The organism is Runella sp. R0.1_18 (assembly GCF_057652155.1).
On sequence record NZ_JBYFCK010000003.1, the window covers coordinates 1 to 115,343 of the forward strand.

At 42.8% G+C, this 115,343-nt stretch carries 98 protein-coding genes and 2 tRNA genes; 45 read left to right on the forward strand and 55 right to left on the reverse strand.

Translation table 11 applies throughout. The features are described from left to right. The 3 genes from AC23P2_RS05470 to AC23P2_RS05480 all read left to right on the forward strand — a co-directional run. Positions 1-1,928: Ig-like domain-containing protein (locus AC23P2_RS05470; protein WP_487772257.1), on the forward strand; the 1,928-nt coding region annotated here is incomplete at its 5' end. An 89-nt stretch (positions 1,929-2,017) separates the two neighbouring features. Next, complete coding sequence (locus tag AC23P2_RS05475) at positions 2,018-4,156, forward strand: Ig-like domain-containing protein (RefSeq protein WP_487772258.1); 2,139 nt, start codon at positions 2,018-2,020, stop codon at positions 4,154-4,156. Positions 4,157-4,212: 56 nt separating this feature from the next. Continuing rightward, a complete protein-coding gene (locus tag AC23P2_RS05480) occupies positions 4,213-5,145 on the forward strand; it encodes a T9SS type A sorting domain-containing protein (RefSeq protein ID WP_487772259.1) in 933 nt (310 codons plus the stop codon). An 84-nt stretch (positions 5,146-5,229) separates the two neighbouring features. Here AC23P2_RS05480 and AC23P2_RS05485 read toward each other — a convergent pair whose 3' ends face one another. Beyond that, positions 5,230-5,964, reverse strand: a complete 735-nt coding sequence (locus AC23P2_RS05485) for a T9SS type B sorting domain-containing protein (RefSeq protein ID WP_487772260.1) — start codon at positions 5,962-5,964, stop codon at positions 5,230-5,232. 197 nt (positions 5,965-6,161) lie between these two features. Between AC23P2_RS05485 and AC23P2_RS05490 the strand changes: the two genes are divergently transcribed. The 5 genes from AC23P2_RS05490 to AC23P2_RS05510 all read left to right on the forward strand — a co-directional run bounded on the left by AC23P2_RS05490 (position 6,162) and on the right by AC23P2_RS05510 (position 15,084). Next, a complete protein-coding gene (locus tag AC23P2_RS05490; protein ID WP_487772261.1) occupies positions 6,162-7,826 on the forward strand; it encodes a T9SS type A sorting domain-containing protein in 1,665 nt (554 codons plus the stop codon). 333 nt (positions 7,827-8,159) lie between these two features. Further along, positions 8,160-10,553, forward strand: a complete 2,394-nt coding sequence (hsdR, locus tag AC23P2_RS05495) for an EcoAI/FtnUII family type I restriction enzme subunit R (protein ID WP_487772262.1) — start codon at positions 8,160-8,162, stop codon at positions 10,551-10,553. Between the two features lie 6 nt (positions 10,554-10,559). Beyond that, a complete protein-coding gene (locus tag AC23P2_RS05500; protein ID WP_487772263.1) occupies positions 10,560-12,053 on the forward strand; it encodes a class I SAM-dependent DNA methyltransferase in 1,494 nt (497 codons plus the stop codon). A gap of 380 nt (positions 12,054-12,433) precedes the next feature. Next, the gene (locus tag AC23P2_RS05505; protein ID WP_487772264.1) at positions 12,434-13,927 is read left to right on the forward strand and encodes a restriction endonuclease subunit S; all 1,494 of its coding nucleotides are present in this window, start codon (positions 12,434-12,436) and stop codon (positions 13,925-13,927) included. 377 nt (positions 13,928-14,304) lie between these two features. Next, a complete protein-coding gene (locus AC23P2_RS05510; protein WP_487772265.1) occupies positions 14,305-15,084 on the forward strand; it encodes a hypothetical protein in 780 nt (259 codons plus the stop codon). 78 nt (positions 15,085-15,162) lie between these two features. Here the strand turns inward: AC23P2_RS05510 and AC23P2_RS05515 are convergent. The 4 genes from AC23P2_RS05515 to AC23P2_RS05530 all read right to left on the reverse strand — a co-directional run bounded on the left by AC23P2_RS05515 (position 15,163) and on the right by AC23P2_RS05530 (position 18,661). After that, positions 15,163-15,236 (reverse strand) — tRNA-Ala (locus AC23P2_RS05515). A gap of 138 nt (positions 15,237-15,374) precedes the next feature. Continuing rightward, the gene (locus AC23P2_RS05520) at positions 15,375-16,757 is read right to left on the reverse strand and encodes a leucine-rich repeat domain-containing protein (protein ID WP_487772266.1); all 1,383 of its coding nucleotides are present in this window, start codon (positions 16,755-16,757) and stop codon (positions 15,375-15,377) included. 90 nt (positions 16,758-16,847) lie between these two features. Next, complete coding sequence (locus AC23P2_RS05525) at positions 16,848-17,861, reverse strand: PfkB family carbohydrate kinase (RefSeq protein WP_487772267.1); 1,014 nt, start codon at positions 17,859-17,861, stop codon at positions 16,848-16,850. A gap of 23 nt (positions 17,862-17,884) precedes the next feature. After that, positions 17,885-18,661, reverse strand: a complete 777-nt coding sequence (locus AC23P2_RS05530; protein WP_487772268.1) for a hypothetical protein — start codon at positions 18,659-18,661, stop codon at positions 17,885-17,887. 210 nt (positions 18,662-18,871) lie between these two features. On the opposite strand from AC23P2_RS05530, the gene AC23P2_RS05535 reads away from it, so the two are divergent. Beyond that, the gene (locus tag AC23P2_RS05535; protein ID WP_487772269.1) at positions 18,872-19,504 is read left to right on the forward strand and encodes a peroxiredoxin; all 633 of its coding nucleotides are present in this window, start codon (positions 18,872-18,874) and stop codon (positions 19,502-19,504) included. A gap of 182 nt (positions 19,505-19,686) precedes the next feature. Here AC23P2_RS05535 and ahcY read toward each other — a convergent pair whose 3' ends face one another. The 9 genes from ahcY to AC23P2_RS05580 form a co-directional block, all read right to left on the reverse strand. Continuing rightward, positions 19,687-21,003 (reverse strand): adenosylhomocysteinase, encoded by a 1,317-nt coding sequence (gene ahcY / locus AC23P2_RS05540; RefSeq protein ID WP_487772270.1) that lies wholly within the window; start codon positions 21,001-21,003, stop codon positions 19,687-19,689. A 211-nt stretch (positions 21,004-21,214) separates the two neighbouring features. Next, on the reverse strand, positions 21,215-21,658 hold the full coding sequence (gene aac(6'), locus AC23P2_RS05545) for an aminoglycoside 6'-N-acetyltransferase (protein WP_487772271.1): 444 nt from the start codon (positions 21,656-21,658) through the stop codon (positions 21,215-21,217). A gap of 51 nt (positions 21,659-21,709) precedes the next feature. Continuing rightward, positions 21,710-22,486, reverse strand: coding sequence for a nucleotidyltransferase domain-containing protein (locus tag AC23P2_RS05550; protein ID WP_487772272.1), 777 nt, complete (start codon positions 22,484-22,486; stop codon positions 21,710-21,712). A 34-nt stretch (positions 22,487-22,520) separates the two neighbouring features. Beyond that, positions 22,521-23,870: a magnesium transporter gene (mgtE, locus tag AC23P2_RS05555; RefSeq protein ID WP_487772273.1), complete on the reverse strand. Its 1,350-nt coding sequence runs from the start codon at positions 23,868-23,870 to the stop codon at positions 22,521-22,523. Between the two features lie 22 nt (positions 23,871-23,892). Further along, positions 23,893-24,702 (reverse strand): 16S rRNA (adenine(1518)-N(6)/adenine(1519)-N(6))-dimethyltransferase RsmA, encoded by an 810-nt coding sequence (gene rsmA, locus AC23P2_RS05560; protein WP_472490202.1) that lies wholly within the window; start codon positions 24,700-24,702, stop codon positions 23,893-23,895. Positions 24,703-24,847: 145 nt separating this feature from the next. Then, positions 24,848-26,512 carry a glucoamylase family protein gene (locus tag AC23P2_RS05565; protein WP_487772274.1) on the reverse strand — a complete coding sequence of 555 codons (1,665 nt, stop codon included), beginning with the start codon at positions 26,510-26,512 and terminating at the stop codon, positions 24,848-24,850. A gap of 117 nt (positions 26,513-26,629) precedes the next feature. Continuing rightward, positions 26,630-27,481 (reverse strand): LamG domain-containing protein, encoded by an 852-nt coding sequence (locus tag AC23P2_RS05570; RefSeq protein WP_472490204.1) that lies wholly within the window; start codon positions 27,479-27,481, stop codon positions 26,630-26,632. A gap of 83 nt (positions 27,482-27,564) precedes the next feature. Then, entirely contained in the window at positions 27,565-29,094 is a 1,530-nt protein-coding gene (locus AC23P2_RS05575) for a RagB/SusD family nutrient uptake outer membrane protein (RefSeq protein WP_487772275.1), read from the reverse strand. Between the two features lie 28 nt (positions 29,095-29,122). Then, the gene (locus AC23P2_RS05580; protein ID WP_487772276.1) at positions 29,123-32,107 is read right to left on the reverse strand and encodes a SusC/RagA family TonB-linked outer membrane protein; all 2,985 of its coding nucleotides are present in this window, start codon (positions 32,105-32,107) and stop codon (positions 29,123-29,125) included. Between the two features lie 230 nt (positions 32,108-32,337). On the opposite strand from AC23P2_RS05580, the gene AC23P2_RS05585 reads away from it, so the two are divergent. From AC23P2_RS05585 to AC23P2_RS05595, 3 genes are read left to right on the forward strand one after another with little or no spacing between them, the layout of a single operon-like run. Then, positions 32,338-35,130, forward strand: a complete 2,793-nt coding sequence (locus AC23P2_RS05585) for a triple tyrosine motif-containing protein (RefSeq protein WP_487772277.1) — start codon at positions 32,338-32,340, stop codon at positions 35,128-35,130. 20 nt (positions 35,131-35,150) lie between these two features. Then, positions 35,151-38,771 (forward strand): PAS domain S-box protein, encoded by a 3,621-nt coding sequence (locus tag AC23P2_RS05590; RefSeq protein ID WP_487772278.1) that lies wholly within the window; start codon positions 35,151-35,153, stop codon positions 38,769-38,771. 12 nt (positions 38,772-38,783) lie between these two features. Beyond that, a complete protein-coding gene (locus tag AC23P2_RS05595; RefSeq protein WP_487772279.1) occupies positions 38,784-40,007 on the forward strand; it encodes a 1-acyl-sn-glycerol-3-phosphate acyltransferase in 1,224 nt (407 codons plus the stop codon). On the opposite strand, the gene AC23P2_RS05600 is transcribed toward AC23P2_RS05595, so the two are convergent. Beyond that, a complete protein-coding gene (locus AC23P2_RS05600; RefSeq protein WP_487772280.1) occupies positions 40,004-40,777 on the reverse strand; it encodes a 3-keto-disaccharide hydrolase in 774 nt (257 codons plus the stop codon). The genes AC23P2_RS05595 and AC23P2_RS05600 overlap by 4 nt on opposite strands. 46 nt (positions 40,778-40,823) lie before the next feature. After that, complete coding sequence (locus AC23P2_RS05605; protein ID WP_487772281.1) at positions 40,824-41,720, reverse strand: DUF6454 family protein; 897 nt, start codon at positions 41,718-41,720, stop codon at positions 40,824-40,826. Positions 41,721-41,841: 121 nt separating this feature from the next. Here AC23P2_RS05605 and AC23P2_RS05610 point away from each other — a divergent pair, with 121 nt between their 5' ends. Beyond that, entirely contained in the window at positions 41,842-42,492 is a 651-nt protein-coding gene (locus AC23P2_RS05610; protein ID WP_487772282.1) for a YdcF family protein, read from the forward strand. On the opposite strand, the gene AC23P2_RS05615 is transcribed toward AC23P2_RS05610, so the two are convergent. After that, positions 42,460-43,959 carry an LptF/LptG family permease gene (locus AC23P2_RS05615; protein WP_487772283.1) on the reverse strand — a complete coding sequence of 500 codons (1,500 nt, stop codon included), beginning with the start codon at positions 43,957-43,959 and terminating at the stop codon, positions 42,460-42,462. The genes AC23P2_RS05610 and AC23P2_RS05615 overlap by 33 nt on opposite strands. A 31-nt stretch (positions 43,960-43,990) precedes the next feature. Further along, entirely contained in the window at positions 43,991-44,383 is a 393-nt protein-coding gene (locus AC23P2_RS05620; RefSeq protein ID WP_028524527.1) for an START-like domain-containing protein, read from the reverse strand. A gap of 156 nt (positions 44,384-44,539) precedes the next feature. Here AC23P2_RS05620 and AC23P2_RS05625 point away from each other — a divergent pair. Next, a tRNA-Met gene (locus tag AC23P2_RS05625) sits at positions 44,540-44,613 on the forward strand. Positions 44,614-44,770: 157 nt separating this feature from the next. On the opposite strand, the gene AC23P2_RS05630 is transcribed toward AC23P2_RS05625, so the two are convergent. Further along, positions 44,771-47,578 (reverse strand): 3-coathanger stack domain-containing protein, encoded by a 2,808-nt coding sequence (locus AC23P2_RS05630; RefSeq protein ID WP_487772284.1) that lies wholly within the window; start codon positions 47,576-47,578, stop codon positions 44,771-44,773. Between the two features lie 183 nt (positions 47,579-47,761). Here AC23P2_RS05630 and AC23P2_RS05635 point away from each other — a divergent pair, with 183 nt between their 5' ends. The 3 genes from AC23P2_RS05635 to AC23P2_RS05645 all read left to right on the forward strand — a co-directional run bounded on the left by AC23P2_RS05635 (position 47,762) and on the right by AC23P2_RS05645 (position 49,069). Beyond that, complete coding sequence (locus AC23P2_RS05635) at positions 47,762-48,424, forward strand: phosphoribosylanthranilate isomerase (RefSeq protein ID WP_487772285.1); 663 nt, start codon at positions 47,762-47,764, stop codon at positions 48,422-48,424. Positions 48,425-48,577: 153 nt separating this feature from the next. After that, positions 48,578-48,832 (forward strand): hypothetical protein, encoded by a 255-nt coding sequence (locus AC23P2_RS05640; protein ID WP_472490215.1) that lies wholly within the window; start codon positions 48,578-48,580, stop codon positions 48,830-48,832. A gap of 27 nt (positions 48,833-48,859) precedes the next feature. Then, positions 48,860-49,069, forward strand: a complete 210-nt coding sequence (locus tag AC23P2_RS05645; protein WP_487772286.1) for a hypothetical protein — start codon at positions 48,860-48,862, stop codon at positions 49,067-49,069. Here the strand turns inward: AC23P2_RS05645 and AC23P2_RS05650 are convergent. Next, positions 49,059-49,856, reverse strand: coding sequence for a DUF3050 domain-containing protein (locus AC23P2_RS05650; protein ID WP_487772287.1), 798 nt, complete (start codon positions 49,854-49,856; stop codon positions 49,059-49,061). The two genes, AC23P2_RS05645 and AC23P2_RS05650, sit on opposite strands and share 11 nt — an antisense overlap. 215 nt (positions 49,857-50,071) lie before the next feature. Here AC23P2_RS05650 and AC23P2_RS05655 point away from each other — a divergent pair, with 215 nt between their 5' ends. Continuing rightward, entirely contained in the window at positions 50,072-50,536 is a 465-nt protein-coding gene (locus AC23P2_RS05655) for an Mpo1 family 2-hydroxy fatty acid dioxygenase (protein ID WP_472490218.1), read from the forward strand. A 4-nt stretch (positions 50,537-50,540) separates the two neighbouring features. After that, entirely contained in the window at positions 50,541-51,797 is a 1,257-nt protein-coding gene (locus AC23P2_RS05660) for a lactate 2-monooxygenase (RefSeq protein ID WP_487772288.1), read from the forward strand. 72 nt (positions 51,798-51,869) lie between these two features. Here AC23P2_RS05660 and AC23P2_RS05665 read toward each other — a convergent pair whose 3' ends face one another. Beyond that, positions 51,870-52,919 (reverse strand): oxidoreductase, encoded by a 1,050-nt coding sequence (locus AC23P2_RS05665; protein ID WP_487772289.1) that lies wholly within the window; start codon positions 52,917-52,919, stop codon positions 51,870-51,872. A gap of 146 nt (positions 52,920-53,065) precedes the next feature. On the opposite strand from AC23P2_RS05665, the gene AC23P2_RS05670 reads away from it, so the two are divergent. The 8 genes from AC23P2_RS05670 to rplI all read left to right on the forward strand — a co-directional run bounded on the left by AC23P2_RS05670 (position 53,066) and on the right by rplI (position 58,529). Next, complete coding sequence (locus tag AC23P2_RS05670) at positions 53,066-54,310, forward strand: hypothetical protein (RefSeq protein ID WP_487772290.1); 1,245 nt, start codon at positions 53,066-53,068, stop codon at positions 54,308-54,310. Position 54,311: 1 nt separating this feature from the next. After that, entirely contained in the window at positions 54,312-54,743 is a 432-nt protein-coding gene (gene tsaE, locus AC23P2_RS05675; protein ID WP_487772291.1) for a tRNA (adenosine(37)-N6)-threonylcarbamoyltransferase complex ATPase subunit type 1 TsaE, read from the forward strand. Positions 54,744-54,773: 30 nt separating this feature from the next. Continuing rightward, a complete protein-coding gene (locus AC23P2_RS05680) occupies positions 54,774-55,985 on the forward strand; it encodes an alanine dehydrogenase (RefSeq protein WP_028524482.1) in 1,212 nt (403 codons plus the stop codon). Positions 55,986-56,034: 49 nt separating this feature from the next. Beyond that, on the forward strand, positions 56,035-56,439 hold the full coding sequence (locus AC23P2_RS05685) for a hypothetical protein (protein WP_028524481.1): 405 nt from the start codon (positions 56,035-56,037) through the stop codon (positions 56,437-56,439). A 3-nt stretch (positions 56,440-56,442) separates the two neighbouring features. After that, positions 56,443-57,336: a DUF1684 domain-containing protein gene (locus AC23P2_RS05690; protein ID WP_487772292.1), complete on the forward strand. Its 894-nt coding sequence runs from the start codon at positions 56,443-56,445 to the stop codon at positions 57,334-57,336. A 102-nt stretch (positions 57,337-57,438) separates the two neighbouring features. Beyond that, positions 57,439-57,798, forward strand: coding sequence for a 30S ribosomal protein S6 (rpsF, locus tag AC23P2_RS05695; RefSeq protein ID WP_487772293.1), 360 nt, complete (start codon positions 57,439-57,441; stop codon positions 57,796-57,798). Positions 57,799-57,811: 13 nt separating this feature from the next. After that, positions 57,812-58,063 (forward strand): 30S ribosomal protein S18, encoded by a 252-nt coding sequence (rpsR, locus tag AC23P2_RS05700; RefSeq protein ID WP_487772294.1) that lies wholly within the window; start codon positions 57,812-57,814, stop codon positions 58,061-58,063. Between the two features lie 22 nt (positions 58,064-58,085). Beyond that, positions 58,086-58,529: a 50S ribosomal protein L9 gene (gene rplI, locus AC23P2_RS05705; protein WP_183976820.1), complete on the forward strand. Its 444-nt coding sequence runs from the start codon at positions 58,086-58,088 to the stop codon at positions 58,527-58,529. Between the two features lie 62 nt (positions 58,530-58,591). Here the strand turns inward: rplI and AC23P2_RS05710 are convergent, their stop codons facing one another. Then, complete coding sequence (locus AC23P2_RS05710; protein WP_028524475.1) at positions 58,592-58,909, reverse strand: YtxH domain-containing protein; 318 nt, start codon at positions 58,907-58,909, stop codon at positions 58,592-58,594. Positions 58,910-59,155: 246 nt separating this feature from the next. Between AC23P2_RS05710 and AC23P2_RS05715 the strand changes: the two genes are divergently transcribed. From AC23P2_RS05715 to AC23P2_RS05750, 8 genes are all read left to right on the forward strand, one after another. Then, positions 59,156-60,373: a SufS family cysteine desulfurase gene (locus tag AC23P2_RS05715; protein ID WP_487772295.1), complete on the forward strand. Its 1,218-nt coding sequence runs from the start codon at positions 59,156-59,158 to the stop codon at positions 60,371-60,373. Positions 60,374-60,401: 28 nt separating this feature from the next. Then, positions 60,402-60,569: a hypothetical protein gene (locus AC23P2_RS05720; RefSeq protein WP_487772296.1), complete on the forward strand. Its 168-nt coding sequence runs from the start codon at positions 60,402-60,404 to the stop codon at positions 60,567-60,569. Further along, positions 60,551-60,826, forward strand: coding sequence for a type II toxin-antitoxin system RelE/ParE family toxin (locus AC23P2_RS05725; RefSeq protein WP_487772297.1), 276 nt, complete (start codon positions 60,551-60,553; stop codon positions 60,824-60,826). The genes AC23P2_RS05720 and AC23P2_RS05725 overlap by 19 nt, the downstream gene beginning before the upstream one ends. Positions 60,827-60,876: 50 nt before the next feature. Next, positions 60,877-61,299: a SufE family protein gene (locus AC23P2_RS05730; protein WP_028524472.1), complete on the forward strand. Its 423-nt coding sequence runs from the start codon at positions 60,877-60,879 to the stop codon at positions 61,297-61,299. Positions 61,300-61,311: 12 nt separating this feature from the next. After that, complete coding sequence (locus tag AC23P2_RS05735) at positions 61,312-61,623, forward strand: SUF system Fe-S cluster assembly protein (RefSeq protein ID WP_183976814.1); 312 nt, start codon at positions 61,312-61,314, stop codon at positions 61,621-61,623. Between the two features lie 63 nt (positions 61,624-61,686). After that, a complete protein-coding gene (locus AC23P2_RS05740; protein ID WP_472490225.1) occupies positions 61,687-62,115 on the forward strand; it encodes a BrxA/BrxB family bacilliredoxin in 429 nt (142 codons plus the stop codon). Between the two features lie 126 nt (positions 62,116-62,241). After that, entirely contained in the window at positions 62,242-63,345 is a 1,104-nt protein-coding gene (locus AC23P2_RS05745) for a vWA domain-containing protein (RefSeq protein WP_487772298.1), read from the forward strand. Next, positions 63,345-64,541 (forward strand): multiheme c-type cytochrome, encoded by a 1,197-nt coding sequence (locus AC23P2_RS05750; RefSeq protein WP_487772299.1) that lies wholly within the window; start codon positions 63,345-63,347, stop codon positions 64,539-64,541. Before AC23P2_RS05745 ends, AC23P2_RS05750 begins: the two co-directional genes overlap by 1 nt. A gap of 6 nt (positions 64,542-64,547) precedes the next feature. On the opposite strand, the gene AC23P2_RS05755 is transcribed toward AC23P2_RS05750, so the two are convergent. The 3 genes from AC23P2_RS05755 to AC23P2_RS05765 form a co-directional block, all read right to left on the reverse strand. Continuing rightward, positions 64,548-64,748 carry a cold-shock protein gene (locus tag AC23P2_RS05755; RefSeq protein ID WP_487772300.1) on the reverse strand — a complete coding sequence of 67 codons (201 nt, stop codon included), beginning with the start codon at positions 64,746-64,748 and terminating at the stop codon, positions 64,548-64,550. A gap of 86 nt (positions 64,749-64,834) precedes the next feature. After that, the gene (locus AC23P2_RS05760) at positions 64,835-65,371 is read right to left on the reverse strand and encodes an N-acetyltransferase family protein (RefSeq protein WP_487772301.1); all 537 of its coding nucleotides are present in this window, start codon (positions 65,369-65,371) and stop codon (positions 64,835-64,837) included. After that, entirely contained in the window at positions 65,371-65,859 is a 489-nt protein-coding gene (locus AC23P2_RS05765; protein ID WP_487772302.1) for a GNAT family N-acetyltransferase, read from the reverse strand. Before AC23P2_RS05765 ends, AC23P2_RS05760 begins: the two co-directional genes overlap by 1 nt. A gap of 124 nt (positions 65,860-65,983) precedes the next feature. On the opposite strand from AC23P2_RS05765, the gene AC23P2_RS05770 reads away from it, so the two are divergent. Both AC23P2_RS05770 and AC23P2_RS05775 read left to right on the forward strand, forming a co-directional pair. Next, on the forward strand, positions 65,984-66,880 hold the full coding sequence (locus tag AC23P2_RS05770) for a LysR family transcriptional regulator (RefSeq protein ID WP_487772303.1): 897 nt from the start codon (positions 65,984-65,986) through the stop codon (positions 66,878-66,880). 17 nt (positions 66,881-66,897) lie between these two features. After that, entirely contained in the window at positions 66,898-67,413 is a 516-nt protein-coding gene (locus AC23P2_RS05775; protein ID WP_487772304.1) for an N-acetyltransferase family protein, read from the forward strand. Between the two features lie 126 nt (positions 67,414-67,539). Here AC23P2_RS05775 and AC23P2_RS05780 read toward each other — a convergent pair whose 3' ends face one another. Both AC23P2_RS05780 and AC23P2_RS05785 read right to left on the reverse strand, forming a co-directional pair. Beyond that, a complete protein-coding gene (locus AC23P2_RS05780; protein WP_487772305.1) occupies positions 67,540-68,865 on the reverse strand; it encodes a dihydrolipoamide acetyltransferase family protein in 1,326 nt (441 codons plus the stop codon). 12 nt (positions 68,866-68,877) lie between these two features. Next, entirely contained in the window at positions 68,878-70,125 is a 1,248-nt protein-coding gene (locus AC23P2_RS05785; RefSeq protein WP_487772306.1) for a competence/damage-inducible protein A, read from the reverse strand. 157 nt (positions 70,126-70,282) lie between these two features. Between AC23P2_RS05785 and AC23P2_RS05790 the strand changes: the two genes are divergently transcribed. Then, the gene (locus AC23P2_RS05790) at positions 70,283-71,035 is read left to right on the forward strand and encodes a DUF4197 domain-containing protein (RefSeq protein ID WP_487772307.1); all 753 of its coding nucleotides are present in this window, start codon (positions 70,283-70,285) and stop codon (positions 71,033-71,035) included. Between the two features lie 63 nt (positions 71,036-71,098). Here AC23P2_RS05790 and AC23P2_RS05795 read toward each other — a convergent pair whose 3' ends face one another. From AC23P2_RS05795 to AC23P2_RS05870, 16 genes are all read right to left on the reverse strand, one after another. Further along, the gene (locus tag AC23P2_RS05795) at positions 71,099-72,121 is read right to left on the reverse strand and encodes a hypothetical protein (RefSeq protein WP_487772308.1); all 1,023 of its coding nucleotides are present in this window, start codon (positions 72,119-72,121) and stop codon (positions 71,099-71,101) included. A gap of 14 nt (positions 72,122-72,135) precedes the next feature. Continuing rightward, a complete protein-coding gene (gene rodA, locus AC23P2_RS05800; RefSeq protein WP_487772309.1) occupies positions 72,136-73,422 on the reverse strand; it encodes a rod shape-determining protein RodA in 1,287 nt (428 codons plus the stop codon). Between the two features lie 54 nt (positions 73,423-73,476). Then, entirely contained in the window at positions 73,477-75,396 is a 1,920-nt protein-coding gene (locus tag AC23P2_RS05805; RefSeq protein ID WP_487772310.1) for a penicillin-binding transpeptidase domain-containing protein, read from the reverse strand. 176 nt (positions 75,397-75,572) lie between these two features. Next, complete coding sequence (locus AC23P2_RS05810; protein ID WP_487772311.1) at positions 75,573-76,586, reverse strand: SMP-30/gluconolactonase/LRE family protein; 1,014 nt, start codon at positions 76,584-76,586, stop codon at positions 75,573-75,575. A 93-nt stretch (positions 76,587-76,679) separates the two neighbouring features. Next, entirely contained in the window at positions 76,680-77,123 is a 444-nt protein-coding gene (locus AC23P2_RS05815; RefSeq protein WP_487772312.1) for an acyltransferase, read from the reverse strand. 350 nt (positions 77,124-77,473) lie between these two features. Further along, a complete protein-coding gene (locus AC23P2_RS05820) occupies positions 77,474-78,304 on the reverse strand; it encodes an RpnC/YadD family protein (RefSeq protein ID WP_487772313.1) in 831 nt (276 codons plus the stop codon). A gap of 292 nt (positions 78,305-78,596) precedes the next feature. Beyond that, complete coding sequence (locus AC23P2_RS05825; protein ID WP_487772314.1) at positions 78,597-79,244, reverse strand: suppressor of fused domain protein; 648 nt, start codon at positions 79,242-79,244, stop codon at positions 78,597-78,599. A 413-nt stretch (positions 79,245-79,657) separates the two neighbouring features. Further along, entirely contained in the window at positions 79,658-82,750 is a 3,093-nt protein-coding gene (locus tag AC23P2_RS05830; RefSeq protein WP_487772315.1) for an efflux RND transporter permease subunit, read from the reverse strand. A gap of 12 nt (positions 82,751-82,762) precedes the next feature. Further along, positions 82,763-83,833: an efflux RND transporter periplasmic adaptor subunit gene (locus AC23P2_RS05835; RefSeq protein WP_487772316.1), complete on the reverse strand. Its 1,071-nt coding sequence runs from the start codon at positions 83,831-83,833 to the stop codon at positions 82,763-82,765. Positions 83,834-83,841: 8 nt separating this feature from the next. Continuing rightward, positions 83,842-85,176, reverse strand: coding sequence for a TolC family protein (locus tag AC23P2_RS05840; RefSeq protein ID WP_487772317.1), 1,335 nt, complete (start codon positions 85,174-85,176; stop codon positions 83,842-83,844). Between the two features lie 13 nt (positions 85,177-85,189). Beyond that, positions 85,190-85,477 (reverse strand): cupin domain-containing protein, encoded by a 288-nt coding sequence (locus AC23P2_RS05845; RefSeq protein ID WP_487772318.1) that lies wholly within the window; start codon positions 85,475-85,477, stop codon positions 85,190-85,192. After that, complete coding sequence (locus AC23P2_RS05850) at positions 85,474-85,935, reverse strand: hypothetical protein (RefSeq protein ID WP_487772319.1); 462 nt, start codon at positions 85,933-85,935, stop codon at positions 85,474-85,476. Before AC23P2_RS05850 ends, AC23P2_RS05845 begins: the two co-directional genes overlap by 4 nt. A 1-nt stretch (position 85,936) precedes the next feature. After that, positions 85,937-86,530, reverse strand: a complete 594-nt coding sequence (locus AC23P2_RS05855; protein ID WP_487772320.1) for a TetR/AcrR family transcriptional regulator — start codon at positions 86,528-86,530, stop codon at positions 85,937-85,939. 10 nt (positions 86,531-86,540) lie between these two features. Beyond that, positions 86,541-86,951 carry a hypothetical protein gene (locus tag AC23P2_RS05860; RefSeq protein WP_487772321.1) on the reverse strand — a complete coding sequence of 137 codons (411 nt, stop codon included), beginning with the start codon at positions 86,949-86,951 and terminating at the stop codon, positions 86,541-86,543. Positions 86,952-87,800: 849 nt separating this feature from the next. After that, entirely contained in the window at positions 87,801-88,646 is an 846-nt protein-coding gene (locus AC23P2_RS05865) for an RpnC/YadD family protein (RefSeq protein ID WP_487772322.1), read from the reverse strand. A gap of 146 nt (positions 88,647-88,792) precedes the next feature. Further along, positions 88,793-89,518: a hypothetical protein gene (locus tag AC23P2_RS05870; RefSeq protein ID WP_487772323.1), complete on the reverse strand. Its 726-nt coding sequence runs from the start codon at positions 89,516-89,518 to the stop codon at positions 88,793-88,795. A gap of 274 nt (positions 89,519-89,792) precedes the next feature. Here AC23P2_RS05870 and sufB point away from each other — a divergent pair, with 274 nt between their 5' ends. The 3 genes from sufB to AC23P2_RS05885 all read left to right on the forward strand — a co-directional run bounded on the left by sufB (position 89,793) and on the right by AC23P2_RS05885 (position 97,608). After that, the gene (sufB, locus tag AC23P2_RS05875) at positions 89,793-91,238 is read left to right on the forward strand and encodes a Fe-S cluster assembly protein SufB (RefSeq protein ID WP_487772324.1); all 1,446 of its coding nucleotides are present in this window, start codon (positions 89,793-89,795) and stop codon (positions 91,236-91,238) included. A gap of 92 nt (positions 91,239-91,330) precedes the next feature. Further along, positions 91,331-93,637, forward strand: coding sequence for an FdhF/YdeP family oxidoreductase (locus AC23P2_RS05880; protein ID WP_487772325.1), 2,307 nt, complete (start codon positions 91,331-91,333; stop codon positions 93,635-93,637). A gap of 200 nt (positions 93,638-93,837) precedes the next feature. Then, complete coding sequence (locus tag AC23P2_RS05885; RefSeq protein WP_487772326.1) at positions 93,838-97,608, forward strand: putative Ig domain-containing protein; 3,771 nt, start codon at positions 93,838-93,840, stop codon at positions 97,606-97,608. Positions 97,609-97,701: 93 nt separating this feature from the next. Here AC23P2_RS05885 and AC23P2_RS05890 read toward each other — a convergent pair whose 3' ends face one another. From AC23P2_RS05890 to AC23P2_RS05905, 4 genes are all read right to left on the reverse strand, one after another. Further along, on the reverse strand, positions 97,702-99,048 hold the full coding sequence (locus AC23P2_RS05890) for a Gfo/Idh/MocA family protein (protein WP_122930261.1): 1,347 nt from the start codon (positions 99,046-99,048) through the stop codon (positions 97,702-97,704). 155 nt (positions 99,049-99,203) lie between these two features. Further along, positions 99,204-100,196: a formylglycine-generating enzyme family protein gene (locus AC23P2_RS05895; RefSeq protein WP_487772327.1), complete on the reverse strand. Its 993-nt coding sequence runs from the start codon at positions 100,194-100,196 to the stop codon at positions 99,204-99,206. Positions 100,197-100,288: 92 nt separating this feature from the next. Further along, positions 100,289-101,956, reverse strand: coding sequence for a hypothetical protein (locus AC23P2_RS05900; RefSeq protein ID WP_487772328.1), 1,668 nt, complete (start codon positions 101,954-101,956; stop codon positions 100,289-100,291). A gap of 22 nt (positions 101,957-101,978) precedes the next feature. Further along, positions 101,979-102,755, reverse strand: coding sequence for an ABC transporter ATP-binding protein (locus AC23P2_RS05905; RefSeq protein ID WP_487772329.1), 777 nt, complete (start codon positions 102,753-102,755; stop codon positions 101,979-101,981). A 247-nt stretch (positions 102,756-103,002) separates the two neighbouring features. On the opposite strand from AC23P2_RS05905, the gene AC23P2_RS05910 reads away from it, so the two are divergent. Then, a complete protein-coding gene (locus tag AC23P2_RS05910) occupies positions 103,003-103,500 on the forward strand; it encodes an N-acetyltransferase family protein (RefSeq protein ID WP_487772330.1) in 498 nt (165 codons plus the stop codon). A gap of 30 nt (positions 103,501-103,530) precedes the next feature. Here AC23P2_RS05910 and AC23P2_RS05915 read toward each other — a convergent pair whose 3' ends face one another. The 3 genes from AC23P2_RS05915 to AC23P2_RS05925 all read right to left on the reverse strand — a co-directional run bounded on the left by AC23P2_RS05915 (position 103,531) and on the right by AC23P2_RS05925 (position 106,912). Beyond that, the gene (locus AC23P2_RS05915) at positions 103,531-104,397 is read right to left on the reverse strand and encodes an Rpn family recombination-promoting nuclease/putative transposase (protein WP_487772331.1); all 867 of its coding nucleotides are present in this window, start codon (positions 104,395-104,397) and stop codon (positions 103,531-103,533) included. Between the two features lie 76 nt (positions 104,398-104,473). Further along, the gene (locus AC23P2_RS05920) at positions 104,474-104,683 is read right to left on the reverse strand and encodes a heavy-metal-associated domain-containing protein (RefSeq protein WP_472486432.1); all 210 of its coding nucleotides are present in this window, start codon (positions 104,681-104,683) and stop codon (positions 104,474-104,476) included. Between the two features lie 15 nt (positions 104,684-104,698). Continuing rightward, entirely contained in the window at positions 104,699-106,912 is a 2,214-nt protein-coding gene (locus tag AC23P2_RS05925) for a heavy metal translocating P-type ATPase (RefSeq protein ID WP_487772332.1), read from the reverse strand. A 141-nt stretch (positions 106,913-107,053) separates the two neighbouring features. On the opposite strand from AC23P2_RS05925, the gene AC23P2_RS05930 reads away from it, so the two are divergent. From AC23P2_RS05930 to AC23P2_RS05940, 3 genes are all read left to right on the forward strand, one after another. Continuing rightward, positions 107,054-109,054: a thioredoxin domain-containing protein gene (locus tag AC23P2_RS05930; RefSeq protein WP_487772333.1), complete on the forward strand. Its 2,001-nt coding sequence runs from the start codon at positions 107,054-107,056 to the stop codon at positions 109,052-109,054. Between the two features lie 86 nt (positions 109,055-109,140). Further along, complete coding sequence (locus AC23P2_RS05935; RefSeq protein ID WP_487772334.1) at positions 109,141-109,938, forward strand: queuosine precursor transporter; 798 nt, start codon at positions 109,141-109,143, stop codon at positions 109,936-109,938. 143 nt (positions 109,939-110,081) lie between these two features. Beyond that, on the forward strand, positions 110,082-111,506 hold the full coding sequence (locus AC23P2_RS05940) for an alanine/glycine:cation symporter family protein (protein ID WP_487772335.1): 1,425 nt from the start codon (positions 110,082-110,084) through the stop codon (positions 111,504-111,506). Positions 111,507-111,564: 58 nt separating this feature from the next. Here the strand turns inward: AC23P2_RS05940 and AC23P2_RS05945 are convergent, their stop codons facing one another. Genes AC23P2_RS05945 through AC23P2_RS05965 form a run of 5 tightly spaced genes read right to left on the reverse strand, consistent with a single transcriptional unit; the run spans position 111,565 to position 115,195 of the window. Beyond that, positions 111,565-112,494 (reverse strand): bifunctional riboflavin kinase/FAD synthetase, encoded by a 930-nt coding sequence (locus tag AC23P2_RS05945; protein WP_487772336.1) that lies wholly within the window; start codon positions 112,492-112,494, stop codon positions 111,565-111,567. 23 nt (positions 112,495-112,517) lie between these two features. Further along, positions 112,518-113,216 (reverse strand): tRNA pseudouridine(55) synthase TruB, encoded by a 699-nt coding sequence (gene truB, locus AC23P2_RS05950; protein ID WP_487772337.1) that lies wholly within the window; start codon positions 113,214-113,216, stop codon positions 112,518-112,520. Positions 113,217-113,250: 34 nt separating this feature from the next. Next, positions 113,251-114,045 carry an undecaprenyl-diphosphate phosphatase gene (locus AC23P2_RS05955; RefSeq protein WP_487772338.1) on the reverse strand — a complete coding sequence of 265 codons (795 nt, stop codon included), beginning with the start codon at positions 114,043-114,045 and terminating at the stop codon, positions 113,251-113,253. A 36-nt stretch (positions 114,046-114,081) separates the two neighbouring features. Continuing rightward, positions 114,082-114,282, reverse strand: coding sequence for a DUF3098 domain-containing protein (locus tag AC23P2_RS05960; protein WP_487772339.1), 201 nt, complete (start codon positions 114,280-114,282; stop codon positions 114,082-114,084). Between the two features lie 31 nt (positions 114,283-114,313). Continuing rightward, positions 114,314-115,195, reverse strand: coding sequence for a cell division protein FtsX (locus AC23P2_RS05965; protein ID WP_487772340.1), 882 nt, complete (start codon positions 115,193-115,195; stop codon positions 114,314-114,316). Positions 115,196-115,343: the final 148 nt, after the last annotated feature.

Consider the following 115,343-nt stretch of genomic DNA (forward strand, 5'->3'; position numbering starts at 1 on the left):
GCGACGTGGACAACACGGCGGCAGAGTTGACGTACACGAAAGTGACGAATCCGACAAACGGGACGGTGGTACAGAATGCAAACGGCACCTACACTTACACGCCAACGACAGGTTTTGTAGGCAGCGACCGCTACACCTACAAAGTATGTGACCCAAGCGGCGCGTGCGATACGGCGACGGTAGTGATTGCGATATTGCCACCAGCAAATAATCCGCCAATTGCCACCAACGACATTGCTGAAACGCCGCAAGACAAGCCATTTGTGGGTAACGTGTTGACGAACGACGATGATCCTGAAGGTGGACCGTTGACAGTAACGACGACGCCAGTGACGCCACCGACGAAAGGAACGGTGAGTTTGAATCCAGACGGTACGTTCACTTACACGCCAAACCCAGGAGTGACGGGTCAAGACGGTTTCTGCTACGAAGTGAAGGACAATGTAGGATTGAAAGATACGGCTTGTGTGGTGATTAACATCGTACCGAATCCAAAACCTGCGAATGACAAACCTGTTGCGAACGACGATAATACACAGACGTATCAGAATACTGCAGTAGTAATTGCTGTTAAACCTAACGATACAGACCCTGATTTAATAAATACGCCAAATGGTACGTTAGGAACGCCAACTAAGTTGACTAATCCGACAAATGGTACGGTTATTGCCAACAGTGATGGTACGTTCACATATACACCAACTACAGGGTTTGTTGGTACCGATAGTTTTACGTATCAGATTTGTGACAATGGTACACCAAGTTTGTGCGATACGGCAACCGTTACTATCAATGTACTTGCCATTCCACCTGCGGGCAACAAGCCGCCAGTGGTTATTGACGATGCAATTATCACAGCGCTCAATACGCCGAAGAGTGGTGACGTGTCTAGAAACGATTATGATCCAGATGCAGGTCAAACGTTGACGTTCAGCAAACAAACAGATCCTATGCACGGAACGGTGGTGTTTAATTCGGATGGTACATATACTTACACACCAACGACGGGGTACATTGGTTCAGATATCTTCACTTACAAAGTGTGCGATAGCGGTAACCCACAACTATGTACCCTCGGAACGGTAATAATTGCTGTGTTGCCACCAGAGACGAAGGTATGTTTACAGGCAAAAGTGTACTTACAAGGAGCTTTGTTTGGGGTGTTGTTGCCAGATACCTTGATGCGAGATGACTTACGAGTGAAAGGTTATTTGCCAACTACAAGTCCATACCCAGCTATGGGAATGACTGGCTTAACTACGGCCAATACCAGTTCTTTGGCGGTACTTGGCGCAAGTAGCCCATCTGGTAAAGATGCTATTGTTGACTGGGTATTCGTAGAACTACGTAGTAAGACAAGCCCAACGACTGTTGTTGATAGCCGTTCGGCGCTCTTACAACGTGATGGTGATATTGTAGATGTAGATGGAGTTAGCGCAGTAACCTTTAACTCTGCATCACCAGATAGTTATTATGTGGTAGTAAAACACCGTAATCACTTGGGTGTGATGAGTAAGACTCCAGTGAATATGAGTAGTACATGTGGGGTAATTGATTTCCGTAAAACGACTACTCCGACTTATAACTTGGACGAAACGAACGTCATCAATAAGGCGCAAGTGGATGTTGTACAAGGGGTTGCGCTGTGGGCTGGTAATTCACTCTTCGACAATCAAGTGATTTACCAAGGAACGGATAATGACGTGAACGTTATCTACCAGCAAGTAATCAACTACGTAGGCAATGTCTTTGTAAGTAAGTTTTACACGCTTAAAGGCTACTATTCTGGAGATATTAATCTCAACGGAGATGCTATCTTCCAAGGTACAGGCAATGATGTGGAATACATTTATCAAAACATCATTAAGAACCATCCTGGCAATACCTTAGGACAGAAGTTCTTCATCATTAAAGAGCAAATTCCCTAACCAACAATAGAGTGGAAGCCCACCAAGGCTTCCACTTCAAACTCGATACGAAAGAAGAAGCAAAAACCAATTTTAAACCTTAAAAATTTATGAAGAAAGCTCTCTGCCTCGTTTTTGGGCTTGTAATGGGAATGATGAACACGCTCTGGGCCCAGCAATCCTCAAACACCGTTAATTACAAAGTAACTTTTGACGCAACCAGTCAAACTTACACTGCGTGGGTAATTCCTAATTACAATGTTCCCAACACCAACAATGCTGGAACCAGTGAAATAGGAGCCACCGCCCAGTTCACCCTTGTTGTTCCCAAAAACTTTGTGATTCAAAATATTACAGATGTAAGGGGTACATGGGAAAAATCGCCCGACAAACTTGGGCAGGGCCAAATTATCAATGGGCTTACTCAAACGTACCCTTCAACTGTCCCGAATAATATTGCATTTTATGTAATCGGTAAAACAACGGATGAAACAAATTATGGTTCATTTGCCAATGGTACGCCAGTTGCTTTATTTACATTCAAAAGTTCAACTTGTTTTGGGCCAGTGCGTGTACTTCCTCCAGGAGACCCGTTCATTACGGCGGCTAATTCCACGTATAGTTTAAATGTAGCCAATAGTTTCTATTCACGTTCAGGACAGCCTGCGGGTGGAAATGTTGATCCAAGAGAACAATTCTCAAATGTAACGGGCGGGCCAGCTTTGTGTAGTAGTCCTTATATCTTTGCGTATGATGATGATAATATCACAAATCAAAATACGGCTGTTTCAGGAAATGTGCTTACCAATGATGACTTATCTACAGGTACAGGACCGCTTGTGGTTACGACCACTCCAGTTCAAGCACCTGCACACGGTACAGTTGTATTAAATGCAAACGGAACTTATACATACACTCCCGCAAATGGGTTTACTGGAAACGATAGCTTTGTGTATCGCGTTTGTGATAGCGGAAGCCCCGCTAATTGTGATGAAGCAACCGTATCTATCTCAGTTAGACCCACAAATCCTTCGGGTAATAATCCCCCTGTGGCCATTGGTGACAAATTCGCAACTACCCAAGAACAACCTATTTCGGGAAATGTCATTTTAAACGATAAAGATCCTGATGCAGGCCAAACCCTCACAGCATCGGTGATTCAGCAACCAACACATGGTACATTAACTTTTAACCCGAACGGGACATTTACCTATACACCTGCTACAGGTTTTACGGGAGATGACTTTTTCTTGTATCGTGTGTGTGACAATGGAACGCCTGTTTTGTGTGATACGGCTAGGGTTGATTTGAATGTTTATCCTGCCAACTCAGGAGCAATTCCACCGACGGCTAACGATGATTTGTTCTTTAGAAGCCCAACGGGTACAGCAACTGGAAATATCATTGCCAATGACAAAGACAACTCAAATACTGGCCTTGATATTACAACAACGCCAGTGTCAGGGCCAAGCAACGGAACAGTGGTTATCAATTCAGATGGAACATTTACCTACACGCCAAACGCAGGATATACAGGTGGTGATAAATTTGTGTATCAGGTGTGTGACCGACAAAATCCAAAGCAATGTGCGACGGCAACTGTGTTTATTTTGGCAAGAACTGTTTCTACTGGAAGTGCGGATTTAAAAGTGACCAAAGTAGCCGATAAAAAAACAGCAGTAATTGGGGATGAAATTACCTATACTGTAGTTGTTAAAAACCTTGGTACTGATGCCGCAACCAATGTTGTTCTGAAAGATAGCTTGATGACAGGGATGCAATTTGTCAGTGCAACCGCTAGCAAGGGAACGTATTCTAATCCGCTTTGGACAATTCCAAATTTGGCAGCTGGTGATAGCGCAGTGTTAACATTGAAAGCAAAATTGTTAGGAGAAGGTGTTTGGTTCAATACAGCCAAAATAATCTCATCTGACCAAACAGATCCTGTTTCGGATAACAACGAAGCAAGTGCATGTACGACTGTACCAGTAAAATTGTGTACAGGAGAAAAAGTGGAAGTAACTGTACCAGCTACTTATACAAATGTACAATGGTTTAAAAATGGAGGAACAACTGCCGTAGCAACGGGTAATGTTGTGCTATTAACGGAGATTGGTACTTATACCTACACTGCTACCAACGGCGCTTGTCCAGCAGGAGGGTGTTGTCCAGTGATTATCGAAGCGGGTGTAAATTGTTGTCCTGTACAATTATGTGTACCTGTAGCGGTTAAAAAACGTAAGAAATAAAATAGTAACAAGGGGCTTTTTAAAGCCCCTTGCTATCCTAACCAAGTTGAAATGCAATGGAAATCAGAAGTATAAAAAAAATCGCAGTTGTCTGCTCGCTCTTGTTGGTAGGAATAAAAGGGCATAGTCAGAGTGCATCTCCTTTTGGGGTTCATTATATGGTCGATTATGATGCGGCGCAACAAGCCTTTACTGCCTGGGTAGTGCCACAGTATAATACCCCCAATCGTTATAATTCAGATTCAGAAGAAAAAGGAGCGACTGCACAGGTAACAATCAAGGTGCCTAAAGGATTTAAGCTAACGAGTTTAGAGGATATTCGTGGGAATTGGGACAAAGTTCCTAGCCGAATTGGAAGCGAAGCTCAGTTGCTGAAAGCGGGAGCTAATCAACAGTTTGAATACTATGTAGTAGGAAAACAGGCTGCAGAAACGAATTATGGCTCTTTTAAAGAAGGTGAGCCTGTTGCACTTTTCCGCTTTAAGGGAACAGGGGCAAAACCAGAAGAGGTAACGGTGTTGGATAGCAATGATCCTTTTGTGGGCATCGCCTTTCAATCAATGTCTTTGAATGTGAAAAACAGTTTCTATTCGCGTTCAGGACAACAACCAAGTGTCTCTGCTCGACCTTTAGAGCAGTTCTCACAGCCAATTACATTGAGTAACGTGTTGACTCAATTGGCAAAAAAACTACAGGCATCAGTTGGATCAGCTATGGTAAATGAGTTGGATGATGCTAACGGTATTATTGCTTACCCAAATCCAGCCGTCAATGACGTGAATGTAAAATATTTCTCAAAAAGTGACGGTGGTAAAGTTCATCTTGAAATAATCGACCCGTCGGGGGTCGTCAGATACGATGCGTACGAAACTGCAAAGCAGGGTATAAATACAATGAAGATTAATGTAGAAAAACTTTCTTCGGGTTCTTATTTAATCCGAACTGATAAAGACAATAAAATAATCACCAAGAAATTCACAAAAGGGTAAGGGTATAAAAGAAGAAGACGAATGGTTTTCGTCTTCTTCTTAATCAGTGGATAGGGCTGCCTGATTAGGTAGTCCTATTTTTCGTTATTTTAAAAGTAATACTTTACCAGTTTGTTGCCACTGTTCATTAAAAAAATCAGTAGCGTTAATAACATAAGAATAGACTTGACTAGGAGCTTGACTACCATCTGGAAGTTGCCCATTCCATGAGTTTGATAGTGAGTCTGATACAAAGATTTCAACACCGCTGCGGTCAAATAATTTCAACTGAAATGTTTGGATTAAATAAGATGAGATAACCCAAGTGTCGTTGATGTTGTCATTATTGGGCGTAAAAACATCGGGTGGATAAATCCCAGGGAGGTCAATTAGCTCATACAACGAAGAATATAACTCGGTTGAAACAATATGCCCATTGACCTCGATGGTTATAGATGCCGTAACACGGTAAGTATCATTGGGTTTGGATTGACTTGATAAGGTGAATCGCTCCGCATATTGCCAATCTGACACGTCTGTGGGAGGCGAGTCAATCTTGCTAACTTTATACTGGATTACGTTGGAATGGCTTGGAAAAGGAGAGTTCCATTGAAGTGTTCGCCCCCTTCCTTTCAAATAAATGGTGCAAACGCTGTTGGAAGGTTCCGAAATTTGACCACAATTATTCTCAGTTTTCACGTAATAACAGTAGCTTCCTGCCGAAGGATCGACCTCTGTATCACTAAATTGAGAAGAGGTAATCGTGGCTATTTTTTCAAATGAATTTGACGAAAAAGAAGTACGGTAAAGGTGATACCTTTCGTCGGGTTGTGCGTCCAATATTTTTACAGTTGCTAATGAGCCCTCGACAGTCGCTAATACTGATTTTTTTACTTGAGGGGGGTTACACTGAGCGTAAATTTGAATTGGAAATAAAATTATGGTATAATAGCCAAGTAAACGCATTTTCGGTTTGATTTATCATGAAATAAAAATACGGTTTTTTGACGTAAATAAATACTAAAAGCAACATTGAAATGAAACAAAGAATTTTGATTTTTTGGTTTTTATTGTTTACGCTGGTTGGTCAATTAAAAGGCCAATCTTCAACAAATACCATTCGTTATCAAATTACATACGAAACCGTTAAGCAATTATATACCGTTTGGATAATTCCAGGGTATAATACGCCAAATACCTTCAATGCAGACACCGCCGAACGGGGGCCAACTGCCCAAGTGACTTTGCGCGTACCAAAATCATTTTTAATAAGTGAGGTCATTGGGGTGAAGGGCGAATGGGACAAAACGCCGTTGCGTTTGGGACCCAATGAACCCAACCAATCTTTCTTTAATTCACTAAGCGACGCCTATCGCTACTACGTTATTGGGAAAGCTGCGACCGAAACCATCTACGGTCGGTTTACGAAAGACAAGGCTGTAGCTCTTTTTCAGTTCAAAGGGAATGGGTGCTTTGGAGCCATATCGGTTTTGGATGAGTCGGACGAATTTGTGAAGTTGGCAGAAAAATACGCCTTAAATGTGAGGCCAAGTTTTTACTCTCGTTCGGGGCAGCGAAATTTTGTGAATGCGGTGCCATTGGAACAATTTGCGGATCCGCTCGATCCGCCAGCTTATTGCTGTGGTTCAGGGATTACGATGGCTACCCCAATTACCATCAACTCAAACGAAACCTCTTTTTGTCCAGGTGCTACCGCAACCGTTTCGCTGAAAGGCATCAATGGGATTACTAATCAAAGCGTACGGTTTCGGCTGACGACTACCGAGCCTTTGTCTGAGGATGAGGCGTACGCTACGAGTGGTACGCTGTTGGGAGTAGTGGCAAACAGTGCCTTGACTGCCAACAAAACTGAGGCTACCTTGGCGAATATTTCCCTCCCCAAAACGGCGGGTAAGTATTTTATTGTGGCCTCGTTAGACGGTGTGAGCGGTTCTTGCCGCCCCTATACCTCTAGCCGTTTTACCATCATTACGGTGGCAGCGGCTAGTATTGCTTCAGATAAAACAGGGGCGGTTTGTTTGGGGGAAAGTGTGACGTTAACCGCGCAACCCGCAGGACAACCCAAATATGAGTGGTTTAAAGATGGACAACTCGCCAACACAACCACGACGAATACGGTGAAAGTGACGTCGGCGGGGGAGTACAAAGTTAACGTAACCAATGAGCTTGGGTGCGGCCTAGGAACTTCAAACACCGTGAGTTTTACGACCATTGTTGTAAATAAACCAACCGTTCGGCAAGTAGGGGAGCGGTTGGTATCGAGCTCGAAAACTGGAAACCAGTGGTTCTTTAACAATGTACCCATTCAGAATGCCACCGATACGGTATATGTGGTAACCAAACAAGGCGTTTATAATGTACAAGTAACGTTGGGGAACTGCAAAAGCGAACTGTCAGAGCCTGTACTTTTTGCAATTACCTCGGTGCAAGAACCGCTAAACGCCAACGAATACCGCCTGTATCCCAACCCCACCGCTGGATTTTTTACAATTGAAAGCAATTTAGCTGAGCATGACGAGCTAGCTTGTTACGATTTCACAGGTAAAAAAATAGAAATCAATGTAGAAAAAGACGCCGAAAAACTCCGAGGCGACATCCGCCACCTCCCCAAAGGGCACTATATTCTCAAGCTCACAAACGTATCGAAAAATGCTAAAAGTTGGGTGGTGAGGAAGGAGTAAGGGGCGTTATTTGTAAATAATTACTCAACTATTGGTATAACTTTAATGTGGTCATTTGCTCATTTTTCAATTTTCCATGGCTCGGTTCGTGTATCGCAGTAATGGTAATGGGTTTAGTTAAGGGTTTAGAAACCAAACTTACTAAATGTTAGTATCGTTAACGCTAAAAAGTCATCAAATGGCCAATAAAATTGGAAACAAAAAAAGAGAATAAGGTCATTTGGTAAATAAATTTAAAATTTCAGTTATAACTATAAGTAAAACCCTTCTAAAATGTATTTCTTTGTACAGCCTCATCTTCAACATTAGGTTAGTTATAGTAATTGTGTACCAATGGATAAGAAAAAACTCTCCGAAAGGGATATTTGTACGAAATACATCACTCCTGCCATTGAAAAAGCTGGTTGGGACAAAATGACCCAATTTTTAGAAGAAGTGTTTTTTACCGACGGAAAGATTTATGTCCGTGGAACACTTACGGCACGTGGCGAAAGAAAACGAGCTGACTACATTTTCTACTATAAGTCCAATATCCCGATTGCGGTTATTGAAGCCAAAGATAACAAACACTCCGTAAGAGCTGGGATGCAACAAGCGTTGAATTATGCACAAATCCTGGACATTCCTTGCGTTTTTAGCAGCAATGGAGACGGCTTCTTATTTCATGACCGTACCGCAACGAATGAACAAATCGAAACGGAACTGGATATGGATAGTTTTCCAACTCCTCAACAACTTTGGGAGAAATACAAAAAATACAAAGGCATCGACACCATAGATACCGAAAAAATTGCCTCACAAGACTATTATTTCGACGGTAGCGGGCGCAAACCAAGGTACTATCAACAAATAGCCATCAATCGAACGGTGGAAGCTATCGCGTTGGGGCAGAAACGTATTTTGCTCGTGATGGCTACTGGTACGGGAAAAACGTACACGGCTTTTCAGATTATTTATAGGCTTTGGAAAAGTGGTGCAAAAAAACGTATTCTTTTTCTCGCCGACCGAAACGCCTTGATTGACCAAACGCGTCGGGGCGACTTTAAACATTTTAAAGATAAAATGACCGTTGTGAAACACCGTCAGATTGATAAAAGTTACGAAATCTACCTTGCACTGTACCAGGGGCTTTCGGGGGCTGATGAGGCTGCCAATGTCTATAAACAGTTTTCGCCTGATTTTTTTGATTTGATTGTTATTGATGAGTGCCACCGTGGAAGTGCCAAAGAGGAAAGTGCGTGGCGCGAAATCCTGACGTATTTTAAAAACGCTACGCATATCGGTCTTACGGCTACCCCCAAGGAAAGTAAAGAAACTAGTAATATCGAATACTTCGGTGAACCAGTCTATACTTATTCGCTCAAACAAGGCATTGACGACGGTTTTTTGGCTCCTTATCGGGTCATACGTGTAACGCTCAATGTAGATGCCGAAGGGTGGCGACCCGAGCAGGGCAAAACCGATAAGGCAGGAAACTTGGTGGAAGACCGCATGTATAACCGAACTGATTATGACCGAAACTTGGCCATTGATGAGCGTACGGATACCGTGGCTCGAAAATTAACTGAGTTTTTGAAAGGCTATGACCGCTTTGCCCAAACCATCATTTTTTGTGAAGATATTGATCATGCCGAACGAATGCGGTCGGCTGTTGCCCGTCACAATGCCGACTTGATGACCCAAAACTATAAGTACGTGATGCAAATCACGGGTGATAATGATGAAGGTAAGCGTGAGTTGGATAATTTTATTGACCCCGAACAACGGTACCCCGTCATTGCAACTACGTCAGAGCTCATGACCACGGGTGTAGATGCTCAGACCTGCAAGGTGATTGTGCTGGATGCCAATATCGGCTCCATGACTAAATTTAAGCAAATTATCGGCCGAGGAACGCGCATCAACGAAGCATTCAATAAGCTCTATTTTACCATACTTGACTTTCGGAATGCCACTGATTTGTTTGCCGATAAAGAGTTTGACGGAGAACCCATCCGAATCAAGCCCATCAGTGAAGAGGGAGATTTGAGCGGGATTATCAAGGAAGAAGAAACCAATGAGGCACCGCTCTTGGATGAAAGTTCAGGAGAGGAGATAATCATTCAAAAGCCTGTCATAAGATACCCCACAGCTTCGGGGGCTGGAGGCGAAGTACGGGAGCCTCGCCAAAAAATCTACGTCAACGGTGTAGATGTATCTATCTTGGTCAGTCGTGAATTGTACTTTGACCGCGACGGCAAACCCATCACCACTAGCCTCAAAGACCATACACGTACGATTATTCAAGGAAAATTTGCTTCATTGGATGATTTCCTTCACCGTTGGAACAGTGCTGAACGTAAGGAAGCTATCATCAACGAACTGCTCGAACAAGGTGTCATGGTAGAGGCATTGTACGAGGCAGTAGACCAAGAAGTGGATTTATTTGATTTAATTTGCCATGTGGCTTATGACCAGCCGCCCCTTAGTCGGAAAGAACGGGCCAACAACGTCAAGAAGCGTAATTATTTTACCAAGTATGGGCCACAGGCCAAAAAAGTACTGGAAACCCTGCTGGACAAATACGCCGATGAAGGCATTCAAAACATCGAAAGCATGGATATTTTGAAGGTAAAACCCCTGACCGATTTTGGTTCTCCCGTAGAAATCATTCGGGAGTTTGGCACTAAGGCCGAATACCTCAAAGCAATAAAAGAATTGGAAAACGAACTCTACAAATTAGCGTAACCTTTTATGAGTAATATTTCTGGGACGATTAAGAGCATCCGCGACATAATGTGGCAGGATACGGGTCTCAACGGCGATGCCCAACGGATTGAGCAACTGGGCTGGATGCTTTTTCTCAAAATTTTTTCTGACAAAGATTTAGAACTAGAGCTGTTGGATGACTCCTACACGTCGCCGATTCCGAAGGAGTATCATTGGGTAAGAGAAAAAGGCAATTGGGCGGGCGACGACGAGGGAATCACGGGCGATGAGCTACTGGAGTTTGTGGATCGTAAACTCTTCCCTGCCCTGCGCAACATCAATATCAGTACAGGAAACCGCCGCGCGTTGATTGTGCGTGAGGTGTTTGAAGGCAACAACAACTACATGAAGAGCGGTATCAATATCCGAAAAGTGTTGAACAAGCTCAACGAAATTGATTTTAACGTCGCCAAAGACCGACACGCCTTTGGTGAGCTGTACGAGGGGATTCTCAAAGAACTCCAAAGCGCGGGCAAAAGCGGTGAGTTTTATACGCCCCGCGCCATTACGCAATTCATTACGGATATCCTTGACCCCAAAATTGGCGAGAAGATACTCGACCCCGCCTGCGGAACGGGAGGCTACCTGACTTGTGCCATTGAGCACCTCAAAGCGCAGGCCAACAGCGTAGAAGAGCGCCAAAGCATTGCCGAAAATGTGCGCGGTTGGGAATACAAACCCCTGCCGTTTTTGTTGGCCACGACCAACCTGATTTTGCACGACATTGAAGTGCCCAACATCCGTTTTGGCGATGCACTCGACCAGCCTTTGAGCAATTTTACCGAAAAAGACCGCGTTCACGTGATTTTGGCCAACCCGCCTTTTGGAGGTATTGTGGCCAACGGCAACGAAAGTAATTTTCCCCAAAACTACCGTACCAAAGAAAGTGCCGATTTGTTTCTGATTTTGATGATTCATTTGCTCAAAACAAACGGACGCGCGGGCATTGTCTTGCCCGACGGCAGCCTCACGGGCGAGGGCGTAAAACAGCGCGTACGCGAACGCCTCCTGCGCGAGTGCAACCTCCATACCATCATTCGCTTGCCCAACAGTGTGTTTCAGCCGTATGCTACCGTGGCGACCAACTTGTTGTTTTTTGAGAAAAAAGATATTCATTCTCTGCCCTTTAGTGGCTCGGCAGAGCAGGCGGGTGCTGAGGGATTTGCTACGCAGGAAATCTGGTACTACGAACACCGCCTGCCCGAAGGTCAAAAATCGTATTCTAAAACCAAGACCATTCAAGCCAAAGAGTTTGACCCCATCAAAGCATGGTGGAACAACCGCACCGAAAGCGAGCTATGTTGGAAAGTAAACATCCAGACCATCATTGATCGTAACTTTGACTTAGACATCAAAAACCCCGTAAAACAGGAAGAAACCCACGAGTACAGCAGTGCCGAATTGATGCAGCTATTGCAAGCCTCGTTTGCGAAAAGTCAGGATTTGTTGGGACAGTTGAAAGGAACTCTAAATGGATAGGGCTCCCAAAAGTGCAGGGTAATGACATAAAAAAAAGCAATCTTTTGTAGCTCGTGCCAGTACTGGCAACCCCGGCAGGTGCAGGTTATAGTGTACAAAAATTGCTTTTAAAACTACCCTTACGATTTATTCAAATTTTCAGTGGTTAGTTACAAAAGTAGTTTATTCCAAATCACAAACAAAAGTCTTTACGTGTGAGGAATCTTTTGCAGGCGTGGTGTACATAAGAATTGCGTGGGGAAGCTTTGGCAAAAGTGGGTTTCTTTTGGGTTCGTTTTTCTTGGGCAATAGAACTGCTGAAGCCGAAAGAAAACTAAAGGAGACAAACGAAAGAAACCAATAAACCAAACAGAAGCGGTAAACCAAAAGAGTATTTTCAAATGAAAATTAGTTACGCAGACTATATAAAAAAAACAAATGTCTCTGTTTTAGTAGCAGAAGCCATCTTTAGTGAATTAGAACACAAATATCCATTGAAAAAAATTGGTGAAATTGCCGAAACTACGAGCGGAGGGACACCCTCAAGAAGTAATGCTGATTATTACAATGGTGATATACCTTGGCTAAAATCTGGAGAGTTAAATGATAGCGAAATAACAGAAGCTGAGGAATTTATTACAGAAAAAGGATTAGCCAATTCATCCGCCAAATTACACCCGGAAGAGACTTTGTTATTGGCAATGTACGGTGCAACGGCTGGCAAAACGGGTATTACGAAATTTAAAGCGGCTACTAATCAGGCTGTTTGTGCTATTTTTCCAAGTATAAATGTTAAAAGGGACTATCTTTTCTGGTTTTTTAGGCAACACCGTCATAAGTTCATAGAGATGAGCAAGGGAGGGGCGCAACCCAATATTAGTCAATCGCTTATCAAAGAAACCTTATTGCCTCTGCCCGATGAGGAAACCCAAGACTCAATCATTTCAATTCTTAATCAAATTCAACAAAGCAATAACCTTGAACTTTCGATAATTCCCGAGGAATTTAAAGAGAAAGTTGTAAAGGTTTTCTTTGTAAAAAACTCAGTATCACAACTCTCCGCCGAACTCACCCACCAGCTTGATTTGGTCAAACAACTCCGCCAAGCCTTTCTGCGCGAAGCCATGCAGGGCAAACTCACTCCCTCTCTCTCACAGGAGAGTGGGCAGGTTGAAACGGGTCAGCAGCTTTTAGCCAAAATCAAAGCTGAAAAAGCCCAACTCATCGCCGCCAAAAAACTCAAAAAAGAAAAAGACCTACCACCCATCAAACCCGAAGAAATCCCATTTGAGATTCCTAAACATTGGACTTGGTGTCGGTTGGGGGAGATTGCAGAAGAAATTGTTTATGGAACATCTGAAAAGGCATTTGAGGAAGGCGAAATTCCTGTGCTAAGAATGGGTAATATTACTACAGAAGGGAAAATTCTCTATTCAAATCTAAAATATGTGTCATCAGAAATCAATGACTTACCGAAACTATATCTTAAAAATGGGGATATGGTTTTTAACAGAACAAATAGTTTTGAATTAGTAGGTAAAACTGGGATTTTTGAAAAAAACGAACCATTTACTCTAGCCTCCTATTTGATTAGGGTTAGGTTTTTAATGGCAATCAGCTCGAAATTTATATCCAATTACATTAATAGTTCACTTTGCAGAGCTACTCAGCTTGAACCTCAAATAATACAACAAAACGGTCAAGCAAATTTTAACGGGACAAAGTTGGGAAACATTATAATCCCACTTCCCGCTTTCTCCGAGCAGCAGCGCATTGTAGAAAAGCTAGAATCACTGATGCAAACCTGCGATGCGTTGGAGGCAAGCATCAAAGACGGGCAACGCCAAAATGAGCAGCTTTTGCAGCAAGTGCTGCGGGAGGCGCTGAGAAAGTAAAGCCCGCAGTTTCGTAAACCTTAAAAGTAACCGAGATTCATTTGCAAAATTTTGATACAGAAACTGTCGAAGCCCTCCAAAAAGAATTGCCTAGTTTGAAGGGATTTTCTTACAGAAATTTGATAAAAATGAAGCAATTTTCTGAGGAATATTTTATATTTTGAATTTGATGGACTTACGCCTGAGCTATTTTTTGGTATTGGTTTTACACAACACATTATGCTGCTCAATAAATGTAAGGTTGTTGATGAAGACGAATTTTTCATAGACTTGCTTTTTTATAAACGTATCTTGAAATATTTTATGATTCTGGACTGGAGAGCATTTAGAAAATTGCGACGAAGATTACATTCTTAAAAACCTAAACAACGACGAAGATGTATCAATTACACCATGACATTTTTGAGAAAATCGGTATTTATGTGTCAGTTATCCGTCAATTCAAAGAGAGTGTTGACCATGTTCGGGTATTTAACGAAATCAAAGATCATTTTGGCAAGCGTTATAGCCGTGTACACATAGAGATCAAATTGAAAGAAGGGGAAAATAAAGACTATGAATTTGATTTAGCTCTTCAAGAGGCATTTTGGAAACGTTTTATTGAAACCCACTATTTTTCCTTTCATATTCGCAGTAATGCTGCGTATGCCGAAGATGATTCAATTTTTAACAAAGAAGAAGAAATCCATTACGATTATATTTGGAATTTTTTGGAATGGCTTTTGAAAAGAGACGATATTAAAGTAATTGCTGACCGCTTTTTGAGTGAGTATGATATCAGACAGGAAGCAAAAAAGCGGTGGAAAGAGATTGAAACACAAACTGTAAAAGAAGATGTTGCTGTTTCCAGTGTAACGATAGCGGAAGGGCAGCTTATTGCGGTGAAAAATTACGGGAATTTAAGAATCGGGTTTGTAGAAAAGGTGGTCATGCCGACGAAAAAGCAATCATTTTCCATAAAACTCATAGAAGTTTTAAAGAATCTGATACCGGGCCAAAGAGAAATATATTTTTGGTCTAAAAGGGAGCTATACGCTGTGATTCAGCCCGACCAGTTGCCAAAAGGATTAACAAAACCTAAATTGATAGAAATATTAGAAAAAAATGAAGCGGTTGAAGGTATTGTGTGGCGTAGACCACAAGAGCTATGGAAATAAAAGTGATTTTCCTAGTTCAATTCTAAATATGTCGCAAAAAGCAAAAACCCGCTAAAAAGCGGGTTTAAGGGGTTTTCGTGGAGAAGATGGGATTCGAACCCACGACCTCTTGCATGCCATGCAAGCGCTCTAGCCAGCTGAGCTACATCCCCGAAAAAAAGAACTAGTTGCGTGACGTTTAGCTAAGTGCTCTAACCAGCTGGTACGCCAGTCCGATGAGCTACATCCCCAAACGGAGTGCAAAGATGTAGTTTCGATTCGATTTTTGCAACTACTTCCCCAAAAATACTTTAGTAAGAAATGTCGGTTTTGTTTTGGGTTAAGGTTTCCATCACTGGTTTTGAGCGACTCAACAACATAGGGTCTTCAGTAACAGGGTTTTCGCGAAGGTATAGTTTTTTGAGACGTTTCAATTTGGGCATTTGTAGCGGTAGCTCACTTAAATTATTGTAGCTGACGTCGATTTCTTCCACCCCGCGTAATGTACCAATAAAGTTGGGCAAGGTACTAAACTGATTATGATTAATGTCAAGGATGGTCAACCGCCGCAATCTTTTGAGATTAGGAAGGCTCGACAATTTATTGTGATGCGCATAGATGGCTTGTAGGCGTCTCAGTTTCCGAAGGTTTGCGGGGAGTTGATTCAGTTGGTTATTTGAAAGTGCCAATTGCTGTAATCGACGCATGTGCCCAATTGACGAAGGTAGTTCGGAAAGATTGTTATGATAGAGGTCAATCACTTCTAATTTTCTTAATTTTCTGACTCCTTGGGGTAAGGTGCTGAGATCACACGAATATAAATTGATGTCGCGTAGTCGTCTCAAGCCTTGAAAACTATCATCGTTTAGCTGGGTAAGTTTGTTGTAACCGAGCCATAAGCTGGAGAGACGTTTGCAGGTTTGAACCGCGGCTGGTACGTCTGTAAAACGATTGTTTTGGATATTTAAAATTCGGAGGGTTTTGTTCTCCGTAAACGTTAAGCTGTTGTTAGTAAGTTGGTTGTTGTTGAGCCACACATGTTTAAGTTTAGGCAAACGGGCTAAATCTATGCTGACGTTTTTGAGTTCGTTTCCGCCTAGATTCAGCTCTTTCATCTCCGTAAATTTATAAATAACGTCAGGTACTTCCTTCAGTTCCAGTTGATTGAGGGCCAGAACCTTGACTGTATCGGGGCGAGTGGTGGCAATAGCCTCTTCGAGGGTGGTAATGACGTGGCGTCCTTTGGGAAGCTGACGTGTCACCCCAATGTTGATAAATTGGTGAAAGGAGTGAGCGGCTGTAATCTTAACGGGAAAACGATAGTTGTCTAAGTAAGTACGGAGAGAATCCAAGATTCTTGTTTTTGATTCTTCCGAAACTTTGCCCTCAAAGCTGTAAAGGAAATAGTCAAACCGCCCTTCTTTACTTACATAAAAACGACTCCACAGCGTACCATTGTCTTTTTTGTTGCTGTTTTTCCTTGCTTGACTGTTCACATTGAGCAAAAAGGCTTGCTCAGATTTAAAATAGGTGTTAGCTGTACCTTCAAAAAACTTTTTAGAACCAGGATAGAGGCTGTCCAATTGCTTTATACTCAGTCGCTTACTTTCGGCTTCTGAGAATGTCATTATTTTTACTTGCGAATACGCAAATGAGCTAACGAAGAAGATAGACGATAAAAAAAATAGTTTCATAGTTGTAGGAGGTTTACTCTTCTAACTACGAAACTAAAGATAATATCGTTCAAAACAATATATAAAGAAAAATTTTATATAAAAATCTTTCTAACGAGAAAGTTTCCCTGAGCTATCACCCGAAGATAGCCGCTCAACTTCATCTACAGACACCAAGTTAAAATCGCCTTCTACGGTATGTTTGAGGGCAGCAGCCGAGGTCGCAAATTCAAGGGCGTGCTGCACACTTTGGTCAAAATAGTCATAGCCATACAAGAAGCCAGCGATAAAAGCATCGCCGCTCCCGATGCGATCTACAATGTGGTGAATGTCGTAGGTGGTGGTTTTGTAAAACTTCTCGCCGTTCCAAGCTTTACCCTTTAATTGATTATGCGATGCACTGATGGAATCACGTTTGGTGTCAAGGACTAGCTTTATATTAGGGTACCGTTCCATGATTTGTTTTGAGGTAGATACCCACTTATTTTTATCCTCGGGTAGTGGTTTAATCCCAAATAAATCATCGGCATTACTATTGCCGCATACGATGAGGTCACAGTAAGATACCAATTCTGGCATAATTTCCTGTGGTGTTTTTCCCCAATTCCATAGACCTTTACGGTAGTTTACGTCTGCCGAGATTTTAACGCCTAACTTTCGGGCGGTTTGTACAGCTTCTAAGCAGGCCTGTGCGGCACTTTCAGACAGGGCAGGGGTGATGCCCGTGAAGTGAAACCAATCGGCTCCCGTCAGAATCCGTTCCCAATCAAAACTATCAGCCTCAAGGGTACAAAAGGAGTCATTGAGGCGGTCATAAATCACTTGGCTTGCTCGGGCGTTGGCGCCATTTTCTACGAAATAAATTCCCATACGGTCGCCACCTAACTGGATTTCAGAGGTGTCGAGGCCGTATTTACGCAAATACATAATGGCAGCTTTCCCAATGTCATTGTTGGGAAAACGGGTCACGTGGACGGCTTGAACGTCCCATTGGGCAGTCGCAATCGCAACGTTGGCTTCTCCACCAGCGTAGGTAATGTCAAAACGATGAGCTTGGCTAAAACGAGCAAAAGCAGGTGGTGATAACCGCATCATGATTTGACCGAAAGTAACAATTTTTTTCATACCTTGTAAAGCTAAGTTTTGGGCTATTTACTCCGTTTTTCTTGGCGTTTTTTGATGGTTTTTTTAGCCCATTGATACGAATCCGTAAAAACTTCACTTTCAATCGTAAAGCCTAAACTATAATACGGGCCGTTGTAATTGGAGGGTACATTTTTTTGGTACAACGCGTAGCGATAGCCACCCTGCGCACTGAAACCCACCCACCGTGTTGCTTTCCATTTAAGAAAGAGCCCAACTTGGGCAGGCATAAAAATATCGTTTCGCCGCCAAATCATCAAGTCATTAAGAAGTTTGTTTCTTGAACTTTGGGTTGCTCCCACACCTACTTCAACAGGTATGCTAAAACGCCAACGCTTGTTCTCAATGATATTTGGGAAATACATTAAGCTGAAAAAATACAAATCTGTTTTGGTGTAATAACCCAAATTGATGCGCTGCGAAGCATTTTTACGTAAGTCAATGAGCCTTAGAAATGAGTTAAAAGTAAGCCAATAGTACCCAAAGGTAAGTTCATGGCGCTTCCGTCCAAATTTTATTCCTGTATTTACGCCCCAAATATTGACAAACTTTTTGTCAATAAACGAACTTCTAGCGTCCCAGTTGAGGGTGTACATTAGGTTGGGGCCGCGCCTCGTGCTGTCTTGGCTACTGGAAAATATTTCTTTGAGGAATTTGAGCGATTTAGGGGTATGGGTAGAGTCACTGGTTTTGACAGAGGTGGAGTCAACGTGAGCTGCCCACATTCGAGCAGGAATGGTAAAGGTGGTTAAAAATAGATAGAAGAGGTGTTTACGAAACATGCTGTACTTGACGCTAAAACAATTATTTTCAATAACGTTTTTCTCAGAAGGTTTAGTTTTATTTTTTGTTAATTGGAACAATTTTTAACGTACGTTTGTACTACATTTATCAAGCCTCCCAGAAAAGAGGCTTTCAATTATCGGATTAACCATATAAAGCCGATAGTCTATAAGTAAAAAATATTCGTTCCACAAAAACTCTTATTTATCATGTCACTTAGATTAGGCGATATTGCTCCAGATTTTCAAGCAGATACTACGCAAGGCCCTATCAGTTTCCACGAATGGTTAGGTGATTCTTGGGGATTGTTATTTTCTCACCCTGCCGATTTTACACCAGTTTGTACTACTGAATTGGGCAAAACGGCGTTATTGAAGGGCGAATTTGCAAAAAGAAACGTAAAAGTAATAGCGGTGAGCGTGGATGATTTGGAGTCGCACGCGCGTTGGGTACCAGATATAAACGAAGTAAATGGCACGGAAGTAAATTTCCCAATCATTGCGGATGAAAACCGTAACGTGGCAACGTTGTACGACATGATTCATCCGAATGCCAGCGAAAAAGCAACGGTTCGTTCGGTGTTTGTGATTGGCCCTGACAAGAAAATTAAACTTACGTTGACTTACCCTGCTTCAACAGGTCGTAACTTCAACGAATTGATTCGCGTTATTGATTCGCTTCAACTGACAGCTTATAACCAAGTTGCTACGCCAGCAGACTGGAAACCAGGCGAAGATGTGATTGTGGTACCTGCTGTTTCGACGGAAGACGCTCAGAAAAAATACAGCGATTTGCGCATCGTAAAACCTTACTTGCGTTATACTGCGCAACCAAATAAGTAAAAAGGAAGACTTGGTCTGACTATCGTCTGACCAAGTCTTCCTTTTTTTGACTTTGTTTGGGTCTGACTATCGTCTGACCCTCTCTCTGACCCTTTTGCTCGGTCTGACTATCGTCTGACCCTCTCTGGCCTTTTTGCTCGGTCAGACGATAGTCAGACCGAGCAAAAAGGCCAAATTGTAATCTAGTAACGGTACAATTCTGATTTGAATGGTCCTTCTACCGTAACGCCAATGTAAGCAGCTTGCTCTTCATCAAGAGTTTCAAGCTTCACCCCAATGTGTGACAAGTGCAATTTCGCTACTTTTTCGTCGAGGTGCTTAGGCAAGATATAAACTTGTTTTTCGTATTTGCCTGGGTTAGTATATAACTCAATTTGTGCCAATGTTTGGTTACAGAATGAGTTTGACATCACAAAAGATGGGTGACCCATCGCGCAACCCAAGTTCACCAAACGACCTTCTGCCAAGACGATGATTTCTTTGCCATCTACTGTATAAAGATCAACTTGTGGTTTGATTTGCTCTTTCGTTGCACCGTAGTTTTCGTTCAACCAAGCCATGTCGATTTCGTTATCGAAGTGACCAATGTTACAAACTACTGCTTTGTCTTTCATTGATTTGAAATGGCGGCCTTTGATGATGTTGATGTTACCTGTCGCCGTTACAAAGATATTGGCGCGCGTCGCAGCTTCATCCATCGTAACTACTTCAAAGCCATCCATCGCTGCTTGCAATGCGCAGATTGGGTCGATTTCGGTAACCAAAACGCGGCAACCAGCACCACGAAGTGATTCAGCCGAACCTTTACCTACGTCACCATAACCTGCTACAACGGCTACTTTACCAGCCAACATCAAGTCAGTAGCACGACGGATAGCGTCCACCAATGACTCTTTGCAACCGTATTTGTTATCAAATTTTGATTTAGTAACCGAATCGTTTACGTTGATAGCTGGAAGGTGCAAAGTGCCGTTTTTCATACGCTCGTACAAACGGTGTACCCCTGTTGTAGTTTCTTCCGACAAACCACCGATGCCAGAAATCAACTCAGGATAGTTGTCAAACACCATGTTTGTCAAATCACCACCGTCGTCAAGAATCATATTCAATGGCTGACGCTCTTCTCCGAAGAAAAGTGTTTGCTCGATACACCAATCAAATTCTTCAGCTGTCATACCTTTCCAAGCATAAACCGAGATACCTGCGGCAGCAATAGCAGCAGCAGCGTGATCTTGCGTTGAGAAGATGTTACATGAAGACCAAGTTACTTCAGCGCCCAATTCAACCAACGTTTCAATCAAAACGGCAGTTTGGATAGTCATGTGCAAGCATCCTGCGATACGAGAGCCTTTCAATGGCTTCGTAGCGCCATATTCAGCACGAAGTGCCATCAAACCAGGCATTTCGGCTTCAGCCAAACGAATTTCTTTGCGGCCCCAATCGGCCAATGTGATGTCTTTAACTTTGTACGGTACGTACGTTCCTGTTGCTACTGACATTTTATTATTAAAATTAAATATGATTGCTTATTTGCTAAGTGTTTATCAAAACAAATGCAAAATTAGTAGGTATTAGCTGGAGAATGATTGTTTAAACAATTGAAAATATGCCTCTATCCAAAAAAAAGATATTTTATAAGGTAAGAATAGGAAGAAACGTTACATTGTTAGATATAAACAGTGTTATAAAATATTTTGGCAGATAAAATGTCTAGTCAAGGTTTTTGATAAAACACACGATTCTCGCTGCTTCGGTAAAACCTGCTTTTTCATGGAAGCGAATACTAAGTTGATTTTCAATTTCAACATCGGAGCAAAGTTGCTTAAAGCCGTGTTGGATAGCCCATTGTTCGGCGCGTGTGACAAGCATTTGTCCCAGACCTTTCTGTCGGTAATCGCTATCAATGTATAGCCCTTCAATGTAGGCAACAGGTAGTTTTTCGGCACCTTCTACGTAATCATTACGAATGCTAAGTTCAATAAAACCAATGGGTTGACTAGAGGTTCGTAACACAAAACAAGCCCCTTGATTCTGTTTCAAAAGGTCTGAGTAGTGGGTTTGCATTTCTACCAACTCAGTATCAGGCCACAGTTGAGTAGCCAACTGTGCGACAGCAGCGACGGTGGAGGGTTGTAGTGCTTCGATGAATGGCATTTTTGCTACTAAGATGTAGCTCCTCTGGAGCAGCTTTTTGTTTTAATACGTTCAACTTGAAACCCAAGCTTCATTCAATGAATTGCGAAATATGCTATTGAGTAATTGGCTGGAAGGAGGGTCAATTTTTTCTATACTTTTGACTAAATTGGTATAAAACGTTATTTTGTCTTCTAAAAAAAGGTTGAGAGCTGGGATAGGGTCTGCTTCATTTAACTCTTCACCCGCTTTTTTTCGTATCAATAATTCTTGAATAATGGCTTTTATACTTGGGTCATCAACCTGACTTTCAAGGAGTACATCAAATTCTACAGGAGCCATACTGTTAGTTTTTAGTATCCAGTCGCAGGCAAGTAGCGGGCGTAAAACGTAAAAGTATTTCTTTAAGCGGACTTGTTCTTTTAACAAATAATCTCGGTAATTGCCTTCTGCCATGTGTAAGTAGTGGTGAAGGCAGGCTCTTGGACTAAAAACCTCCTGTGTTAGTGTTTGAAGTTGTTGGGCTGTAGAAGTTTGCTCTAAGTAAACAATAGGACTTTGCAACCACTCTAGCAAGGGAGGATTTGATTTTCTAAAAAGTTTCAAGGCTTTTTTAAGTTCCCATCCTGATAAATCAAGCTCATTGGGCAACATTTCCTCGATAGTGTCTCGTTTCTCGTCGATTGTTAAATACCAATCTATCGTATGAATATATACAAATCGGACATCCCAATCACTGTTGGTAGAAGCGAATCCCCAAGCACGACTGCCACTCTCAACTGCAAACAAAATTTTGATATTGTGTTGTTTTTCTAAGCGTAGAAGCTCTTTTTGAATTTCCTTTTTCATCGCATTTTAAGGTTTTTGACAGAAAAATATCCTTCTACATTTTCAACAAAAAATGCGCAATCAAAAAATAGGTGCCGATACCCACCAAATCGTTGGCCGTGGTGATGAAAGGTCCCGAAGCAACGGCAGGGTTAATGCCAAAGCGGTCGAGGATGAGAGGGGTAATGGTGCCCATAAAAGACGCCAATAATACCACTGCCATTAGGGAAAGACTTACCACCCACACCAATTGGGTTTCACTAAAAACAAGTACGTATAGCCCTGCTAAAAGCCCAATAATGAGGCCGTTGAGAGAGGCAATAACAATGATTTTGAGTAAACGTTCTTTCCAACTTATTTCTAACCCCGACTTGTCGGCCAAGGCTTGTACAATCAACGACGCCGTTTGAATGCCTACATTTCCCCCCGTCGAACCCATGATGGGAATAAACATAGCAAGTGCAGCAATTTTACTCAGTTCGCCCTCAAAAACCCGAATTACAGTAGCCGCCATCAAGCTACCAATCACGCCCACAATTAGCCAAGGCAGACGCCCCTTCACTTGTTGCCAAAGGTTATCGTCTTCTTCTACTTCACCCGTAATACCCGAAATCGCTTGAATATCTTCTTCGGCTTTTTCGATAATAACGTCCAAAACGTCGTCAATGGTGATGCGGCCAAGTAAGCGTTTTTGCACGTTTACGACTGGAATGGCCTCCAAATCGTACCGTTGCATGATTTCGGATACTTCCTCTACGGGGCGGTACGTTTCGACGTAGTGAATGTCTTCGTCGTATATGTTGCCGATTTTGGTGTTTTTTCGGGCTAACACCAAGTTTTTGAGCGAAATAAGCCCTAGCAGAGTCTGATTGTCGTCAACTACATAAACGGCATAGACTTTTTCAACGTCTTCGGCCTGTTTACGAATCTCTTCAATGCACTCATTTACCGTCCAATTGACGTTGGCTTTTACCAATTCTTTTTGCATCAAGCCACCCGCCACATCTTCGTCGTAGGGGAGGAGGTCGATGATAAAGCGGGCTTGCTCACGGTCTTCGAGCAATCCGATGACCTCTTCCCGTACCTGAATGGGCTGCTCTTGGAGCAAATCCACGGCATCGTCCGAATCAAAAATTTCGATATAACGAGCAATTTCGGCGGACGAAAAATTCTCCAAAAATCGTTTGCGGTCCTCGGGTTCTATTTCTGCCAAAATTTCGGCACCTATCTCCGTATTGAGCAAACTGAAAAGATAATGGGCGGGTTCGGTTTCCAGCTCATACAGCAACATGGTGATGTCGGCAGGGTACAATTCATCCATTTCTGCCCGAAGCAACTTATCGTTACGCCCCGAGATGGCCGTTTCAATTTTTTCGAGAAACTCTTTGGTTAATTCAAACGTCATGCCTTCAATGCGTCTTATTCGGCTATTCGCCGTTGGCAGGTTGATTTTCTACAAGCTGGGTTAACAATACAAAATCAGCTACGCTAAGTTGCTCAGCCCGCTTGTCCAGCATGGGGTGATTAAAAGTGATTCCGAGCGGTTTGAGCGCATTTCGAAGCGTTTTACGTCGTTGATTAAAACCTGCTTTTACTACTTGCGTAAACCGTTTTTCATCACAATCTAGTTTGTCAACCTGGTTGCGCTTGAGCCGAACAACGCCTGACTGGACTTTTGGAGGCGGATCAAACGCTTCAGGCGGAACAGTAAAGGAATATTCGATGTCATAAAAGGCTTGAAGCAAAACGCTCAAGATACCGTAATCTTTTTTTCCTGGAGGCGCGGCAATTCGGAGCGCTACTTCTTTTTGAAACATTCCAATGATTTCGGGAATGAGGTCGCGGTAATCGAGGGCTTTAAAAAGAATTTGGGACGAAATATTATAAGGATAATTGCCAATCAGGGCAAATCGTCCCGTCCCCGTTGAAGTACCATTTTGAATAGACTGGTACCATTCGTTGAGGTTCATTCGGAGAAAGTCGCCACCGATAATTTTACCTTCGAGTTTGGGGAAATTTACTTTTAGATAGGCGACTGATTCACGGTCTATTTCAACCACATAGGTGTTGTACTGTTCCTTGGGTAAAATAAACTGCGTCAATACCCCCATTCCTGGGCCAATTTCGAGCACAGTGTCGTATCCTCCGTGTCCAGAGAGAAGGTCAGCGATGCGGTTGGATGCGTCCAAATCGCGTAAAAAGTGCTGTCCTAAGTGTTTTTTTGCTTTAACTTTCATGCCTTGGAGGCTTTTGTGGGGCTATGTTTGGGCAATTGCGGCACGAAAGTACAAAATAACCCTTTGGGGAGGGCTATCGAGGAGTAGGAAATGTTAGAGGAGTGGTCGGGCTGAAAGTAGCCCGACACACGTTCTGAAGCAATGTTTATTCAAAACCCAACTTGGTTTTGGAAGTTTGTACTTCGGGGCACGACATAAAAAGTTTCCACAGTAATCCTGTACGGTGGTTTTCAATCATGCAAATAATCGGGCCTTGGTCGATGGCCAAAAAAGAATTTGCCCACCAAAGATTGGTCAGGTTAAAAGCGTCCACAAAACCGTAGTCTTTCCAAATCTTATCGCCCAATTTGTAATAGAAAAACCGTAATGCCCGCATCGACTCTTGTGGTGTGTAAGGCATGGCCGAAATCGCTGCGGTGGGGCTGATGACCCCCAAATCTTCGGTGGGGGAGTGGGCTGCATAGCCAGTGTTTGTATCGCTGGCGGTAAGTCCCCAACAATCAGCACTGTAGCCCGAATAATTTTTAGGATTAGCCAAGCAGTATTTATAGTTGATTTGGGTATGTGCCAAATTTTGTTGCCAATAATCAGCGTATTGGTCTTTTAATCCTTTGGGATTAAGCCCCAAAAATGAATAATGAGAAAAGAACAATGGCCCGCCCAAATCAAATCCAAGCGGCAAGGTTACGCCATAAAACTGCTTGCCATTTTTCATTTTACCATTTTCTGCCCAGCCATTGGTATAAACATCTTTGTTGATGCTATGGGTAGGAGAGCCAGCGGCTAAGAAGTACGTAATCAAGCACTCGTTCCAGCCATGAATTTGGTGATTCATGCGCCATTCATAGTTGGGAGACCAATGCCAGTACAAGACTTTTTCGCCGTTTTTGGTGTGCCAATCCCATTCTACGGCATTACAAATGTCGTTGATGATTTGACGAAGCGCTGTTTCCTCGGTTGTTTTTTTGTCAAAATACTGCCGAGCGGTCATTAATCCTTGAATCAAATAGGCAGTTTCTACCAAATCGCCGCCGTTATCGTAGGTACTGAAAGGAACGGTCGCGCCCGTGGTGCCATTCAACCAGTGAGGAAAAACGCCGTGGTGGGTTTTGGTTTTGTTTTTTAAAAAATCGGTCATTTTGGCCAAACGCTCAACCGCTTGTTGACGGGTGATGAAACCGCGTTCGACAGCCACTACCATGGCCATGATGCCAAAGCCTGTTCCGCCCGAAGTACAGACATCGCCCGAGGTATTTCGCTCGCGAGCAAGCCCCGATACAGGGTGACCAAACTCCCAGAAATAACGAAATGTCTGCTTTTGTACCAAGGTCAGCAATTCGTCGTCGCTAATGCGCGGAAATTTGTCTGTGGTATCGAGAGCGGTTGTTAAACCAAAATTTATGTTGGTATTCAGGAGGGTGGTTTTGCGAGATTGTAGCTCAGGTCCTACCAAAATACTGTACTGAGTGATGCTTTTCAAGGGCTGTTGCGGAACAATCCGAACGGCGCTGTCGGCCTTAAAAAAAGTGTAATTGAGGGGGATTTTTGCCGACGATTGGCGCTCTACCAACGAAATTGCGGCAGGCGCTGAGGTCGTATTGAGTGGTGCCGAAAAACTGATTTCTATTTTGGGCAAAAGGTTGGTATTGTTGGCATAAAACCCGCCAGATTGCTGGTCGTTGACGGTCACTAACTTATAATAAAATTGCTCAGGGGTAGCAACGTTTTGGGTTTTACAGGAAAAAAAGCTCGTTGAAACAATAAGCGTAGATACGCTGGCAAAGTAAAGGAGTGGTTTTAGGGTAACCATAATGAATGTGATTTTAGGATGCGCCAATGACTTGAGTGCCTAAAGTAAGAGCACCCCTCGGAGGAGATGGTGCTCTTGTTATCATAAAAAGTAGGGTAAAAAAGTAAAAGCTAATAACTAGCGTCCAGCAGTTTCAAGCTGGAAAAGGGAGCTAATATCGCCTTCCGAAAGGGCTTTGTTCCAAATCCGAACTTCGTCAATCATACCTGTCAAAGGTACTTGCCATGCGTCAGGAGTTCCCGAAATGTTGGTTCCCCATGCGCCAATGATTGGCTTGGTTGGAGTTGTGAAGTTGAGCGTACCCGTTGTCCCTCTCAATTCCCACTCTGGGTTCGATACCTTAACGCCGTTTGCGTAAATTTTGAAGTTAGAAGTTGCGCCATCCCATGTCATAACTATGTGCGTCCATGTACCACCAAATTTTGCGGCTTGTACTCCACCTTTGGTAGGTTCGTTGCGCGAGTCTTGCCAAGAGTCGTTCCCATTTACTTTGGTAACAACCAGTCCTTTCAACACCAAAGTATCTGAAGCTGCTTTTCTCCAACCTGTTTCGGCCATCAAGTTGATGTTCCCTGCCCATTCATTGGGGCGAGTAAGCGTAAAAAATACCGATGGATTTGAACCATTGTTTTTCACGTTAGCCCAAAGGCTGATGGTCGCATTGGGAAGGCTGTTTAATGAGGCAATGGCATCGTATGCCAAATAACCTGCCGCAAAGTTAGCCGCTTGCCCTTTGATACCTGTTGAATAAGAGACGTTTTGAGACTTGGTAGGAGCGCTTCCTGATTTTGCTTCTTTAGGGTCGCCATTAAGGCCCCAATACGCCACTAAGTTTGAGCTTGCTACTTCGTCGGCGTTGTTGTAACCACCGATTGGAGGTAATGATTCTTCTTTGCTGCAAGATGTCAACATGCTTCCTGTGATGATGGCACTTGCCAATGCGCCTAAAAGGATTTTGCTAGTTTTCATGTGATTTTTAGATGTGTTAAAAAAAAGTTGAAACAATGAATAAGAAAAATTGAAAGTAAAATGCTTGATGTGTTTTTGGGGGCTTAGTAGCCGTTGTTTTGAATTAATTTTCCGCCACTTAGCGCAATTTGAAGTGCAGGAATTGGCAATAGTTCGTGGGTGCCTTTGACGAATTTTTTGCCTGTTTTTTGCAATGTTTCAGCAGCACGGCCTTGGCGGACGAGGTCAAAAAAACGGTCGTGTTCCATGGCTAATTCGACGTGGCGTTCTTGCCAAATGGCTTCGCGAAGGGTCGTTTGAGCGGTAGAGGTAGCAGCTTTTAGACCTGCTCTTTGGCGAACCCGATTCAGCGGAGTAAGTGCTTCGCCGCTTCTGCCTAGCTCGTTGGCCGCTTCGGCATGGATAAGTAACACCTCGGCAAAACGTAGCAAATGGACATTTTTTTGCTTGCGGTCGCGGTTGCCCAGCCAGCTTTCCACGTTTTTGTTTTCGCTGTGGTATGCTTTGTAATTGTATCTAAGGTTTTCGACAGAGTCAGCGCTTGGAATACGAAAACCATCAAATAAAACTGTGCCTTTGTACGTCCCGCTGTTGTCGATAAAAATGATGGTGGCATTTTTTCTCAAATCACCTGCTTCGTACGCATTTGCCAAGGTGGTAGTGGGGTTACAAAAGCCCCAGCCCAAATCAGTCCACCCGCCTTTGCCACCCACGCGTGGTCCTTGGAACATCGAATAGTTGCTGATTCCAAAGTCTGAATTATTGAATTGACCCGTTTGAACTTCCAAAATAGCCTCTCTGCTGTTGTCGCCCACTTGTCGCCAGATGGTCGAATAATCGGCCAGCAAGTCATATTGACCCGAATTGATTACTTCTTTGGATAAATCATACGCCTTTTGCCACTCTTTTCGGTACATATATACTTTTGCCAAAAGGGCTTGCGCTGTTCCTTTTGAGATACGTCCAGCTTGGGTTTGACTGCGAAGAGGAAGGGTGTTGACACCATTTTGCAAATCGTCGATAATCACTTGATAAATCTCTTCCGCAGACGCGCGGGTTTGGAAAACGGGGTCATTGTTGGCGTCGGCGGCGTCTTTGGGTACCCGAAGGATTTTTGGGACACCTCCAAACCAACGTACGAGGTTGAAATAATAATAGCCTCGAATAAAACGTACTTCGGCGCTTAAACGGGCTTTGGTGGCCTCGTCGAGGGTAGAGTTACTAATCGCCACGAGCGACTGGTTCACTTTGGCGATTCCGTTGTAATAACCACTCCAGAGTGCTTGGACGAACAAATTGGTTGGGGTGTGGGTAAACTCATCCAACACGCCTACAGTTCCAGCTTGGTCGCTGGCAGTGCTGCCTTTGTCGGCGTCGTCAGAGAGGATATTGGTTGCCGAAACGAATGCGATACCGTGTACATCTCCTTCTGCGCCAAAAGCTTCTCCTAACATTAGACTGTTGTAAACCCCAACTACGAGGTTTTGGGCAAAATTTGGATCTGTATCAGCAGTAGGTTTGCCTTGTAATGGAACATCTAAGAAGCTGCTGTTGCAAGCAGTAAGGCTCAATAACAAACTCAATATACTTACCGAAATGTTATGCTTTTTCATGTCTTTTCTTGTTTGGAATACCACTGATTTAGAAACCTACATTGATACCTACTGCCAACGTTTTTGTGGTGGGGTAGGCGTTTAGCTCAATCCCCGCTCGGGTGGGATCACCTGGGAGTTCGGGCGTAAAACCAGTGTATTTTTTTAAAGTGAAGATATTTTGGGCAGTAATAAACACCCTAGCCGTGCCGATATGGGCTTTTTGAAGGGTAGCTGCTGGGAGTGAATAACTCAGGGTTACGTTGTTGAGACGAATGAAATTTCCTGATTCAATAAAGTAAGTGGAAGCAGGAAGGTTGCCAGCATTGGCGGCAGGTTCGGTTTGAATGCCACTTCCACGTGTCCAACGGCCATAAGCCATCGAGCGCTCAACGTTGTCGAGCAGCGCTTGGCGGAAGGCTTTTTTTCCGTTGTAAACTACATTACCTAGGTTTCCAATGGCATCGGCGCTGAAATCAAAGCTTTTGTAGGTAAAGCCAAGGTTGATCCCAAAAAATACTTTTGGTTGATACGAACCTGCAAACACGCGGTCAGCGTCGTCGATACGCCCGTCGTCGTTGGTGTCTTGGTACTTAAAGTCCCCTGCTGAAGCACCTGGCTGAATCACTTGTCCTTTGGAGTTTTTATAGGCCGAGATTTCATCGTCGGTTTGAAAAACGCCCAATACTTGAAGTACATAAAAACTTCCAACGGGTTGTCCATTATCGGTTTTGGTGGTGTATTGTTGGGCCGCCCCGATGCCCCCGTCAAGAATAGGTTGCCCGCCGTTAAGGCCAATCACACTGTTTTTGTTGAAAGTGGCATTGGCTCCGACGCGGTACGAAACGGTCGAACTGATTTTGTCTCTCCAATTGAGCATTGCTTCTAAACCCGTATTACGAATCGAAGCAGCATTGGTTAACACTACCCCGTCTTTATCGCCCGTGACTGACGGCACTTTGACGTTGATGAGAAGGTTACGGGATTTTTTGTCATAAAACCCAAATTCCCCCTGCAAACGCCCGTTCATGGCGCTAAACTCTAGCCCTAAGTCCATTTCTTCGGTGGTTTCCCATTTCAAATTTGGGTCTTTGATTTGAGTAATGGCCGAACCCAACGTGGCAGTTCCTCCCCCAAAAGCATAAGCAAGGTTTGGCTCAACGGTCACAAGATAACCGTCGGAATCAATGCGGTCGTTGCCTACACGCCCCCAGCTTGCTCGAAGTTTAAGGGTTTCAAACAAGTGTTGACCTTTCATAAACGATTCTTCTGAAAGCACCCAGCCAAGCCCCACCGATGGGAAATATCCCCAGCGGTTTTGGGTTGGGAAACGAGAGCTTCCGTCGGCACGTAAGGTAGCTGTTAATAGGTATTTGTCTTTAAAATTGTAATTAGCACGGCTGATGTAGGAGTTGCGCGCCCATTTGTCCCCGTCGCCTGAGTTGGTTGAGGTGTTGGCATTTCCCGTGTTGATATACCAAAGGTTAGAAGCTGCAGGGACGTCTCTTCGGTAGGCACTGAAGGTATTCATCGAATAAGCTTCGGCAGTTGTACCTACCATTACGCCAAAGGTGTGGTCGTTCCATTGTTTATTAAACGACACTGTATTGTCCCAAACCCAGCGGAATAGGGTTGTTTGGCGACTTGTTAGGTTGCTGTTCGGATTTCGTTGATTTCCACCAGGTTGAATAAACGTCGTGCCGTCGTTATTGAATTGATAGTTATAAACTCGCTGGTTAGAAAAAATCAAATCGCCCCCCATACTGCTGCGAAATGTCAAAAAAGTAAGCGGTTTAAACTCTACATATCCCGCTCCCTGCAAACGGTTGTTGAGGGTTAAATCATCGTTGTTTTTGATGTCTAAAACGGCATTTCCTACGTTTTGATAGAGCGATGTGTTTCCGTACAAACCATTTTCAACCGCAGGAATAATAGGAGCAGCCCGATAGGCATTGTTATAGGCTGCTCCTAAGTTGACATTCTGATCTCGACTGTTGGCGTACGAGGTCATTAAGCCGATTTTTAGTTTGGGATGAAGTGTAAAATCGTTGTTGAGGCGGGCAGTAAAGCGCTTAAAAATGTTGTTAATCACAATGCCTTCGTCGGTCAAATACCCCAAGCTCAAATAATGGGTTGCTTTTTCGGAACCACCCGAAATTGACAAGTTATGATTTTGCATCATGGCAGTTCGCAGAATTTGCCCATACCAATCGGTCGAGGTTGTTCCTGCCTGAATCGGCCGTCCGCTGGCTGCACTCAAGTAGTTGGCATATTCGGTGGCATTGGCCATTTTAACAAGATTTGCCGCCTGACGCGCCCCAATTTGATTGTTGTAATTGACTGATAATTTGCCCGATGCTCCTTTTTTTGTTGTGATAATGACCACCCCATTGGCTCCACGTGAGCCGTAGATGGCTGTGGAAGAAGCGTCTTTCAAAATATCGACATTGGTGATGTCGGCGGTGTTTATGTTGCTAATGTCGTCGGTCAAAACCCCATCAACCACAAATAGCGTAGCAGTTCCTGCCAAAGCAGTGCCTGTTCCTCGGATACGAATGTTGGGAGAGCTTCCTGGACGGCCACTACTGATGATTTGAACCCCCGCCACTTTTCCTTGAATGGCTTGGGTAGGTGTCATCACAGGCTGCTTGGCGAGGTCTTCACCTTTAATGCTCGATGTAGCTCCCGTAATATCGACTTTGCGTTGGGTGCCATAGCCTACTACCACTACTTGTGCCAGTTCGTTAGCGGCTTCCGAAAGGCTGATGTCTAGCGTTGCTTGCCCAGCATAAGTTACTTCTTTGGTTTCGTACCCGACACTCGAAATCACCAGAATGGCATTCGAAGAAACTGTCAACGTGAATTGCCCATTCATGTCGGTGGTTGCGCCTTGGCTCGTTCCTTTGATAGCGATTGATACCCCTGGGATTCCTTCTTTGTTTTTTTCGTCCGAAACTTTCCCTGTAAGCTTGTTTTGGGCCACTGTCACAAACCCTACCAATAGCATCAGAAGCGTACTTGTAAGTGTTTTCATGGTCAGCTGTCGTAATGTCTTCATCATAGTTTAGTATAGGCTAAATAAAACTAGTAATTGTAATAAAATAAGATATAATGGTGTAATACGAAGGCAAAGGTAAGGCTGTTTGCAAATCGAATCCTAATTATTGGATACATCAATACCACATCATATCTTAGAAATTTTCAAATAAATGCGTATTTTGCCACATCATTGTCAATTTTTTGATGTGAATCGCCCTCTTTTTTATGAGTAAAAGGTTTTTGCGTAGTGTTTACTGGCTTGGGTTTTGGGGATGCTTTTTTTTGATTAAAACAGCGCTTTCTCAAACGGTAGAATCGCTCTGTTTGCCTGCGCTGTATAACCATAGCCACCTGACTTATAAGGCCGATAGACAAAACTGGAAGATTACCCAAAGCCCCACAACCCAGTTTATGTACTTTGCCAATTCAAAGGGGTTATTGGAGTTTGATGGGGCGCGCTGGCGGGTGTATGAGTTGCCCAATAAGCAAATTGTACGCTCGGTTTGGGCAGATACAAATGGACTGATTTATACGGGAGCGCTCGGTGAATTTGGCTATTGGAAAGAAAGTGCAAAAGGCGTTTTGCAGTATCATTCTTTGAAGAAATTGGTGCATGACCAAGCGTTTCAAAATGAAGAAATTTGGCATATCTTGAAAACTCCTTCGGGCATTCTTTTCCAATCTTTTGCTTTTATGTACTTGTATCAAGGGGGAAAAGTAAAGAAACTCACAACCCCTGGCAATATCTTGTTTACGTTTCAGGCGGGAAAGGCTTTCTATCTTGAAGTCATCGACAAGGGCTTGTTCGAATTAAAAGGAGAGCGCTTTCAGAAAATTGCGGCCAGTGAGTTTTTGGGAAAAGAAGCGATTTATACCGTCGCAACTACTGCTATTCCTAACGAACTGCTGATTGGTACAAACAAGGGGCTGTATCGTTTTGATGGCAAACAATTTTTGGTATTTAACCAAGAATTGCATGATTTTATCCGAACCAACCAGTTGAATGCAGCTACCCGACTTCGTAATGGCAATTATGTGTTTGGAACCATCCGACAAGGCTTGGTATTGACCAACCAGCGAGGGGAGATTTTGTACAAAATAAACCAAAAAAATGGCCTTCAGAACAACACGGTTCTTTCGCTTTTTGAGGATGAAAAGGGCAATGTGTGGGTTGGGTTGGACAATGGTATTTCGATGCTTGCGCTGAGTTCGCCCTTCAAATATTTTGAAGATTTAGAAGGCAAAATAGGTACTGTTTATGACATCATGACGTTTCAGAACACGCTTTATTTGGCGACAAATCACGGGGTTTTTGCCAAGGCACTGACGTCAAAAGCCGAATTTCAACTCATTCGGGGGCTACAGGGACAAGCATGGGATTTGGAGGTGTTTGACAATCAGCTTTTGTGTGGACACAACAACGGAACGTATCGGATTGAGGGAGATAAGGCTATTCAGTTGTCTGATATAACGGGTGGATGGCAACTAAAACGCGCGCTCAATAAACCGTCGATGCTGATTCAAAGTACTTACACCAAGCTCTGTTTGTATGAAAAAGATGCACAGGGAAAATGGGTGTTCAAACATACGATGGAGGGTTTTTCAAATCCAACGGCGCAATGGGAAGAGTTGCCCGACGGTCGATTGATTCTTAACACTAAAAATGCGGGTTTGGTGTTACTCCAACCTGCAAGTGATTATAAAACGGCTAAAAAGGTGACAAACTTGGGGCTGAGGGCAATCAATCTACTGAAACAAGACAAAATCTACGTTACTTCGGAGAAAGGTGTGCAAGAGTTTGACCAAAAGCAGTCGAAATTTATACCATCAGCTCGTTTTGAGGAAAGTAAAGCACAAAAACTCTTTGCTTTTTCGGATAAAAGTTGGTGGGAATTGACGGTTTCAGGGGGGCTGCGTTTATTGAAAGAGCCCAACCAATGGCAAGTAGTACCGCTGCAAAACAATTTTTTGGTGGATGATTATGAGACCATTGTCTCACATGATTCGGTTGCAAGAATTTTTGGACGAGAAAATGGGTTCGCTTTTTTGGCTTCCACCGACTTGTTGACCCAAAATAACGTCAGCCCATTGATTCGAGGTTTGGAAGTAGAACAGTTTCCAGAACTAACACAGTATTACTCCAAAAATGGCCGCTCGGGCGAAATAGCGTTGAAATACAACCAAAACAATCTTAGGTTTAAGTTTAGCTCCACCGATTTTGCTTCTAGTGTCAAATACAGTTATTGGCTAGAAAATGCGTCGAAAGATTGGTCAGATTTTTCTGACAATTCGGTGAAAGAGTTCAATAATTTGATGCCAGGGAATTATACTTTGCACCTCAAAACGAACACAGGTTTGCAAGAAGCAACCCTGAATTTTAGTATTTTGCCACCTTGGTACTGGAATTTGTGGAGTAAATTGGTTTATTGTCTATTTTTCTGCTTGATTTGTTTTTTCTTGTACCAATGGCACAAAAGACGTTTGGCGGCTGAAAATGAACGTTTGCAACAGCAAAAAGCGCTTGAATTGAAAGAGCAAGAAGAAAAAAACCGACAAGAAATTATTCGAATTAGGAATGAACAATTGGAGCAAGATTTGGTGAGGAAGTCGGAGGAGTTGGCCAATTCTACCATGGAATTGATTAAAAAAAACGAGCTTTTTCAAGAAATTCAGGCCAAGGTAAGTGAGATGCAGATTCATTCTAAACCCAATGATTTTCAGCAACTTTCCAAATGGATTGAAACCCACATTTCAACTGGGAAAGATTGGCAGGTTTTTGAACAAAATTTCAACCAAGTACACGAACAGTTTTTTAAAAAATTGATGGAAAACTATCCAGATCTGTCCAAAGGTGATTTGAAACTTGCGGCCTATTTGCGCATGAATCTTTCGTCAAAAGAAATTTCTCAGTTGTTGAACATCACCTACCGAAGTGTTGAGCTTAAACGGTATCGACTGCGGAAAAAAATGAACCTAGGGCAAGACGAAAACCTTGCCGAATTTATGATGAGTTTTTAGAGCCTTTAATTACTTTTTTTGTGGAAATCACCTTGAAAATCGAACCTAGCTCCTTTATTGACCAACTTAATTTGTTTGGACTGACGGTACTGCCAACGGGTAGAATTCGTTTTGCCAATGCCTACACCACCCGTATGCTGGGCTGGAGCGTGGAGGAGTTACAACGCTTCAATTTCTTTGAAGATTTGCTGACTGCCGAACACCGTAGCGCAATCCAAACGTTTATCAACGAATCCATTGAGCGGGGGAGGGTGGCTGAGTTTCGAGAAATACCGCTGGTTTCTAAAAATAAACATTTGCGAACAATTCAGCTTAACTCGCTGATTTTGAATAAAAATGAGGGAGAGCTTATCGACTTTACCCTGATTGGGGATGACGTGACGAATAAACTACGGGTGGCCAATGCACTCGATAAATCGAACGCTCAGTTGCAGGATTTGGTGGATAATACCAGTGACCTGATTCAGTTGGTGTCGTTGGAAGGAAAGTTTTTGTTTGTCAATCGGGTTTGGCGCGAACGCCTTGGTTACGATTTGGAGGATTTGGCAACGCTCCAATTGAAAGATATTTTGTGGCCTGAAGCCGCCGATGCGACTCTCCAACTCCTCAAACGAATCCAGGAAGGAGAACAAGTGCCTGATTTTGAGACTGTTTTTTGGGATAAACAACACAAAAAAATATACCTGACGGGCAGCGTAACTTGTCGGTATGAAAACGGAAAACCAACCGCCTTTCGTTGTATTCTTCACGATGCTACCAGCCGAGTACGGGCCGAGCGCTCCCAAAGTTTGTATTACAGCATCGCCAATTGGATGATTAAAACGCAAGATTTGGATGAGTTTTATGAACGCGTGCACGAGGAATTAGGGAAGGTGATTGATGCCAAAAACTTTTTTATTGCGCTTTATGACCCTACAAAAAGCTATATGTACTTTCCGTACTATGTAGATGAATACTTCAAAGGCAATGTGCGGTTTACAAAACGAAAAATTGGGAACGGATTGACGGAATATGCCATTCGCGCCAATAAATCACTGTTTTTATACGAAAAAGACATTGAAGAGCTGGCTGAAAAGCAGGGGCTTTATATGTACGGAAAAATACCAAAAGTACTGCTGTGTGTTCCTCTCCGCATTGGAGATCGGGTGACGGGTATCATTGGGGTAAAATCATATTCAAACGCCAATCAATACCGTCATCGTAACCTCGAAATGCTGGAATTTATTTCGGGACAAGTTGCATTAGCCATCGCTCGTAAGCAAAACGAAGCCGAACTCAATCGCCAAACGGCACGGTTGAATGCCATCTTTGACAGTAGTTCGTACTTAATTTGGTCGGTCAACAAAGCGTTGCAGCTGACTTCATTCAATAAAAACTACGTGTCGTTTTTGCAGCAACACCTTAGGACAACGCCCGCGATTAATACCACAACCGAGCGATTGGGGTGGCAGTTGATGACGATTGATAACCGTCGTTTGATGGAAGAGCGTTACCGTCAGGCATTTAGAGGGACGCCACAGGGGTTTGAAATGAAAATTGAATCCAGAAATGGAGATATGGACATGTGGCTTGAGTTTAGTTTGAGCCCCATTCGTACCAACGGCAGTGCCATCGAAGAAGTATCGGGTATTGCACGCGACATTACGCCAAGAAAACTGGCCGAACTTTCGATGCAGCAAAGCGAGGAGAAATTTAGGGGTATCTTTATCAACCTGCAAGATATTTACGTGCGCGCCGACCGTTCTGGAAGAATTACCATGATTAGTCCGTCGGTGCTTAAACGCACTGGATATACCATTGAAGAAGCCCTAAATACCAAAGTCGCCGATTATTTTGTAAACAAAAAGGATGTTCATAAAGCCTTGGTTCGCTTGTCTCGGGATAAAAGTTTACGAAATTTTGAGGCCGAACTGCGAATAAAAGATGGCACCGTTCGTCAGTTTATGTTTAATATGCTTTTGTTAAATGACGAGGACGGCGCACCAATTTTTGCTGCTTTGGCACGAGATATTACTGAACTTAAACGCAACCAAGCCGAATTGGTCAAAGCCAAAGAGGAGGCAGAACGGTCGCTGAAAGTGAAAGAACGGTTTTTGGCCAACATGAGCCACGAGATTCGTACGCCCATGAACGGCGTGATTGGAATGCTGGATCTTTTGAACGGAACGCAACTCGATGTGGAGCAAAAAGACTACGTCCAAACGATGCGGCGTTCGTCGGAAACGTTATTGAATATTTTGAATGATATTCTGGACCTTTCTAAAATTGAAGCAGGGAAAATGGCGCTCAATGAAGCCCCTGTTTCGTTGGAAGAAATTTTTGAAAAACTAACGGCACTTTTCTCGCAAGTTGCTAAAAATAAGAACAATACACTTGTTTGTAAGTTTGACGAAGGGCTGCCTCAGTATATTATTGCGGACCAAACGCGCCTGCTTCAAATTTTATCAAACCTAACTTCTAACGCCCTCAAGTTTACTGAGAATGGGGAGGTAAAAGTGGACGTGTCGCTGGTGTGGTCAAAAGGGAAGTTTCACAAAATCAAGGTCGAAGTGCGGGATTCTGGAATCGGAATCACGCCCGAAAACCTCAAATTGTTGTTCAATGCCTTTACGCAAGTCGATAATTCGTCCCGTAAAACCTTTGGAGGTACGGGGCTTGGCTTAGTGATTTCCAAGGAGTTAACTCGTTTGATGAAGGGCGAAATTGGCGTGGAGTCTGAGCTTGGCCATGGAAGTATGTTTTGGTTTACGTTTGAGACCAAAGAGACGGTAATCAGCCCGATTCAACAACAAAAATCGTCGTCGGAAGAAATTAAGCTTGAGAACTATTTTCACGAGTATCGCCCGACTATTTTGTTGGTCGATGACAATTTTGTGAACCGCAAAGTCGCCAGTGAAATTTTGAAAAAAGCGGGTTGTATTGTGGATACCGCCGATAGTGGTAAGAAAGCCATTGAACTCGTTGCGGCTACATTTTCACCCGAAAAACAGCATTATGATGTCATTTTTATGGACATTCAAATGCCTGACATGGATGGTATCGAAACCACTCAAAATTTGCGGAATCAGTTTGGGAAAACCTTACCAACCGTAGTGGCCATGACGGCCTACTCAATGAAAGAAGATCGGGAGCGTTTTTTGAGCCAAGGAATGGATGATTATGTACCAAAACCTATTCGTGCTCAGGTACTTATCCAAAAGGTAAAGGAGATTATTGATGCAGGAAAATCCTTAAAAGACACCATTGCTCTTAGCCAAAAACAAAAGGAAATAGCCCAAGAAATCAAGCTTCCTATCATTGATTTAGACATTGTGGCACAATTGCGTGATTTGGGAGGAATGGAGCTAATTAGTTCTATTTTTGAAGATTTTGTCATTGAGTCCACCGAGTTGGTAAACGAAGCAGTAGCGGCTTTTGCTGAAAACGATATACCAGTTGTCAAAAGCAATATGCACACGCTCAAAGGAAGCGCGGGCACGATTGGGGTATCGCGGGTGGCCGAAATTGCCAGAATAGGAGAGAGCAAACTTAAAACAAACGATACCAGTACATTGGCAGTGGACTTGGCCAATCTCGAACGAGAGTTTAACGTGTTTTTAAAAGAATATCAACAGATTTTAGAAGAATTTGCTCAAAGTTAGCATTTAGATACCATGTCGCACCGCACTCTTTCTTACAGCCTTTTGAGGGCTTATGTTCGTTTTTGGCACAATACTATTTTTTATCGTCAAGTAGAAATTAAGAATTTTCCGTCGCATTTATCACCAGATGCACCGTTGTTGATTATTTCTAACCACCAAAATACCCTGATGGATGCTTTGGCGATTGTGCTTAATGTCGGCAAACGCCAACCTTACTTTTTGACGCGAGCCGATTTGTTCAAAAAAGATACCGTTCGGAAATTATTGATGTCCCTAAAAATGCTACCCGTGTATCGTTTGCGGGACGGGGTAGATGAAATGCAGCAAAACGACGAAATTTTTCAAACCTGCGTCAATATTTTGAGTACTGGAGGTACATTAGCGGCATTTCCTGAAGGAAACCATGGCGTTCAGTATCACCTCCGTCCGTTTAAGAAAGGGCTGGCTCGTATTGCTTTTCGGGCAGAAACAGAGCACGATTGGCAGGTGAATTTGCAAATCCTTCCCTGCGGCTTGTACTATTCGCATTGCCAAAAAATGGGAGAAAGGTTAGTGCTAAACTTTGGAGAACCGTTCAAAGTAAGCGATTATCGGGCTGATTATGAGCAAAATCAGCCACGTACGTTAACCCAAATTACCCGTCGAATGTCGGACGAAATCAAATCGTTGATGTTACACATTGATGATTTGCCCCACCACGATACGATAAAATGGCTAACCGACAAAGAAAGCCGCAAAGCGGGTGACATGCTGACGCATATTTTACAAAAATCGGAAGAGCTTTCGAAGCTAAAAGCCAATGAACCAGAGGTATATGCCCAGAAAATAGAAGAAGCTTCGGCGGAAAGGAAGCGGCTTTCGAGCCAAGGAATTGAGGCTGAGATTGCGGGGCAACCCCAGCCTTCGTTTATTGCTTTGCTGCTGAAAACCTTAGGAATGATTGGCACGTTGCCTATTTGGCTTTACGGTACTGTCAACAGCGGTATCGCTTACGGGATTCCTTTTTTGATGACAAAAAAATTAAAAGACCCGCAGTTTTCGAGCGCATTTAGGATTGTACTTTTTGCCCTTGTTACGTTTCCTTTGGTATGGTTACTCCAAACAGGCATTGTATGGGCAGTAACTGATTGGAAAACCGCCGCAATTTATGCCCTTTTGTTGGCCCCTACGGGATATTTTGCGCACCGTTGGGCGCGTTGGTGGAGCGAGACGATGCAGCAGTGGAAACTTCGCTAGAAGTCGGTGGATGACTTGCTGATGTCCATTTTTTGAATCCAAATATTTCGATACAGTACGTCGTGGCCTTCGGCTTGTAGCTTGAGGCCACCAGGCGTATCAGTAATGCCTTTTCCTCCGTCGTTCCCTCCGTCAATTCCTGAGTTAGGCCCGCCCCATACTTGGTTAATGTGCTGATTTTTATGAACTTTCTTACCGTTGAAATACATCGATACAAGGGCTTTTTCGATGAGTTTTCCATCTTTAAAACGAGCCGCTCTAAACACAATGTCGTACGCATTCCATTTTCCAACGCCATTGTATGCATAATAAGGTGAAGGCGTTTCGTTGATGACCGCGGCCATTCCGTGCGAAGTAGTGTCACCGTCAAGCACCTGAATTTCGTAGCGATTTTGCAGGTAAACCCCGCTGTTTCCTCCAGGTTTTTGAATCAAAAACTCAATGTGCAAGCGAAAATCGCGGAACTTTTCCTTCGTGACAATATCTGCCGAACCATACTTCCCGCCAGCCGCTGCGGGGTCATTGGTATTTAAGGCCGTTCCTTTATCCACTGGGTCATTGACGATAAACCATTTGATAGGCAGGGTAGCTGCTAGGCGTGGGCCGTCCCAATACGTCCATTTCTCATCCAACATTTGGCGAGAACCATCAAAATAAACTTCCGCTTTTTTGGGCGCTTTAACGCCAACCCCTACTTGGGCAGTCGATTGGTAAGAGATAAAAGCAGTCAGTGCTGCGATGACGATAGGTTTAGAAAATTTAAAGTTCATGTTGAGAGATAGTTGAATTACTTTCAAAAGCGCCAAATCACGCTTTCTACTTCAAAACGGTTTCATAGACAAATAGGGTAGAGGCGGCATCGTCGTCAGGGACAAAATAGGCGCGCATTCCTTTTGTTGTAGATTCGATGAAAAATGGGTTGTTGGTCATGGGTGCACCAGTAGGCGACCAAAGAAAAAGGGGAACCTGAAAAACGGGCCGATTATCGGTCAAATTGACAATTTCTAACCCTCCCAAATTAAGCGTTGTCCCGTCGTTTTTTTTGAATTTTTGCAAACCGCCACAGAGCATAAGATGGGCGCTTATCGAATGGCAATCTTGGTAGTCAATATAAAAAGAAGGGTTAGCGATGCGTAGATTTTCAGGGGTATTTGCTGTTTTGGTCACTGCGCCAGTTTTATCTAAATTCCAGTGGTAAAAATAGCGAGAACCCCAGCTTGCACCCGACAGAGTTTGGGATGAAGGCGGATGTACAATGGCACCAATGTGGTCATCAAACCGCATCACTTCTTGGGCAGTTAGTGACTCAGGTGCTACTTTATAAACGATGGAGCGGCTGTTGGGGCGGTATTCGGCCACGGGTACCCAAATGTACTTTCCGTCAAAATCAATGCCGCCAGGATGATACATTGAACCTTCACCGAGGGTGATTTTGGCCACTAATTTTCCAGCCGCATCGAATTTAAAAAGGTGTCCAACTCCTTCGCCACCATCACTTGAATCGCGGCGTTTTCGGGTTACTTCGACCGAGCTCATGTAAAAAAAATCCCCAATTTTAACCATTCCTTGGGGATGAAAACTAGGGAATTGGAGCCGAACCGCAGCCGTTTGCGACCACTCGGTGGCTGGGCGCAATTGGGTGATTTTTTCGATAAGAGTAGATTGGGCAATAAGGTGGCTCGTTATAAGTAAAAAGGGAAGTAGATATTTCATTTTCGTTTAGCGATGTGTGATTTTATGAGAAGAGGTTGGCTAAATAAAGTAAGAAGCAGTACGAATCTTTCTTATATGGTTGCAAAAAGTATCAATCAATTAATCGAAATATAAAGAAAAAATGATTTCAGAAACGACCCTAGCACTTGCTCAGCAACTTTGGAACTATCACCATGTTAATCAGAATCTACAAAAATCAGACTGTATTTTGGTATTAGGAAGTCACGATTTGCGCGTGGCCGAGCGGGGAGCGGAGTTGTATTTGCAAGGTTGGGCACCTTTGCTTATCATGTCAGGTGGTCTTGGGAGACTTACCCAAGAAATGTGGTCGGAGCCTGAAGCCGATAAATTTGCAAAAATTGCCCTCGAAATGGGTGTTCCTAAGGAAGCGATTTTGATTGAAAATAAGTCAACCAACACGGGAGAGAATATTTTATTTACCCAGCAATTACTACAAAAAGAAAACCTTGCCCCAAAGCGGTTTATTGTCGTCCAAAAACCCTATATGGAGCGGCGAAGTTTTGCCACTTTTAAAAAACATTGGCCAGAAAAAGAGTTGATTGTTACCTCACCCCAACTTTCGATGCAAGCATATCCCACTGCCGAAATTACGTTGGAGGAAGTGATTGATATCATGGTAGGAGATCTTCAGCGCATCAAGGTTTACCCAGAAAAAGGGTTTCAGATTGAACAAGAAATTCCCAAAGAAGTGTGGGAGGCGTTTGAGAAACTGGTTTCGTTAGGCTTCAACAGCCACCTTATTAGCGGATGATTTACGATTTCTCCACTTCTTTTTTATCCGTTCTACCCAAATAATATAAATGTCTTTATCAAACAAACGGGAATCTTTGAGGGCGCGGTCGGCAAAGTACATACCTACAAAGAATAGAATGGTGTTTGAAAACCAAGCCCCTACAGGTACCCAAACCAGGCCATCCTTGGCCCATTTGTCGCCTTGAAGGGTAAGTACGTAGGATAAAATAAACAACAAAACCGACACTAAAACGGGAATACCAAAGCCTCCTTTTTTGATAATAGCGCCAAGTGGAGCACCGAGCAAAAACATGATGAAACACGACACCGCTTGGGTGTATTTGTGGTGCATTTCTAGGTCATAGCGGTACCATGCTTTTCCTTTTTCGGTGATGTAGGTTTTGTTACTTTCGGCATAAGAGCGGATGTTTTGGGCTTGGCTTAGGGCGGTCGCTACCACTTGTTCTTTTTCCCCAGGAAGTACAATGGCTTTTTTCTTTAACAGAGAGTCAACCCATTTGCCAAATTTAGGCGTGGTATTTTTAGCCATGGTTTCAGCACGGAAAGCGTAGCTAAAATATTGTTTTGACTGAGGCAAGAGGCCATCTCTGCTTTTGCGGTATTCTTTTTTGAGCGAATCGGCTACTTTGCGAAGTTCCTTGGCATCTTTCATGTACTCGTGGTACTGAAATTGATTCTCGTCGGTACGTTTGAGGCCAAACGATTCCAAACTGACAACCATTTTGTAGTGCCCAAAATGCGAGCGGGTAAATTGGCCTCCACTATTGGGAGATGAAAAAGAGTTGGCAGTTTGGGCTGCCTCCGAGTATTGGGTGCCGTTGAAAAGCTCAAAAACCAAATAACTTTTATCGTTGATGGTGTACATCAAGCCCGAATCGGCTAAAATCACTTCACGGTTGCCTGCGTTGTAATCATTGACGTTGTGACGATACACGACCAATCCTTTGAGGCTTCGTTCGTTGGGCGCGGGGAATTTTTTGTCCACCTTAATATTATGTCCTGGAAGGTCATTATAGAAAATACCTTCTTTAATATTAAGCGTAGCTTTGGCTGTTTTAATATCATAGAGCAGACTGTACCCTTTCAAATTGGCCCAAGGTGCTACCTTATTGTTGTACCAAAATGAAAAAAGGGTGATGGCAATCACCATGACCATGACTGAGCGCATGGCACGCCAAGTAGAAATACCCGCACTTTTAATGGCTGTTAGCTCAAAAAACTCACCCAAGTTTCCGAAAGTCATGAGTGAAGAAAGGAGCACTGCTAAAGGAAGCGCGATAGGGATGGTTATGAGGCTAAAAAAGACGATGAGTTTAACATAGTTTAACAAATCAATGTCTTTGCCGACGAGTTCATTGAGGTATTGGGAAATGAGGCGCATCAAAAAAATGAAGACCACAATGCACAACGTCAACGCAAACGGCCCTAGAAATGACCGTAAAACTAGCTTATCAATCTTTTTCATGCACTTTTAACTGAACCTCGGCTACAGATACCTAGCTTCCTACAATTTCTTTGAGACTATCGATTAAACCATCCCAAAGGTCTTTTAGTTCTTCGCTGTCGGTGTTTGTAGAGTAGTCGGTAATGCGCAAATAGGTTGAACCTGTCAGGTCGCTTACCTCTACTTTAAATTCGATATAATTGTTATCGCGGTTATTATCGCTTGTATTTAAGAACTCAAATTTGGCACTTTTATTGAGCCGAAGCGAGGTTTGTTCGGCAATGTGGCTTTCTTTATCCCAGATAAAATCGAAGCTATGGTTAGGTTTTACATTTACTTTTTCACAAAACCATTCAGAAAGTCCCGATGCTGTACTCAAGTACGGGAACAACATTTTAGGCGAGGCGCGGAGCTCGTATTCGTTTGAGTATTTAAATTTTTGCATAGCATTTTCTTTCGTTCGGTCTTAAAGGTAAGAAAAGTCTTTTACTTAGGTAATTACCTTCCCCAACAAAGAGGCAAAATAGAAACTTCTTACAATTATTCAAAATGTGTTTGCGTATTTAAAATATTTATTCTACTTTTGCACCACCAAAACGATGGCGGGGTAGCTCAGATGGTTAGAGCGTAGGATTCATAACCCTAAGGTCGGCAGTTCGATCCTGCTCCCCGCTACACTGATTGTCAGGCCGTTACGAAGAAAATTCGTAGCGGCTTTTTTTGTTATTGTGACATAATTACAGCATCGTATTATTTCACTTTGTTCAAATTTTACCCAGAATAAATTTATTTAAATGCTGCAATTGAGCGCAACAGGGCCGATTTTTTTCAATTATTTTAACATTTCTAACGTTAAATCATCAAAGTAAGCGGTTCCTTCACAGTCACCTGAAGTAAAACCCAAACGACATGTGATTTTCACATATCCATCACCCGAGTTGAAAGGAAGCTGTATCAATGTCCAGTCGTTGGTGCCTTTTAAATCTTTACTACGAGGTGGGAAACTAGGATTACTCGTGCTTGTAACGACACTCAGATTAGCTCCCACTCCATTCAAATTGGTTTGAGTAGTGATGTCCTGAGTTTTGATCCAACCTTTTAAAATATAATTAGTATAGGGTATCACCTTAATGGTTTGATACACTTGTAGATCATTGCTTTGCACTAATCCATAGGCGGGGCCTGTATATATTTTGATGCAATTTGAGCCATTTTTCCCTTGCCCTCTGAGCCATGAAAATACGCCTTGGTTAATGTTCCACCCTGCTTTTAACCAAGGCAGGGTGAAAGTACTACCCACAAAGCTTACGGAGTCTTCAAAGCTGCTATTGGAAAGTGGAGAAAAGTAGGGTTGTAGATTGACTGTTACTTGCGCTTTTGAGCAAGAGGAGGGATTGCTCCGATTGCAAATGGAATACACAAAGCTATCGATTCCACTTTTTTCATTGGAAAAGTAATTGAGGCTGCCATTTGGATTGACTGTTACTGTACCTTTGGTAGGTGTAATAACAAGGGTAGGTAAAGAAATTTGAGTTAGATTCGTTACTGCTGTACCATCGGGATTTTGGTCATTATTCAAAATCGAAATAGTTTGAGCTACCCCGCCTCCCGCATAAATGTTGTCAATGTGTGCTATTGGCTCACTGCATCCTTTTAGGAGGGCTGTAAATGTACTGCCTCTTTGTGCCTGAAAGCCTGGCAACAACGTAACGTTATTGTCGGCTAAGTATAATCTATTTGTTTTATCAGGTATATTTTGGGTGGAAATAAGCGTACCAGCTGTCCGCTCAATCCCTGATATGTTTGTACCTGTAAGTGAAACAGTATCGGTAATGATTGACACTGTAAAAGGAGCACTTGTCAGACTGTTACAGCCATACGTGCATGTGACGGAGTAGTTGGCGGTAGCAGTAGGGGTGACTAAAATGGAAGAGCTAGTCTCACCCGTAGTCCATAAGTAGGTACCATAACAACCATACGCAGTTAATGTGACCGACGAACCTGGGCAAACCTCAGAGATGCCGCTGATTGTAGGTGCATCTACGCCGCAGGTATTTCCATAATTTCCGCTAATCGGACTTGAAATGGCCGAAGCGCCGTGCGCATCAGTTACCCGAATACGAGAAAGATAAGGACCCTGCTGAGGGATTTTATAGTCGAAATAGTGAGTGTTTAGAGGAGGTGTATCAAAAATACCGTCATTGTTGACGTCAAATTCAACCGTGAAGGAGTCGCCGTTGGGGTCTGTAGTTGTTGTTGCGTCAAATCGAGTAAATTGTTCTGTGTTTGCAGTTGTAGGGTACAGAAGTTTTAAAAAGGGTTTAGGCGCCTGATTTCCCCCAGTTACATTGAGGGTAAAGGCAGATGAAACCTTCCGATTTCCTTGCCGATCACAGACTGAAATATAAAAAGAATTGTTTTGTCCCGCCGTAAAATAAGGGGTTTTAAACGTGGCCATTACCGAGGTAGGATTCGAGATTGATTTTTCAAATACCAATTCATCTATAGTATTTCCTTGGTAGTCAAATAGTTGTGCATAAGAAATGCTGTCAGCATCTTGCGCATTAAAACTTATATTGAGTAATCCATCAACAGGCGAAAGGATATTGGAAGTTAGTATCGTGAGGCTTGGGGCAGAATTTACGGTTTTGATTCGGTTGAAGTAATGGCTTTCATTCAGCTGAACCGATGAACCATATTCCAATCTGGTGTAATCTTTAGGGTAAAGTGTTGGGAAAAAACTCCCACGTATTCCCCTTAATCCGTTATACATTAATCCCCCAAAGGCATTATTGTCGTGGCGAGCATCGTGATTGAGCCCGAAAGCATGTCCCATCTCGTGGCACAAGGCCCCTAAATAGGACGAGGCTACCGAACTGATGGTTTCTCCTTCAAACCACATAAAAGAAGTACTTTGCACCAAGGGATAAGGCCCCCATTCGGGCACCGTTTGGCCAGCATAAGGGGTATTATCCAGTAGTCGTTGAGGGTTAAATAACTGTATAACGGTACTTCCTAACTGCATTAATCCCGAATTCTTCCCACTTCCTCCTCCACCTCCCAAAGCCAAACCGCCATAAAAACTGCCATCTGGATTTTGTACGTGCGTTTCGGGAATTAATATCCATAACTCTCCCTCAAAATCTACGGTTAATCCTACATTTTTGGCAGCGACCTTTGTTCGTTCAAAAAGCACATTCCCATTGCCTCCCCACAAGTAATCATCGGTTTCTGGGACATTGACTAAGTGAATTTTGGGCCTTGGAGATTCTTCTTCGGTTTCATAAATAAACGTTTTTGGCCCGAAGCCATTTTGGAGCATGTTGTTACGGTACCACATTTGCGCCATTTCAATCGCGAATTGAAGATTTTCCTTAAAGTGGGGTTGAGGTGTGCGGTTGGAGGGAACGACATACCCTATTCTGACTTTTGCAGGTGGTAGGGTTGGTACTCCAGTCCCGAAAGTTTTATCAATCAACAATGGCTGTTCTGTAGCAAAGCTTCGGGCGGGAATTATGACAGATTCATGGCTTACTGAATCACTCAGCAGGGGGTATTGAGCCATGATTACAGGTGTATTGTAAAAAGTAAACGGCATTACAAACGAAACGACTATCTTAAAAGCCCAATACTTTCTCATAAGTACAGCATGTTTTTGAAACGGCGTGATACAATCCTACGTTTTGTAAGATATTCTAAACTAAGTGAAAATAAACGACCATGGTATGATGCAAGTCATAAGCATAGATAAAACATGAGGCTTACGTAACAAAAGAGTCCATTAGTAGTGTAACTTTGAAGCGCTTTTGAATTAAAATTCACAATGAGACAAATACCACGAGTTAAAATTTGTTGTATCAGTAGCGTGGCCGAAGCGCGTCTTGCGGTCGCGTATGGAGCGTCTGCGTTAGGATTGGTAGGGAAAATGCCTAGCGGGCCTGGTGTGATTACGGATGACCTTATTGCCGAAATTGCTCAACAAGTGCCGCCCCCAATCTCCACTTTCCTATTAACGAGTGAGACGTCGGCTGCTTCCATAATTGAACACCACCAAAAAGTGAATACAACGACGATCCAGATTGTTGATGCCTTGGCAGAAGGAACTTACCGACAAATTCGGGCGCAATTGCCTGCGGTCAAACTCGTTCAAGTCATTCACGTGATTGACGAACGAACTGTCGAGGAGGCCATTGAAGTTGCTCAACACGTTGATGCTTTGTTGTTGGACAGCGGCAATCCTAACCTTCAAATAAAAGAACTTGGAGGAACTGGGCGGGTACACAATTGGACGCTAAGTCGAAAAATTCGGGAGCAGATTTCTATTCCCTTGTTTTTGGCAGGGGGGATTCGGGCAGAGAATGTGCGTGAAGCGATTGAAACCGTCGAACCTTTTGGTTTGGATTTGTGCAGTAGTGTTCGTTCCAACGGCCAATTAGATGAACAAAAGTTGGCCAGCTTTTTTGAGGCTGTTTTTGCGTCTAAATAGTTTTCATTTGGCTTATAAGCGTACCGTACTAACTGCTGAAAGCTGACTGCTAACTACTTACATGAAATAGGGGTAAATACTTTTTGAATTGTCTTTACATTAAAATTCGTTGGAAAACGTTAATTTAGTGGAAACAAATTAATCTAATTAGCTATGAAAACCCGATTCACACTTTTAGCCACCTTCTTGGTGCTTGCTACCGTTTTAAGTAGCTGTTTTTATTCAGGAGGATACCGTTCGCGGTATTATGACCCTTATTATGCACCCCGCCCATACGTTCGGGTAGTGCCGCCGCCGCCTGCGTATCGCCCTCGGGTTTACGTAGCCCCACCACGATACCGTCCTCCACATCGTTACGAAAGTCGTGGACGTTATCAATACCATCGGGGTAGTCGCAGACGTTGGTAAATAAAAGACCGATTTTAAATTTTTGATATGAAAAAAATATTTTTATTGATGCTTTTTGGGTTAATGCTTGAATTGCCAACCGCCCAAGCAAAAACAGCTTCGACGGCCAAAATGACGACCATTGAAGCTGCTTCTGATGCGAAAACGCTGCGTAAGAAGAAACGAAACCGCCAGCGTAAAGGCTTTATGTGGGGGCTATTTCGTAAACGCAATGCCTGCGATTGCCCTAAACATTGATTGCTAACTCACTTTTTTTAGCCAAAATGTCGTGGTAGGCTCCTTCCCAAAGCGCGAGTCTTTGTTCTAAAGAGGCTACCACGGCTTCTTCGGCTTCTTGCCAAAAAGCGGCATTTGTGCCACACAAATTTTCGGTCATTTGAATCGCTAAATGACTATGATGATCGCCATCTACTTCAATGTGACGTTCGAGGTAATATTTAAAAATCGAGATATTGTCGGGAGATGTTTGGTTTAAATCATTAACCATCGAAACAAACATATTCGGTATCAAATCTTCTCGACCAAACGTAAAGACTGCTGCTTGAAGGTGGTCTTTTTTGCTGTTAATAACATCAAAAGTATGCGTCACAAAATTTGCGGCAGCGGCGGGTGTACCTGCAAGCTCAAACGCATTTGAAAGCTGCCCCGAAGTCAGAAACTGCTGGATAAAATCTAAAACAGGTTGGGTGTCTGCTTTGGCTTGTTGCATGGCATCCAGATAGAGTTCAAAGTGGCTTTTTCGATTGCCTTCGAGGTCTATATCAGATTCTTCTCCTACCACAATTTCATTGATTAGAAAACGGGTATCTGCCGAACCTTTCGGATACCACGGGACAGTCGTGCAAGTCAGGGATTGTTGTAACGATTTTAGGAGCGACATAAAATCCCAAACGGCATAGACATGATACTGCATGAAGATTTTTAGGTCGTCGATGCTGTCGATAGCAGCATAAATTGGATGGTTAATAATTTGTTGGCGTAGTGGCTGAATTCGTAAGTTGATTTGTTGAATAGAAGGATTCATACGTGCATGAAAAATGGTTTATTCTTTTCTAACTACGTTTTTTACAGGAAGATGGTTTTAGAATTTTTGAAAAAATAAGAATAATAAAAACAAAGAATGACACAAAAAGACATGAAAATAAGGTATTCTTGGCTTCTTGAAATAGGTGGAAATGTCTAAAATTTTCAGAAAAAAGTTATATATTTGAAAAGACTAAAACCAACCTTTTTTGATTTATGAGAACAATTGATTCTTGGCTGAATGAGTACGGAGAAAGCCACCAAAACCCTACCAACAAGCTCGTACATTGGATATGTGTTCCTGCCATATTTTTTAGTATAGTGGGTTTATTGTACAGCGTGAAACTACCTTTTGCCATTACCGAAACGCTCCAGCTAAACCTTGCAATTTTGATTCTAGCTTTCGTAAGTATTTACTATTTCCGTCTGTCGGTAACCCTCGCCATTGGGCTTTTGTTCTTTTCAGGATTTTGTTTGTACTTGGCGCAACAGATAGAAAATCAAGGCTTTACACTTTGGAGAGTATCGGTTGCTATTTTTGTTATTGCGTGGATAGGTCAGTTTTGGGGGCATAAAGTGGAGGGTAAAAAGCCCTCGTTTTTCAAAGATTTACAATTTTTAATGATTGGCCCCGCGTGGCTTATGCACTTCATCTATAAAAAAATAGGCATTCCCTACTGAGCAAATGAATGGATTCGAGCGTCAAAAAAAGATATACCTCGATGGTGCATCGGGTTTGGTTTCTACGATTCCTGTCGATAATATCCTGTTAGAACAAAAAGCCCTTGGTGCTATGTCGCCCAAAGCGGCTGCGTATATTGGGGGAGGAGCTGGTCACGGTAGCACCATGGCTCAAAACCGTGCAGCTTTTGAACGATGGCGGGTTCTGCCTCGAATGCTTCGCGATGTGTCGGTGCGGGATACCAGTATAAACCTCTTTGGTCGAAAATTACCTTACCCACTTTTACTCTCGCCGATTGGCGTACTGGAAATGGTTCATCCTGAGGCCGATTTGGGGGTGGCTAAGGCAGCCGCAGCGTTAGGAATTCCTTATATTTTTTCCAATCAAGCGTCGGTGCCGATGGAACAATGCGCGGAGGCGATGGGTTCGCAACCACACTGGTTTCAGTTGTACTGGAGTAAGTCGGATGAGCTCGTGGCGAGTTTTGTAGCGCGGGCTGAGAAATCAGGCTGCGAAGCAATTGTTGTTACCCTCGACACGACCCTTTTGGGATGGAGAACCCAAGATTTAGAATTGGCTTATTTGCCTTTTATACACGGGCTTGGTATTGCGCAATATACTTCTGACCTCGTGTTTAGAAAATTATTAGACGAGCCAGATGCCACCCCTGCGCCTAAACCAACCATCACTTTTGACGCCATTCGTACTCTTTTTAGCGCGATTAGCCATTATCCAGGTAATTTTTGGCAAAACGCAACATCGGGTTATCCCCGCAAAGCCGTCAAAAAGTTTATAGATATTTATACACGGCCCTCGTTGACGTGGGAAAACTTGGATTATTTACGGAAACGCACAAAATTGCCTATTTTGTTGAAAGGAATTCTTCATCCCGATGATGCACTGAAAGCCTTAGATTATGGCCTTGATGGGATTGTGGTATCCAATCACGGTGGTCGGCAAGTTGATGGTGCCGTTGCGACGATGGATGTGCTGCCGCTGATTGCCGAGGCACTGCAAGGGCGTATGCCTATTCTTATCGACAGCGGCGTACGTGGCGGCGCAGATATATTCAAAGCGCTGGCATTGGGAGCAACAGCAGTGTGCTTGGGGCGTCCGTATGTATATGGGCTTACATTGGGCGGAAGTGCAGGGGTAAAAGAAGTTGTGTCGAATTATTTAGCCGATTTTGATCTTACCATGGCTTTAGCGGGCTGCCGTTCAATAAAAGAAATTGGGCGAGAGTCTGTTTTAAGGGTATAAGCAGGTTAGAAATCAGGGTCAAAAACTTTGTCCCTGATTTCTAACTGTACCAAAATCAAAGGCAGAAATAAGCTATTCAAAAGCGACTGTTCGCCCTGACTGACTACTTTCAAGGGCTAGTTCCATCACACGGGTGGTATTGCGAGCTTGTTGAGGCGTCACCTCTAGGGGCACTTTATTGACAATGGCTTGATATACATTTTCGTAAAAAGGGGCATAATGCCCAGCTTGGCTCGGGATTATTTCAGCACCTGCCTCGGTATAAAGTGTTCCCCAAAGCTTTTCTGGTTCGCTTCCCCAATCTTCAGTAATAGGTAGCGCATTTTTGCGAAGCGTTTCTTCCTGAACATCCAACCCTGACTTAAAAAAGCTGCCTTTATTGCCATGAATAATGTAGCGAAGGTCGTTTTGGAACACCATCAGACTGGCTTTTAAAATGACGCGTTTATCTTCATAGTTCATTTGAATGTCAAAATAATCGTCGGTCTCTCCGTCGGGACGAATGATTTTGATAGTGGCCGTCACGCTTTTGGGAGTACCAAAAAGTACCAGTGCTTGGTCAATCAAATGAGGCCCTAAATTATAGAGATTACCTGCGCCAGCCGAAGCCACTTCTTTCCAGGTACCTTTGGCTACTTCGGGGCGAAAACGGTCAAAATGAGCTTCGTACTCTACGATATCACCCAATTTGTTTTCCCGTAATAGCGCCTGTATTGTCAGAAAGTCGGAGTCCCAACGGCGGTTTTGATAAGCCGTAATCGTCAGTCCTTTCTCCGCCGCCAACGCAATTAAAATATCAGCTTCGGCAGTTGTGTTGGTAAAGGGTTTTTCGATAACAACGTGTTTGCCAGCTTCCAAAGCCGCTTTTGCGTAAGGGAAGTGGAGGTCGTTGGGGGTACAAATAAATACCAAATCGATTTCTGAATCGGCCAAAAGCGCTTCGGCGCTGCCAACAACGGCAATAGTTGGGTCAAAATCGTGGACCGAAGTGGTGTTGCGGGTAACAACTTTTGAAAGTTTAAAATGCGGATTTGTGGCTAAAAAAGGGGCGTGGAAGTACCGTCCCGAAAGGCCAAATCCAATTAATCCAACATTTACAACGGGGTCAAGTGGTGAGTTCATGCGACTAAAAATGCGTTTTCTTTCTTATCGAAGCGTTTTTTGCGACAAAGTTACTGTAAAGTTGGGGATAAAATACGTGTGAGCAGGACTGCGGACGTAGGATTAATTTGTACCTTTGTGGGCTCATTTTGAATAGCTTTTTACGAATGCAATTTTTTGAAAAAAATAAGACATTGCTTGCCCGACTGGGCGTTTTTATATCGCTAGTGACGTTGTTGTTGGTGGTGCTTATTGGGGTTGAGTTTTTTGTGGGAAACGGCGACGGCGTTTGGTTTGACTACGATTTGCGCCTGATTGGCTTTCGCGTAGCTGCTTGGGCGGTGTCGTTGGTGGCATTGTCACTACTCATCAGAAACTCATCACCTCTTTTACAAAATATTCTACTTTCGGTCGTATCAGTTGTTTTGGTGATTTTGGGTGTGGAAACGGCCGTTGGATGGATTCATGATGCGGGTCAAAAACAACCTACCACACAAACAGGGCCTCAGTATGCTGGGCCTGCATATGATTCGAGCTATGCGTTTGATGAATTTTTGGGACGCAAGCCCATTCCAAACCATACTTTTGTGTGGGCCAAAACGCTGGATGGAAAGCCTTTTATTCAGATTCCGATGAAGGTCGATTCGTTTTCGCGGCGGATTACGCCCTTTGCTGATTCGGCACAAACTGTACGAAATAGATATGCGCTGTTTTTTGGGTGTTCGTTTACCTACGGAGATGCCGTGCGGGACAATGAAACCATGCCTTATTATTTCCAAAAAGACAACGCTGACGTTCAGGCGTATAATTATGGCTTCTTTGGCTATTCTCCGCGACATGCGTTGGCTCGTTTGCAGCACCAAAATGTTGTACAGCAAGTGGCTCAAAAAGACGGTATTGGGATTTATACCTACATCGAAGACCACGTCAACCGAGCGATTCCGTCAGTAGGCTGGATTGGTATGTATGATGGTTATTTTCCCGACATTGATGAAAAAACCATGCAAACGCAAGGGGTATATCGGTTTGCGCACCCACTAAAATACCGTTTTGGAATGATGTTATTTAAAAGCAAAGTTCGTCAGCATTTTGCGATGGATTTTCCTTTTGTATATCGTCCAAAAGATTACGAATTGACGGCTAATTTGATCAAAGCAACGGAAGGGGAGTACAAAAAGCAGTTCAAAAACGATAAGTTTTACGTGATTTTGTACCCTGATGCGCTTAAAAAGGATTCACCTATGTTTGCCTTGTTGAAGGAACGGGGAATAAAAGTGCTAGATTATCGTAAGTTATTTCCTTATCCAGCAAAACAGTACCAACTTACGTACGATGGACACCCAAATCCTGAAGCGCATCGGCTGTTGATGGAGCAATTGACCAAAGATTTGAAAAAACAAGGCGTACTGTAAAATGACATTGTTGAGCATCGAACGATTTGGGTTAGAAGACATAGAACAAGTGGCTGCTAAAGTCCTACAAGCTTGTGGGAACGAAACCATTTGGCTATTGAATGGGGCTATGGGAGCGGGAAAAACAACGTTTGTGAAGGCGTTAGGAAAGGTGATGGGGGTGCTGAATAATGTTCAAAGTCCGACGTTTTCGATTGTGAACGAATATATCACCGCCGTTGGGGAAACGATTTACCATTTTGATTGTTATAGACTAAAAAATACGGCTGAGGCGTATGATATTGGGGTTGAAGAATACCTCGATTCTGGCTATATTTGTTTGATTGAATGGCCCGACCGAATCGAAGAACTTTTACCAGAAAGTTACGTAGAAATTCATATTTCGAGCCTGCCAGATGGGTTTCGGAAACTGGAGGTTCTCAAAAAAGCATAAATCAACAAACGTAAATCGACTAATTTGGACATGATGGGTTTTGGCGAATTGGCGCAACAAACAGCTTTGTATCCGCAAGAAGCGCTTGCCCCGCTCAAAACAAGCCAACAAAGCTTGTTGATTGGGCTTCCAAAAGAAATTTCTCTGCAAGAAAATCGCATAGCACTCACCCCCGAAGCCGTGGCGATTTTGGTACGGAATGGCCACCGAGTCGTGGTGGAAAAGGGAGCAGGAGAAGGTGCGCAGTTTCCCGATAATGAGTACAGCGAAGCAGGAGCGCAGATTGTGTTTTCGCCCCAAGAGGTTTTTACGAGTGATTTAATCCTAAAAATTGAACCCCTCGTTGAGCAAGAGTTTGGAATCCTGAAAAATGGCCAAACCATTATTTCGGCGCTCAATCTTCCCACCCGCGACCGTTCATATTTTGAACACCTCAATCAGAAAAATATAACGGCACTTGGCTACGAGTATATCGAAGACCCCGCTGGTGGTCAGCCTGTGATACGTTCTTTGAGCGAAATTGCAGGAAGTACGGTCATGCTCATTGCCGCCGAGTATTTGAGTAGTGCCAACAAGGGGAGAGGGATAATTTTGGGCGGAATTACGGGAGTTCCACCCACCAAAGTGGTGATCATCGGTGCGGGAACTGTGGCTGAATACGCCGCCCGTACAGCGCTGGGGCTGGGGGCAGAAATCAAAATTTTTGACCAACACATTTACCGCCTTCAACGGCTGAAATACGCCATTGGCCAGCACATTTATACGTCGATTATTGAGTCAGATACGCTTTCGGAAGCCGTACAGCGGGCCGATGTCGTTATTGGTGCCTTGCGCCCCGAAGACGGTCAAAATATCTATGTTGTAACGGAGGAAATGGTTTCAAAAATGAAACCCAATTCGGTGATTATCGACGTGTCCATCGACCAAGGAGGCTGCATCGAAACCTCGCGAATTACGACCCACAAAGACCCGATTTACCGACATTACGACGTCATTCATTATTGTGTGCCCAACATTGCATCGCGGGTAGCACACACGGCAAGTGTTACGTTGAGTAATGTTTTTTTGCCTATGTTGTTGAAAATGGGCTCTTTAGGAGGTGTTGAGGAAATGATGTACGCACGTCGTTGGTTTAGTAAAGGGGTTTATACGCACCGTGGCACATTGACAAATCCTTTTATTGCAAAGAAGTTTTCGATGCGTCATAAAGACCTTAGCTTGTTATTGGCAGCACGGCTCTAGTCAGATTCTATTCAATAATCTGAAATTTTACTTTCGACATTCAAAAAACATGATTAATCACAGCAACGAAAATACATTAATGGATGATGCTAATTCACCCGAAGTGAACAAACAGCTTTTGGGGATAGTATCACAAGATTTTGTCAAAGTTTCAGACCAACTTAAAGAAGCTTCCTATCAAATTCGGAAGCGAGGCTTTTCCACACACCCCATTTTTGTGGCGGTGCAAAAAGAGATAGAACTTGGCGTATTGCTGATTGGGAAAACCGAGCTAGAAAATGAATGGTCGTACCGCGCTTCTATGTTAGACGAATTTATTCAACGAAATCTCGTAGGTCTTGAATCCATCGAATTGTTCAAAGAAAACTATAAGAACCCCGACGAGTACTGCTGTTTATTTGTCATTCAAGGCGACTTTGCTGGCTTTATATTCATTCCATACCCCGAAGACTAAACTATGAAAACCAATGCTGTACTTCTCTTTTTAGCGCTAGGTTTTAGTGTTTTATTGGTAAGTTTTATCTCCAACAATGAGGAAGGAGCCTACCAAAATGAAATAAATCAGTGGCACCAAAAACGTATGGAGGGGCTGAAAAGTGAAGAAGGGTGGTTGAACTTGGCAGGTTTATTTTGGTTGAAAGAAGGAGATAATACCTTTGGAAGCGACGAGAAAAACGACATCGTTTTTCCCAAAAAAGCATCAAAACAAGTAGGGACGCTAGTACTTCGCGATGGTAAAGTGAGTTTCAAGGCGCATTCAGATGCTCAGGTAAAACTGATTGAGGTAGAAACTTCTCCCGAATTTGTGTTTGAGGAGGGAAAAACGACTACCATGGAACAAGGCGCTCTTCGGTGGTTTATCATCAAACGTGGACCAAAATACGGCATTCGACTCCGAGATTTGGAACACCCCGCTTTGGCGCATTTTAAAGGTGTTGAGCGGTTTGTGGTCAATGAATCGTGGAAAATAAAGGCAAAGCTTGAGAAGCCAGCCACCCCACGTACCATTGCCATTACTGACGTATTGGGCTTGGTAAGCCAGCAATCATTGGTAGGTCATGCGGTGTTTCAACTTAACGGAAAAACCTACCGCCTCGCTGCCACTGACGCAGGAGGTGGACGATTGTTTATTATTTTTAAGGACAAAACTACTTCCCACGAAACCTACGGCGCAGGGCGCTTTTTATATACGGATGCGCCCGACGAGGCAGGAAATGTCGTTCTGGACTTTAACAAGTCTATCAATCCACCCTGTGCGTTTAGTCCTTACGCGACTTGTCCGTTGCCGCCCGCCGAAAATAACCTTCAAGTGCGAATAGAGGCAGGCGAGAAAGATGCCAAGATGCACTGAGAGAAATTTTAGGCACTATATTTGAAACTCATTGAAAAAACGCTACCTTTGCGGGCTCATTTTCAATGAGTTTATTTTTATACACATTTAACAATTCTCAGTATGTTCACAAAACAGTATGAGATGGTGTTCATTATGACTCCCGTTTTATCTGATCAACAGATGAAGGACACCGTTGATAAGTTCCGCAAACTCCTTACCGATAACGGCGCGGAACTCGTACACGAAGAGAGTTGGGGGCTCAAGAAATTGGCCTACCCAATTCAAAACAAAAACACTGGTTTTTATCACTTGATTGAGTTCAAGTCGGAGCCTAGCCTTATCCAAACGATTGAGACTGAGTTCCGTCGTGATGAGCGCGTTATGCGTTATTTGACAGTTGCTATGGAAAAGCACCACGTAACTTATGCTGAGCGTAAGCGCAGTGGATTAGTTGGGAAAAAACAAACTGAAAACAACTAAGGAGGGCCAAGACATGACACTTGTAAACGAACCAATCGAGCGTAACCAAAATCGCAAAAAGTACTGCCGTTTTAAGAAAGCGGGTATCAAATTTATTGATTACAAAGACCCAAATTTCTTATTGAAATTGGTAAATGAGCAAGGTAGAATTTTACCTCGCCGCCTTACTGGTACTTCTTTGAAGTATCAGCGCAAAGTGGCGCAAGCTATCAAGCGTGCGCGTCACTTGGCTTTATTACCGTATGTAGCTGACCAATTAAAGTAAAAAACGGAAGGAGAAACTGACGATGCAAGTTATTTTAAGAACTGATATTGCTGGGCTTGGTTATAAGAATGACGTCGTTGACGTTAAACCTGGCTATGGTCGTAACTATCTCATTCCGCAAGGATTTGCGGTAATGGCGACCGATTCAAATAAAAAACAATTAGCTGAAAACTTGAAGCAAGCTGCCCACAAAGCAGAAAAACTCAAGAAAGATGCCGAAGACTTGGCGGCTGCTATTGGAGATATTACGCTTAACATCGCTGCGAAAGTGGGTGAAAGCGGAAAAATCTTCGGTCGTGTTACTAGCATCCAAATCTCTGATGCACTTAAAGCAAAAGGTTTTGATGTTGACCGTAAGAAAATCACTATCGAAGACGTGAAAGTTGTAGGTACTTACAAAGCACAACTTGACCTTCACAAAGAAGTGAAACACACTGTAAGCATCAGCGTAGCAGGCGAAGAATAAGCCGTCTCAGCAGATGTGGATATACAAAAGGCGCGTTTCAAACGCGCCTTTTGCTTTTTTGCCTATCCTTGTGAAGGTGGGTCGTTGGGAACGGCTTCGGCGGTAGGCGTTTTGCCTTTTATGCTGTCTAGCAGCTCTTGCAAAAGACGTTCTGCCTCGGGCGTATATTTCTTCAAAGCCTCGGAACCTTCCGTTTTGAGTTGTTCAAAATACTCAGGCATTTTATCAAGTGCTTGTTCGGCTTCGCCTTTGAGGTCGTTTGCCTTCGCTTTTAAATCCTCAAATGTCTTTTCCCCCTCTTCGGTTTGTAGGTACTTGTGTAAAGCTACGCCAGCGGCGGCGCCTAAAATGAACGTTGCTAAGTGTTTTGCATTGACCATGACTATAGGTAGTTTTAAAGTTGATGACAGAAAGGTAAAGAATCCCCAAACTTAATACAATGACTTTCTACAGGAATGGATAAACTTGCCTTTCAGTGGATAACTTGAGTTTATTTAGATAAAGTCCAAACTGAATTCTGTTTTATTTTGTTGTCTTAACTAAAAGTCAGAAACTATTAGCAATAAATTAAGCTGAATACGCAATTGTAGGTTGTTTTTTGACTTGGACCTCACTTATCTGTGTTTATGTTAGATATTCAAAAAATACGCCAGGACTTTCCCATTCTCAACGAAGTAGTCCACGGTAAGTCATTAGTTTACTTTGATAATGCCGCTACTACTCAAAAGCCGTTACCCGTACTTGAGGCTTTGGCCAACTATTACGGGCACTACAACGCCAATATTCACCGTGGTATTCACTTTTTAGCCGAAAAAGCAACTTCTGCTTTCGAGGCTTCGCGCCATAAAATCCAGGCCTTTCTCAACGCAGCTCGCGTTGAAGAAATCATTTTTACCTACGGAACGACCGACGGAATCAACCTCGTTGCCCAATCGTATGGCCGTACGTTTCTAAATGAAGGGGATGAAATTATCATAAGTACCCTTGAGCACCACTCCAACATTGTGCCTTGGCAGATGCTTTGTGAAGAAAAAGGCTGCGTGCTTCGGGTCATTCCCATCAATGACGCAGGTGAGTTGCTGATGGATGAGTTTGAAAAAATGCTTTCTGAGCGTACTAAATTGGTGTCGGTTGTTCACGTTTCAAACGCGTTGGGAACCATCAATCCCGTGGCTCAAATTATTAAAAAAGCGCACGAAGTAGGAGCGAAAGTGCTGATTGATGGTGCACAAGCTACGTCACACATTGATATTGACGTTCAGGCGTTGGATTGCGATTTCTACGTGTTTTCGTTGCATAAATTGTACGGCCCCACTGGAATGGGTGTGTTGTACGGAAAAACAGACCTCTTGAATGCCATGCCGCCTTATCGTGGTGGTGGAGAAATGATAAAAGAAGTAACGTTTGAAAAAACGACGTACAACGATTTGCCTTACAAATTTGAAGCAGGAACGCCTAACATTGCCGATGTAGTGGCGACAAAAATGGCCGTTGAGTACGTAGAAGCACTTGGAAAACACGCTATTGCTGATTATGAGCATGAACTTTTGGTATATGGAACAGACGCTTTGCAAAGCATTGAAGGCTTGCGAATTGTTGGTACAGCCAAGGAAAAAGTAAGTGTATTGTCGTTTGTGATGGAGGGTATTCACCCGCAAGATATTGGCGTTATTTTGGACCAACAAGGCATTGCCGTTCGGACGGGACACCACTGCACGCAGCCGTTGATGAAACGTCTTGGACTTGTCGGAACTTCCCGCGCTTCTTTTGCCGTTTATAACACAAAAGAAGAAATTGATAAATTAGTGGTGGGGTTAGAGAGAGTTAAAAAAATGTTGAGTTAAACAGAATATGATTACTAAGACACAAATATTGGAATCAATTCAAGCGCTGCCAGAAGATGCAACAGCAGATGATATCATTGAGAACATCATTTTTCTAAAAAAAATAGAACGTTCTCTTGAACAAGGGAAGAAAGGAGAAACCTATTCTTTGGACGAAATGAAGCAAATGGTTGATTCATGGCAAAAGCGCGCTTAACTCAAGAAGCAAGAGAAGATTTAGAGTCAATTTTTTTCGAGCTTTCTGATTATTCTGAAGCTTATGCAAAAGATTGGGTAGATGCCTTTTTTCATCAACTAGAGTTATTAGAGAAGTTTCCCTACTTGGGAAAAATGAGCCCAATAATGCAAATAAAACCACTAAGAGAGATTTTGGTTGGTAAGTACGCAGTAATTTATGTAACCTCAGATGATGAGATTTTAGTTTTAGCTATCAGGCATTCAGGACGTAAATAAAAAAGCTTAGGTTTTGATTTGCATTTGACAACGCTGTTACAAAAAAATAAATGACAATTAACGAAAAACAGGACGCTCTTATCGAAGATTTTGACCTCTTCGATGACCAATTGGAAAAAACCCAGTATATCATTGACTTGGGAAAAAAGCTGTCTCCGATTGCGGAGGAATATAAAACCGATGATAACCTCATCAAAGGTTGCCAGTCGCGGGTGTGGTTACATACCGAAATGCGTGGCGACCGGGTGTATTTTGAAGCCGATAGCGAACCTACAGCCCAAATTAGTAAAGGATTGGTGAGTTTGCTGATTAAAATCCTTTCGGGCGAAAAACCAGAGGATGTAGCCAACGCTGATTTGTACTTCATTGAAAAAATTGGCATGAGTACCATCATCACTTCACGCCGAGCAGGTGGTTTGGCTTCAATGATTGTACGTATGAAAGACTTTGCCCAAAAACAACTTATTGCTTAACACTTACGTATTATGTCTGAAGCAGAACTTAAAGAAGAAGTAGTCAAAGCCATCAAGCAAGTATATGACCCCGAAATCCCCGTGGACGTGTGGGAGCTTGGCTTGATTTATGACCTAAAAATATTCCCTGTCAACAATGTTTATGTCGAAATGACCCTCACGTCGCCATCGTGCCCTTCAGCAGGTACCATCCCTGTTGAGGTAGAACAAAAAATTCGCGAAATTGAGGGAATCAACGATGTGAGTGTTGAGCTGACTTGGGATCCGCCGTATTCGCAAGATATGATGAGCGACGAGGCTAGACTTGAGCTCGGATTTATGTAATCTCCTTGCAGAAAGGGGAAAAAAACAACCAAAAACTGTCAACTTAAAAACTGTAAACAGATTATGTATCCTCCACATTTAGTAGCTCCTATGCGGGCTCAATTGACCGATAACGGTTTTACTAGCCTTGAAACGGCTGATGCAGTGGATCAATTTATGGCCAATGCCAAAGGAACGACATTGGTCGTTGTAAACTCTGTGTGTGGTTGTGCTGCAGGTGCAGCCCGTCCAGGCGTGTTGGGAGCGTTGCACTACAGCGACGTAAAACCTGATAACTTGGTAACCGTGTTTGCGGGTGCTGACCAAGAAGCAACGGCCAAAATGCGTGAGTACTGCTTGCCATATCCTCCATCATCGCCTGCCATTGCGATTTTCAAAGACGATGAATTGGTTCACTTTATTGAGCGCCACCACATCGAAGGACGCAATGCCCAAATGATTGGCGAACACCTCATTACGGCGTTTGAAGAGTTCTGCGGCGAAAAAGCATAATTTATAAAATCTCCTAAAAAATCCTCTCCTTTTTGTAGCGAGAGGATTTTTTTATGGAGTTTGTAGTGGTCAGTTCTAAACTTCTATCTTCAATTATTTGTTAGCCACTTATTAACCTTTTTAAACATGATAGGTCATCGCTTTTCTGAATTTAAACCGTCTGAGCAATCAGGTAAAAACAAATTTGACGAGTTGTTGAACATCTTTCAACAATTGCTTTTGATGACTTCGGGCGATGTGTCGCAGGCGATGTCGTGGATGAATCAATTGGACCGTCAATACAAACTGACAGATGACCAATATGGAATTGGTGATTTTTTCGACGATTTGAAGCGCAAAGGCTACATCACCGAAGAAAATGAGGAAGGGCAAGTAATGATGACGCCCAAAAGCGAGCGGAGTATTCGTAAAAGTGCCCTTGAAGAGATATTTGGAAAGCTCAAACGTTCTAAGTCGGGTGGTAATCACCGTACACCTTATACGGGTGTGGGAGATGAACTGAGTAGCGATGTTCGCAATTTTCAATTTGGGGATTCGTTGGAACAAATTTCGATGACGGAGTCCATCAAAAATGCTCAAATCAACCACGGAGCCGAAGATTTCTATTTGTTAGAAAACGACTTAGAGGTCGTTGATAAAGAGCAAAAAACCAGTACGGCAACGGTCTTGATGATTGACATTAGCCACTCCATGATTTTGTACGGGGAAGACCGTATTACGCCAGCCAAGAAAGTGGCATTGGCCATGGCCGAACTTATAAAAACCAAGTATCCCAAAGACATGCTCGATATTATTGTTTTTGGAAACGACGCGTGGCAAATTCAAATCAAAGATTTGCCGTATTTGGAAGTAGGGCCTTATCATACCAATACCGTGGCTGGACTTGAATTGGCGATGGATTTGTTGCGCCGTCGTAAGACTAAGAATAAGCAAATATTTATGATTACCGACGGAAAGCCGACTTGTTTGAAGGAAGGGTTAAAGTATTATAAAAATAGCTTTGGCCTCGATCGCAAGATTGTCAGCAAAACGCTTACTTTGGCTGCGCAATGCCGTCGTTTGGACATTCCCATTACTACGTTCATGATTGCCTCTGATACTTATTTGAAGCAATTTGTGCAGGAATTTACGCGGGTCAACAACGGCCGTGCGTATTACAGCAACCTCAAGGGCTTAGGCGGGTTTGTGCTTGAAGATTTCCAACGTAACCGTCGTAAAAATTTAAAATAGTGTCCTCAAAAAAACTCTTTTACCTTTCTCTTGTCGTTTTTATGGGCATAGTGGCGTATCAAGTCTATCTGAAAGCCACTGAAAAAGAAGTAAAACCGCTGACCAAAACGTGGGAAAAGGCAGTGCCACATCAGCAAATTCCCAAAGGATTGGCTTCTTTGAGCGCCAAACAGTGCGGAGCTTGCCATCAGGCACATTACGAAGAATGGCAGTACTCGACGCATTCTCACGCGTGGACGGACAAACAGTTTCAGGCGGAGTTAAAGAAAGAATCTAGTCCATATTTGTGCATTAACTGCCACATTCCGCTTCAAAATCAGCAAGAATACGTTGTTTCGGGGCTGCTCGATGGGGATATTTATCAGCCTGTAAAACAGAAAAATCCCCACTTTGACCCTGAGCTTCAGCAGGAGGGAATCAATTGCGCGAGTTGCCACGTGCGCGATAACGTCGTGATTGGTACAACAGGTACGGCCAAAGCCCCGCACGCAACAAAAAAAGACCCCGAATTTTTATCAGAAAAACTCTGTATTTCGTGCCACAATGCCAGTGCTGTCGTAACGCCAACGCTCGTTTGTACCTTTGAGACAGGCGATGAATGGAAAAAAGGCCCTTTTTACGGCAAAAAAACGTGTATTAGTTGTCACATGGAGCCCGTAGAAAGAGAAATTGTAACAGGCTATGGTAAACGCCTAAGCCATTTACACTACTTTGCAGGGTCGGGCATACCCAAAGAGAAAGGTGCTAAAACCAAGGGATTGAATGGGCTATCGTTTACGACTTCAAAGTTGGCTACTACTTACAAGGTCGGCGAGGAGCTTGACTACCGATTGACGTTGAAAAATGAACTTGCAGGGCATCGCCTTCCAACGGGTGACCCCGAACGTTACTACTCGATTTTGTTGGAACTCGTAAACGCTGAAAACAAAGTTATTGCTTCAAAATCCGACCGAATTGGAGAAAAATGGGAGTGGTGGCCTGCTGCTAAAAAACTTTCAGACAACAACCTAAATCCTGGTGAAGAACGCTCTTTTGTGTTGAAACAGACATTGAAAAGTTCTCAATCGTTGACGCTCCGCACCAAAGTGACCAAACACCGCCTCAATCAAGAATCGGCTACGTACAACAAACTAGATAGCAGCTATCCGTTGTCGATAACGGTGTTTGAGAAGGAAGAAAAGTTGGTGATCAAATAGGCTTGCTTATATTCTCATTACGTTTTTGGCTACGAGGCCTTTTGGACCGTCCACTACATCAAATCGAACTCTATCACCTTCTGCTAGGGTCTTAAATCCCTCCGCAATGATACTTGAGTGATGGACAAAAACGTCAGTTCCATGTTCTCGTTGAATAAAGCCGAAGCCTTTTGCATCATTAAACCATTTGACAGTTCCTACTTCCATTGTGTTGCGAATTTTGTTGAGTAAATGTTTGGAAAGCAAGATACACTAAGTTGTGGGTATTGAGAGTGGTTAGCTTGATTTTTAATTCATAATTTGAAGGCCATTATATAGTCATTCTGCACTTCTGTGCCAAGTACAAAAACGTGCTCGCCTATTTTCTCAAATCCCATTTTGGTGTAAAACCGTAGCGCACGGGCGTTTTCTTCCCAAACACCTAACCAAACGGTCTCAAATCCCGATTTTGTGCACCAATCAAGGCTCGATTGCATTAAATGCTTCCCAAAGTTTTGTCCGTGAAAGGCTTTGTCCACGTAAAATCGTTCTATTTCAATGGCGTTTTCAGACGAAAGTTCTTTCGGGGCATGGTTTTTAATCAATTTGGTAAAGCCAATGAGTTGTCCTGCTTTTTTCAGAAGTAAGTATTGAACGGAGGTGTCCGAAAGTTCAGTTTGAATTTGTTCAAGCGTAAATTTTGTAGCAATGTGCAGCGCCATATTTTCTGGTGTGTTATAAACCGCGTAGGTATCTATAAACGTTTGCTCACACAGGTCTCGCAGGGCTTGGGCGTCCTGCAAGGTGGCTGGTTTCACTATTGGCAGCGTAAATTGAGTTTGAATATCCATTAGTTGAGGTTTTTTTGGTAAAAAATACTATCTACCGCCATGCGAGGAAATTCGGTAGGTAGGCCTTCTACGGGGACTTGTGCAAAACCATTTTTTTCATAAAAACGCATTGCTGCTTGTAGGCGGGGGTTAGTGCCCAAATAGACGCGGTCAATGTTGTGTAATTCGCAATGTTTCAACAGTGTCGAAAGTAGGCGAGAAGCCACTCCAAACGCCTTTCCGCGATAGTCTTGGTGGACAAACATTTTGCGGATAGCTCCCATGTTGTTACCAATGTCGATAAGGGCAATTGTTCCTACCAAAGTGCCATCAATGGTGGTAGCTACCCAAAAATTGCCCGCATTTTTGCAATAAAACTCAGGGATAATCAACAAATCGGGTTGGTCTTCGAGGGTGATGGGGACTTTAAATTCAATCTGTTGAATGTCTAAAATTAAGTCGATAATGGGCTCTTCATAGATGGATTGGTACTCCAAAATTTGTATCATGGCAGTATAGGTGGTGGTGAGTTTTAAAGTAATACTGCAAATTAAATAAGTGAGTTTAATAATTAAAAATGTTATTTTTTGATAGATTTATGCTGAAAACGTATAAGTGTTTGCTTTTTATAAAATGGATTTCCGTCAACTGAATTATTTTTTGGGAGTGGCAGAGGAGCTGCATTTTTCCAGAGCGGCCGAAAAACTATTTATCGTTCAGCCTGCACTCAGCCGCCATATTCAGCAATTGGAAGAGGAGTTGGGGGTTGTTTTGTTTGAGCGCGACAAGCGTAACGTAAAATTGACGCCTGCGGGAAGCTATTTTCGGGATGAAATCAGTCGAATGCAGCTTCAGTTGAGGAATATCATTGAGCAAACCCAACGAATTCATGGCGGTTCGATTGGCACGATACGAATGGGACACCCTGGTTCGGCACTTTATTCTATTCTTCCTGAAGTGTTGTCGATGATGTACCAACGGTTTCCCGATGTGAAAGTACAACTTACAGAAATCGCTGAGGTAGAGCTTATTGCGGCTTTATCGAGCCACGAAATCGACGTGGGCTTTACCCGTGAGATTTCTACGGATGCGCATTTTACGACTCAGTTGTTGTTTGAAGAACATTTTGCCTTGGTCGTTCCAACCGATTATTGGCTCAATGAACATACTTTTACGGGCATTGAGCAGTGTTTGGAAGCAGGCTTTATTTTGCCCAAGATCGAAATGGATGTCAACTACGGAAAGTTGCTGAATAATGTGTTTGAACAAGGTGGTTTTCGGCCAAAAGTAGTCTATCACTCCAATTATGGAGCTACGATTTTGCGGTTGGTAGAAAAAAAACTTGGTTTGTCGGTGCTTCCTATTTCGTATCGTCAGGGTTCGTCGGCGTTGGGAGTGCGCTTTATCAAATTGCCAAACCTTACCCAATTGTATTTAATTTGGCGCTCCGAAGATACCAATCCCGTACTGCCACACATTCGCGAAATTGCGCACGAAGCCGTGGGGCATTTATCGTTTGACCAGTTTTAACCAAGTTATTCATCATAATGCAGATTAGAAAATCAACGCTGGAAGATTTGAACAAAATCCAGCAATTGTACAAAACCGTTGCGCGGCGTTCGGGAGGGATTGCCCGCAAAGAACACGAGATTTTAGAAAGCTATATTTATAATTTTCTGAGTAAAAGCCTAACCAATGGTTGTTCGATGGTGGCCGAAGAAGCGGGTGAGATTGTGGCCGAAGTCCATACCTATTCATTGGGAATTGAGTGTTTTACGCACTTATTTGGAGACACAACCATTTGTGTACACCCTGATTACCAAGGGAAAGGCGTGGGAAAGAGATTGTTTACGGCTTTGTTAGAATACGTTCAAACGGAAAGAAAAGACATACTACGAGTAGAGCTTCATGCCCGTGAGAGCAACCCAACGGCCATTGAACTGTATAAAAAAATAGGATTTAAAGTTGAAGGTCGGGCAGAGGGGAGAGTACTCGACCCCGACGGAAGCATTGTGGCGGATGTGCCGATGGGTTGGTTAAATCCTAATTTTCAACGTTCTTAAACAAACTCGCCCCGACGTCTCGTCGGGGCGAAAATGGATTAGCGTCTCTGACGCGAAAAATGATAGGACGTCGGGGCGAAAATGGCCTAGCGTCTCTGACGCAATTTAGGAAGTGGCGTAAAACGCTTAAAACAACTTCCGATTCAAGTCAAATTCAGAAAGGTAGTCGCTTACTCGTTTGACAAACATTCCTCCCAAAGCACCATCAACCACACGGTGGTCGTACGAGTGAGAAATGTACATCATGCTACGAATGCCGATGACATCGCCTTGGGGAGTTTCGATAACCACGGGGCGTTTCTGAATGGCTCCAAACGCCATGATGGCTACTTGTGGTTGGAGAATGATGGGCGTGCCCATGATGTTTCCAAATGTGCCAATGTTTGAAACAGTATAAGTGCCTCCCGCAAGGTCGTCGGCGGTCAGTTTGTTTTGACGAGCACGGTTGGCCAAGTCGTTGACTTTTTTGGCAAGTCCAATCAAACTGTATTGGTCGGCGTTGTGAATAACGGGAACAATGAGGTTACCGCTTGGCAAAGCAACGGCCATCCCGACGTTGATGTCTCTCTTTTTGAGGATAGTATCTCCTTCTACCGATATATTAATTAACGGAAAATCTTTGATGGCTTTTACAACCGCTTCAATCAAAAGTGGGGTAAAGGTCAATCCTTCGCCCGTTTGGCGTTTAAATTCATCCTTGATTTGATTGCGCCACAAAACCACGTTGGTCATGTCGGTTTCCACAAAAGATGAAACGTGCGGCGAAATTCGCTTCGATTCCACCATTCGTTCCGCAATCATCTTCCGCATTCGGTCCATCGGAATCACTTCGACTCCTTGTGGGATTTTGTTTCCAGTTTCCTGTTCTTTGTCATTCCGACGAAGGAGGAATCCAGCTCCTGTTTCCTGTTTTGCCACGGACTGTGGACTAGAACCACGATTAGCCAAATAGTCTAAAATGTCCTTTTTAGTAACGCGATTTTCAGCCCCTGTCCCTGCAATTTGTTCTAGTTCTTGGAGGGATACGCCTTCCATTTTAGCGATGGTTTGTACCAAAGGAGAATAAAACCGAGTACCAACTACTTCGCTTGTTGTATGCGTTGAAGAGGAAGGCTGGACATTGGCTACCAACGACTGAGTAACGGTTTCGATTTCTTTTTCAAGGGTTTGTACTTCTTGCGACTCCTCAGCCACGGGAACAGCCACCGAACCATTGGTTTCAATCCGAATAATGGCATTTCCGACGGGAACGACATCGCCCTCATTTACTAAAATTTCTGCAATGACGCCACCGTAAGGAGTAGGAACTTCCGTATCGACTTTATCCGTAGCTACTTCCATCACCGAATCGTCGGCTTCGACGCGGTCGCCTACTTTTTTTAAGATGCCAATGACGGTACATTCCATGACACTCTCACCCATGCGAGGCATCACCATTTCTACTATTGCCATTTTTGTTGATGTTTATCGATTCGCCAAAATCTGTTTTCTAAGTACATTCAAAAGGTAAATCCCCGTGTATTGGATGTTCTGTTCACGGAATTTGCCAAGTTGTAATTTTTGAGTTACGGTGCCTGAAGGCCCAGCGCAGGCAATCCAGATGGTGCCTACGGGTTTTTCGTCTGAGCCACCGTCTGGCCCTGCGATGCCACTTGCGGCTATGCCGTAGGTGGTTCCCAAGCGCTGACGAACTCCTTCCGACATTTCAATCACAGTGGCTTCGCTTACGGCGCCAAACTCGGCCAGCGTTTCTGGTTTTACGCCCAATTGGTTTATTTTAACTTCGTTGCTATAACTCACGATTCCTCCCATAAAATAATGAGAAGACCCAGGGATTTTAGTAAGTAAGTGAGATACATATCCTCCCGTGCAACTCTCGGCAGTGGCAACTGTTTCACCTCGTTCCTTCAATAAACGCCCAACGACCGTTTCCATTTCATCGTCGTCAAACCCAAAAACGAATTCTTGAATCAACGGAAGAATCTTGTCCACTTGTGCTTGATTTTCAGCTTTGAGCTGCTCGGCATCGGTACCTGTGGCCGTGAGGCGCAACTTTACTTGGCCAAAGCTAGGCAAGTAAGCCAAACGAATGTGGGGGGGAAGCGCATCTTCCCACGCTTCGATGCGTTCGGCCAAAAACGACTCCCCAATTCCCACCGTTCGCATCATTTTATGCTGAATGACGGGGGTTTCAAAAAACTCCTTGAGCTTGGGTAAAATGGCGTTGGACATGAGGTTTTTCATCTCGAACGGAACCCCTGGCATCGAAATAAAAACTTTGCCGTTGCGCTCAAACCACATGCCTGGCGCTGTTCCCCAATAGTTGGGAATGTAGGTACAAGCTTTGGGTAATGCCGCTTGTTGCCGATTGAGCTCCGTCATGGGACGACCCCGTTTTACAAAAAACGACGTGATGATTTCCAAAGCATGTTCATTGATAACCAGCTCCGTATCAAAGTATTTGCACATCGTTGTTTTCGTAATGTCGTCTTTAGTAGGCCCCAAACCTCCCGTAATTAGGATGACATCTGCCCTGGCTTCGGCTTCTGCCAATACTTCCAAAATGGCGGCTTCGGTATCACCCACCGATGATTTTCGGATGGGCCGTATGCCAATATTAGTGAGTTCGGTGCCTATCCATTGGGTGTTGGTATCTGTGATTTGTCCAAACAATATTTCGTCGCCAATCGTGATTACTTCTGCTCTGACCATGTATTCTAATTTTTTTTCAAAGTTAGACAAAATTCTCTTTTGGTATGAACGTTGTACCAGTGCTTTAGGTTTGAAAATATAAACAGAGCAATGATGTTACTAGCTCTAAACATTTTTGTCCAAAGGTTAGACCAATTAAAACCCACATTTTTTGTCCATGAAATCTATTATTAGCGTTTGTGCGGCATTTGTACTCGGAACGAGTGTGTATGCCCAAGATCAGCCCAAGAAAAAAAGTACGTTTGGGGATTTGTTAAAAAAAGCCGAAACGGCCATCACCGACGTAACAAAAGGAGGCACGAGCCTGACCAATGACGAAATTGTCCAAGGACTCAAAGAAGCCCTTACAGTAGGGATTTCAAACGGTTCGGCACAGGCTTCGGCGGTAGATGGTTATTACAAAAATACCCTTATTAGAATCCCATTCCCTTCTGACATTCAGAAAGTTGAGACGACTTTGCGAAAAGCTGGTTTAGGAAATGAGGTAGATCGCTTCTTGTTGTCATTGAACCGCGCGGCTGAGGATGCCGCCAAAAAATCTAAACCTATTTTTGTGAAGGCCATCACGTCGATGAGTATTCAGGATGCCTTGGGGATTTTGAAGGGAGATTCGACGGCTGCTACAAGTTATTTGAAACGCACTACAAGCACCGATTTGTACAAGCAGTTTTATCCCGTGGTTGACAGCACATTAAAACTCAACAATACCACCAAATACTACGCAGATTTGATTACAGCTTACAATAAAATTCCTTTGGTGAAGAAAATCAATCCTGATTTGAAACAGTACGCTACCCAAAAAGCCGTCGATGGTTTGTATGTACTAATTGCCCAGGAAGAACGTAAAATCCGTAAAGACCCCGTTGCCCGTGCTACCGAATTGTTGAAAAAAGTTTTTGGACAGCAGTAGGGAAGGGTTTCAAAAGGCAAGTAAGCAAGGGGCAAGTGTGCAAAGAGCAAATTTGCTATTTGCCTAATGTGCCAAAACCAATTCCAAGCTTTTCATCACGACCTCGCCCATGCTTCGACACTGCAAAAAGCTGTTGTTTCGATAGTGTTGGGCGAGTTCTGTTTTTAGCTGGTTTAAGTTATCAGGAAGGCAAATTTGGTCTTCCATCATCACGTTCATCAAATCCTGAATCCGTGAACGCTCCACCCGAATCCTCCCCGCAATCAGCGAACGTTCTTCTCGCTGGTATTGAAGCACACTTTCATTGGTCAGGCACTTCATTCCCAATTCAATGATGGCGTTGTTTTGCTTGAAATATTGAGGTAAGTACACCGCTTTTTTACCCTCGTACGATTGTTGGTCAAAGTCAATGGAGCGGATACGGTAATAAATTTCTTCAAAGTCAGGGGTAATATCCACCACAAAATTACTGGAGTGCATATCGCCCAACAACCGCACAAAGCAGCGTTCGTTGAATTTGACAAACTCTTTGCAAAAACGAATGGCGTTAAGGTTCGGCTCATTGAGGTAGTTTTTGATAAACATATCCCCAGGAATCCCCGCAATATGTTCCTCCACCAACGTATCTCCGCTGGTCATATAACTGATTCGGTTGGGCGAAAGAATGTGCTCTAATTCAAGTCCATAAATCCGCGACGAATCGGCGTTTTTGATGTAAAAATAATCAAAGTTATCGTTCACTTTATTGACAATTCGCACCCGAAAAGGACGAGAATTACCGTACGAACAAACGTCCACGCGGTCCACATACAAGTGCTTCATCACCGACAAATCCCCGTCGGCACGGAGATCGGCGTAAATGGTTTTGAGGGCGTCGTAAATTTCATCAATCTCGCTGTACGAATAAAAAACTGTCTCCCAAAGCGTATCAGTCCCTTTTTTGTCGTAAAGCGGAATGGCGTTTTCGTATCGTAATAAGTAGCTGTAGTCAATCGGCAACGCCACTTCTCGGTTGTAACTTTCGAGGTAATTGCGAAGCTCTTTGTTGATTTTAAACGGTTTTTTTTTGTTGGCAATAAAGGCCATGTTGATGGAGGAAATTAGGTTCGCGACAGCGTATAAGGCCGCTGCGCGTCTAATTTAAGAAAAATAAACAACAGAATCGTAAAGGACCACATCGAAGAACCCCCGTAGCTAAAAAACGGCAGTGGGATTCCGATGACGACCATGAGTCCGATTGTCATGCCAATATTGACCAAAAAGTGGAAAAACAAAATGCCTGCCACGCAATAGCCGTACGCTCTTGCGAAGCGCGTTCGCTGTCGTTCGGCCAAAAATACAACCCGACACATGAGCCCAAGCAGTAATAAAACTACGGCTGCGCTGCCGATAAAACCGTGTTCTTCGCCAATGGTACAAAAGATAAAATCGGAGTGTTGTTCGGGTACAAAGTTAAATTTGGTTTGTGTTCCATCTAAGAACCCTTTTCCCCAAAGCCGTCCTGAACCGATGGCAATCTTGGATTGAGTTACGTTCCAGCCAATGCCAGTGGGGTCTAATTTTGGATCAACCAATACTTTGATACGGTTGCGGTGGTGGGTTTGGAGGACGTTGTTGACCAAAAACTCTACACTGGTCGTAAAAAACATCATTAATCCAAAAATGACGACGAGGTTGATGGCCGTTTTTTTAGTGCGGTCGTACCGAGGAATGATGAAGTAATAGACCAAAAGTCCAAACAAAGCCAACCCTAGCGAAATGTATAGAGGGGAGAAAAACAGCGATAAAATGAATAACACGATGGCAACCAAGACAATGGAAGGGTAAATGCCTGGAAGACCTTCACGGTAAAGTACAATCAGAAACGAGACAAATACGAGGGCACAACCCACTTCTTTGGAAGCCACAATGAGCACCATTGGTAGTAAAATAATGCCTGCCGTCCAAGCAATGTCTTTCCAACGCGATAGGTTAATGTGGGGTTGGGTAATGAATTGGGACAGGAGCAGGGCCGTTCCAGTTTTGGCAAATTCGGCGGGTTGGAGCGAAAATGACCCAAATTTAATCCATGATTTGGAGCCTTTGATGTCGGTAGCAACCACTAATACGACCAAAAGAAGCAAGATACATGCGCCATAAATGAAAGGTGCGAAGACCTCCCAAAATTTGTGGTCGATGACCAAAATTGCAATGACAATGAGCGCTGACGTACCAATAAACATAAATTGGCGTCCTGCGTTGTTGGAAAGGTCAAAAAGCTTGGTTTGTTCTTCGGGGTCATACACGGAAGCATAGACGTTGAACAAACCCATTGAAACACATGCTGCGTAAATCAAGACCGACAGCCAATCCAAATTTTGAATAATATTTTGTTCGTTACGAGCCATAATGTCGTTTCAAAAAATCAATAATAAATAACCAAGGTGTAAACCCAGAAGAGCCTAAGGTGCAGGAACTGCTGTGCTTTTTGGGGCTGTTTGGTGGACAATCGTTGCCTCTGGTTTGAGGGGAGTAGGAGCAACATTTTTGGGTTTTGGTTGTTGCGAACGAGGAAGAATTACGTTTTGAAGGAAGTTTTTATTTTTCCATTCTTGTTCGTAGGCTTTTCGTTGAACGTGCCCATTGAGGTAACGTTCGATGGCCAAAGAAGCCACAGGAGCAGCTGCAAACCCTCCAAATCCTGCATTTTCAACAAACACTGCAATGGCAATCTTGGGGTTGTCTTTGGGGGCAAAAGCGATAAAAATAGAGTGGTCTTTTCCTTTTTTGTTTTGTGAAGTTCCTGTCTTGCCACACATTTGGATACCTGGAATTAACGCTCCCCGTGACACTGTACCACGAACGACGGCCATTTCCATGCCATTCACGACGGGTTCATAATAATAACGGGCAACCCCTGTTTCGTGCTTTTCGTTGTATTCGGGAAGTGGGTTATTGTTTTTTCCAACGCCTTTCACCAAGTGCGGAATTTTGAACCAACCGCGGTTGGCAATCGTGGCGGCTAAGTTGGCCAATTTTAGCGGCGTAATAAGCAATTCACCTTCGCCGATACTCAACGAATAAATTTGTCCAAAACGCCATTGGTTTTTGCCAATGCGTTTGTCGTAGTAATCAACCCCAGGAAGTACCCCTTTGGCTTCGCTGGGTAAATCCACACCAAGTTTTTGTCCAAATCCAAATTTTTCGGTGTATTCGTGCCATTTTTTAAGGCCAATAGAGGAAGCCTTAAACGTGTTTTTCTCGGCATTGGCATAAATCATCCGACGGAAAACGTGGTAAAAATAGGGGTTACATGACCACTGAATGGCGCTGTGTACACCTGAAAGCCCTCCGTGACCGTGGCATTTCATCGGTGCTCCTGCGTGGCTAAATACACTCCCAGGGCCAATGACACCCTCTTGCATGGCGACCAATGCCTGAACGGTCTTAAAAGTTGAACCAGGACGGTAGCTTCCCATCACGGCGCGGTTATAGAGCGGTCGGTAAGGGTTTTTTTGAAGTGCGGCGTAGTTTTTGGAAAAATCGCGGGTAGCAAACAGCGCAGGGTCGTAGCTTGGCGCAGAAGTAATCGCAATCACTTCGCCCGAAGAAGGCTCAATGGCCACCACAGCACCTGCTTTGTGTAGCATCAAACTATCGACGTATTGCTGCAAATCTAAGTCGATACTTGTAAAGAGGTTTTGACCTGCCAAGGCTACGGTATCCATTTCTCCGTTTTTCCAAGAGCCTTTGTCAACGCCATTTACATCCTGCATGACATAGCGCACTCCTCGGCGACCGCGCAGCTGCTCTTCATAAAATTTTTCTAAACCACTTTGTCCAACCAAGTCTCCTTGACGGTAGTAAGGGTATTCTTGGTCGTCCAATTGTTTTTTGGAAATTTCGCTCACATACCCAAGGGCGTGCGCAAGGGTAGGGGCAGAGTAGGTGCGTATCGAACTTTTTTGGTAGTCGAACCCAGGGTAGTCCACCAACGCATCCTGAATGCGGGCAAACTCTTGCTTTGAAAGCTGACGAAGAAAAAGGGAAGGCTTGCGGTAAGAAAAAGTTCTGGCCGCTTGCATTAGGCTATCAAATTTAGGGCGTGTTATTTTGAATAAATTGCAAAGCGCCAACGTGTCGGCCACTCTCACTTTGCTTGGCGTCACGTATAAGTCATATACGAGGGTGTTGAAAACAATCAGTTTCCCATTGCGGTCATAGACTTGGCCGCGCATCGGTACATCGGGAATGGCACGGATGGAGTTACTCGCGGTTTCGTACGTATTGTCAAGAACTTGGAGGTATAATAGTCGAAATAGAAAAATCATTCCTACCACCACAAACAACCCATAAACATAAAATTTTCTAATCTCAGACATCTAACTAATGGTTTTATCGTATTATTTTCTCGCTGACTTCTTGTTGTATAGACAAGTAATTACTTTACAAAGTTCGTAGGTTTTAAGCGATTTACAAGAAATTTTGAGAAGATATTCAATAAAAAAAGAAGGCTTTTGGCCTTCTTTTTTTATTGTGATTTTTAAAGTTTTGTGGCCTACCAACCCGCTCCTTTTACCTTGGTTTTGATGCGGCACAGGTACATATCGGCGGTGATGTACAAGGTAGTGCCGTCGTCTCCCCAGCCGCAGTTGGCGGTGGCTTCACCCGTGTCGATTCGGCCTAATAACTGCCCCGTTGGCGTAATGATTAGGACGCCTCCTGGCCCCGTACACCAGAGGTTGCCTTGCTGGTCAGTTTTGAGTCCGTCGGGTAGCCCCGCTAAGCCTTGCTTCACCATCGGAGTGGCGTCATAAAGCACTTTTCCTGTGCCAACCGAGCCATCAGCAAGCACGGGAAAGGCCATGACGATGGCTTTGTCAGGGTCTGACTGAGCAACGTAGAGCGTTTTTTCGTCGGGCGAGAAAGCCAAGCCGTTGGGGCGGGTCATTTCTTTGGTCAGCAACGTCACTTTGCCGTCGTTGCTTACGCGGTACACCCCAAACCAGTCAATTTCGCGGGTGGGGTCGTTGTGTTTGAGGGGCATTCCGTAAGGTGGGTCGGTAAAATAATAAGCTCCACTCGAATGTTGCACCACGTCGTTGGGACTGTTGAAACGTTTTCCTTGAAAATTATCGGCTACCGTTCGTTTGCCTGCATTGGACAACGGCATGGCCGAAATCCGACGGTCGCCGTGCTCGGCTGCGATGAGGCGACCCTGCTGGTCGAGGGTGAGGCCGTTGCTGCCAGGTTCGTCGCCGTAGGTGCCTGCTCCCGTGAAGCCCGAAGGTTTCAAAAAAGTAGTAAGTCCTTCTTTGACGCTCCATTTAAAAATGGTGTTGGCGGGCACATCCGAAAACAGCAAACAGTTTTGGGACTTGACCCACACGGGGCCTTCTGCCCAGATGAAGCCCGAGGCAAGGACTTCGATTTTGGCATCAGGGGCGACCAAGGCATCGAGTCGTGGGTCGTTGCGGACGATTTTGCCAAGAGCAGGGTAGCTCGACTGCGCCAGAAGTTGGGGGCTGGCAAAAACCAAGGCCGCCACCGCCCATCGTTGAAAGAAAGTCATGGTTGATAGGTTTAGAGTCTCAATGTCCAGAAAAGCAAAAAACTGATGGGATTTAATGGTGAAGTAAAATAGCGCGTGATAGCGCCATCGGGATTAATAATACTTAAATACTTGGTTTAAATAGTTTGTTAGGTACAAACATAAGCCAATGATGGACAAGTTGATAAAAGTCCTAAAAAACCATTTTTTATTTGAAAAATCGTAGTGTATAAATTTTGAAACTGCGACGGCTATTCCCATTAAAAGAAACCAAACAGAAAAAAATAATGAAAGCCTTCCTCTTACCAAAGTCGTGACTAAATCGTGAATAAAACCGCAGAAGACAAATGTCAAAACTAATGACAATCTAGCTGGAAGTACTTTTTTAAGTGGTTTGAATATTTTTAGACCTAAATAATAGCCAAAAATAGGATTCCAAAAATGCCAAAAAGTAGAAAAGTTTTTGGCTCCAAGCGACCTTTGTAAATTATTTTGAAGTGAGCTTGAATTTCCAATTGGAACCCCATTTCTCTTTTTTACGTATTCGGACAATTTCATTCAGTATCTTTCGCTTAGTGGTTTTATGTTTATTGACCTGTTTGTCACAGACTGGTAAAGTACTTCTTTTCGGCCAAAAAGCAATGTCTGTTGCCATCGAAATGCTGCCCCTGACGATGTGTGATTTTGGGGATAGGGGAATTTATACGCTAATCCCAGAAAATGGCTTGAAGTAGTTGCGCATAAATTTTAGTGTATTAGTAGCTTATATCGCTTCTGCAAATAGTAATTGTTAGCGCGAGGTTCTACCTCGTGCTGATTATTTTCAGGCTTCTAGCCCAAGTTGCGGAAAAAGGCTGGAAGCCTTGTAATAGTTGTCACGAGCGGGGATACAAAAGCCCTCCGAATGTCTATTTGCTAGTGAGTTTCTGATAAACGGCTTTAACAAAGTCCACCGTAGTATCGGCAATATCTGCGATTTGCTCAAAAGTTTTGTTGCCTTCTCTAATGAGGTATGTAACAAACTTTGCTTTTTCCTTCTCTTGTCCACGAAGATAAAGTACATCTCTTTCTTCTTTGATGTATTCTGCGATGCTGTCCATAGCGTTTTTTAAATTTAACTCTAAGTTACGGAGTTGCGCTAAAACTCGCAACTGATTAAAGTATCTATTTAACGAAAAATCTCCTTTGGTAGTTTCTTTGATACGCACGAGTATCTGTTTTAGAGCATTTTCGGGGTTTTCGCCTTTGAAGTTCGCCAAAATACCCAAGATAATTTCTTCTGGTTTATCCGAGTTAAGGAAAATGTGATAGTCAAGCCTGGAAAGTGCAATAAGCGGGTAGCTGAATTTTAATCGTTCTCTGTCAATTTCGGTTGGCATTTTTGGATTGTCTGATCCAAGAAAGATTACGAATTGCTTGATAGGCAACTCATATTTTCTTTCAAGCATGATAAAATACTCTGCCATTCGATAAACCATTTTTGGCTCGTCTTTCACTTGAAACTCAATTTGAAGTACAAAAGTATCTCCCTTGGTATCAGTTACTTTTTTGAGTACATCGGGCTTTCGCTCTTTGGTGTGTTGAATGTCATCGGGCAATTCTTCTATAGAAACAGCAGTAATTTCAAGCACATTTTGCATGATACTCGAAATTACGGCTTCAATATTCTCTTTGAAAATCTTGTCGTATTGTGCGGGTTGCCGCCCACTTGATTGGCGTTTTTTCTTTTTTGCCTCCATGAAGCAAAGTTATATAAAAGCAGCAATTTAAAAGTACAAATGAGCAACTACTTTGACACTCACCGTGTTACAAACACTCTATTTATTTTGCGTTCCCAGTCTCTCTACGGAAGACAACGAACAACGCGGGTAGTTGCTAGATCGACAATAACTCCATAACAAAAGAAAAGGGTTTGGTGAGCTCTCACCGCCAGGCTGGCCGCCCGCCCGAGTTTCGTTCAATCCCGAGCGCTTTCGGGACTTCATGGCTTGGCCTTCGGCCACCACGAAAGCTTAGTTATTAGCGGTAGTGCTATTTTCGGCTCAAGTCAGTTATTAAAAGTCCGTTATCCTGTTTTAATTTTTCAATTAATTTTTTTGTTTCGTTTGTATTTGGATTTTGTTTTAGTTCTTCGTATTCGTTGGTTGTCAAACCAACCATTTGTAAAAACATAACTTCTCCGTGTGGCGTTCCTATTTTTTTAAGTTCAGGGTCAAGTACAAAAGCTAATGCAGTTATTTCTGTGTCAAATCCACTTCTTATTGGCCCATTTGCAGGAATAAAATGAAGTTCTTCAAGCCATTTTCCAGATTTAAAGACATATTTTGCGAGGTTTTGTAAAAGATTACAAGCCCAATTTATATTATCATCTTCTCTCTCCATTTTCAATCTGAAAGTCAACTCAAATCCATATTTGCTAAAATCTCCTCCAGCACTTTCTTCGTCATAATAAAGTTCAGAAAAACCATAGGTTACAAAGTGAAAATGTTTCGTTTGTTTGTCACTTTTATAAACACTAATTCCGTCAAGTGGTTCTTCTCCGCCAAGTGCATAGTGAAGTGTTGGTGCAAAATGTAAAGGTTCTTGTTTAGAATAAATCTTCTCTAATTCTGTGTCGATAAAATCCCAGCCAACTGTGTCATCTTCGTCAAATTGTTTTTTGTAATCTTCTAAATTCATAGGTTTTATTTGTGTTTAAACGTCGTCTTTAAGCATTACCGCTAACGTTTTTCAGCTATACGCAGGCAGGGATTTTTACCACTGAACTTCCTACGAAGAACTGAACTTCAAATATAGCACTTTTCTGTCCTACGAAGCACGCCCCCCCTGCTTGCGTATAGGTGATGTTATAAGCTGGCCTTCTGTCTGTCGAGGTTGTAAAGTCCTTGTCCGCTGTGAGTTTCAGTGTTGTTGTCGAGTTGCGAATGGGGCTGTTTGTGTCGGTTGTGGATAGTGGTTTTAAAAATTTTAGAAGGGAAGGGAATTTTAAAAAATAATTTTTCATTGGGTGGTAAAGGTGTAAGCTCTTTTGCAATTTTTGGACTGTGCGTTGGCTTGTGCGAATTGCAAATGTGCTTACACCTGTGCGATGGCTATTTTCTTCTGTTTATTTTTTCTTTCGCTGTGTCAACTAAATAATAGACCATAGGCACTAAAAACACAGTCAAAATTAAAGATGAAAGAAGTCCGCCAATTATAACCCAAGCAAGTCCGTTTTTCCATTCTGCTGCTGTTCCTGTTGCCATTGCAATAGGAAGCATGCCAACTACCATTGAAAGCGTTGTCATTAGAATTGGTCGCATACGTCCTTTTCCTGCTATGATTAAGGCTTCTTTAAAATGTTTTCCATTGGCTTTTAGTTGATTGGTAAAATCAACAATTAGAATAGCGTTTTTTACCACCAGTCCCATTAGCATAATCAAACCCAATAAGGCGAATAAACTCAAATTGCTTAACGACAAATTCAAAGCAAAAAATGCCCCAATCGCTGCAACTGGAATAGAAAACAAAACTACAAACGGATATACGAAACTGTCATACAGTGCGACCATAATCAGGTAAATCAGCAAAAAAGAAATGAGCAAAACAGAACCTAATGCTCCGAAACTATCATTTTGTCTTTTGATGTCGCTACCCCAAGTCATTTGTATACTACTTGGTAAAGGATTGTCTTTTAGATACGCTACTACATCGTCTGCTACAGTTCCCGATGGTCTGCCTAATGCGTCTGCTGTCAAAGTAACTGCTGGTTGTCGGTCTTTACGTTCTAATAGTGACGGAGAATTGTCTTGCTCTACGCTTGCAAATTGTGAAACTTCAACTGGTATCCCCATTGGGTTAATAATTGATAGTTGTTGAACATCTTCAAAATTTCGTCTGCTAAATTCATCTAACCAAATTCGCACAGGATATTCCGTTCCGTTTTCGGTTAAAGTGGCATCATCATTTCCTGTAAAGGCCGTTCTTAGGTTCACTCCAACATAAGCGGTTGTTAAACCCAATCGTTGCATTTTATCTTTATCAGGAATTATTTTGTATTCGGGACTACCTGCTTCAACGGATAAGCGGACATTATCGGCACCGGGAATTTTCTCAATTACCGTTTTTAGTTCATCACCTGTTTTCATTACCAAATCCAAATTGCTACCACTTAACGTAATTTCAATAGGTGCCGAACGTGGAATTAAACCCAATGCTGCCATTGAATAATTGATGCTCGGAAATTTTGACTTTAGTTCTTCCCGAAGATTTTTCATAAATGTTTCAGTAGGTAAATTATTCAATTCCTTTTTGGATTTTAGTTGAATTGTAAATTCAGTTTTATTTGCTGAACCTACACCCAAACTTCCAATGCCTGTGCTTGGTCCGCCAATATTGCTGAATACTGTTGCTACTTCGGGTTGTTGAATAATGTATGTTTCAATTTTTTGTGCAATTAAGTTGTTTTGTTGAATGGAAGTAGATTTATCAAATTCTAATGCCATTCTAAATTTGCCTTGGTCACCTGTTGAAATTAATTCTTTACCTATGATGCCTTGTTTCATAATACCTAAAGTCATTGCAAAAAGCACTATAACGATACCTGTAAAAGCCAATTTATGGCACAATACCCATTCTAATCTGCGACCATACCATTCATTAAAGTTTTCTAATTGAATTTCAAACCATAGTAAAAAGCGATTGAAAAAATTGGTAGGTTGTAAGTCTTCTTTTTTGCCAATACGAGAAGCCATCCAAGGCGTTAAAGTAAAACCAACCAATAAACTGGTGAGAGTAGAAGTTACTACTACAACCGAAAACTGCTTGAGCATATCAGCAACAAATACTTGTAAAAAAAGAATGGGTAAGAAAACCACAACGTCAACCAAGGTGATGGATAATGCAGCAAAGCCAATTTCCATTCTGCCATCCATTGCGGCAGTTCGTTTGTCTTTTCCTTTATCTAAGTGCTTTTGAATGTTTTCTAAAACTACGGTAGCATCATCTACCAAAATACCAATGATTAACGACATTGCAAGCAAGGTCATTAGGTTTAAGGTGTATCCCAAAAGCCACATCACAGCAAAGGCGGTAACCAACGATGTAGGAATGGCAACCAAAACGATTAATGAATTTCTAAAACTTCGTAGAAATAAAAGCATCACTAACGACACCAACAGAACCGCTAAAATCAAGTCAAAAACAACGGAGTTTACTGCTGCAATTGTGTTATCGGTGCTGTCGTCTGCAATAATAAATTTTACACCTGAACTGGCATTTTGTTGTTCGATAGATTGAAATTTCTCCCGAACGGCTTTTGAAACATCTACTGCGTTTGCATCTCCTTGTTTTTTCAGCATTAAACCAATGCCGTTTTTACCGTTGTAGCGACTGATAGAAGTTGTTTCCTTTACGCCATCTATAACATCTGCTATGTCTTTTACATAAACTGGACTTCCTAAAACAGGCATAGCGACTTGGATATTTTTAATATCCTCAATAGATGTGAATTTTCCCGTTAAACGAACTGAATTACTTTCTTTTTCGGTTTGCACCTTTCCTGCTGGTAAGTCTAAGCCAGAACGATTAATTGCTTCAACAATCTGAACCATTGAAATTTTATACAATTTCAGTTTGTCTTGATTTATTTTTACTTGGATTTCTCTTTCCTCTCCACCTAAGACAGTAATCTCTGCTACACCTTTTATTTGTTGAATTTGGGGTAGATAATCATCTTTCATTTTTTGATAAAACTCGGTGGCAGACAAATCACTTGTTGCACTGATAGACATTATTGGCAAATCATTAGGCGAAACTTTACTCATTACAGGACTTAAAATATCCTGTGGCAAATCTTTGCGAATGTTGTCAATGTAGCGTTGTGCATCTTGCATTGACTTATCCAAATCTGTCCCATATTTTAGATTGGCTATGATGATAGAAGCATTGGGCAATGATTTTGTAACCAAGTAATCTACACCCTCCAAGTTGGATAAAGCATCTTCTATTTTTCGTGAAACGGATGTTTCTACTTCGTTTGGTTCGGCACCAGGGTAAACAGTCTTAATTACAACTACGGGCTGATTAAAGTCGGGCATTAACTCGTAACTCAAATTTTTATACCCGATAAATCCTAATAAAGTAAACACGCTGAAAAGCACTATTATCAGCGAAGGACGTTTGATTGATATTTCTGTAATATTCATTTTTCGCTGATTTTATTTAACAGTTATATTCGCCTCATCAAAAAGATTGTTGAAGCCATTCGTTACAATTACATCACCTTCATTTAATCCATTTGAAACAACTGCTTTGTTTTGTGTCTTTTTTGAAATAGTGATGTTTTGCAAAAGGGCTTTGCCATTTTTCACAACATAAACCTGTGGTTGGTTATCTGTGCCTTGTATGGCAGATGACGGTATGATAATTCCCTTTCCAGACGTTTCGTTTTTGAGTAGAACTTTACCAAACATCCCAGATTTTATTTTCAAGTCCGATGTGTTATTTACCGTAAACTGAATAGGAAAACTACTGCCCATATTAGCTTTACTGCCAATCATAGTAGTTTTTCCAGTCAATAAAATTTCAGAATAAGCATCTGCAGAAAGAGAATAGCTTTGATTTAATTTGAACTGGCTTAAATCTTTTTCGGGAACATTTACGGTGAATTTTAAACTTGTAATGTCCGTAATTTGGAGTAATGGAACGCCTGGTGCAGCAAAAGCTCCTTCTTCACTTAATTTTGCAGTAACAACTCCGTTAAAAGGTGCTTTGATTGTGGTTTTGTTTATCTGTTCCAAGAGAGTTGCTTTCTGAACTTTTGCAGATTTCAAACCTAATTCTGCTTTTTCTAATTGAACACCTTGAATGGCATCTGCTTTAGCCAAAATGGTATAGCGGTTTACATCTGCTTCCAATCCTTCTATTTGCACTTCAATAGTTTTCAGTTGCAATTTCAGCAATGAATTATCCAATTGAATTAAAGTTTGACCTTTACTTACCACGCTTCCAGCATCAACTAAAATGGTGTTGATTTTTCCTTGTAATTCGGCACTTATTTTTGTTTCCTTGTTTGGTTCAAATGTGCCTGAATAAGAAAATTCTGCATTCACATTTTCAAGTTGCAATGTATCTACTTGAACATTTATAGCTTGTTCTTTATCGTATTGATACACTTTACTCTGCGCAATTTCCTTGTTTGTTTTCAACTTAATTACCACAATTGCAATTATCGCCAACGGTATGATGACGTATAGCACTTTTTTTAGGATTGATGATTTTGTATTCATTGTGATAATTATTTGATTATTGAAATATTTCCTGTGAGTTTTTTAAGTTCTAAATCTGCTTTTAAGTATTCAATTACAGCAGATAGATAAGTTTGTTGTGCTTCACGCAAAGCATTGTCTGCGAGTAATACATCTGTTAAACTTGCCGTTCCTTGTTTCTGTTGAAGAACGGTTTGCTCATATATTGTTTGTGCCAATTTGATTTGTTCGGTTGTAGTTTCTACCGTTTTTTTAGTGACTTCTCTTTGTTGTTTGGCATTTTCAACTTGCACATTGTTTTGCTCGGTAAGCATTCCAAATTGAAGTTCATTGTTTCGGAGTTCAAGCGTTTTCTGATTTATTTTTCGCAGTGTAACTGTTCCATTAAATAATGGATAAGACAATTGAACACCTGCAAAACCAATCGGATAAAAATCAAGGAAAGATGCAGGTTGTCCGTTATAACCAAAGCCAGTTGTTCCATACATTCCAACCAGATTTAGCGAAGGCAAAAACCTTGATTTGTTGAGTGTGTTGAGTTCACTTGATAATAAGCGGTTTTGAGTTTTTATTATTCGAATATCTAAGGTTGATGCAGGAGTGTATTCATTTGTGTTTTGATATTGAATGTTTGGTTCAATTTGCAGATTTTGTTCAATGGAAATACCCATAGCAAATTTCAACGCATTTAGAACCTGCTCGTATTTGCTTTTGATCGTTTCCTTTTGGGTGGTTAATTGCGATACTTGCAATTTCACCTTGCTAACATCTGTTCCTTTGGCAAGCAATTGTTCATTGAGCAATTGCATATTTTTCAGAAGCCTTTCTGCATTAATCAGATTACTGTCAATAAATGCCAATTGATGATGCAAGATTTGGGCATTGTAATACAAATTGGAAATTTCAAAATAGATTTGCTCCTCCGTTTTTTGATACTGCAAGTCTGTCAATTCCGAAGCAATTTTAGTAGTTTGTATGGCTCCATAAACTTGTGGATTATACAAAGGCATTGAAAGTTGCAAGTTTGCGTTTATGTTGTGGGGAACGCCAAACTGCATAGCCCTGAATTCTCCTGCGGGTAGTGCAGGATTGAAAGCATTCACTGGTAAAAGCTGATAGGGGAGGTTTGCAAAATACTTGTAATCCGCATTGGCTGTGACTTTTGGGATTAAATTGGCTTTGGCTTCTTTCTCTCTTTGATCACCAATGGCCATATTGTTTCTGCTCATTTGCAGGTTTTTGTTATGAACCTGTGCGGTGTCAATACATTGTTGCAAAGTCCAAGTTTGTGCTTGTGCAGATTGAAAGCCTCCTATTATCAGTAATAGAGCAACATAATGTTTGTAAATATTCGCTAACTTCATTTGTCAAATTTTTTTACTTAATGAGTATTAATTGACTTTCAATTGTTCCTTCGACCCAATGTTTTACCATTGGTTCTATATTTATAAAGTCACCCGATAATAGTTTTTCTTTTATCCCTTTTTCATTTTCAAAAATCACTTCTCCTTTCACACAAATCAAAAGTGCTGGTGTTTTGGTAATATGCTCTTTTAATTTCTCGCCTTGCAAAATTTGTATGGCAGTTGCATTGCCCAGTTCACTTTTAAAAAGAGAAGTTGCTGAAACTGGTTTTTCTTGAGTATGTAATTCTTTTATGTTCATTGGAAGTATTGATTAAATGCTGTGAATGAAGTTTGAATATTTTGAAATTGTTTTTCTGCTTCGGTTTCGTCTTTAGCTTCTGAAAGTTCTTTTACCAAATCAATGTAGGGCAATAACCACTTATGCAGTTCATCGTGTGCTTTGCCTTTCATTGTGCAATTAGAGGTAAGTAAATCAATGTTGGATTGTAATTGTTTTGATAATGACTTGTAATCTTTTTGCTCAACCTTAGCAAAGGAAACAACATCATTTTCCATATTACGAATATGAGTTATCATATTAGCATCCACTTGCCATTTTTCACCATTGTTAAGTTCGATGGCTTCATTTTCATCATCGTGATGATGATCATTATGTTCGGCAACTTCCGTTTGATTATTTGATTTCTCGTTTGTGGAATTACCACAACTGGATAGCAATAAGCCACCTACGGCAAAAGTTAAGATTAATTTATTCATTTTATTTTGTTTTTATGATTGTTAAAAGTGATTGTATTAAGTTATTTCCGTTTCTGATGATGTCAAATTGAAAGTTAGCCACCCTCCATTTGTACATTTGAAGTCTGAAAGAACCCATTACAATGTGCATTAACTCTTCTGGAGTTATAGAATTCGTAAACACATTTTTTTGTTGCCCTTCTGCAATAATTGGCATCAAGTGCTTCATTTTTACACCCATTATTTTTGAGATAGCTTCATTGATTTTTTGGCTCTCTTCCATTAATCCGTCAGAAAAAACAGCCACTACAAAATGGGGATGCTTTTTAAAAAATGAAAATTGATTTTGAAACAGCGTTGTGAATTTTTCTTCGGGCGATTGTTCATTTTTAATCGCATTAGTATAGCGTTCATCCATACTTTGAGCAAGATATTCGAGTAAGGAAATAATGATTTCTTCCTTGCTAGCAAAGTGTCTGTAAATGGCACTTTCAGAAAATTTCATTTCCTTAGCCAAGTTCTTAATTGTTAGCCCACTTATCCCCGAAGCAGTCAATATTTTTCCTGCTGCTTCAATGATTTCGAGTTGTCTGTCAGAAATTGTTTCTGTTGTCATTTGATATATTTTATTCTGTTATAAATTTCATTTTTAAAAACGCAACTCCTAACCAAATTACAGATGCGGTCATTGAAATTGCACCAATCAATACTAAAGCAGGAGGTAAGCCAAAATACACTTCTGTTAATATTCCTAATGGCATTAATAAACCTGTAAGTGCCAACCAAGAAATAGCTTTCACGTTTTGAAGTTTGTCTCTGAAATGTAGAAGGAAATAGCCAATTAGGATGTTTAGAAAGGCGAACAAGTTACCGTGAACGTGTGCCAGTCTGCTTTCAAAATGCTTTCCTACGCTGTATGAGTTTACCCATTCTTCTTTACCTGGAGCGAAGTCACGCAGGTAGATTAATAGAAAGCCGTAAGCCATAAATAGCCCCATTGTCAGGAAGCCAATTGCGATATTGTTTTTGCCGTTCATCTTGTTTATATTTTAAAGTAAGTGAATATTCGCTTACAAAGATAACCTTATTTTATTTATACCTGCAAGTTTTTTTTTGAGAAAACTTTAAAATATGACGAAAATCATCTTGGTGCGGTGGGTAATTGGCACATTTGGGGTTTGCCTGTGCGTTGGGTTGTGTGAGCGGGCAAACCCCAAATGTGCCAATGCGGTCTGGCTAAAATTATTTTTTAAAATGTGTGGTGGGAAAATATTTAAAACCTTGCGTTGGCTTTAGTGTCGGCAAAATGGTCTGGTCGGTGTCGAGTTACAGCGAAATTGTCAACCGAGTTTTTGTCGCCCGAGAATTTATTTGGTAGTCAAAAGTCTGGTCGTTTTGGTGTCCGTTTGATTGTTGCACTGTCGTCTTTAGGCTTGCTTATAACGATTGGATAGACGCCACTCCATCGTTTTCAAACGCTTATAAATATTTGTTGTCGTTTAGTATGGCGTCTATTTTTAATGTTTTGTACGCAATGATTCAACTTTTGGGGGTAATTTCACTTACGCGCTGCTGCCGTTTGCACCTTTATCAAGTACATTGCCTACAATTACCCCAAAAGTAAAAAACAAGTGCGTAATTACTCATCTAGTTCAACGAATATTTTATTTGGGAAAATCGAAGGTGGGTTATGGTGCAAAAAGCTGAGAAATTCCACTGAGTGCAGGTAAGTGGAAAGGTCAATAGGAGAAGAGGCTATAAGCCTGCTAAGCTAGGGTTATAAGCAGGGTGGCTGCGCAATCGAGGGCATTGGGGAGCTCTGTACAGTCGGGAGTTGCTGCCTATTCTGTCAATCGAGATTAATAAGCGAAAAATTATATAAGTGGCTAGTTAATACCAAGTTGCCGTTGAACGGACTTGACAAAATCCACTGCTACACCTGCAATTTTAGCAATTTTGTCGATGCTAAAGTCACTTTCTATTAAAAGGTTTGTAACAAACTTTGTTTGTTCTTTTTCTTGCCCTTTATCAAGACCTAATAAGAAGGCTACATCTCTTTTTTCGTCAATATATTTTGCGATGCTGTCCATTACAATATTCTTTAATTTTTGTTCTAATTTACGCAGTTGAGCTAAGATACGCAACTGTTTGAAGTACCTTTTTAACGCCAAATCTCCGCTAGTAGTTTCTTCAAGTCGTAAAATGATGTCTTTCAGGGCATTGTCGGAAGTTTCTTGGCCAAAGTTAGCTAAAACAGATAGAACAATTTCCTCTGGGCGGTTTGATTTTAGGAATATTTTGTAATCTACCGAATTGATAGAAAGCAAATTGTACTCGAAAGCCAAACCCACATCGGTCAAATGTGTCTCCATTTTGGGTTGTCCTTTACCCAGGAAAATCACATACTGATAAATGGGAAGTCGGTACTTTCGTATGAGCATGGCCTTGTAATCAAGCATACGATGTACCATTTCATCATCATTTGCTACTTGAAATTCAATTTGAAGCACAAAAGTGTCACCTTTGGTGTCAGTTACTTTTTTGAGTACATCGGGTTTACGTTCTTTGGTATGTTGAATGTCATCGGGCAGTTCTTCCACAAAAACAGCTGTAATTTCAAGGATGTTTTGCATGATACTTGAAATCACAGCTTCAAGATTCTCTTTAAAAATCTTATCATATTGTGAAGATTGCTGCCCATTTGGTTGGCGTTTTTTCTTTTTGGCTTCCATGAAGCAAAGTTATAAAGATATTCTCTATTATATCTATATAGAATTCTTTTTTAAGTAAAGTCAAAAGCCGCCACTTAGGCAAAAAGAGGCCAAAAAAACAGCACGAGCCTATTGCCCGTGCTGCTTGGTTGGTACTTTATAATAACCTACTGTTTGGTCAACGACGCCTTGATTTGGGTGTAATAGAGGGTGGTTAGCCCCTCAAAACCCGAATCAGTGCCTACGATGAGCCAAAGCTCGCCTTTGTCGTTGGCCTTGGCCGAAAAAGGGGCTTGGCTATTGGTACGTTTGATGAGTTGGTATTTGACGTCCTCACCTTCAATACCAATTGTGCCAAGGAGTACGGCATCTTTTCCACCTTCACTTTGTGCACCCTTGTCCCAGTTGAGTTTCCATTGTCCCGTATTGTCTTTTGCGCGTTGAGGTTCGGTGCCCGAAGCTCCCGCTTTCAAATACACGGCTCCGCCAGGCGAACCGCCAATACCAACGCTGTTTTGGGGGTATTTGGAGGCCAATTCAACCTCAAACCCGATTTTATAGGTTTGGTTAGGCGTCAATCCCGTCAACTTACGGGTCAAATACATAAAGGCATCGTCGCTGCGGTTGTGACTCTGAATCATCATTGATTTTTTGAGGGTGTCCGTCGGCAATGCCGCAATCTTAGAACTAAACTCCATGATTCCCTCTTGCTGTTCGTTGTAATCGACCAAACCAGCCGTCCAGCTATCCGCTCCTTTGTTGAAGTCGGTGGTGAAGGTGGGGTTGGGGTTCGGCGTTTCGGTTTCGGTGTTACAACTGCTCAATCCCATGGCGAGAACGGTTCCAAAGGCCCAAATAACGTTTTTGACGGGGGCTACTGATACTACTTTCATTGCTGTTTTTTTTCGTTTTTTAAATGAATAATGGTGAATCCAAGGCCTCGGAAATCAGTGAAATGACGTGGTTGGTGAATGGAAGGTTGGAATGGAGGCGAAAAAAAAGCGTTGTTTTTTCGGCTTGGGCAGGACAAGTGGCGGTAGCTCTGAGGGTTGGGAATCGGCTTGTCTGTTCTTATTTAGATTTTTTTTAAATATATTTGCGCCCAAAATAGAACATTAGTCGCCCGTTTTTTGTTGAAAATTTAGAATAAACGCATATCTATACGCGATGAGCAAAGAAGTTGAATTGTTAGAAGAAATAACCAATTCGGAGTACAAGTATGGTTTCGTGACGGATATTGAAGCCGAAGAAGCGGAGCCAGGACTTTCCGAAGACACAGTTCGTTGGATTTCAGCAAAAAAAGAAGAACCCGAATGGATGACCGAATGGCGTTTGAAGGCGTTCCGCGCGTGGCAAACCATGGTAGAACCCAAATGGCCAAACGTTCATTACCCGCCCATCGACTTCCAAGTCATTAAATATTACTCGGCTCCAAAACAGAAAAAAACGGTCAACTCGCTCGACGAAATCGACCCTGAGTTGCGTCGTACTTTTGAACGTTTGGGCATCTCGCTCAACGAGCAAAAACGCCTGTCGGGAGTGGCTGTCGATGCCGTTATTGACTCTATTTCGGTCACCACAACCTTTAAAGGAGAGCTAAAAAAACAGGGAATTATTTTCTGTTCAATCAGCGAAGCCATTAAAGAGCACCCTGACTTGGTTCGTAAGTACCTAGGCTCGGTAGTACCTGCCAAAGATAACTTTTATTCAGCGCTCAACTCAGCCGTTTTCTCGGATGGCTCGTTTTGCTATATCCCTAAAGGCGTACGTTGTCCGATGGAGCTTTCGACCTATTTCCGTATCAACGCGGCGGGAACGGGGCAGTTTGAACGTACACTTATTATTGCCGATGAAGGTTCGTACGTGAGCTATTTGGAAGGCTGTACGGCACCTATGCGCGACGAAAATCAGTTGCACGCGGCGGTAGTAGAAATCGTTGCGCACGAAAAAGCCGAAGTGAAATACAGTACCGTTCAGAACTGGTACCCAGGAGATAAAGACGGTAAAGGAGGGATTTATAACTTCGTGACAAAACGTGGTCTTTGCGAAGGCGCTAATTCTAAAATCTCTTGGACGCAGGTAGAAACAGGCTCGGCCATTACGTGGAAATACCCTTCGGTTATCTTAAAAGGTGACAACTCGATTGGGGAGTTCTATTCGGTGGCTGTGACAAACAATATGCAAGAAGCTGATACGGGTACTAAAATGATACACATTGGAAAAAATACCAAAAGCCGTATTGTATCAAAAGGTATATCAGCAGGAAAAAGCCAAAACTCTTACCGTGGCCTTGTAGAGGTATTCAAACGTGCCGAAAATGCGCGTAATTTCTCACAATGTGACTCGTTGTTGTTGGGTGATACGTGCGGAGCGCATACCTTCCCGTACATCGAAGTGAAAAACTCAAGCGCGACGGTAGAACACGAAGCAACTACCTCAAAAATTGGCGAAGACCAGTTGTTTTACTGTAACCAACGCGGTATTCCAACCGAACAAGCCGTGGCGTTGATTGTCAATGGCTACGTAAAAGAAGTCTTAAACCAACTTCCAATGGAGTTTGCGGTAGAAGCTCAGAAATTGTTAGAAATCAGCTTGGAAGGTTCGGTAGGATAATTTTCTACAGAATTTACCACTTAATATAAAGTAACCAACTACGACGGTATGGCTTTTTAAGGAAAGTCATACCGTTTTTTATTGGCAAAACAATGGAAAAAACTCCCCACCCCGTAGAACTTACTCCTGAGGAATTGACAGGAATTTCGGTTGAATCCCCCAAAGAAGTAGCCGTTGGGCTGCCTGCGGTTACCAGTGCCTTGCAACACGTGTTTGGTGCTATGGACGTGGCGCGCGGTACCAAAGCTTTACTCAATCTCAACCAAAAAGACGGCTTTGACTGCCCAAGTTGCGCTTGGCCAGACCCCGATGACGAGCGTTCGCGGATTGCAGAGTACTGCGAAAACGGAGCAAAAGCCATTGCAGAAGAAGCCACAACCAAACGACTGATGGCTGATTTTTTTGCCAAACATTCTATTGAGGAGTTGGGGACTTGGTCTGATTATGAATTGAGTCAGCAAGGGCGTTTGGGCGAGCCTATGTACAAGCCCAAAGGAGCTACTCATTACCAACCGATTGCTTGGGAGGCGCTTTTTTATAAAATTGGTTCTCATTTAAAAAAACTTGCCTCGCCCGATGAAGCTATTTTTTATACCTCAGGTCGAACGAGCAACGAAGCGGCTTTTTTGTACCAACTTTTTGGGCGGGAGTTTGGTACCAACAATTTTCCAGATTGCTCCAACATGTGCCACGAATCGAGCGGGGTAGCCCTCAACGAAACTTTAGGTATAGGAAAAGGGTCGGTGAAATTAGATGATTTTTACAAAGCAGATCTAATAATCATTGCGGGTCAAAATCCAGGGACTAACCACCCACGGATGCTGTCGGCGCTGGAAAAAGCGAAGAAAAATGGGGCAAAAATTTTGGCCATTAATCCATTGAAGGAAACGGGGTTGGTGGCGTTTAGTAATCCGCAAACCGTGGGAGGGTTGTTAGGGGCAAAAACGGCCTTGGCCGACGCGTACCTACAAGTACGCATCAATGGCGATGTTCCTTTGTTTAAGGCGTTTTTAAAGTACCTACACAAAGCCGAAAAAACGACGGGAGGGGTGTTTGATTGGACGTTTATTCGTGAAAAAACGCAGGGCATCGAGGCACTGCTAGAAGACCTTGAAAAACACGATTTTGAACAACTGATACGTGATAGTGGCTTACAGCTAAAGGAAGTGGAAGAGGCGGCAGAATTGATAAAATCGTCCCAAAACATCATTGGCTGCTGGGCAATGGGGTTGACGCAGCATAAAAATGCTGTAGATACCATTCGTGAGCTGGTAAATATACTTTTAGTAAAAGGGTCGATTGGAAAACCTGGCGCAGGAACTTGTCCTGTTCGGGGTCATAGCAACGTGCAGGGCGACCGCACGATGGGGATTTGGGAAGCTCCTCCGCAAGCATTTTTAGATAAAATTCAAGAACAATTCGGGTTTGACCCTCCTCGCAAACACGGCTACAACACCGTGGAGGCCATTAAGGCAATGCACGAAGGCAAAGTCGGGGTATTTTTTGCGATGGGGGGAAATTTCCTTTCGGCAACACCAGATACCTCTTTTACCGCTCAAGCCCTCCGAAAATGTCAGATAACAGCGCACGTATCGACAAAACTTAATCGAAGCCATTTGGTGACTGGAGAGGAAGCGTTTATTCTTCCTTGTTTGGGACGTACCGACAAAGATCTGCAAGAAGGTGAGCCTCAGTTTGTAACTGTCGAAAATTCGATGGGTGTCGTGCATAAATCCATGGGTAAACTGACGCCCGTTTCAGCACAATTATTGAGTGAGCCCGACATTGTTCGACGGTTGGCAAAGGCTACTTTGGGAAATACATCAAAAGTAAATTGGGATGATTTGGTACAACATTATGACCATACACGGGAAGCGATTGAGCGCACGATTCCAGGCTTTGAAAATTATAACCAACGTGTTCGCCAATTAGGCGGATTTTACTTGCCGAATGGGCCTCGTCAAGGAGAGTTTAAAACCGTGACCCAGAAGGCCATGTTTTCAATAAACAGGTATAGCCCAATTGTGTTAAGTGATACCGAATATTTGATGATGACCATAAGAAGCCACGATCAATTTAACACGACAGTTTATGGGTTAGATGATCGTTACCGTGGAATTTTCAACGAACGGCGCGTTATCTTAATGAACCAAAACGATATCCAAAGAGCAGGGTTGGTGGCTGGCGAAAGGGTGGATTTATTCAATTATCACGGTGGCGTAACCAGAACAGCTCCTAACTTTGTCGTTGTACCATACTCATTGCCTGAGCGTTGCGTGGCGACTTACTTTCCCGAGGCAAATACCCTTGTTCCAATCAATAGTTATGCTGACCGAAGCATGACTCCAACGTCTAAAGCAGTAATCATTGAGATTATCTGTAAAGAGAAGAAAATTTGAAATAGCCTCGTTCTTCAAAAACCATGCCATAAGTAAATTTCTAAATGGGAAGGTGATAAAGTACTTTGTATCCCAATATTAAGGGGTTTAGAGCAAGGTTATTTACAAAAAAAAGTGCTTAATAGCCCTATAAGGCGCTTTTTTGCACGGTTTTTGATACAGGTATATCAGATTGCCCCTTTATCAAAAACATGTCCCAAATGATTATACGTGTAGCAAGAATTTTGTGTGTACTGGCATGGGTGGTTTCTTTAAAAACCAGCGCAAAGATTAATTCTGACCCATTCACTTCACCTCAACCGCACCATTACGTCGCAGACGACAATCAGCGCTATTTATGCGTTGCTTTATTAAATACTACCGAAGGAGATGAACATGGCCTCAATGTCATTCGCGAAGCCGCCAAGCAAGGTTGTAATGCCGCCATGATTACGGTACGCTGGGATGTTGTGTATCCGCAGGTGTCAAGTTCAGCCAACTGGGTACAATTCGATAACCAAGTGAAATTGTGCAAAGAGCTAGGATTGAAGATTTTTTTTCGGATTCACTTGGCACGTTGCTGTAATCGCAACGAAGGCTTTTGGACTGAAAGCGAAGCCTCTAAAGACCAACAAGGCCGCGTGTTTAAAGAGATTTTTAGCATGGCGCACCAGCCTTCTGTCATCAAAGCCCTTGGTTTTGTTAAAGAAGTAAGTCAAAGGTATGTTTCGTATTTGCAAGAAGGTCGCGTTTTGTGCGTTGCCGCGACAACCACGACGACCCAAGAAGCGGGCTACCACTACGAAGGGTATATTTCTAAGGGAGATATAGGCTACGGAGACCCTTATTTATCGTTGTATGATTATACTTCTACGATGCTTACGGGTTATCAAAGCTGGTTGGCTGCTAAATATGGCTCCCTAAAAGGAATTAATGATGCGTGGAAATCTGACTACAGCGCGATTGGAGATATTCAACCAATCACAACCGACTATAGCCACCCAGAAAATAAACGTTGGTCTGATTGGTACATTTATCGACATACACTTCTAAAAAACTTTTTGGACGGGGTGAGCAGCACTGTTAAAGGAGTGAATGCCAATTATAAGGTTATCAATGATTTTGGGTCGGTACACGATGGACTAAGTTTCCGTCGTGGGACATTGGCTTTCAAGGATTTAGCCCGTAATGTTGATGGGACAAAAATAAACGACTCGCAGTACTACAATCACTATTTTAGTGCGGATGTGTTGCGTGGAAGCATGGGTGATAGGTGGATTATGAACGAAGCGTTTCGTGAACCTGATTTGTCGCAGTTCGGCATGGAGCAAATGCTAGGCCAACATTTTGAACGTGGATGTAAGTTGGTCAACGTCGTCATCAACAACACGGCGGACTTAAATTGGTTTGCTCCCATGATTAAAAGTGTAGCGGCCAACTGGTTATCCAAACCCATGACTCCCATTGTAAATAAACAAAAAATGGTGGTTAAACTGTCAGAATTAGTAAGAACAGGGAGCTACGGTATTCCAGGTTATAACAATCGTTGGGAAGAAAAGCGCGTAAGCGGCCCAGTAGAAATTCAATTGGTAGAGGATTTGCTCGGCGAACCAGAAGTCAATCAGCCCCCTGTGGTAAAAACCGCACTCTCAGACTACACCATTACGGCTGGTTTTGATGCGACTTACACCATCCCCGAAGGAGCATTTCAAGACCCTGATGGCAGCATTGAATCGTACGCGGTGAGCGGCCTACCCACTGGTTTTTATTTTGATAAAAATACAATTCGTGGTAATTCGTTGATTGTGGGTACGTATAAAATTACAGTCACTGCAACTGATTTGTATGACGCTTCAACCAGCACAACGTTCAATCTCAAAGTAGTAGCTCAAAAACCTTCTACGTTGGCATTGTTTAAAGCAGGTAATTACTTAAATCGCGCATTTTTACGCAATGTCAAAGATAAAGATACTCTTAATTTTAATGACCTCAACTTCCTGACAAATTTTATAGCGACACCCGATGCCTCAGCCAGAGCCGTTGTTATGAAATTGACAGGCCCTGTCAATCAGACCCGAACTGAAACCGATGTTCCGTTTGCACTTTTTGGTGATGATGGAGGAACAACCCTAAAGCTGGGAAATTATCAATTGGTGCTTGAAGCTTATAATTCAACGTCAATTATACCTGCTAATGGTATAGGTCGAACGACCATTAATTTTGTAGTGGCAAATCTGCGGGTCAATCAAGCGCCAGTTGTAGTTACAAAAATTACTGACCAACAAGCCACCATCAACCGTAACTTTATCTTCATCATTCCAACCAGTACTTTTCAAGACAAAGACGGACAAATTTCAAGGATGGTTGTGACTGGCTTACCATCGGGAATGGTTGCAAACAGTGGCGTGATTAGTGGAGCACCAAAGGTAGCTGGAAACTTTACAGTGACAGTTGAAGCTTTTGACAACGAAAATGCGTCGGTCAAAACCCAGTTTTTACTAAAAGTATTATCTGTGAACCAAAGCCCGATTGTTGTGACGACCATTCCTGACCAAGTGACGGTAGTGCAACAAACGTATGAGTACGAAATTACACCTAATATTTTCCGTGATAATGACGGATATATTGTACGGGTGTTGGTGCAAAATTTGCCGCAAGGAATTACCTATGCCAACAATAAACTTTCGGGAAAAGCCGTAACAGCGGGAGATTATAAAGTGACTGTGCGAGGAATCGACAATGAAAATGCTTCGGTTGAAACTTCTTTTCAATTGTCTGTTAGAAGTATTTCCTCGAATTTGCCACCAGTAGCGACTACAACTTTACCTACTCAACGGGTGATGGTGGGTAATGCGTTTTCATATACACTGCCGCAAGGACTCTTCCGTGACCCAGAGGGGGGAACTGTTCGGTTAGAAGTAAGTAACCTGCCATCAGGATTTGTGTACGCTAATGGAGCAGTTGTAGGAACTTCAAGCGTAGCGGGTGAGTATAAAATCGTGGTGCGAGGCTATGATGGCTTGGGCGCATTTGGAGAAACAACCCTCACGTTGTGGGTAACGTTGAGTAATGGAAATATTCCGCCTGTGGTTGTTACCCAGATCCCCGACCAAGAAGCAGTAGTTGGGGAAGCTTTCTCCTTGAACATTGACTTGAATGGTTTCCGTGACCCTGACGGTATTTTGTTTGGCCTTTTGGTGCGTAATTTGCCTCCAGGCTTATCATTCCAAAATGGGAGTATCGTAGGAACACCAACAACTGCGGGAAATTATACAGTTACAGTGCGTGCCATAGATAATCAAGGTGCGATTGTGGACGAGTTTTTTGTCATTAAAGTAAGTGATTCTACACCGATGACTGCCAACCTTGTTTTTAGTTTGTTCAAAGCAGGAGGGTCTTCTTCGAGAAGATTTATTCGTACCCTTCGTGATGGAGATAGGATTTCACTTTCGTCGGTTCAATCCATTGCAACTTTTGTGAACATTTTTGCTGAATCAAGTCAGGCGGTGGATCGAATTGAGTTTAGTATGACTGGAGTAAAAGTACAGTCTTTTTCAGATACAGCTGCTCCTTACGGGCTATTTGATGACAATGGCGGTTTTAGTGCAGAACTAGGGACTTATAAACTAACCGCGAAAGCAATAAAGGCCGACAAGGTGATAGGGGTATCAACTATTACATTTACACTAATAGCTGGTAATGCTAGAATTGGTGAGGAGGAAGCTGAAGTAGTAGAAGTATGGAGCGCGTATCCGAATCCGTTTGTGTCGGTTTTAAAAATGACTCTTCCCGATACCTACAAGCCAGAATCCACGACATTTTCAATTGTAACGCTTGCGGGCTTTATGATACCAGTGCAGCAGGTTCGTTGGCATGGACTTGAGGCCGAATTAGAACTAGCACCGTTACAGTTGACAAAAGGTTCGTACCTGCTCCAAACGTCGCATCCTGACATGCCGACCAAAGTGATTAAGGTACTGAAACAAGAATAAAAGCACAGTGTCAATTACCCTACAATGAAATTCCCCGTCAACCAAGCAAATTTGCAAAGGTGACGGGGAAAATTATTTTAGGATGAAGCCTGATTAAACAGCGATGGTTTTACCAGGAACTGCGACAGGATAGAAGCCATCCGCTAGTGGTAAGATTTTTGGTTTGGCATCCCATGCAATTTGATCAGGGAAAAGGCTAATGTTTGAATTGAGCGCTTCTTCCCATTTTACCAACTTACCAGAATACGTAGCCATACGACCCATGATGGAAGTAAGGGTACTTTTTGCTCCGTTTTCGGCATCGGCAAATTTGTATTCACCTTTGGCAATGGCCGCAAAAAGCTCATCGTGCTCTACTTGATATGGATTACGGTCGCCTTTTCCTTCGTGGGCATAAATGACTTTGCCACCTTGGTATGATTTCAAAACGGTGTTGTTGCCGTTGAAGCTGTCGATGCGGCCCGTGGTGCCTAAAAACTGCTCATCTACTTTGCTGTACGTTCCTTCGTAGTGGCGGCATTGGCTGTTGATGAGCGTTCCGTCGGCGTAAGTGAAGTCCACGATATGGTGGTCGAAAATTTCACCAAATTCTTTTCCGTTACGGATTTGTCGCCCACCCGTACCTTGTGCCGAAACGGGGTATCCTTGTTTTGCCCAGTTAGCTACGTCGATGTTATGAACGTGTTGCTCGGTAATGTGGTCGCCGCACAACCAGTTGAAATAGTACCAGTTACGCATTTGGTATTCCATCTCAGTTTGATTCGGTTTGCGGGGGTGATTCCATACGCCACCCGAAACCCAATACACACTTCCACCGACGATGTCGCCAATTTTTCCGTCGTGAATGCGGTTCATCGCTTCACGGTAATTGCGTTGATAGTGACGTTGAAGTCCAACAACTACGTTCAATTTCTTGCGTTTTGCTTCTTCGGCCGTTGCAAGCACTTTACGAATACCTGGCGCGTCGGTAGCCACAGGTTTTTCCATAAACACGTGCTTATTTTGGCGAATAGCTTCTTCAAAGTGCATTGGGCGGAAACCAGGAGGCGTAGCTAAAATAACAACATCTGCCAAGGCGATAGCCTGTTTGTATCCGTCAAAGCCCACAAACATCCGATCTTTTGGTACATCAATTTTTGATTTAACATCAATTTCTACACCAGCATCATCTTTGTATTTGCGTTTGGTCAAAGCAGTGTATGCGTCGTCCAAGCGGTCTTGAAACGCATCTGCCATGGCCACGATTTTTACATTTTGTTTGGTGCTAAGGGCTTGGGCTGCTGCACCCGTTCCGCGACCACCACAACCAACAAGGGCGATTTTGATGGTGTCATCATTTGACGAATGAAATCCGTATGAAGCAAAAGGTAGGCTACTTAGCAAAGCCCCTCCTGTTAATAAACTAGACGATTTGAGAAACTCTCGGCGATTAGTTTCCATTTTTAGAAAAGAGTTTAAGTTGGAAATTGTGGATGTCGTTGATTTAGCGACCTAAAATCAATGTGTTTGTCAGCCTATAAAAGTGCCCCAAAAACAAAAACTACCCGTAAAGAATGAATCTACGGGTAATTTTTATGTTGAAGGCCAAATACTTATTAATAGTCCTCAATCAGAGGCGGGTTATAGTAAGCGGCAATTTCTTCTTTGGAAGGAGTTTTAACTGGGCGAACGATGCGAAAACCAACAAACGAAGCGCTGGTCATCCACCACTCACTTTTTGGACTCTGAGGGTCAATGATTTTCCAGTCAGGAACTGAGGGAATACGAGTGGCGCTGCGGCATACACTTGCATCGTCGTCCCATGAACCACCCCGAACGGATGTTGGATACAATTCCGTCACTTTCAAAAACGCTTCTTTGGCTTGGCCACCCGCTTTTTTGGTATAATAATCTTTGGCGTATTGGTCGAGTGTCCACTCCATCACGTTTCCGTGCATGTCGTGCAATCCCCAAGGATTGGGCTTTTTTGTGCCCGTTTTTTTGTAACCACCGCCACTGTTGGCTTTGTACCAAGCGTATTCATCTAATAGTTTTGGGTCATCTCCAAACGAATACGCAGTAGTAGTACCCGCACGGCAGGCATATTCCCATTCGGCTTCGGTAGGAAGGCGGTAAAATACGCCTGTTTTTTCGTAAAGCCACTTGCAAAAATAAATGGCGGCATATTGAGTCATGTTGACAGCAGGATAACCGCCACCGCGCCCCATTCCAAATGACATATCAACGTAAGCGGCGCTTGGGCGCGTACTTCCATCGGTTTTCGACAGGCTGTTTTCTGGGTCAGGAAAACGCTTTGCCATTTCAATTTCGATATTTTTGGTGGTAAAAAGATCATAAAAATCCCAAGGAATTTCGTACTTACCCATCCAAAAAGGCTCAATTTTTACTTTGTGTTGAGGGCCTTCGTCTTCTTTACGGTCTTTTTCTTTGGCAGGGCTACCCATCATAAAATCGCCACCTTTGATGGCAACCATATCGTACTTGATGTTACTTCCCGAAATGGCTTGCGCGTAGTTCTCGAATTTCTGCTGGGCAAAGGCCGTTCCGCAGAAAGCACTAAGAAGGAGTGTTTTTTTTACGAACTGCATTGATGTTTTGATAATAGAAATGAGCTAAAAAAGATTAGAGCCCGAAAGATACCGCAATCCAATGATTTTCACGAATAGCGCGCCAAAGATTTCTATAAGTCAAAGCGCTCCCAGGTCAGTTTGTCGAATTGTTTGTACAAAATATAAGCAATAAAGGTGGCAAAAACACAGGCCACTGGCACGCCAAATGGGACGAACGTCAGTCCCCAGTGCCCAAAACCACAAATCGGAAGCAAAATCATAAAAATGACAAATTGAGAAGTTTGTCCTGCTTCTTTCATGCTAGCTAGGCTTTTGGAGAATGGAAGGCGATTTTGGGAGCCAATTTTGCTCTCAATCATAGATAAGCATACCGATGCAACAAAGGCTAAGTACAAATCATCGATGGCTTTGATACCCCAAATTGTCAACACAAAAACACTAAGTAAAAGATAAAAAGGAGCATAAAATTTGATCAGAATGGCTTTGATATTGCCTACCACTACGTCGCGGGGGGAGTCGGTAGGGGTAGCAAAATAGACCCAAGCGGCTTTAAAATCTTCGCTAAAATGACTTTGGGAATAAAAAGTTCCCGCAATAATATGTGCCATATAAAGCAACATTAAATAAAGGTAGCCTTGTGCCATCTCCGACCATTTTTGGGGGTCAAAAAGCTCCTTCCCAAAGACAAAAACCAACGGAATCAACGACCCAAAAGTAGGATAAGTACGCATCTTGAACTTTCGGTCGCGGGCAGTAACTTTCCATGAGAGTTCAAAAATAGCTCTTTCGAGTGAGCTCTTTGTGAACCATGAGGACAATCGACTGACGAATCCGTCGCGTTTTTGAGTGATTACTTTTTCACTGCCTCCGCCGTCGCCCACGCCCAATTGGGCGATTTTCTGGGTGAATTGAGGGGCTAAATAACGTACCAAAACCCACATTGAAATACTGGGCACAATGAACGATAGCAAAGATAACAGCCAGAAATCGTAGGTTCCCTTAATGACAAATTGCATCCAACCACTCAGCCAGAGCGGAGGAAGTGCATAATGCCACCCACGAATGGCCACTGCGGTTGTGTCGAGGTCGAGCCAGTCTAAAATACGCCCTACCATCTGATAACCTACGGTTACCAAAAGCGTGAATACAATTTGAAAATAGCTAATGAAGTCTTTGAGGCGCTCCTCGCTCGTAAATTTCATCAAAAGCATGTAGAGGAGCGAAGTGAAAAATACGCACAACATAGCTAAGACAAAAACAGCCACAGCAAAGGCTAGAGACGCCACAATTCCGTACTTAAACAAGGTAAAAACAAGTGGCAGTAGGGCAATTCCGTAAGAGAGGATAAGTACATACGACGAAATATGGACTAATCGGGCCAATAGGATTGTGCGTCCTGTGACGGGGCGAGGTAAAAGCACGACATTGTCGGTGGTATCGAGCAGTAGGGACGAAAAATCAGTCACCAGCGTAAGCACCGACATAATCATGATGTACCCAAAAGGCAGGGCATAGGCGTAATAGGGCTTGTCGATGAAGAAAATATAAATGCCCATCAATCCCCCAAAAATTGAAAGTATCCCCACCAGTATCCAAAAGGAGTTATTGGTATTTTGGTCATCATTATGGGATTTGTAATGCGAAAACGACGCCATTGGCCGACGATTTTGCATTTTAAACTTCACTTCAACGATATGTCGTAAAACGTCATAATCGGCTCCTAACCACCTAAAAATGCCTTGGGTGGCGTCGAGAATACGTAAAATTACCTTGGTCATCGTATGGGTTGGCTGAGTGGTTTTATTTCAATGCTTGTAAAAAATCTTCGGCACGGTGAGCATTTTCATTGTCGCCCGTCAAGCCTTGAAAAATATGCTCTAACGAACCAGAGTGGGCCTGTGCTTTAAGCTCTTCAAAAGTACCGTTGGCAATGATGGTTCCTTGGTTGATGATGACAATTCTATCAGAGATTTTTTCTACCACATCCATGATGTGTGAGCTGTAAAAAATGGTTTTACCCGCTGCTTTCAATTTGGCCAACACTTCTTTCACCAAAATCACCGCATTGGCATCAAGCCCCGAGAGAGGTTCGTCCAAAAAGATAACATCTGGATTATGAATAAGCCCCGAAATCAAGAGTACTTTTTGTCGCATTCCCTTCGAGAAGGTGTTCATTCTTACGTCGGAGTGGGCCTTTAATCCAAAAATTTCGAGTAATTCTAAAGCGCGTCGTTCCGTAAGTTCATCGTCCATTTTGTGCAGTCTTCCAATAAATAATAGGTACTCCATTGGCGTCAGCACTTCATACAACATGGCATTTTCGGGCACGTAACCGATCCGTTTTTTGACCTCAAGGGCGTCCTCACGAATATCAAGACCCAAAACACGGACTTCGCCCACAAAATCGGGAAGCATTCCAATCAGGATTTTAATGGTGGTACTCTTTCCTGCTCCATTGGGGCCAATGTACCCAATGATTTCGCCTGCATACACGTCTAAGTCAATTCCCTTTAGAATTAAATCTCGGCCATAGTTTTTTTTAAGGCCGCGTAAACTAACTACTGGCTGTTTTTCCATTTTTTGATTCGTTTAGGTTTTGTGAAGAAATAGCAAGGTGGTGATACCACTATGCCATTGAGACGTTAAATAACGAATAAGTTCACAATTCTAAACTAAAATATAGATGAACGGCATAAAATGTCTTTTTATGTAATTTTTGAAAAGATAGCGTTTGAAATTAGTTCGGAAAGCCTAATTTAGCAGCAAACTTACTACGTAGTAGAGCTGAAGTCCGTCAAGTCTAAATGAATTACACAAAAGACAAATGTTAGAAATTAGCAACGTAACTGAGGCAGAATTGCCCGAAATTCAGCGCATCGCTTATCAAACTTGGCCCATGACTTTTGGGGATATTTTGTCGCCTAAACAAATTGACTATATGCTTGACTGGATGTACAGCATTCCGTCGTTAACAGCGCAAATCGAGGAAAAGGGGCACGTTTTTCTGCTGATAAAAGAGAACGAAGAGTGGCTAGGGTACGTTTCGTACGAACTAAATTACAAAAATGAACCCAACACAAAGATTCATAAAATTTACCTGCTACCTGCTAGTCAGGGCAAAGGGGCGGGGGCTGCTTTGATTCGTAAAGTAGCCGAAATTGCTACGGAAAACAACAATTCGGCGCTACTACTAAATGTCAACCGATACAATAAAGCGGTCGGTTTTTACGAAAAGATGGGCTTTTCTATTGTCGGAAGTGAAGATATTGACATTGGAGATGGGTTTTTAATGCAAGATTACATCATGGCAAAACCGCTTTAGAGAGAGGCTATAAATAAGGATTGTTGTCTGTTAAAGTTGGCTGACAAGCTCAACTGTCAGCCCCGTCATTTCGGCAATGGTTTCAAGGGGAAAACCTTTGGCTTTCATTTTTATTGCCATGTCTATCCGCGCTTGCTGTTCACCTTCGATTCTTCCTTCGGCTTTGCCTTCAATCCGAGCAGTAGCGATTATACCTCGTTCAGAGAGTAACATTTTTTCGTGCCTTTCGTAGTCCAATTGCTCTTGTCCAGAAAGACCGTCAAACTGTAATTGTGCTTTTACTTCGGCCAAACCTCGTGCGTTAAACTCGTCTTTTACTTCGTTATTTTTGAAATAATAAATCCATTCATCGAGGCTGTCACGGGCGATGTCGTCGAAATTGTTGATTTTGATGACATAATATTCAGGGTAAATTTCATAGAGTGCCTCTTTGAGAAAGAGCTCTTTTTGTTTATCAGAAAGGGCTAAAATATCGTTTTGATGGATGCCTCGAAACTCGGTTTTGCCATGATAGACGTAATCTTTGCCGTGTCCTAAGTCGAAGTATATTAGGTTGATAGAAAATACTTTTTTAATTTCTTGGTAAGGTTTCCCTTTTTGAAGTGTTTCGGTTAAATGTTTAGAAGTAGCAAAAAGCATCCTTTGAAAAAAGTCGAATTCTTTGCTATATTGTAATTCAATGATGAGCCTTTCTTTTTGTTCATTTTCAACCAATAAGTCCACACGGTTTATTTTTTGTTCTTCCTCAGAGATATTGGATTCACTTTCTAATAGGTTGATAATGACGATGTCACGTTTGAGCAAGACGCTCAAGAATCCTTCGAGAATCGCAAAATTTGCCTTTTGTCTAAGGAGCCTCTTGAGTGCCCAATCAAAGCTAATAAGTGTACGAGCCATTTTGAAAAGTTTATAACAAAGCTACAAATAACTTTTTAACACTTCTAGTTATGCTAGAAGTGTTAAAACAGCAAGGTTAGACTTGCACTGCCGTAAATCCAGCTTTTTCAATCGTTTCGAGGATAACTTCGCTCGATAATTCTTCGCCATTGATGGTCAAAATTTTATCGGGATTGGCAGTGTCAACGCGCCAATCTTCAATTTCTTCAACCTGATTTAAGAAAGGCGTTACTTTGGCAATGCAGCCTCCGCAGTTGATGTTAGTTTTGAATTGTAATGTCTCCATTTTTTATGAATTGCTTTAAATTTTAAATTTAAGCCTAAGGCTATTTGCTACGACCGACACTGAGCTCAAGGCCATGGCAGCGCCCGCAATCATGGGGTTAAGTAAGAAGCCATTTATTGGATATAACACTCCCGCTGCCAATGGGATTCCAATGAGGTTGTAAATAAATGCCCAAAAAAGGTTTTGGTGGATGGTGGCTACTGTCCATTTGGAAAGCTGAATCGCTTGGGGGATTTTTTGTAAATCGCTGGAAATAAGCGTCATCTTCGCAACATCCATGGCAATGTCGGAACCTTTTCCCATCGCAATACTTACGTCGGCTTGTGCCAAGGCGTGGGAATCATTGATGCCGTCGCCGACCATTGCAACGGTTTTCCCTGTTCGCTGCAGTTGTTCCACAAAAGCAGCTTTATCTGCGGGTAGCACTTGACTTTTAAAGTGACTAATTCCAACTTCTTGGGCTACTTTTTGGGCCGTAAATGCGTTGTCGCCCGTCAACATATATACTTCTATTCCTTCACGCTGAAGGTCAGCAATGGCTTGCGCTGAGGTGGGCTTGATAGGGTCAGTGATTGCCCACGCCGCCAACACGTTTGTACTATTGGCAAATACAACCACTGTTTTGGCCGATTCTTGCCAAGAATTAATTGGAAAATTGGCCAAAGATAACCCGCGTTCTACTATCCAAGATACGCTTCCAATCACGTATTCATTGCCTTCAAATAAAGCCTTGACGCCCTTGCCAGCCACATTTTCAAATTGTAACATCGGAACACTTTTGGCACCATCGGCTTTGAGCGTTTGCACAATGGACGCGGCCAAAGGGTGCGACGATTGGCTTTCTAGTGCCAAGGCAATGGATTTGAACGCGGGTTCGTTGAAAGCCCAGTAAGTATCGGTTACCGTCGGTTTCCCTTCGGTGATTGTGCCTGTTTTATCCAACACAATTACATTAATTCGGTGGGCTAGTTCGAGGCTTTGGGCATCTTTGATTAAAATTCCTTTTTCTGCGCCCTTTCCTACGCCTACCATAATGGCCGTGGGGGTAGCCAATCCCAGCGCACATGGACAAGCAATAACGAGGACAGTCACGGCGGCTAACATCCCTTGGGTGAGGGCATTTTCGCCACCCAAACTTGCCCAAACCACAAATGTAAGTAGCGAAATCAACATAACGACGGGTACAAATATTGCCGCAATCTTATCGGTCAATTGTTGAATAGGGGCTTTGCTTCCTTGGGCTTGTTGAACCATCCGAATGATTTGGGCCAAAAGTGTAGCTTCCCCCACTTTTTCGGCTAAAAAACGAAAACTCCCTTGTTGATTGACCGTTCCTGCAAACACTTTACTGCCTTTGTTTTTTTCAACAGGGACGGGTTCGCCCGAAATCATACTTTCATCGACGTACGAAGTACCCGATAGTACTTTGCCATCGACCGCAATTTTATCGCCAGGTTTTACCACAATTCGGTCGCCTATCCGTACCGCTGAAATTTCAATTTCTTTTTCTTCCCCATTTTCAATAATCCAAACTGTTCGTGGCTGTAGTCCCATCAGTTTTTGAATAGCGGTTGAGGTATTGGCTTTGGCTTTTTCTTCCAACCATTTTCCAACCATAATAAACACTATAACCACGGCTGATGCTTCAAAATATACGTGCGGATGAAGACCACGTTGGTGCCAAAATTCGGGATAGACGGTATTAAAAAGGCTAAATAAAAAGGCGATTCCCGTACTCAGTGCCACCAGCGTATCCATATTGGCCTGACCGTATTTAGCCTGTTTCCACGCATGAATAAAAAAATCACGACCAAAAATTGCCAATACGGGTGTCGTCAGTGCCAACATAATCCAGTTGACGAAAGGAAGTTCCATAAAAAACATACCCAACACCACGATGGGGAAGGTCAGTACGGTTGCCCACAATAGACGTTTTTGTAGCGTAAGTAGCTGATTCGCTTTTTGTTCAGCTTGTTGTGCTTGGGCGTTTTCAGGATGGAGCAATAAATCGTATCCTACTGCTTGAAGTGCGTGTTTTAGGGCTTCAGGATTGGTTTGGGTATTGTCAAAAGAAATGCTGACTGACTCATTGGCAAAATTGACCGCACATTCCAGCACACCCTCTTGTTTTTTGAGTATATTTTCAACACTCACGGCACAAGCCGCACAGGTCATCCCCGTGACGGGTAGCAAAAGTTGTTGATTATCAGTTTTAATCTCGGGTTCCATTGCGGTATTCATTTGTCGCTACAAAAGTAGTGGCTTAAATCGGGAAGCTAGTTACACGATTTTCAAAAAGGATTACAGGATTTTCGTCAGTCTGGAAACTTTTGTAGTATCGTTGGTCTTTACCATTTAAAAGAAAATTTTATGTCAAACCGCCTTATCGAAGAGACATCGCCTTATTTGCTTCAACACGCTCACAACCCAGTGGATTGGTATCCTTGGGGAGAAGAAGCCCTTACCAAAGCCCGTACCGAAGACAAGCCCATCATTGTAAGTATTGGTTACTCAGCTTGCCATTGGTGTCATGTGATGGAGCGAGAAAGTTTTGAAAATGAACAAGTTGCGGCGGTTATGAACGCAGGATATGTTTGCATAAAAGTGGACCGTGAAGAACGCCCCGATGTGGACTCGATATACATGGATGCCCTTCATGCCATGGGTGGAAGAGGTGGGTGGCCGCTGAATGTATTTTTGACGCCCGAGGCCAAGCCTTTTTATGGAATGACTTACATGGCACCACGGAATTGGGTAAACTTACTCAACAGCGTACAAAATGCCTTTGTGAATCATCGGGATGAATTGGAAAAATCGGCGGCAGGCTTTGTTGAAAATATGCTAATGAAAGAGTCCAATAAATACCATTTGGACGGTTCAACGACGGAATTTCGTCAGGAGGATTTGGATGAGATGTTTGAGCATATCAAACAAAGTTTTGATTTAGAGAAAGGCGGAATGGAACGCGCGCCTAAGTTTCCGATGCCCTCTATTTATAAGTTTTTGTTGCGATACTATGCCCTTTCACAGAATCCTGAAGCATTGCGCCAAATTGAATTAAGCCTAAATAGGATTGCGCTGGGAGGTATCTACGACCACGTGGGTGGTGGATGGGCAAGGTATTCGGTGGACGAAGACTGGTTTATTCCTCACTTTGAAAAAATGCTCTATGATAATGGCCAACTTCTGAGTGTGTATTCGGAAGCTTATACATTGACCAAAAATGAGTTGTACAAACGTCGGGTGTATGAAACAGTTGACTGGCTACGTCGTGAAATGCTGAGTCCTGACGGTGGGTTTTATTCGGCCTTAGACGCTGATAGTGAGGGTGTAGAAGGAAAGTTTTATATATGGACGCAGGCTGAATTACAGTCAATTTTAGGCGACGATTTTGAATGGTTTTCAAAATTATACTCCATTCGCGCCGCTGGAAATTGGGAACATGGCTACAATCATTTGCACTTGACTCCTCAGGCAGACTGGAACCTAGTTTTTACTGAAAAGTACCGCGCGGTGCTGGACAAACTTTTTGAAGTTCGAGAAAAACGGGTGCGTCCTGGATTGGATGATAAAATTCTGGCTTCGTGGAATGGATTGACCCTGAAGGGGTTGACGGATGCGTATCGGGCCTTTGGGGATGAACAATTTAGAGAATTGGCGTTGCAAAATGCGACCTTCCTCAAAACAAAAATGACCAACGAAAATCACCGCCTTTGGCACAGTTATAAAGCAGGAAAAGCTACAATCGTTGGGTTTTTGGAAGATTACGCCTCGGTAATTGATGCGTACATTGGGGTGTACCAAATTACGTTTGAGGAAGAATGGCTCGACGAAGCACTCAAATTGACGGCTTATACCATCGAACATTTATACGATGAAGAGGATGAACTTTTTTACTTTACAGATAGCTCGTCTGACGATTTGATTGCCCGTAAAAAAGAAATTTTTGACAACGTTATTCCTGCTTCCAACTCGCTAATGGCGCACAATTTGTATGCTTTAGGGATGCTCGTGAGTTATGATGAGTATATTGAATTGGCCGATTGGATGTTGTCAAAATTGAAGCGCTCGATGATGACGGATGTCCAATGGGTGACAAACTGGGCGGCGTTGTATGTGATGCGGGCGCAACCTACCGCAGAAGTAGTGCTGGTGGGACCTGAAATTGACGCGTTTAGAAAAGAAATGGAGACAACTTTTTGGCCAAATAAAATCATCGTCGGGGCCAAAACTGCCTCAGACTTACCACTTTTAGAAGGAAGATTGTCATCGACAGATAAAACAACGGTGTATGTTTGTTTTAACAAAACGTGTCAATTACCTGTTCATTCTGTGGCAGAAGCCCTACAGCAACTAGCCGTTGGTGTTTAAATGAGCCAAGAAGTAAATTGGCTAAGGGCTCACTCCAAAATAAAAACTCACAACCCCAAACTGTAAACCCAAAATTCGTTCTTGACATGCCCACTTCAAACACGTTCGAGCAGAAGAAACAGTTTTTATTCCTGTTTTTATGCGGATTATTTTTGACCAATGCACTCATTGCCGAGATTATTGGAGTAAAGATTTTTTCAGTAGAGACATTGTTGGGGACAAGCCCCGCTCAACTTGACATTTTTGGAACCAAACTCGATTTTAATATGTCGGCAGGAGTCGTGAACTGGCCCATTGTTTTTATCACTTCCGATATAATCAACGAGTATTTTGGAAAAAAAGGTGTGCGGCGCATTTCGTACCTCACGGCAGGGTTTATTGCCTACATGTACATTGTGATTTATGCCACCACGTCGCTTCCACCTGCCCAGTTTTGGTTAGACGTAAACAGCCAAGATAGCCACGGCAATGCCATGAATATCGACGGAGCATTTAACCAAATCTTCCGCCAAGGATTGGGCATTATGTTAGGTTCTATTGTTGCATTTCTTATCGGTCAGGTACTTGACGTGACGGTTTTTTCTTGGTTACGCCGCCGTACTGGTGGGAAATACATTTGGCTGCGGGCAACTGGCTCGACCCTTTTTTCCCAGCTCGTTGACAGCTTCGTTGTGATTTTTATCGCCTTCTATCTTTTTGGAAATTGGTCAGTGACTCAAATCCTACAAGTTGGAACAATAAATTATATCTATAAAGGCTGCATTGCTCTTTTAACAACCCCCGTATTATACGGTGCTCATTATTTAATCGATCAATACTTAGGAAAAGAAAACGCACATCAGCTGGCCAACGAAGCGGCCGCTTCAAGTTTCACCCCCATGTAGCATAGAAGGTGGCGAATAAAATGAAGGAATATATAGTGAAAAGGCGGTAATTTGACCAAAATCCCTTTATTTTGGTAGTAAATGCTTTTTTGAAAAAAAATATTTTTCCAATCACCTAATTTTATTCTAAGACCAAACTCTACATGGAATCCGTAGTTACGTTCATCAATGACATTATTTGGAGTAATGCCCTCATCTTACTTTGTTTAGGTGCGGGCATTTACTTTTCGGTATCTACCCGTTTTTTGCAAGTTCGATACGTTCGAGAAATGGTAAAGTTGCTTTTTGGAGGAAAAACCTCTGACAAGGGCGTGAGTTCTTTTCAAGCGTTTGCGATTGCTATTTCGGGTAGGGTAGGGACTGGTAATATTGCAGGGGTGGCTACGGCCATCGCAATGGGAGGCCCAGGGGCTGTATTTTGGATGTGGGCCATTGCATTTTTGGGTGCTTCTTCGGCGTTTATTGAAGCAACTTTGGGCCAAATTTACAAGCAGGTACAAGATGGCCAATACCGTGGAGGCCCTGCTTTTTACATTGAAAAGGGACTCGGAATGCGCTGGTATGCCTTACTATTTGCGGGGGCTACCATTTTGAGTACCGCGTTGTTTTTGCCTGGTGTTCAGAGTAATAGTATTGCGCTCAGTGCCAAAGCTGCTTTTGACATTCCTGTGGAAATAACGGGAGCAGCGGTGACGGCCCTGTTGGCACTGATTATCTTTGGGGGCGTAAAACGCATTGGCCAGGTGGCAGAAGTAGTGGTGCCATTTATGGCGGGTGCTTATATTCTGATGGCCTTGGTGGTTATTTTCCTAAACATCACCCAAGTACCAGCCGTACTTGGCCTAATCATTCGTTCGGCTTTCGACATCGAGCCAGCGTTTGCGGGTATTTTTGGAATGGCCGTTTCTTGGGGGGTAAAACGTGGGATTTACTCCAATGAAGCAGGACAGGGAACTGCTCCGCACGCTGCGGCCGCTGCCGAAACCAGCCACCCAGTCAAACAAGGATTGGTACAGGCTTTTTCAGTGTATGTTGATACGCTCTTTGTTTGTACCGCTACGGCCTTAATGATTCTTTTTACGGGGCAGTACAACGTTGTCAATCCTGCAGGAGGGTTTATTGTCGAAAATGTACCTGGCCTTGCCATTGGTTCGGAATTTACGCAAGCGGCCATCAATACGCATTTTCCATCGCTTGGGAGTGGATTTGTGGCGGTTGCTTTGCTCTTTTTTGCCTTTACGACCATCATGGCGTATTATTACATTGCTGAAACAAATTTGAGCTATCTTTTATCAAATAGCAATAACAAGTGGCTAGTTCAAGCATTGCGCATAATGATCATGGGAGCAACCTTTTATGGGTCTATCAAAACGGCGGCCTTGGCTTGGACAATCGGTGATATTGGGGTCGGGATGATGGCTTGGTTGAACATTATTGCCATTTTCTTGCTACGAAAACCAGCATTCAAAGCATTTAAAGATTACGAAGAACAACGTAAAGCAGGGCTTGACCCCGTATTTCATCCTAAGAAGTTGGGCATAGAAAATACCGACGAATGGGAAGGGTAAAAAAGTATTAGTAAAATGATGAAAAGGTGGTTGGGGATTGGTTCCAAACCACCTTTTTTTATGCTTCTAACAGCGCTAAAGCAGCCGTACAGTCGTCGTCAATGGCTTTTTTGAGCGCTTCAAGACCATCAAACTTTAACTCAGGACGGATAAAAGCAACGTTTTCAACAGTCATTTTTTCACCGTAAATATTCTCCTGAAAATCAAAGATATACACTTCTTGGGTTCGGCCGATGCCGTTGACAGTAGGCCGAAATCCAATGCTCATAACTCCCTTGAGCCATTGACCACGCACATGTACCCGAACGGCATAAACGCCATCCGCAGGAATCAGTTTGTAGGATTCAAGCACTTGTACGTTGGCCGTTGGGTAACCAATCGTACGACCCAGTTGGCGACCTTTCACAATCACGCCCGTAAAAGTATAGATGCGTCCAAGTAGCTCGTTGGCCACCGAGGTGTTTCCTTCCACCAGCGATTGCCGAATTTTGGTGGAACTTACCGTCAAATGGTCAATTTCTTGGCGCGGAATTTCTTCAATTTCAAAGCCAAATCGGTGAGCATTTTTTTGTAAATACTCAAAGCTTCCCTCTCGATTTTTCCCAAAATGATGATCATAGCCAATGACCAATTTTTTGGTACCGATGGTATCAATCAAAATTTGTTGAATAAATTCATCGGACGTTAGCTCGCTAAATTCGCGGGTAAAAGGAACGACTACGAGGTGTTGTACGCCATTTTGACGAAGTAATTCAATCTTTTCGTCAATCGTGGAAAGCAACCGAAGGTTTTGGCTGTCGTTAGAAACTACCATGCGCGGATGGGGCCAAAAGGTAATCACCACCGTTTCGCCACCCGAGGCTTGGGCTGCTTCACGAAGGCGACTCAGAATTTTTTGGTGCCCCAAATGAACACCGTCAAACGTCCCGCTGGTCACAACGGCGTTACTCAACGGACGAAAATCTGCTATATCGTGGTAAACTTGCATTAACTACGTCGTAACTGAACTTTTTATGATGAAAGACCTAATTCGGCTCTTTTTCGAGCAACGTATCCTTCAATCTCTTCTGCATCTTTTAACCAAAATTTACCGATTCGGGTTCGGCATAATTCGCTCATGTAGGCGCCTGATTCGACCAATATCCCCACATCCCGAACCAAACTGCGTATGTAAGTGCCTTTAGAACAGACAATTCGGAAGTAGATCTCAGGAAAATGAGAGTCATCTATCTCAAAAAGTGACACTGTAACCGTACGGGGTTTTATTTCCACGGCTTCGCCTCGGCGTGCTTTTTTGTAAAGGCGTTCGCCCCCTATTTTTACGGCTGAATAAATGGGCGGAAACTGCTCAATGGTACCCGTAAGTTGCTGAACCGCTTTCATTAAGGCTTCGTGCGTAATATGGTCAGTGGGGTATTCGGCATCAAAAGCTGTTTCAAGGTCAATCGAAGGGGTGGTTTTCCCAAGCACCATTTTTCCTGTGTACTCTTTCTCAGCTCCTTGGTATGAGTCGATTTCCTTGGTTTTTTTGCCCGTACAAAGAATCAACAAACCTGTGGCGAGGGGGTCGAGCGTACCCGCATGGCCAATTTTTTTGACCTGACACGATTTTTTGATTTTGTTGACGGCATCGAATGATGTCCACGTCAAGGGCTTATTTAATAAGATTACCTCTCCTTCTTCGGGAGAGGTGGGTGTAATGTCTGTCATGTACGAAATGAAAGGTGCAAAGAGCAACCTGTGTTTAAACTATTTGTAAGTTATATCCTGCCAAAAGCAAAGCTAGGATAATGCCGCCTACAATAATGCGATACCAACCAAACAAACGGAAGCCATATTTGGTCAGAAAATCAATAAAGAATTTGATGGCTAACATGGCAACAATAAACGCCACTACGTTTCCAATGGCCAAAAGCTTGATTTGCTCTTCGTTGAGAACAAAGCCCAATTTATAATAATCATAGGCTTTTTTTGCCGTTGCGGCAAACATGGTAGGCACCGCCAAGAAAAACGAAAATTCGGCGGCGGCTTTGCGAGAAAGTCGTTGCGACATACCGCCTACAATGGTTGCCCCAGAACGTGAAACGCCAGGAACCATGGCAATACATTGAAAAAAACCAATTTTCAACGCTGTCAGGTAATCAACTTCGTCGGTGTCAACGATATAAGCTTTGGTAAACCATTTGTCAACAAACAACAGAATGATACCGCCGACAAGTAAAGAAATGGCTACTCCGAGTGGACTTTCGAGCAGGGCATCGATGGTATCGCTGAATAAAACACCAAAAATGGCACTTGGAATGAAGGCAACGAATAGTTTGATGTAGAAGTCAATGCTTTTAAAAAAACGCTTGAAATACAAAACTACAACTGACAAAATAGCACCTAATTGAATAGCCACTGTAAAAAACTTCACGAAAGGATCCGAAGCAATCCCCATAAAAGAGGAGCCTAAAATCATGTGGCCAGTGGATGAAATAGGTAAATATTCGGTGATGCCCTCAATGATGGCTAAAATAAGTGCGTGAAGAAGGTTCATTTACTAAATGGTAATAAAGACGAAATAAAAAGCCGATTAGGGCTTACGTAAAATGGCAAAAAACTCAACAATAAAGCCAGACACTACCACGAGTGGGCCTACGGTAAGTCCGAGTGTGCCAAAACCGAACTCGGCAGAGTCCATACTCATCAGGACAAAACCACCTAGTACAAGGACGATGCCCACAATCATGAGTGTGAGGTTACTCTTTCCAAAAGGTAATGCGTTCTTTTTCATGCTTATATTATTTAAAATCAAATGTGGTAGTTTAGTATAAATCATCTAATGCCATGCGCAAATAACGAGCCAATGCCTGAAAAGTGCTCGCAGTGCCAATCAAAGCACCCAAAATAATTACGCCAGCGAGCAAAAAGCTAAGTTTATCATATTCTTGAAGAAGCTGAAGGCCCTCGATTTGGTGAAGGGCAATTTGCTGAAGTGCTACGATTAGACCTGCGGCAATGAGCCCACTGATGAGCCCTTGAACAGCACCATTTTTGAGAAACGGACGCTGAATAAAGCCGTTTGTTGCGCCTACCAATTGCATACTCCGAATCAAAAACCGCTGCGAATAAAGCGCCAACCGAATGGTGTTATTCATGAGCAAGATGATGATAACGAGCATGATAACGGCAAATGTAGCCAGAATCAAATAAATTTTGGTGAGGTTTTTGTTGATTTGATCTGCCAAATTTTCTTGGTAAACTACTTCAAAAACGCCTTCATTTTTTTCAAGCTCGGCCTTGATTTGCTTGAGTTTGGTGTCCTCAAAATAATCTTCTTGCAAACGTACACGGTAACTGTCATGCAGCGGATTGTCGCCTAAAAAAGTGGAAAAATCCTCTTTGGTGTCGGCGATAAATTCCTTGGCAGCCTCGTCTTTGGAGAAAAAAGTAACTTGTGGTTTGCCATCTATCGAAAGAACAAATGGGCGAGCAACGATGCCTTTATACACCTTCGATACTTGATTTGAATCCAAACCTTTGTCGAGCATTACCCTTACTTCGATGTTTTGTTTGATAATGGAAATAAGTTTTTTGGACTGCATTACCAATAACCCGCAAAAACCAATCAAAAACAACGCCGCTGTTAAACTAGCGATGATCATTGCGTTTGGATAGCTACCGACTTTTTTCTTTTTTAAAGGCATACTTAATGACAGTACGGTTTGTGTTTATTGAACGGAACGTCGCAAAAATAGCTATTTATTTCGATAACGAACCAAGGAAGAAAGCGAGTGAGGCTTTTTTAAAGAATTTTAACCAAATTTTGGTTTAATTTGGCAAAACCATTTAGAA

Coding starts and splice junctions, on each gene's coding strand:
- AC23P2_RS05475 (WP_487772258.1), top strand. CDS start 2,018: ATGAAGAAAGCTCTCTGCCTCGTTTTTGGGCTTGTAATGGGAATGATG.
- AC23P2_RS05480 (WP_487772259.1), top strand. CDS start 4,213: ATGGAAATCAGAAGTATAAAAAAAATCGCAGTTGTCTGCTCGCTCTTG.
- AC23P2_RS05490 (WP_487772261.1), top strand. CDS start 6,162: ATGAAACAAAGAATTTTGATTTTTTGGTTTTTATTGTTTACGCTGGTT.
- hsdR (WP_487772262.1), top strand. CDS start 8,160: ATGGATAAGAAAAAACTCTCCGAAAGGGATATTTGTACGAAATACATC.
- AC23P2_RS05500 (WP_487772263.1), top strand. CDS start 10,560: ATGAGTAATATTTCTGGGACGATTAAGAGCATCCGCGACATAATGTGG.
- AC23P2_RS05505 (WP_487772264.1), top strand. CDS start 12,434: ATGAAAATTAGTTACGCAGACTATATAAAAAAAACAAATGTCTCTGTT.
- AC23P2_RS05510 (WP_487772265.1), top strand. CDS start 14,305: ATGTATCAATTACACCATGACATTTTTGAGAAAATCGGTATTTATGTG.
- AC23P2_RS05520 (WP_487772266.1), bottom strand. CDS start 16,757: ATGAAACTATTTTTTTTATCGTCTATCTTCTTCGTTAGCTCATTTGCG.
- AC23P2_RS05525 (WP_487772267.1), bottom strand. CDS start 17,861: ATGAAAAAAATTGTTACTTTCGGTCAAATCATGATGCGGTTATCACCA.
- AC23P2_RS05530 (WP_487772268.1), bottom strand. CDS start 18,661: ATGTTTCGTAAACACCTCTTCTATCTATTTTTAACCACCTTTACCATT.
- AC23P2_RS05535 (WP_487772269.1), top strand. CDS start 18,872: ATGTCACTTAGATTAGGCGATATTGCTCCAGATTTTCAAGCAGATACT.
- ahcY (WP_487772270.1), bottom strand. CDS start 21,003: ATGTCAGTAGCAACAGGAACGTACGTACCGTACAAAGTTAAAGACATC.
- AC23P2_RS05550 (WP_487772272.1), bottom strand. CDS start 22,486: ATGAAAAAGGAAATTCAAAAAGAGCTTCTACGCTTAGAAAAACAACAC.
- mgtE (WP_487772273.1), bottom strand. CDS start 23,870: ATGACGTTTGAATTAACCAAAGAGTTTCTCGAAAAAATTGAAACGGCC.
- rsmA (WP_472490202.1), bottom strand. CDS start 24,702: ATGAAAGTTAAAGCAAAAAAACACTTAGGACAGCACTTTTTACGCGAT.
- AC23P2_RS05565 (WP_487772274.1), bottom strand. CDS start 26,512: ATGGTTACCCTAAAACCACTCCTTTACTTTGCCAGCGTATCTACGCTT.
- AC23P2_RS05570 (WP_472490204.1), bottom strand. CDS start 27,481: ATGAAAACTAGCAAAATCCTTTTAGGCGCATTGGCAAGTGCCATCATC.
- AC23P2_RS05575 (WP_487772275.1), bottom strand. CDS start 29,094: ATGAAAAAGCATAACATTTCGGTAAGTATATTGAGTTTGTTATTGAGC.
- AC23P2_RS05580 (WP_487772276.1), bottom strand. CDS start 32,107: ATGAAAACACTTACAAGTACGCTTCTGATGCTATTGGTAGGGTTTGTG.
- AC23P2_RS05585 (WP_487772277.1), top strand. CDS start 32,338: ATGAGTAAAAGGTTTTTGCGTAGTGTTTACTGGCTTGGGTTTTGGGGA.
- AC23P2_RS05595 (WP_487772279.1), top strand. CDS start 38,784: ATGTCGCACCGCACTCTTTCTTACAGCCTTTTGAGGGCTTATGTTCGT.
- AC23P2_RS05600 (WP_487772280.1), bottom strand. CDS start 40,777: ATGAACTTTAAATTTTCTAAACCTATCGTCATCGCAGCACTGACTGCT.
- AC23P2_RS05605 (WP_487772281.1), bottom strand. CDS start 41,720: ATGAAATATCTACTTCCCTTTTTACTTATAACGAGCCACCTTATTGCC.
- AC23P2_RS05610 (WP_487772282.1), top strand. CDS start 41,842: ATGATTTCAGAAACGACCCTAGCACTTGCTCAGCAACTTTGGAACTAT.
- AC23P2_RS05615 (WP_487772283.1), bottom strand. CDS start 43,959: ATGAAAAAGATTGATAAGCTAGTTTTACGGTCATTTCTAGGGCCGTTT.
- AC23P2_RS05620 (WP_028524527.1), bottom strand. CDS start 44,383: ATGCAAAAATTTAAATACTCAAACGAATACGAGCTCCGCGCCTCGCCT.
- AC23P2_RS05630 (WP_487772284.1), bottom strand. CDS start 47,578: ATGAGAAAGTATTGGGCTTTTAAGATAGTCGTTTCGTTTGTAATGCCG.
- AC23P2_RS05635 (WP_487772285.1), top strand. CDS start 47,762: ATGAGACAAATACCACGAGTTAAAATTTGTTGTATCAGTAGCGTGGCC.
- AC23P2_RS05640 (WP_472490215.1), top strand. CDS start 48,578: ATGAAAACCCGATTCACACTTTTAGCCACCTTCTTGGTGCTTGCTACC.
- AC23P2_RS05645 (WP_487772286.1), top strand. CDS start 48,860: ATGAAAAAAATATTTTTATTGATGCTTTTTGGGTTAATGCTTGAATTG.
- AC23P2_RS05650 (WP_487772287.1), bottom strand. CDS start 49,856: ATGAATCCTTCTATTCAACAAATCAACTTACGAATTCAGCCACTACGC.
- AC23P2_RS05655 (WP_472490218.1), top strand. CDS start 50,072: ATGAGAACAATTGATTCTTGGCTGAATGAGTACGGAGAAAGCCACCAA.
- AC23P2_RS05660 (WP_487772288.1), top strand. CDS start 50,541: ATGAATGGATTCGAGCGTCAAAAAAAGATATACCTCGATGGTGCATCG.
- AC23P2_RS05665 (WP_487772289.1), bottom strand. CDS start 52,919: ATGAACTCACCACTTGACCCCGTTGTAAATGTTGGATTAATTGGATTT.
- AC23P2_RS05670 (WP_487772290.1), top strand. CDS start 53,066: ATGCAATTTTTTGAAAAAAATAAGACATTGCTTGCCCGACTGGGCGTT.
- tsaE (WP_487772291.1), top strand. CDS start 54,312: ATGACATTGTTGAGCATCGAACGATTTGGGTTAGAAGACATAGAACAA.
- AC23P2_RS05680 (WP_028524482.1), top strand. CDS start 54,774: ATGATGGGTTTTGGCGAATTGGCGCAACAAACAGCTTTGTATCCGCAA.
- AC23P2_RS05685 (WP_028524481.1), top strand. CDS start 56,035: ATGATTAATCACAGCAACGAAAATACATTAATGGATGATGCTAATTCA.
- AC23P2_RS05690 (WP_487772292.1), top strand. CDS start 56,443: ATGAAAACCAATGCTGTACTTCTCTTTTTAGCGCTAGGTTTTAGTGTT.
- rpsF (WP_487772293.1), top strand. CDS start 57,439: ATGTTCACAAAACAGTATGAGATGGTGTTCATTATGACTCCCGTTTTA.
- rpsR (WP_487772294.1), top strand. CDS start 57,812: ATGACACTTGTAAACGAACCAATCGAGCGTAACCAAAATCGCAAAAAG.
- rplI (WP_183976820.1), top strand. CDS start 58,086: ATGCAAGTTATTTTAAGAACTGATATTGCTGGGCTTGGTTATAAGAAT.
- AC23P2_RS05710 (WP_028524475.1), bottom strand. CDS start 58,909: ATGGTCAATGCAAAACACTTAGCAACGTTCATTTTAGGCGCCGCCGCT.
- AC23P2_RS05715 (WP_487772295.1), top strand. CDS start 59,156: ATGTTAGATATTCAAAAAATACGCCAGGACTTTCCCATTCTCAACGAA.
- AC23P2_RS05725 (WP_487772297.1), top strand. CDS start 60,551: ATGGCAAAAGCGCGCTTAACTCAAGAAGCAAGAGAAGATTTAGAGTCA.
- AC23P2_RS05730 (WP_028524472.1), top strand. CDS start 60,877: ATGACAATTAACGAAAAACAGGACGCTCTTATCGAAGATTTTGACCTC.
- AC23P2_RS05735 (WP_183976814.1), top strand. CDS start 61,312: ATGTCTGAAGCAGAACTTAAAGAAGAAGTAGTCAAAGCCATCAAGCAA.
- AC23P2_RS05740 (WP_472490225.1), top strand. CDS start 61,687: ATGTATCCTCCACATTTAGTAGCTCCTATGCGGGCTCAATTGACCGAT.
- AC23P2_RS05745 (WP_487772298.1), top strand. CDS start 62,242: ATGATAGGTCATCGCTTTTCTGAATTTAAACCGTCTGAGCAATCAGGT.
- AC23P2_RS05755 (WP_487772300.1), bottom strand. CDS start 64,748: ATGGAAGTAGGAACTGTCAAATGGTTTAATGATGCAAAAGGCTTCGGC.
- AC23P2_RS05760 (WP_487772301.1), bottom strand. CDS start 65,371: ATGGATATTCAAACTCAATTTACGCTGCCAATAGTGAAACCAGCCACC.
- AC23P2_RS05765 (WP_487772302.1), bottom strand. CDS start 65,859: ATGATACAAATTTTGGAGTACCAATCCATCTATGAAGAGCCCATTATC.
- AC23P2_RS05770 (WP_487772303.1), top strand. CDS start 65,984: ATGGATTTCCGTCAACTGAATTATTTTTTGGGAGTGGCAGAGGAGCTG.
- AC23P2_RS05775 (WP_487772304.1), top strand. CDS start 66,898: ATGCAGATTAGAAAATCAACGCTGGAAGATTTGAACAAAATCCAGCAA.
- AC23P2_RS05780 (WP_487772305.1), bottom strand. CDS start 68,865: ATGGCAATAGTAGAAATGGTGATGCCTCGCATGGGTGAGAGTGTCATG.
- AC23P2_RS05785 (WP_487772306.1), bottom strand. CDS start 70,125: ATGGTCAGAGCAGAAGTAATCACGATTGGCGACGAAATATTGTTTGGA.
- AC23P2_RS05790 (WP_487772307.1), top strand. CDS start 70,283: ATGAAATCTATTATTAGCGTTTGTGCGGCATTTGTACTCGGAACGAGT.
- AC23P2_RS05795 (WP_487772308.1), bottom strand. CDS start 72,121: ATGGCCTTTATTGCCAACAAAAAAAAACCGTTTAAAATCAACAAAGAG.
- rodA (WP_487772309.1), bottom strand. CDS start 73,422: ATGGCTCGTAACGAACAAAATATTATTCAAAATTTGGATTGGCTGTCG.
- AC23P2_RS05805 (WP_487772310.1), bottom strand. CDS start 75,396: ATGTCTGAGATTAGAAAATTTTATGTTTATGGGTTGTTTGTGGTGGTA.
- AC23P2_RS05810 (WP_487772311.1), bottom strand. CDS start 76,586: ATGACTTTCTTTCAACGATGGGCGGTGGCGGCCTTGGTTTTTGCCAGC.
- AC23P2_RS05815 (WP_487772312.1), bottom strand. CDS start 77,123: ATGAAATTGTCCGAATACGTAAAAAAGAGAAATGGGGTTCCAATTGGA.
- AC23P2_RS05820 (WP_487772313.1), bottom strand. CDS start 78,304: ATGGAGGCAAAAAAGAAAAAACGCCAATCAAGTGGGCGGCAACCCGCA.
- AC23P2_RS05825 (WP_487772314.1), bottom strand. CDS start 79,244: ATGAATTTAGAAGATTACAAAAAACAATTTGACGAAGATGACACAGTT.
- AC23P2_RS05830 (WP_487772315.1), bottom strand. CDS start 82,750: ATGAATATTACAGAAATATCAATCAAACGTCCTTCGCTGATAATAGTG.
- AC23P2_RS05835 (WP_487772316.1), bottom strand. CDS start 83,833: ATGAATACAAAATCATCAATCCTAAAAAAAGTGCTATACGTCATCATA.
- AC23P2_RS05840 (WP_487772317.1), bottom strand. CDS start 85,176: ATGAAGTTAGCGAATATTTACAAACATTATGTTGCTCTATTACTGATA.
- AC23P2_RS05845 (WP_487772318.1), bottom strand. CDS start 85,477: ATGAACATAAAAGAATTACATACTCAAGAAAAACCAGTTTCAGCAACT.
- AC23P2_RS05850 (WP_487772319.1), bottom strand. CDS start 85,935: ATGAATAAATTAATCTTAACTTTTGCCGTAGGTGGCTTATTGCTATCC.
- AC23P2_RS05855 (WP_487772320.1), bottom strand. CDS start 86,530: ATGACAACAGAAACAATTTCTGACAGACAACTCGAAATCATTGAAGCA.
- AC23P2_RS05860 (WP_487772321.1), bottom strand. CDS start 86,951: ATGAACGGCAAAAACAATATCGCAATTGGCTTCCTGACAATGGGGCTA.
- AC23P2_RS05865 (WP_487772322.1), bottom strand. CDS start 88,646: ATGGAAGCCAAAAAGAAAAAACGCCAACCAAATGGGCAGCAATCTTCA.
- AC23P2_RS05870 (WP_487772323.1), bottom strand. CDS start 89,518: ATGAAAGTAGTATCAGTAGCCCCCGTCAAAAACGTTATTTGGGCCTTT.
- sufB (WP_487772324.1), top strand. CDS start 89,793: ATGAGCAAAGAAGTTGAATTGTTAGAAGAAATAACCAATTCGGAGTAC.
- AC23P2_RS05880 (WP_487772325.1), top strand. CDS start 91,331: ATGGAAAAAACTCCCCACCCCGTAGAACTTACTCCTGAGGAATTGACA.
- AC23P2_RS05885 (WP_487772326.1), top strand. CDS start 93,838: ATGATTATACGTGTAGCAAGAATTTTGTGTGTACTGGCATGGGTGGTT.
- AC23P2_RS05890 (WP_122930261.1), bottom strand. CDS start 99,048: ATGGAAACTAATCGCCGAGAGTTTCTCAAATCGTCTAGTTTATTAACA.
- AC23P2_RS05895 (WP_487772327.1), bottom strand. CDS start 100,196: ATGCAGTTCGTAAAAAAAACACTCCTTCTTAGTGCTTTCTGCGGAACG.
- AC23P2_RS05900 (WP_487772328.1), bottom strand. CDS start 101,956: ATGACCAAGGTAATTTTACGTATTCTCGACGCCACCCAAGGCATTTTT.
- AC23P2_RS05905 (WP_487772329.1), bottom strand. CDS start 102,755: ATGGAAAAACAGCCAGTAGTTAGTTTACGCGGCCTTAAAAAAAACTAT.
- AC23P2_RS05910 (WP_487772330.1), top strand. CDS start 103,003: ATGTTAGAAATTAGCAACGTAACTGAGGCAGAATTGCCCGAAATTCAG.
- AC23P2_RS05915 (WP_487772331.1), bottom strand. CDS start 104,397: ATGGCTCGTACACTTATTAGCTTTGATTGGGCACTCAAGAGGCTCCTT.
- AC23P2_RS05920 (WP_472486432.1), bottom strand. CDS start 104,683: ATGGAGACATTACAATTCAAAACTAACATCAACTGCGGAGGCTGCATT.
- AC23P2_RS05925 (WP_487772332.1), bottom strand. CDS start 106,912: ATGGAACCCGAGATTAAAACTGATAATCAACAACTTTTGCTACCCGTC.
- AC23P2_RS05930 (WP_487772333.1), top strand. CDS start 107,054: ATGTCAAACCGCCTTATCGAAGAGACATCGCCTTATTTGCTTCAACAC.
- AC23P2_RS05935 (WP_487772334.1), top strand. CDS start 109,141: ATGCCCACTTCAAACACGTTCGAGCAGAAGAAACAGTTTTTATTCCTG.
- AC23P2_RS05940 (WP_487772335.1), top strand. CDS start 110,082: ATGGAATCCGTAGTTACGTTCATCAATGACATTATTTGGAGTAATGCC.
- AC23P2_RS05945 (WP_487772336.1), bottom strand. CDS start 112,494: ATGCAAGTTTACCACGATATAGCAGATTTTCGTCCGTTGAGTAACGCC.
- truB (WP_487772337.1), bottom strand. CDS start 113,216: ATGACAGACATTACACCCACCTCTCCCGAAGAAGGAGAGGTAATCTTA.
- AC23P2_RS05955 (WP_487772338.1), bottom strand. CDS start 114,045: ATGAACCTTCTTCACGCACTTATTTTAGCCATCATTGAGGGCATCACC.
- AC23P2_RS05960 (WP_487772339.1), bottom strand. CDS start 114,282: ATGAAAAAGAACGCATTACCTTTTGGAAAGAGTAACCTCACACTCATG.
- AC23P2_RS05965 (WP_487772340.1), bottom strand. CDS start 115,195: ATGCCTTTAAAAAAGAAAAAAGTCGGTAGCTATCCAAACGCAATGATC.